96 protein-coding genes and 1 tRNA gene (1 of these 97 cut by a window edge) are annotated in these 113,872 nt (G+C 68.4%); 57 read left to right on the forward strand and 40 right to left on the reverse strand.

From position 1 onward, the window contains the following. Positions 1-482: hypothetical protein (locus NNJEOMEG_RS04375; RefSeq protein WP_173081702.1), on the reverse strand; the 482-nt coding region annotated here is incomplete at its 3' end. 431 nt (positions 483-913) lie between these two features. On the opposite strand from NNJEOMEG_RS04375, the gene dnaE reads away from it, so the two are divergent. From dnaE to NNJEOMEG_RS04405, 6 genes are read left to right on the forward strand one after another with little or no spacing between them, the layout of a single operon-like run. Continuing rightward, positions 914-4,387, forward strand: coding sequence for a DNA polymerase III subunit alpha (gene dnaE, locus NNJEOMEG_RS04380; protein ID WP_173081705.1), 3,474 nt, complete (start codon positions 914-916; stop codon positions 4,385-4,387). Between the two features lie 11 nt (positions 4,388-4,398). Next, positions 4,399-4,815: a 6-carboxytetrahydropterin synthase QueD gene (gene queD / locus NNJEOMEG_RS04385; protein WP_173081707.1), complete on the forward strand. Its 417-nt coding sequence runs from the start codon at positions 4,399-4,401 to the stop codon at positions 4,813-4,815. Beyond that, positions 4,812-5,285: a D-aminoacyl-tRNA deacylase gene (dtd, locus tag NNJEOMEG_RS04390; RefSeq protein ID WP_173081709.1), complete on the forward strand. Its 474-nt coding sequence runs from the start codon at positions 4,812-4,814 to the stop codon at positions 5,283-5,285. The genes queD and dtd overlap by 4 nt, the downstream gene beginning before the upstream one ends. Continuing rightward, the gene (locus NNJEOMEG_RS04395; RefSeq protein WP_173081711.1) at positions 5,282-6,829 is read left to right on the forward strand and encodes an ATP-binding SpoIIE family protein phosphatase; all 1,548 of its coding nucleotides are present in this window, start codon (positions 5,282-5,284) and stop codon (positions 6,827-6,829) included. Before dtd ends, NNJEOMEG_RS04395 begins: the two co-directional genes overlap by 4 nt. Next, entirely contained in the window at positions 6,817-7,158 is a 342-nt protein-coding gene (locus NNJEOMEG_RS04400; protein ID WP_173081713.1) for an STAS domain-containing protein, read from the forward strand. Before NNJEOMEG_RS04395 ends, NNJEOMEG_RS04400 begins: the two co-directional genes overlap by 13 nt. Positions 7,159-7,168: 10 nt before the next feature. Next, complete coding sequence (locus NNJEOMEG_RS04405) at positions 7,169-8,362, forward strand: CgeB family protein (protein ID WP_235956833.1); 1,194 nt, start codon at positions 7,169-7,171, stop codon at positions 8,360-8,362. A gap of 27 nt (positions 8,363-8,389) precedes the next feature. Here NNJEOMEG_RS04405 and NNJEOMEG_RS04410 read toward each other — a convergent pair whose 3' ends face one another. Beyond that, the gene (locus NNJEOMEG_RS04410; protein ID WP_173081715.1) at positions 8,390-8,788 is read right to left on the reverse strand and encodes a hypothetical protein; all 399 of its coding nucleotides are present in this window, start codon (positions 8,786-8,788) and stop codon (positions 8,390-8,392) included. 158 nt (positions 8,789-8,946) lie between these two features. Between NNJEOMEG_RS04410 and NNJEOMEG_RS04415 the strand changes: the two genes are divergently transcribed. From NNJEOMEG_RS04415 to NNJEOMEG_RS04440, 6 genes are all read left to right on the forward strand, one after another. Next, on the forward strand, positions 8,947-9,366 hold the full coding sequence (locus tag NNJEOMEG_RS04415; protein ID WP_173081717.1) for a bacteriohemerythrin: 420 nt from the start codon (positions 8,947-8,949) through the stop codon (positions 9,364-9,366). A gap of 6 nt (positions 9,367-9,372) precedes the next feature. Then, positions 9,373-10,953 (forward strand): glycosyltransferase family 2 protein, encoded by a 1,581-nt coding sequence (locus NNJEOMEG_RS04420; RefSeq protein ID WP_173081719.1) that lies wholly within the window; start codon positions 9,373-9,375, stop codon positions 10,951-10,953. Then, positions 10,950-12,341 (forward strand): glycosyltransferase family 9 protein, encoded by a 1,392-nt coding sequence (locus NNJEOMEG_RS04425; protein ID WP_235956834.1) that lies wholly within the window; start codon positions 10,950-10,952, stop codon positions 12,339-12,341. Before NNJEOMEG_RS04420 ends, NNJEOMEG_RS04425 begins: the two co-directional genes overlap by 4 nt. 103 nt (positions 12,342-12,444) lie before the next feature. After that, entirely contained in the window at positions 12,445-14,130 is a 1,686-nt protein-coding gene (locus NNJEOMEG_RS04430) for a flagellar hook-length control protein FliK (RefSeq protein WP_173081721.1), read from the forward strand. An 18-nt stretch (positions 14,131-14,148) separates the two neighbouring features. Continuing rightward, on the forward strand, positions 14,149-14,841 hold the full coding sequence (locus tag NNJEOMEG_RS04435) for a flagellar hook assembly protein FlgD (protein ID WP_173081723.1): 693 nt from the start codon (positions 14,149-14,151) through the stop codon (positions 14,839-14,841). A 64-nt stretch (positions 14,842-14,905) separates the two neighbouring features. Continuing rightward, the gene (locus tag NNJEOMEG_RS04440; RefSeq protein ID WP_235956835.1) at positions 14,906-16,522 is read left to right on the forward strand and encodes a flagellar hook protein FlgE; all 1,617 of its coding nucleotides are present in this window, start codon (positions 14,906-14,908) and stop codon (positions 16,520-16,522) included. A 377-nt stretch (positions 16,523-16,899) separates the two neighbouring features. On the opposite strand, the gene NNJEOMEG_RS04445 is transcribed toward NNJEOMEG_RS04440, so the two are convergent. Then, positions 16,900-17,553, reverse strand: a complete 654-nt coding sequence (locus NNJEOMEG_RS04445) for a CatB-related O-acetyltransferase (RefSeq protein ID WP_173081727.1) — start codon at positions 17,551-17,553, stop codon at positions 16,900-16,902. A 229-nt stretch (positions 17,554-17,782) separates the two neighbouring features. Between NNJEOMEG_RS04445 and NNJEOMEG_RS04450 the strand changes: the two genes are divergently transcribed. Further along, positions 17,783-18,679: a flagellin N-terminal helical domain-containing protein gene (locus tag NNJEOMEG_RS04450; RefSeq protein WP_173081729.1), complete on the forward strand. Its 897-nt coding sequence runs from the start codon at positions 17,783-17,785 to the stop codon at positions 18,677-18,679. 139 nt (positions 18,680-18,818) lie between these two features. Here NNJEOMEG_RS04450 and rnc read toward each other — a convergent pair whose 3' ends face one another. Next, entirely contained in the window at positions 18,819-19,511 is a 693-nt protein-coding gene (gene rnc, locus NNJEOMEG_RS04455) for a ribonuclease III (protein ID WP_173081731.1), read from the reverse strand. Positions 19,512-19,536: 25 nt separating this feature from the next. Here rnc and NNJEOMEG_RS04460 point away from each other — a divergent pair, with 25 nt between their 5' ends. The 3 genes from NNJEOMEG_RS04460 (at position 19,537) to NNJEOMEG_RS04470 (ending at position 23,898) form a co-directional block, all read left to right on the forward strand. After that, positions 19,537-21,657: an acetate--CoA ligase family protein gene (locus tag NNJEOMEG_RS04460; RefSeq protein ID WP_173081733.1), complete on the forward strand. Its 2,121-nt coding sequence runs from the start codon at positions 19,537-19,539 to the stop codon at positions 21,655-21,657. Between the two features lie 75 nt (positions 21,658-21,732). Next, positions 21,733-22,797: a phosphotransacetylase family protein gene (locus tag NNJEOMEG_RS04465; protein ID WP_173081735.1), complete on the forward strand. Its 1,065-nt coding sequence runs from the start codon at positions 21,733-21,735 to the stop codon at positions 22,795-22,797. Between the two features lie 225 nt (positions 22,798-23,022). Beyond that, positions 23,023-23,898 carry a transporter substrate-binding domain-containing protein gene (locus tag NNJEOMEG_RS04470; protein ID WP_173081738.1) on the forward strand — a complete coding sequence of 292 codons (876 nt, stop codon included), beginning with the start codon at positions 23,023-23,025 and terminating at the stop codon, positions 23,896-23,898. A 102-nt stretch (positions 23,899-24,000) separates the two neighbouring features. Here the strand turns inward: NNJEOMEG_RS04470 and NNJEOMEG_RS04475 are convergent, their stop codons facing one another. After that, positions 24,001-24,552, reverse strand: a complete 552-nt coding sequence (locus NNJEOMEG_RS04475; protein WP_173081740.1) for a hypothetical protein — start codon at positions 24,550-24,552, stop codon at positions 24,001-24,003. 507 nt (positions 24,553-25,059) lie between these two features. On the opposite strand from NNJEOMEG_RS04475, the gene NNJEOMEG_RS04480 reads away from it, so the two are divergent. Then, positions 25,060-25,941 carry a hypothetical protein gene (locus NNJEOMEG_RS04480; RefSeq protein ID WP_173081742.1) on the forward strand — a complete coding sequence of 294 codons (882 nt, stop codon included), beginning with the start codon at positions 25,060-25,062 and terminating at the stop codon, positions 25,939-25,941. 734 nt (positions 25,942-26,675) lie between these two features. Here NNJEOMEG_RS04480 and rnhA read toward each other — a convergent pair. The 3 genes from rnhA to NNJEOMEG_RS04495 are packed head-to-tail and all read right to left on the reverse strand — an operon-like array spanning position 26,676 to position 28,307. Then, positions 26,676-27,152, reverse strand: a complete 477-nt coding sequence (gene rnhA / locus NNJEOMEG_RS04485) for a ribonuclease HI (RefSeq protein WP_173081744.1) — start codon at positions 27,150-27,152, stop codon at positions 26,676-26,678. Continuing rightward, entirely contained in the window at positions 27,139-27,633 is a 495-nt protein-coding gene (locus NNJEOMEG_RS04490) for a TPM domain-containing protein (RefSeq protein ID WP_173081746.1), read from the reverse strand. The genes rnhA and NNJEOMEG_RS04490 overlap by 14 nt, the downstream gene beginning before the upstream one ends. Next, the gene (locus NNJEOMEG_RS04495) at positions 27,630-28,307 is read right to left on the reverse strand and encodes an ABC transporter ATP-binding protein (RefSeq protein WP_235956837.1); all 678 of its coding nucleotides are present in this window, start codon (positions 28,305-28,307) and stop codon (positions 27,630-27,632) included. The genes NNJEOMEG_RS04490 and NNJEOMEG_RS04495 overlap by 4 nt, the downstream gene beginning before the upstream one ends. Before the next feature lie 61 nt (positions 28,308-28,368). On the opposite strand from NNJEOMEG_RS04495, the gene NNJEOMEG_RS04500 reads away from it, so the two are divergent. Further along, entirely contained in the window at positions 28,369-28,986 is a 618-nt protein-coding gene (locus NNJEOMEG_RS04500) for an arylesterase (RefSeq protein ID WP_235956838.1), read from the forward strand. A gap of 9 nt (positions 28,987-28,995) precedes the next feature. Here NNJEOMEG_RS04500 and NNJEOMEG_RS04505 read toward each other — a convergent pair whose 3' ends face one another. The 3 genes from NNJEOMEG_RS04505 to NNJEOMEG_RS04515 are packed head-to-tail and all read right to left on the reverse strand — an operon-like array spanning position 28,996 to position 31,463. Beyond that, on the reverse strand, positions 28,996-29,883 hold the full coding sequence (locus NNJEOMEG_RS04505; protein ID WP_173081748.1) for a DMT family transporter: 888 nt from the start codon (positions 29,881-29,883) through the stop codon (positions 28,996-28,998). A 22-nt stretch (positions 29,884-29,905) separates the two neighbouring features. Further along, the gene (locus tag NNJEOMEG_RS04510; RefSeq protein WP_173081750.1) at positions 29,906-30,784 is read right to left on the reverse strand and encodes a helix-turn-helix transcriptional regulator; all 879 of its coding nucleotides are present in this window, start codon (positions 30,782-30,784) and stop codon (positions 29,906-29,908) included. Further along, entirely contained in the window at positions 30,774-31,463 is a 690-nt protein-coding gene (locus tag NNJEOMEG_RS04515) for an SOS response-associated peptidase (RefSeq protein WP_173081752.1), read from the reverse strand. Before NNJEOMEG_RS04515 ends, NNJEOMEG_RS04510 begins: the two co-directional genes overlap by 11 nt. Before the next feature lie 101 nt (positions 31,464-31,564). Between NNJEOMEG_RS04515 and NNJEOMEG_RS04520 the strand changes: the two genes are divergently transcribed. Both NNJEOMEG_RS04520 and NNJEOMEG_RS04525 read left to right on the forward strand, forming a co-directional pair. Then, positions 31,565-31,783: a Sec-independent protein translocase subunit TatA gene (locus NNJEOMEG_RS04520; protein ID WP_173081754.1), complete on the forward strand. Its 219-nt coding sequence runs from the start codon at positions 31,565-31,567 to the stop codon at positions 31,781-31,783. A gap of 18 nt (positions 31,784-31,801) precedes the next feature. Continuing rightward, the gene (locus tag NNJEOMEG_RS04525; protein WP_173081756.1) at positions 31,802-32,638 is read left to right on the forward strand and encodes a ribonuclease H-like domain-containing protein; all 837 of its coding nucleotides are present in this window, start codon (positions 31,802-31,804) and stop codon (positions 32,636-32,638) included. Positions 32,639-32,797: 159 nt separating this feature from the next. On the opposite strand, the gene NNJEOMEG_RS04530 is transcribed toward NNJEOMEG_RS04525, so the two are convergent. Continuing rightward, on the reverse strand, positions 32,798-33,130 hold the full coding sequence (locus tag NNJEOMEG_RS04530) for a hypothetical protein (RefSeq protein WP_173081758.1): 333 nt from the start codon (positions 33,128-33,130) through the stop codon (positions 32,798-32,800). 252 nt (positions 33,131-33,382) lie between these two features. On the opposite strand from NNJEOMEG_RS04530, the gene NNJEOMEG_RS04535 reads away from it, so the two are divergent. The 6 genes from NNJEOMEG_RS04535 to NNJEOMEG_RS04560 all read left to right on the forward strand — a co-directional run bounded on the left by NNJEOMEG_RS04535 (position 33,383) and on the right by NNJEOMEG_RS04560 (position 38,889). After that, a complete protein-coding gene (locus NNJEOMEG_RS04535) occupies positions 33,383-34,771 on the forward strand; it encodes an MBOAT family O-acyltransferase (protein WP_173081760.1) in 1,389 nt (462 codons plus the stop codon). A gap of 25 nt (positions 34,772-34,796) precedes the next feature. After that, positions 34,797-35,951: a DUF459 domain-containing protein gene (locus NNJEOMEG_RS04540; RefSeq protein WP_173081762.1), complete on the forward strand. Its 1,155-nt coding sequence runs from the start codon at positions 34,797-34,799 to the stop codon at positions 35,949-35,951. Between the two features lie 51 nt (positions 35,952-36,002). After that, positions 36,003-36,869 carry an SGNH/GDSL hydrolase family protein gene (locus NNJEOMEG_RS04545; RefSeq protein ID WP_173081764.1) on the forward strand — a complete coding sequence of 289 codons (867 nt, stop codon included), beginning with the start codon at positions 36,003-36,005 and terminating at the stop codon, positions 36,867-36,869. 289 nt (positions 36,870-37,158) lie between these two features. Then, positions 37,159-37,995, forward strand: a complete 837-nt coding sequence (locus tag NNJEOMEG_RS04550; protein WP_173081765.1) for a hypothetical protein — start codon at positions 37,159-37,161, stop codon at positions 37,993-37,995. 21 nt (positions 37,996-38,016) lie between these two features. Beyond that, positions 38,017-38,658: a tetratricopeptide repeat protein gene (locus NNJEOMEG_RS04555; protein ID WP_173081767.1), complete on the forward strand. Its 642-nt coding sequence runs from the start codon at positions 38,017-38,019 to the stop codon at positions 38,656-38,658. A 3-nt stretch (positions 38,659-38,661) separates the two neighbouring features. Beyond that, the gene (locus NNJEOMEG_RS04560; protein ID WP_173081770.1) at positions 38,662-38,889 is read left to right on the forward strand and encodes a hypothetical protein; all 228 of its coding nucleotides are present in this window, start codon (positions 38,662-38,664) and stop codon (positions 38,887-38,889) included. Positions 38,890-39,032: 143 nt separating this feature from the next. On the opposite strand, the gene NNJEOMEG_RS04565 is transcribed toward NNJEOMEG_RS04560, so the two are convergent. From NNJEOMEG_RS04565 to NNJEOMEG_RS20900, 7 genes are all read right to left on the reverse strand, one after another. After that, entirely contained in the window at positions 39,033-40,751 is a 1,719-nt protein-coding gene (locus NNJEOMEG_RS04565) for a diguanylate cyclase (protein ID WP_173081772.1), read from the reverse strand. Between the two features lie 344 nt (positions 40,752-41,095). After that, a complete protein-coding gene (locus NNJEOMEG_RS04570) occupies positions 41,096-42,415 on the reverse strand; it encodes a histone deacetylase family protein (RefSeq protein ID WP_173081774.1) in 1,320 nt (439 codons plus the stop codon). Further along, on the reverse strand, positions 42,409-44,088 hold the full coding sequence (locus tag NNJEOMEG_RS04575) for a hydantoinase/oxoprolinase family protein (protein ID WP_173081776.1): 1,680 nt from the start codon (positions 44,086-44,088) through the stop codon (positions 42,409-42,411). The genes NNJEOMEG_RS04570 and NNJEOMEG_RS04575 overlap by 7 nt, the downstream gene beginning before the upstream one ends. Positions 44,089-44,147: 59 nt before the next feature. Then, the gene (locus NNJEOMEG_RS04580; RefSeq protein WP_173081778.1) at positions 44,148-45,389 is read right to left on the reverse strand and encodes a NupC/NupG family nucleoside CNT transporter; all 1,242 of its coding nucleotides are present in this window, start codon (positions 45,387-45,389) and stop codon (positions 44,148-44,150) included. A gap of 315 nt (positions 45,390-45,704) precedes the next feature. After that, positions 45,705-47,171 (reverse strand): Asp-tRNA(Asn)/Glu-tRNA(Gln) amidotransferase subunit GatA, encoded by a 1,467-nt coding sequence (gatA, locus tag NNJEOMEG_RS04585; protein WP_173081780.1) that lies wholly within the window; start codon positions 47,169-47,171, stop codon positions 45,705-45,707. A gap of 6 nt (positions 47,172-47,177) precedes the next feature. Beyond that, the gene (gene gatC / locus NNJEOMEG_RS04590; protein WP_173081782.1) at positions 47,178-47,468 is read right to left on the reverse strand and encodes an Asp-tRNA(Asn)/Glu-tRNA(Gln) amidotransferase subunit GatC; all 291 of its coding nucleotides are present in this window, start codon (positions 47,466-47,468) and stop codon (positions 47,178-47,180) included. Between the two features lie 80 nt (positions 47,469-47,548). Next, positions 47,549-49,564: a penicillin-binding protein activator gene (locus tag NNJEOMEG_RS20900; protein WP_173081784.1), complete on the reverse strand. Its 2,016-nt coding sequence runs from the start codon at positions 49,562-49,564 to the stop codon at positions 47,549-47,551. 192 nt (positions 49,565-49,756) lie between these two features. On the opposite strand from NNJEOMEG_RS20900, the gene NNJEOMEG_RS04600 reads away from it, so the two are divergent. The 5 genes from NNJEOMEG_RS04600 to NNJEOMEG_RS04620 all read left to right on the forward strand — a co-directional run bounded on the left by NNJEOMEG_RS04600 (position 49,757) and on the right by NNJEOMEG_RS04620 (position 54,656). Next, on the forward strand, positions 49,757-50,437 hold the full coding sequence (locus NNJEOMEG_RS04600; protein WP_173081786.1) for a C-GCAxxG-C-C family protein: 681 nt from the start codon (positions 49,757-49,759) through the stop codon (positions 50,435-50,437). 187 nt (positions 50,438-50,624) lie between these two features. Beyond that, positions 50,625-52,058 carry a circularly permuted type 2 ATP-grasp protein gene (locus NNJEOMEG_RS04605; protein ID WP_173081788.1) on the forward strand — a complete coding sequence of 478 codons (1,434 nt, stop codon included), beginning with the start codon at positions 50,625-50,627 and terminating at the stop codon, positions 52,056-52,058. 18 nt (positions 52,059-52,076) lie between these two features. After that, complete coding sequence (locus NNJEOMEG_RS04610) at positions 52,077-53,054, forward strand: alpha-E domain-containing protein (protein ID WP_173081790.1); 978 nt, start codon at positions 52,077-52,079, stop codon at positions 53,052-53,054. Further along, entirely contained in the window at positions 53,051-53,833 is a 783-nt protein-coding gene (locus NNJEOMEG_RS04615) for a proteasome-type protease (protein WP_173081792.1), read from the forward strand. The genes NNJEOMEG_RS04610 and NNJEOMEG_RS04615 overlap by 4 nt, the downstream gene beginning before the upstream one ends. Next, a complete protein-coding gene (locus NNJEOMEG_RS04620; RefSeq protein WP_173081794.1) occupies positions 53,811-54,656 on the forward strand; it encodes a transglutaminase family protein in 846 nt (281 codons plus the stop codon). The genes NNJEOMEG_RS04615 and NNJEOMEG_RS04620 overlap by 23 nt, the downstream gene beginning before the upstream one ends. Positions 54,657-54,977: 321 nt before the next feature. On the opposite strand, the gene surE is transcribed toward NNJEOMEG_RS04620, so the two are convergent. The 11 genes from surE to NNJEOMEG_RS20305 all read right to left on the reverse strand — a co-directional run bounded on the left by surE (position 54,978) and on the right by NNJEOMEG_RS20305 (position 68,498). Beyond that, on the reverse strand, positions 54,978-55,778 hold the full coding sequence (gene surE, locus NNJEOMEG_RS04625) for a 5'/3'-nucleotidase SurE (protein WP_173081796.1): 801 nt from the start codon (positions 55,776-55,778) through the stop codon (positions 54,978-54,980). Positions 55,779-56,006: 228 nt separating this feature from the next. Beyond that, the gene (locus NNJEOMEG_RS04630; RefSeq protein WP_173081798.1) at positions 56,007-57,698 is read right to left on the reverse strand and encodes a nickel-dependent hydrogenase large subunit; all 1,692 of its coding nucleotides are present in this window, start codon (positions 57,696-57,698) and stop codon (positions 56,007-56,009) included. A gap of 64 nt (positions 57,699-57,762) precedes the next feature. Further along, positions 57,763-58,710 carry a hydrogenase small subunit gene (locus NNJEOMEG_RS04635; protein WP_173081800.1) on the reverse strand — a complete coding sequence of 316 codons (948 nt, stop codon included), beginning with the start codon at positions 58,708-58,710 and terminating at the stop codon, positions 57,763-57,765. 440 nt (positions 58,711-59,150) lie between these two features. Continuing rightward, positions 59,151-60,308, reverse strand: coding sequence for a fused response regulator/phosphatase (locus NNJEOMEG_RS04640; RefSeq protein WP_173081803.1), 1,158 nt, complete (start codon positions 60,306-60,308; stop codon positions 59,151-59,153). Beyond that, the gene (locus NNJEOMEG_RS04645; protein WP_173081805.1) at positions 60,305-60,886 is read right to left on the reverse strand and encodes a CheB methylesterase domain-containing protein; all 582 of its coding nucleotides are present in this window, start codon (positions 60,884-60,886) and stop codon (positions 60,305-60,307) included. The genes NNJEOMEG_RS04640 and NNJEOMEG_RS04645 overlap by 4 nt, the downstream gene beginning before the upstream one ends. Then, on the reverse strand, positions 60,883-63,120 hold the full coding sequence (locus tag NNJEOMEG_RS04650) for a hybrid sensor histidine kinase/response regulator (protein ID WP_173081807.1): 2,238 nt from the start codon (positions 63,118-63,120) through the stop codon (positions 60,883-60,885). The genes NNJEOMEG_RS04645 and NNJEOMEG_RS04650 overlap by 4 nt, the downstream gene beginning before the upstream one ends. Continuing rightward, positions 63,117-63,674 (reverse strand): chemotaxis protein CheW, encoded by a 558-nt coding sequence (locus NNJEOMEG_RS04655; RefSeq protein WP_173081809.1) that lies wholly within the window; start codon positions 63,672-63,674, stop codon positions 63,117-63,119. Before NNJEOMEG_RS04655 ends, NNJEOMEG_RS04650 begins: the two co-directional genes overlap by 4 nt. Further along, on the reverse strand, positions 63,671-64,888 hold the full coding sequence (locus tag NNJEOMEG_RS04660; protein ID WP_173081811.1) for a CheR family methyltransferase: 1,218 nt from the start codon (positions 64,886-64,888) through the stop codon (positions 63,671-63,673). The genes NNJEOMEG_RS04655 and NNJEOMEG_RS04660 overlap by 4 nt, the downstream gene beginning before the upstream one ends. Beyond that, a complete protein-coding gene (locus tag NNJEOMEG_RS04665; protein WP_173081813.1) occupies positions 64,885-65,355 on the reverse strand; it encodes a chemotaxis protein CheW in 471 nt (156 codons plus the stop codon). The genes NNJEOMEG_RS04660 and NNJEOMEG_RS04665 overlap by 4 nt, the downstream gene beginning before the upstream one ends. Further along, on the reverse strand, positions 65,356-67,449 hold the full coding sequence (locus tag NNJEOMEG_RS04670) for a methyl-accepting chemotaxis protein (protein ID WP_173081815.1): 2,094 nt from the start codon (positions 67,447-67,449) through the stop codon (positions 65,356-65,358). Continuing rightward, positions 67,446-68,498: a methyl-accepting chemotaxis protein gene (locus NNJEOMEG_RS20305; protein WP_217270479.1), complete on the reverse strand. Its 1,053-nt coding sequence runs from the start codon at positions 68,496-68,498 to the stop codon at positions 67,446-67,448. Before NNJEOMEG_RS20305 ends, NNJEOMEG_RS04670 begins: the two co-directional genes overlap by 4 nt. A gap of 105 nt (positions 68,499-68,603) precedes the next feature. On the opposite strand from NNJEOMEG_RS20305, the gene NNJEOMEG_RS04680 reads away from it, so the two are divergent. Genes NNJEOMEG_RS04680 through NNJEOMEG_RS04700 form a run of 5 tightly spaced genes read left to right on the forward strand, consistent with a single transcriptional unit; the run spans position 68,604 to position 72,931 of the window. After that, on the forward strand, positions 68,604-69,722 hold the full coding sequence (locus NNJEOMEG_RS04680; RefSeq protein ID WP_173081817.1) for a PAS domain-containing sensor histidine kinase: 1,119 nt from the start codon (positions 68,604-68,606) through the stop codon (positions 69,720-69,722). Between the two features lie 7 nt (positions 69,723-69,729). Then, positions 69,730-70,962: an AAA family ATPase gene (locus NNJEOMEG_RS04685; protein WP_173081819.1), complete on the forward strand. Its 1,233-nt coding sequence runs from the start codon at positions 69,730-69,732 to the stop codon at positions 70,960-70,962. Beyond that, a complete protein-coding gene (locus NNJEOMEG_RS04690; protein WP_173081821.1) occupies positions 70,949-71,908 on the forward strand; it encodes a metallophosphoesterase family protein in 960 nt (319 codons plus the stop codon). Before NNJEOMEG_RS04685 ends, NNJEOMEG_RS04690 begins: the two co-directional genes overlap by 14 nt. Then, entirely contained in the window at positions 71,880-72,194 is a 315-nt protein-coding gene (locus NNJEOMEG_RS04695) for a hypothetical protein (protein WP_173081823.1), read from the forward strand. The genes NNJEOMEG_RS04690 and NNJEOMEG_RS04695 overlap by 29 nt, the downstream gene beginning before the upstream one ends. Beyond that, on the forward strand, positions 72,194-72,931 hold the full coding sequence (locus tag NNJEOMEG_RS04700; RefSeq protein ID WP_173081825.1) for a hypothetical protein: 738 nt from the start codon (positions 72,194-72,196) through the stop codon (positions 72,929-72,931). Before NNJEOMEG_RS04695 ends, NNJEOMEG_RS04700 begins: the two co-directional genes overlap by 1 nt. A gap of 10 nt (positions 72,932-72,941) precedes the next feature. Here NNJEOMEG_RS04700 and NNJEOMEG_RS04705 read toward each other — a convergent pair whose 3' ends face one another. After that, on the reverse strand, positions 72,942-73,796 hold the full coding sequence (locus NNJEOMEG_RS04705) for a PHP domain-containing protein (RefSeq protein ID WP_173081827.1): 855 nt from the start codon (positions 73,794-73,796) through the stop codon (positions 72,942-72,944). 97 nt (positions 73,797-73,893) lie between these two features. On the opposite strand from NNJEOMEG_RS04705, the gene NNJEOMEG_RS04710 reads away from it, so the two are divergent. The 5 genes from NNJEOMEG_RS04710 (at position 73,894) to NNJEOMEG_RS04730 (ending at position 77,699) form a co-directional block, all read left to right on the forward strand. Further along, positions 73,894-74,097, forward strand: a complete 204-nt coding sequence (locus tag NNJEOMEG_RS04710; RefSeq protein ID WP_173081829.1) for a Trm112 family protein — start codon at positions 73,894-73,896, stop codon at positions 74,095-74,097. A 95-nt stretch (positions 74,098-74,192) separates the two neighbouring features. After that, complete coding sequence (locus NNJEOMEG_RS04715) at positions 74,193-74,645, forward strand: Hsp20/alpha crystallin family protein (RefSeq protein ID WP_173081831.1); 453 nt, start codon at positions 74,193-74,195, stop codon at positions 74,643-74,645. 40 nt (positions 74,646-74,685) lie between these two features. Further along, entirely contained in the window at positions 74,686-75,537 is an 852-nt protein-coding gene (gene htpX / locus NNJEOMEG_RS04720; protein ID WP_173081833.1) for a zinc metalloprotease HtpX, read from the forward strand. A gap of 3 nt (positions 75,538-75,540) precedes the next feature. Beyond that, the gene (locus tag NNJEOMEG_RS04725; RefSeq protein WP_173081835.1) at positions 75,541-76,164 is read left to right on the forward strand and encodes a YdjY domain-containing protein; all 624 of its coding nucleotides are present in this window, start codon (positions 75,541-75,543) and stop codon (positions 76,162-76,164) included. A 401-nt stretch (positions 76,165-76,565) separates the two neighbouring features. Beyond that, positions 76,566-77,699, forward strand: a complete 1,134-nt coding sequence (locus NNJEOMEG_RS04730; RefSeq protein ID WP_173081837.1) for a hypothetical protein — start codon at positions 76,566-76,568, stop codon at positions 77,697-77,699. A 100-nt stretch (positions 77,700-77,799) separates the two neighbouring features. Here NNJEOMEG_RS04730 and NNJEOMEG_RS04735 read toward each other — a convergent pair whose 3' ends face one another. Further along, positions 77,800-78,684, reverse strand: a complete 885-nt coding sequence (locus NNJEOMEG_RS04735) for a flagellin N-terminal helical domain-containing protein (RefSeq protein WP_173081839.1) — start codon at positions 78,682-78,684, stop codon at positions 77,800-77,802. A gap of 432 nt (positions 78,685-79,116) precedes the next feature. Here NNJEOMEG_RS04735 and NNJEOMEG_RS04740 point away from each other — a divergent pair, with 432 nt between their 5' ends. Beyond that, positions 79,117-81,168, forward strand: coding sequence for a methyl-accepting chemotaxis protein (locus NNJEOMEG_RS04740; RefSeq protein ID WP_173081841.1), 2,052 nt, complete (start codon positions 79,117-79,119; stop codon positions 81,166-81,168). 13 nt (positions 81,169-81,181) lie between these two features. Here NNJEOMEG_RS04740 and NNJEOMEG_RS04745 read toward each other — a convergent pair whose 3' ends face one another. From NNJEOMEG_RS04745 to NNJEOMEG_RS04765, 5 genes are all read right to left on the reverse strand, one after another. Then, entirely contained in the window at positions 81,182-81,877 is a 696-nt protein-coding gene (locus NNJEOMEG_RS04745) for a phosphatase PAP2 family protein (protein WP_173081843.1), read from the reverse strand. A gap of 293 nt (positions 81,878-82,170) precedes the next feature. Then, positions 82,171-84,090, reverse strand: a complete 1,920-nt coding sequence (gene dnaK / locus NNJEOMEG_RS04750; RefSeq protein WP_173081846.1) for a molecular chaperone DnaK — start codon at positions 84,088-84,090, stop codon at positions 82,171-82,173. A gap of 190 nt (positions 84,091-84,280) precedes the next feature. Continuing rightward, positions 84,281-84,778 carry a nucleotide exchange factor GrpE gene (locus NNJEOMEG_RS04755; protein ID WP_173081848.1) on the reverse strand — a complete coding sequence of 166 codons (498 nt, stop codon included), beginning with the start codon at positions 84,776-84,778 and terminating at the stop codon, positions 84,281-84,283. Positions 84,779-84,829: 51 nt separating this feature from the next. Next, the gene (hrcA, locus tag NNJEOMEG_RS04760; protein ID WP_173081850.1) at positions 84,830-85,870 is read right to left on the reverse strand and encodes a heat-inducible transcriptional repressor HrcA; all 1,041 of its coding nucleotides are present in this window, start codon (positions 85,868-85,870) and stop codon (positions 84,830-84,832) included. Positions 85,871-85,925: 55 nt separating this feature from the next. Beyond that, positions 85,926-87,173, reverse strand: a complete 1,248-nt coding sequence (locus NNJEOMEG_RS04765; protein WP_173081852.1) for a histidine kinase — start codon at positions 87,171-87,173, stop codon at positions 85,926-85,928. Between the two features lie 627 nt (positions 87,174-87,800). On the opposite strand from NNJEOMEG_RS04765, the gene NNJEOMEG_RS04770 reads away from it, so the two are divergent. After that, the gene (locus tag NNJEOMEG_RS04770; protein WP_173081854.1) at positions 87,801-90,827 is read left to right on the forward strand and encodes a chemotaxis protein CheB; all 3,027 of its coding nucleotides are present in this window, start codon (positions 87,801-87,803) and stop codon (positions 90,825-90,827) included. A gap of 9 nt (positions 90,828-90,836) precedes the next feature. After that, the gene (locus tag NNJEOMEG_RS04775; protein ID WP_173081856.1) at positions 90,837-93,440 is read left to right on the forward strand and encodes a PAS domain-containing hybrid sensor histidine kinase/response regulator; all 2,604 of its coding nucleotides are present in this window, start codon (positions 90,837-90,839) and stop codon (positions 93,438-93,440) included. 385 nt (positions 93,441-93,825) lie between these two features. Here NNJEOMEG_RS04775 and NNJEOMEG_RS04780 read toward each other — a convergent pair whose 3' ends face one another. Continuing rightward, entirely contained in the window at positions 93,826-94,617 is a 792-nt protein-coding gene (locus NNJEOMEG_RS04780) for a formate dehydrogenase accessory sulfurtransferase FdhD (RefSeq protein ID WP_173081859.1), read from the reverse strand. A 159-nt stretch (positions 94,618-94,776) separates the two neighbouring features. Between NNJEOMEG_RS04780 and NNJEOMEG_RS04785 the strand changes: the two genes are divergently transcribed. The 7 genes from NNJEOMEG_RS04785 (at position 94,777) to NNJEOMEG_RS04815 (ending at position 104,974) form a co-directional block, all read left to right on the forward strand. Further along, positions 94,777-95,547: a 4Fe-4S dicluster domain-containing protein gene (locus NNJEOMEG_RS04785; RefSeq protein ID WP_173081861.1), complete on the forward strand. Its 771-nt coding sequence runs from the start codon at positions 94,777-94,779 to the stop codon at positions 95,545-95,547. Continuing rightward, on the forward strand, positions 95,544-97,673 hold the full coding sequence (locus tag NNJEOMEG_RS04790; protein ID WP_173081863.1) for an aldehyde ferredoxin oxidoreductase: 2,130 nt from the start codon (positions 95,544-95,546) through the stop codon (positions 97,671-97,673). The genes NNJEOMEG_RS04785 and NNJEOMEG_RS04790 overlap by 4 nt, the downstream gene beginning before the upstream one ends. Next, on the forward strand, positions 97,657-98,241 hold the full coding sequence (locus tag NNJEOMEG_RS04795) for a YdhW C-terminal domain-containing protein (RefSeq protein ID WP_173081865.1): 585 nt from the start codon (positions 97,657-97,659) through the stop codon (positions 98,239-98,241). Before NNJEOMEG_RS04790 ends, NNJEOMEG_RS04795 begins: the two co-directional genes overlap by 17 nt. Positions 98,242-98,337: 96 nt before the next feature. Continuing rightward, a complete protein-coding gene (locus NNJEOMEG_RS04800) occupies positions 98,338-100,773 on the forward strand; it encodes a c-type heme family protein (RefSeq protein ID WP_173081867.1) in 2,436 nt (811 codons plus the stop codon). Continuing rightward, positions 100,760-102,160 (forward strand): sigma-54-dependent transcriptional regulator, encoded by a 1,401-nt coding sequence (locus NNJEOMEG_RS04805; protein WP_173081869.1) that lies wholly within the window; start codon positions 100,760-100,762, stop codon positions 102,158-102,160. Before NNJEOMEG_RS04800 ends, NNJEOMEG_RS04805 begins: the two co-directional genes overlap by 14 nt. Before the next feature lie 14 nt (positions 102,161-102,174). Further along, complete coding sequence (locus NNJEOMEG_RS04810) at positions 102,175-103,551, forward strand: esterase-like activity of phytase family protein (RefSeq protein ID WP_173081870.1); 1,377 nt, start codon at positions 102,175-102,177, stop codon at positions 103,549-103,551. 64 nt (positions 103,552-103,615) lie between these two features. Then, positions 103,616-104,974: an esterase-like activity of phytase family protein gene (locus NNJEOMEG_RS04815; protein WP_173081871.1), complete on the forward strand. Its 1,359-nt coding sequence runs from the start codon at positions 103,616-103,618 to the stop codon at positions 104,972-104,974. Between the two features lie 579 nt (positions 104,975-105,553). Here NNJEOMEG_RS04815 and rfbD read toward each other — a convergent pair. Continuing rightward, on the reverse strand, positions 105,554-106,426 hold the full coding sequence (rfbD, locus tag NNJEOMEG_RS04820; protein ID WP_173081872.1) for a dTDP-4-dehydrorhamnose reductase: 873 nt from the start codon (positions 106,424-106,426) through the stop codon (positions 105,554-105,556). Further along, positions 106,423-107,445 carry a dTDP-glucose 4,6-dehydratase gene (rfbB, locus tag NNJEOMEG_RS04825; RefSeq protein WP_173082186.1) on the reverse strand — a complete coding sequence of 341 codons (1,023 nt, stop codon included), beginning with the start codon at positions 107,443-107,445 and terminating at the stop codon, positions 106,423-106,425. The genes rfbD and rfbB overlap by 4 nt, the downstream gene beginning before the upstream one ends. 140 nt (positions 107,446-107,585) lie before the next feature. On the opposite strand from rfbB, the gene NNJEOMEG_RS04830 reads away from it, so the two are divergent. From NNJEOMEG_RS04830 to NNJEOMEG_RS04855, 6 genes are all read left to right on the forward strand, one after another. Continuing rightward, positions 107,586-107,661, forward strand: a tRNA-Val gene (locus NNJEOMEG_RS04830). Between the two features lie 48 nt (positions 107,662-107,709). Next, positions 107,710-108,174 (forward strand): tRNA (cytidine(34)-2'-O)-methyltransferase, encoded by a 465-nt coding sequence (locus NNJEOMEG_RS04835; RefSeq protein WP_173082188.1) that lies wholly within the window; start codon positions 107,710-107,712, stop codon positions 108,172-108,174. 149 nt (positions 108,175-108,323) lie between these two features. Beyond that, positions 108,324-109,895, forward strand: coding sequence for a methyl-accepting chemotaxis protein (locus tag NNJEOMEG_RS04840; RefSeq protein ID WP_173081873.1), 1,572 nt, complete (start codon positions 108,324-108,326; stop codon positions 109,893-109,895). Positions 109,896-110,075: 180 nt separating this feature from the next. Beyond that, a complete protein-coding gene (locus tag NNJEOMEG_RS04845) occupies positions 110,076-110,696 on the forward strand; it encodes an MEDS domain-containing protein (RefSeq protein ID WP_173081874.1) in 621 nt (206 codons plus the stop codon). Positions 110,697-110,700: 4 nt separating this feature from the next. Beyond that, a complete protein-coding gene (locus tag NNJEOMEG_RS04850; RefSeq protein WP_173081875.1) occupies positions 110,701-113,100 on the forward strand; it encodes a PAS domain-containing sensor histidine kinase in 2,400 nt (799 codons plus the stop codon). Between the two features lie 61 nt (positions 113,101-113,161). Continuing rightward, a protein-coding gene (locus NNJEOMEG_RS04855) for a CobD/CbiB family cobalamin biosynthesis protein (protein ID WP_173081877.1) crosses the window boundary here: on the forward strand, positions 113,162-113,872 show its 5' portion. It continues 384 nt past the right edge of the window; only the first 711 of its 1,095 coding nucleotides appear in the window; it begins with the start codon at positions 113,162-113,164; the stop codon falls past the right edge of the window.

The raw sequence follows: 113,872 nt of genomic DNA on the forward strand, positions 1-113,872 counted from the left end.
CGGGGGGAGCCGTCGGGCTTTTTCTCCGCGCCGTACACCGTGCCCTCGTGATGGTAGTACACCTTGTTCCGGGCGTACACAGGCTGGCCGTTGGCCAGGATTTCTCGGTCGTGGATCTTTCCTGCTTCGTCTCCGGGAATCGGGGAGACGGAATAGTCTCCGCCATGCATCGGATTTGCCCGGTACAGCCTGTCGCCCTTCCTATAGTACAACTGGTTGTCCTGGGTAAAGTGGTAACCGCCGTCCCGGGAGATGCCGGACGAGATGTCGTTCCAGGATTTGACTCCGGAGTCCTCCGGGGAACCTTCCTGGAAGCGCGGTGCGGAAGGTTGGGGATATCCCTGGGAGTTCCCATAAGACTCTGACCCGCCGGGCGCGGACGCCTGGTCGCCCCTGTTGGCCTGACTGTTCTCGAAAAACTCCCGCTCATGGTCCATCCATGTGTAGTCCGAAAAGGTCGGGTCGTTGGCGCGTTCGCTCACTGCGTTTCTCCTCCTTGAGGAAGGTTGAAGGGTTCATTCGAGGCGCCGACTGGCGCACCGAACCGAAGGCTGGTTCGCGTTCCGGGGCAGCAGGCCGGACAGCCTGATGCCTGCGCACGTGGTCGGAATGTCTGCCTGGCTTGTTATTCTAAAAAGAATCAAATGATGCATTCCAAAGAGCGTGGCCTTGCTCAGTGCCAGGTCATGAACAAAGCTGCGGCTTTGGTTTCGCAGAACAATAATATTGCTATTTGAATAAATGTCAACAATTAAATGCGAAAAAGAATTTCATGGGGTGCTTTGAATCCTCCCGCGCCGCGCGGCGCTCCGGGCGCGATCAGTTCCCCCGATTGGCATTCTCCCCGCTTTGGAGTATCCCGCCCCCAGGGACGCGCGCCCCGCGCTCCCGGCTCCAAACCCACGGACCACCCATGGCCGACTTCGTCCACCTGCACTGCCACACCGAATATTCCCTGCTCGACGGGGCCATCCGCATTTCCGACCTCGTCAAGCGCGCCCAGGCTTTCGGCTGCCCGGCCGCCGCCATCACGGACCACGGCAACATGCACGGCGGCCTGGTGTTCTACGAGGCCTGCAAGAAGGCGGGCCTGAAGCCCATCATTGGCTGCGAGGTCTACGTGGCCAAGGGCGAGCGAAGCTCGCGCGACGCCCGCTCCCCCCGCGACGCCGGATACCACCTGATCCTCCTGGCCCAGAACGACGTGGGCTTCCGCAACCTGCTCAAGCTCTCCAGCGAGGGCTACCTCTCGGGCTTCCACTACAAGCCCCGCGTGGACAAGGCGCTCCTGGCCGCCCACTCCGAGGGCCTCATCGCCCTTTCGGCCTGCCTGAAGGGTGAAATCCACCAGAAGCTCCTCAAGGAGGGCATGGACGAGGGCCGCAAGACCCTGGCAGAATACCGCGCCCTCTTCCCCGACAGGCTCTATCTGGAGATCCAGGCCAACGACCTGGCCGAGCAGGCCCAGCTCAACGCCCTGGTCACCGAGCTGGCCCACGAGGAAGGCCTGCCCCTGGTGGCCACCAACGACTGCCACTACCTGGAGGCGGGCGACGCCGACGCCCACGACGTGCTCCTGTGCATCCAGACCCAGTCCCAGGTGGACGACGTCAAGCGCATGCGCTTCACCACGCGCGAGCTCTACTACCGCTCCCCCGAGGAGATGGCCGCCGCCTTCCCCGGCCAGTCCCAGGCCCTGGCCAACAGCTGCGAGATCGCCAGCCGCTGCAACCTGGAGCTGGACCTCAAGACCTACCACTTCCCGGTCTACGAGGTGGCCCCCGGCCGCTCCCTGGACGACGAAATGGCCGCCATGGCCCGCGAGGGCCTCACCAAGCGCCTGGAGGCCATGAGCCTGGAGCCCGGCCAGGAGAAACGCTACTGGGACCGCCTGGAATACGAGCTGGGCGTCATCACCAAGATGGGGTTCCCGGGCTATTTCCTCATCGTGCAGGACTTCATCAACTGGGCGAAATCGCAAGGCATCCCCGTGGGGCCGGGGCGCGGTTCGGCGGCCGGGTCCCTGGTGGCCTACGCCCTGCGCATCACCAACCTCGACCCGCTGCCCTACGATCTCCTCTTCGAGCGCTTCCTGAACATCGAGCGCATCTCCATGCCCGACATCGACGTGGACTTCTGCGAACGCCGCCGCACGGAGGTGATCCGCTACGTCTCGGAGAAATACGGGCGGGACTCCGTGGCCCAGATCACCACCTTCGGCACCATGAAGGCCAAGGCCGTGGTGCGCGACGTGGGCCGCGCCCTGGGCATGAGCTTCGGCGAGACCGACCGCATCGCCAAGCTCATCCCCGAAGACCTCAAGATGACCATCGACAAGGCCCTGACCCTGGAGCCCGAACTCCCGGCCATGGCCGCCCAGGACGCGCGCGTGGCAAGGCTCATCGACGTGTCGCGCCGCCTGGAGGGCATGGCCCGCCACGCCTCCACCCACGCGGCGGGCGTGGTCATCTCCGACAAGCCCATGACCGAGTACGTGCCCCTCTACCAGGGCAAGAACCAGGAAATCGTCACCCAGTGGGACATGAAGCGGGTGGAGAAGGTGGGCCTGGTCAAGTTCGACTTCCTGGGCCTGAAGACCATGACCGTGATCGAGGACGCCCTGGAGATCATCCGCGAGCAGGGCCGAGAGCCGCCCGACCTGGACACCCTGCCCCTCACCGACAAGGCGACCTACGAGCTCTTCTCCCGGGGCGACACCGACGGCATCTTCCAGGTGGAATCCGACGGCATGCGCAAGTACCTGCGGCAGCTCAAGCCCAGCTGCTTCGAGGACATCATCGCCATGCTGGCCCTCTACCGCCCCGGCCCCCTGGGCTCGGGCATGGTGCAGGAGTTCATCGACCGCAAGCACGGCCTCGTGGAGGTCTCCTACCCCCACCAGGACCTGGAGCCCGTGCTCAAGCCCACCTACGGCGTCATCGTCTACCAGGAACAGGTGATGCAAATCGCCCAGGTGCTCTCGGGCTACTCCCTGGGCGAGGGCGACCTGCTGCGCCGCGCCATGGGCAAGAAGAACGCCGACGAGATGGCCGCGCAGCGCGCACGCTTCCTCAAGGGCACGGCCGAGAAGGGCATCCCCGACGCCCAGGCGGGCGAGATCTTCGACCTCATGGAGAAGTTCGCCGAGTACGGCTTCAACAAGTCCCACTCGGCGGCCTACGCGCTCATCTCCTACCACACGGCCTACCTCAAGGCCCACCACGCCGTGGCCTTCATGGCCGCGCTCATCACGAGCGACATCGACAACCAGGACAAGGTCCTCAAATACATCTCCGACTGCGCCGACCAGGGCATCGAGGTGCTCCCCCCGGACGTGAACGCCTCCATGCGCCACTTCAGCGTCAAGGACGGCAACATCGTCTACGGCCTGGCGGGCATCAAGAACGTGGGCGCGGAAGCCATCAACGAAATCGTGCGCGAGCGCGAGGAGAACGGACCCTACGAGAGCATGCTGGACCTGGCCAGCCGCGTGAACCTGCGCAAGGTGACCAAGCGCGTCCTGGAGTTCCTCATCAAGGCCGGGGCCATGGACTCCTTCGGCGCGCCCCGCGCCGCCCTGGCCGCCGGGCTGGACAAGGTGGCCGCCCAGGGCCAGAAGCGCGCGGAAGACCGAAACTCCGGGCAGTTCTCGCTCATGTCGCTGGCCCCCGCGCCCAAGACGAAATCCACGGGCCTGGGCCTCAACTGCGAAGAGGCCCAGGTGCCCGAGTGGGACCACGAGGAGCTGATGGCCAAGGAGAAGGAGGCCCTGGGCTTCTACCTCACCAGCCACCCCCTCAAGGCCTACGACCGCGACCTGCGCCGCATGGGCCTGAAGACCCTCACCGACTGCCGGGGGTACATGCCCGAGAGCGAGGTGAAGGTGGCGGCCATCGTCACCACCACCAAGGAGCACATCACCAAGAAGGGCGACCGCATGGCCTTCTGCGGCCTGGAGGACATCGCGGGCGACGGCGAGGCCATCTTCTTCCCCGAGGCCTACGCCAAATGCCGCGAGCTCCTGGCCCAGGACGTGCCCCTGCTCCTCACCGCCAAGATCGGCAAGGACAAGGACCAGGACGAGCAGGCCCCCGGGCAGGGCAAGGTGAAGCTCATCGTGCAGGAGGCCCGCGCCCTGGCCGAGGCCGTGGCCGCAGGGGACGAGCCCGTGGAGGTGCGCGTGGACGCGAAAACCTGCCCCACGCTTGCGGGGCTCAAGGAAATCTTTCATAAGTATCCAGGCCCCGCCAAGGTGCGGCTGCGCCTGGTTTTCGACGACATGGAGTGCCTGGCCGGCCTGGCCGACGAGCTCAGCATAGGGCCCTGCCCCGGGTTCTGGCAGGAGATCGACGGCTGCCTGGCCCCGGCCCTCAAGGCCACGGCCTAAAGGAGCGACCGGTGACGAAATCGAGCGAACGCCACACCCCCAGGCGCGGCGTCTTCCAGCTGACCGTGCAGGGAGACTTCTCCTCCGCCCACTGTCTGCGCAACTACCAGGGCCCCTGCGAGATGCTCCACGGGCACAACTTCCACGTGGAGGCCGTGTTCGAGGGCGAACGCCTCACCCAGGACACGGAAATGCTCATGGACTTCAAGGACCTCAAGGCTGCCTTGAACGCCGTGCTGGACAAACTCGACCACACCCACCTGAACAACCTCCCCTATTTCCAGCGCCGCAACCCCACGGCCGAGAACCTGGCCCGCTACATCTACTGGGAACTGGGCAGGGCCATGGAAGGGCAGCCGGCCCAGATCCACGAGGTGAGCGTCTGGGAAAAGGCCGCCAGCAAGGCGACCTACTTCGAGGTGTCATGAGGTTCGTGATCCAGCGCGTGCGCGAGGCCTTCGTGGACGTGGCCGGGGAGCGCGCGGCCTCCATCGGCGAGGGCCTGCTCGTCCTGGCCGGATTCGGCCCGGACGACTCCCCCGCGACGCCCTCCGGCCGCCCCTGGAAAACCATGCTGGACAAGACCCTGGGCCTGCGCGTCTTCCCCGACGCCCAGGGCCGCATGAACGTGAACCTCCGGGACCACGGCGGCCAGCTCCTGCTCGTGCCCCAGTTCACGCTCTACGCCGACTGCTCCTCGGGCTTCAGGCCCGGTTTTTCGCGCGCCGCGCCGCCCGAAACGGCCCGCGCCCTCTTCGACGTGCTGGCCGGAGACTTCGCCCGGGCCATGGCGCCCAAGGCCCCGGGCCTGGGCGTCTTCGGGGCCGACATGAACGTCGGCCTGGTCAACTGGGGGCCGGTGACCATCCTCCTGGACTCGGCGGACTTCGCGCCATGAACGCGCCCGGCGACATCCGCGTCCTGGTGGTGGACGACTCCAAGACCGTGCTCAGGCTGCTCACCTACATTCTGGGCGAGCGCTACCGCCTGCACGCCGCCGAGGACGGCCAGGAGGCCATCGAGGCCCACGCCGCCTTCAAGCCCGACATCATCATCCTGGACATGAACATGCCCGTGAAGTCCGGGCTGGAAGTGATGCAGCACATACGCGTCACGGCCCAGGACCACGAGACCCAGATCATCGTGCTCACCGCCCAGGACACCAAAGCCCTCAAGGCCAGGGCCTTCGCGGCCGGGGCCAACGATTTCCTGGGCAAGCCCTTCGACCGCGAGGAACTGCTGGCCCGCGTGGGCGCGGCCGCCATGCAGGTGAACCTGACGCGCCGCCTGCGCAAGGCCTACGACCGCATCAGCCAGGAGATCGACCTGGTGGCCGGGCTCCAGAAGCGCCTCCTGCCCGACTGCGCCCCCCTGGCGGGCGAATGCTCCGTGGAGTGCTTCTACCGCCCCTCGGGCCGCGCCTCGGGCGACTACTACGACTACTTCACCCTGCCCGACGGCTCCCTGCGCGTGGTCATGGCCGACGTGTCGGGCCACGGGGCCAGGGCCGCCTTCCTCATGGCCGTGGTGCGCACCCTGGTGCGCGTCTCCCAGACGCACTACCTCTCCCTGGCCGAGACCTTCTCCCTGGCCAGCCACCACCTGCTCTCGTCCATCGGCCAGGAGCCCGACTTCGTGACCATGGCCGCCGCGGACATCAACCCCGCCGAAGGGACCATCACCTACGTCAACGCGGGGCACTGCCCGCCGCTGCTGGTCAGCGCGGGGGAGTGCCGCTGGCTCGATCCCACCGGCACGGTTCTGGGCTTCTTCGAGCAGGAGTTCGCCACGCGCACGCTCACCTTCACCAAGCCCGCCGGACTCTTCCTCTTCACCGACGGCTGGTACGAGTGGCGCACCCTGGAGAAGGAGATCTTCGGCCTGGAGCGCTTCAAGGAGCTGACCGAAAAGCTCCTGGCCGAGGAGCGCTTCAACCTGGGCGCGCTCCTGGAGAACCTCTGCGGCGAGACCGCCGGACCCGTGTTCTCCGACGACGTGACCGGCCTGTGGGTGCAGGTGGGGGCCAGCGACTACCGGGTGTTCACCGCCATGTCCACGCCCTCGGCCAGCCGGGGCCTGGCCAAGGACGTGGTGGGGGCCGTGGCCGAACATGTGGAGGGCGACGACGTGCTCCACGACCTGGACATCGTGCTCACCGAGGCCTGCGCCAACGTCACCCGCCACGCCTACGCCGGGGAGAAAGGCCCCATGGAGGTGCGCCTGCGCCTCTTCCCGGGCGACCGCGTGGAGATCGAGGTGGCCGACTGGGGCAAGGGCCTGGACAAGGCCGTCACCTTCGAGAACGCCGCCCCCGAGGCCGAATGCGGCCGGGGCATGTACATCATCTGCAAACTGACGGACCGTTGCGAGTTCACCCGCAAGGGCCGCGAGAACATCCTGAAGATCGTCAAAACCATAAGGAAGGATTTGTGGAAAACCTGACCTGGCGCAACGACGGCGAATGCCTCATCGGGCGCTTCGCCGGCGAGATCACCATGGAGATCACCCAGGATCTCAAGCGCGCCGTGGAAAAGGCCCTGGCCGACACCCCGGCCAAGCCCCTGGTGCTCGACCTCTCCGAGGTGAGCTTCATGGACTCCTCCGGCATCGGCTTCCTGGTGGCCTGCAACACGCGCCTCCAGGCCTCCGGTCGCGCCCTGGCGCTTCTGAGCCCCAGCTCCCAGGTGCGCAAGACCCTGGGCTTGGTGCAGCTCATGGAGTTCTTCAAGGTGGCCGAAACCGAGGCCGACCTCCAGAACCTGGCGGGGTAGGGGGGCCTTCGTGGCGCGGGCGCCCAGGGTGCTCCTGGTCACCAGCCGGTTCTTCCTGCTGGGCGAGGTGATGGCCGCTTTCGGGCGCATGGGCGTGGTCCACCGCTACCTGGACACGGGCGGCGACGAGATGGACCTGGACCACTACGTGCGCATGGTGGCCGGAGCCGTCCAGGAGCTCCGCCCGGACTTCGCCCTCACCGTCAACCATCTGGGCGTGGACCACGAGGGCGTGCTCAACGCCCTGCTGGAGCGCCTGGGCGTGCCCCTGGCCTCCTGGTTCGTGGACAACCCGGCCCTGGCCCTGGGGCTTTACGCCAGCCCGGCCAACCCCGGCACGGCCCTGTTCACCTGGGACGCCGACAACATCCCCTCCCTGCGCGCCCTGGGCTTCGAGCACGTGCTCCACCTGCCCCTGGCAGCCGACGAGCGCCGCTTCGCACCCGGCGTGAAGGCCCCGGCCGACCATCCCTGGCGCGCCCGCGTGAGCTTCGTGGGCAACTCCATGGTCATCAAGACGGCCAAGCGCGTGGCCTACTCCCAGCCGGGGCCCAAGCTTCTGCGCGCCCTGGGCAAGCTGGCCGACGCCTTCGGGGCCTCGCCGGAGCAGAGCGTGCGCGCCTTCCTGGCCGGACGCTTCCCGAACCTCGTGCCGGAGTTCAAGGCCCTGCGGACCCCGCAACGCCAGCTGGCCTTCGAGACGGCGGTGATCTGGGAATCCACGCGGCGCTACCGGGCGCGGTGCGTGGGGCAGCTTTTGGAGTTCTCTCCCCTGGTGGCGGGCGACGAGGGCTGGCTCTCCACATTCACGGGCGAGGGCCGCGCCTGGCGCAGGATTCCGGAAATCTCCTACTACGACGAGCTGCCCGGGTTCTACCCCCTCTCGGAGATCAACTTCAACTGCACGTCCATGCAGATGAAGGGGGCGGTGAACCAGCGCGTGTTCGACGTGCCCGCGTGCGGGGCGTTCCTGCTCACGGACGCGCGCGCCCAGCTGGCGGAACTCTTCGAGCCCGGCAGCGAGGTGGCCGTGTTCGAGGAGCCGGGCGAAATCCCCGGGCTTGTCCGCCACTACCTGGACCACCCCGCCGAACGCGAGCGCATCAGCCGTGCCGGACGCAGGCGCGTGCTGGCCGAGCACACCTACGTCAAACGCATGGGCCAGCTGGTGGAAGCCATGCGCGGGCTGTTCGGGCGGAGTTGAGGCGAGGAGGGCGTGGCGTTTTCTTGCCTACGCCATCATCAGCGCGAACACTGCCCCGGTGAACGTCAACGCCGCCGCGACCATCAGGATGGACAATGCGGCGCGGCCCAAGTCCAGGCGCGCGCCCGAGGCGTCCCGGCCGCGTGAAAGCACCCAGGACGACGCCGCCAGCCCGCCCGCGCACGCCAGGTACTCCGCCTGCACGCCTGGGAACCGCAGTCCGGTCCAGACGGCGACCAGCACCAGGAACCCGGGGAGCGCCAGGGACCCTGCCACCCCCGCGAGCAGCGCCGCCGCGCACCGCCCGGTGGCGAGGCGCACCTTGAAGACCCGCCACGCCACCAAGCGAAGCAGCGGCCCACCCGCCAGCGTCACCGCGCAGGCGCCCATCAGCCATGTGACTGTGTACCGCCAGAACTGCTCCATGGAGAAACTCCCGGGAAACATGATATGGGCGACGCCCCATGAAACCGGTTATGCTCTTTTCCCCGGAAGCGAAACCCCGCCCTCCTTGACAGGCCCCCGCGCATGGGCAACACCCTGGCAAACCATGGCGGTCGCGGGGCCGCGCCAAAGGACGTTCCATGCCCGTCATTCAGTGGGAAGAGCGCATGTCGGTAGGAGTCTACCTCATCGACGAGCAGCACAGGGAACTCGTCGGCCTCATCAACGCCATCGACCACGCCGTGGATCGCGGGGCGGGCCGGGACGAGGTGTCGCGCTACATCCGGCGCTTCTACGACTACACCACCACGCACTTCAAGACTGAAGAGTCCCTCATGGACCACGCCACCTATCCCGAATACTTCACCCAGGTGCGCGAACACCTCGACTGCTCCCTGAAGGCGCTGGAGTTCCACAGACGCTTCGTGGAGGAATCGGATTTCGATCTCAAGGCGTTTCTCGACTACATCGTGGCATGGTTCATCAACCACACCGTGGGCATCGACCAGACCCTGGCGGACCACCTCCTGAAGCGCGGCCTCCAGGACCGCATGCGCTGAGCCGCCATGCTCCGCCTCCTGGAGAACCTGCCCGACGCCCTGCGCCGCGCCCTGGTCCACGGCTCCGAGGGCGCGCGCCATCTGTCCTTCTGCGCCGGGCTCGCGGCCCAGGCCCGCAAGGACCGCCTGGCCGCCGAACTGCTCCTGGCCGCCTGGGCCGAATCCCCCCTGGACGCCTCCCTGGCCGCCCAGGCCGCGAACCTGCACTCGGCCCCCGAATCCGCCCGGGAGCTGGCCCGCCACGTGGCCGCCAACACCGCCGCCCCGGCGGACCTCACCTACTACCGGCGTCTGGCCCAGCGCCGCGACGCCCCAAAAATCGCCGCCTACCTGGACGCCCAGGCCGCCAAGGAGCCCGGCAACCTCTTCTGGACCGCCAAGACCCTTTTCCACGCCCTGGACGCCGAGGACTGGGAGCGCGCCACGGCCAGCGCGGCCCCGCTCCCGGAGCCCCTGGCCCGCCTGGTGGAGAGCGAGACGGCGCTCCTCTCCGGCGACGCCCCCCGCGCCCTGGCCAACGCCTCCCGCCTGGCCCGGCTCTGGGAGTGCCCGGGCCTGGAACAGCGCCTGGGCCTGGCCTTCCTGGGCCAGGGCGACCCCGACCAGGCGGGACGCTGGCTGCGCGCGGGCATCGCGCGCGAGCCCTGGCGCACGCGCTCGCTCCTGCTGCTGCACGACCTCGAACACGGCCTGCGCGAGGCCGCCGCGCCCCTGCCGGGCCGCACGGCCGTGCTCCTCTACACATGGAACAAGGCCCGCGAGATCGACCTGACCCTGCAAAGCCTCCTGGCCTCGCGGCTGCACGGGGCCACGGTTGTGGTGCTCGACAACGGCTCCACCGACGACACGCCCCAGGTGCTCCGGGCCTGGACCGAGCGCGCCGGGGGCCAGCGCCTGGAGACCGTGCGCCTGCCCGTCAACGTGGGCGCGCCCGTCGCGCGCAACTGGCTGGCCAGCCTGGAGACCGCGCGCGCGGCAGAGTGGATCGTCTACCTCGACGATGACGTGTCCCTGCCCGAAGACTGGCTGGAGCGCCTGGGGGCGGCCGCCTCGCTCTACCCCGATGCCGGGGTCTGGGGGGCCAGGGTGCGCGAGTACGCCCGGCCCTCCCACGTGCAGTCGGCCGACGTCTTCCTGCTGCCTCCGGACGAGGAGGGCGGGGCCTTCTCGCTGTCGAGCTGCCACCACGAGGCGCTGGACAGGGGGCATCTGCGCGCCGTCCGGCCCTGCGCCACGGTCACGGGCTGCTGCCACCTCTTCCGGGCCGCGACGCTCCAGGCCCTGGGCGGCTTCGATCTGCGCTTCTCGCCCTCCCAGTACGACGACCTGGACCACGACATCCGCCTGCTCCTCTCGGGCAAGGCCCCGGTCTGCCAGGGGCACCTGGCCGTGGGCCACTTCAAGGCCACCGGCAGCCAGGGCCAGCCGGGCCAGGCCCAGTACGGGCTGGGCCACGCCCATCAGTTCAAGCTCCGGCACAAGCACTCCGCCGGGGACTACCGCCGCGCCGCCGCCCTGGCCGACCGGCTGGCCTGGGAGGACCTGCGCGCCAAGGCCCTGGCCGCCGGGGAGGCCCACGCGCCGTGAGCGCAGACCCGGTGCTGGTGCTCCAGCTGCAGCGCATGGGGGACATCATCCTGTCCTACCCGCTGCTGCTCTGGCTCTCCCGGCAGTGGCCGGAGCGGCGCGCCTTCGTGGTGGCCGAGCCCACCTTCTACAACGAGCTGCTGGGCGTCTCCCCGGCCGCCACCTACCTGCCCTGGACCGCCACCGGCCAGCTGGCCGCCCGGCGCTGGAGCCTGGTGGCCAACCTGAGCCACCGTCCCGAAGGCGCGGCCCTCTGCGCGGCCCTGGAGACCGGCCGACGCCTGGGCGCGACGCTCTCGGGCGGCGCGCTCCGGGTGCAGGGCGACTGGCAACTCTACCGGGCGTCGCTCAGCCACAACAACCGGCACAACCGCTTCCACTGGGCGGAACTCAACGCCCTGGACTGCGTGGATCCCGCCCTGATGGCCGCCACGAGCTTCGACACGCCGCGCCGCCTGGGGCCGGAAAAGGCCGTGGGGCTCTTCCTGGGCGCGAGCGAGCCCGACAAACGCCCCGACGCCCCCTTCTGGGCGGCCCTGGCCCGGGAGTGCGAGCGCAGGGGCCTCAAGCCCGTGCTCCTGGGCGGCCCGGCCGACCAGCCCCTCTGCGCCGAGGTGAAGGCGCTGCACGGCGGCAGGCTGGCCGACTTCTGCGGTCGCTTCGGCCTGCGCGAGTTCGCCGCCATGGGCCAGACCCTGGGGCTCATGATCACCCCGGACACCGGCCCCATGCACCTGGCCGCCTGGACGGGGCTGGCCACGCTCAACCTCTCCATGGGGCCGGTGAACCCCTGGGAGACCGGCCCCTACAATCCGGGGCACCACGTGTTGCGCGCCGACATGGCCTGCCTGGACTGCTGGCGCTGCCGCTTCGGGCGTCCACACTGCAAGGACCGCTTCGACCCCGCCCAGGTGGCCTACCTGGCCCGCAGGATCGTTGAAGGGGCGCGCCTGAAGAATCCGCCGGGCATGCGGCTCTACGAGACGGCGCGCTCCACCCGGGGGCTCTACCACCTGCGGGGCGTCCCCCCCGCCGCGCCCAGGGCCTCGGACGTCCTGGGCGAGCTGTGGCGCGCCTCGTTCGGGGCATTCTTCGGCCTCTGGGACGACCAGCCCCCGCGCGAGGCCTGGCAGGCCCTGGCTCGGGAGCACCCGCGCCTGGCCAAGCCCTTCGCGCGCGGCCTCGACGCCCTGTCCCTGTCCCTGGCGCGCTCCCGGGCGCCGGGACGCGCCCGGGAACAATGGCGCTGGCGGGAGGCCATGCCCATGCTGCGCCCCCTGGCGGGCTACGTCCACATGCGCCTGGACAACGAGGACCACTCCCCCCAGGCCCTGGCCGCCTGCATGGAGATGGCGGACCGCCTGCGCGACGCCGCGGCCCGGGTCTGAAGGCGGCAATCCCTGCCGCCCAGCCCTGAAGACGCACCTCGGAATCATTGATTTTCCTCTTGGAATGGCTCTTGAAGGAACAGGAGCCGTCAGGAGGAGTACGATGCAAATCATTCCCAGTTCTCACAAGGCCGCGGGCCAGGTTCCCTTCGACTTCCTCGCTTCCTCCAAGACGCGCGGGAACGGAGGCGAACTCTTCGCGGACCTTCTCTTTTCCAGCTCCAACCTTGGTTCCAACCTGGACCAGGAAGCCTTCTCCACCCTGCCCGCCGCCCTTCCGGACGCGGGCAAAGCCCAGTCCGCCCGGCAGGCGGACAGCGCATCCCGCCGCGAGAGCACCCTGCGCGACGTGAAGATGACCCAGGAAGATCTTGCCGGGATGAGCGAAAAGCTCGAAGCCGCCGGCGTGCCCAAGGAGAAGCTGGAGGGACTCAAAAAGCAGGCCGACAGCCCCGAAGGCATCACCTGGGGCCAGTTCATGCACGGCGTGCGCGAGGCCGTGGTCCAGAACACCGTGGGCACGCAGAAGCTCGAAGCCGCCGACAAGGCCGCCCTGGAATCGCTCTTCGACAAGCTGGGCTTCTCCCGGGAAGAGGGCAAGTCCCTCCTGAGCGCCCTGGAGAGCGGCAAGGCGTCCCAGGTGTTCCAACGCATCTCGGGCAAGCTCGCCAAGATGGAGAACGGCCAGACCGTCTCCCTGGGCAAGGACGAGATGCAGGCCCTGGGCAAGGCCCTGAAGCTCAACGACGCCGCGCTCTCAAAGCTTTCCGGCCTCTTCGGCGGCCAGGACGGCCTGGAGCTGAACCCCGCCGCCGCCGACAAGTTCCTGCGCGCGGCCCTGGACGAATCCAACGCCCAGATGGCCGCCCTGAAGCAGGGGCTCAAGCAGGTGAAGGACGTGCTGGAGCCGGTGGTCCAGAAGGCCAAGGAGCGCAACGGACTGGCCCGCCAGGCCCAGGAAGACGTGGCCGACGCCCGCATGCGTCCCTCGCAGTACCTGGCCGATCCCCACGAGGCCGCGGCCGCGAAGGACCCTCAGCGCAAGGGCGTGCAGGGCCAGGAGCCCCAGCAGGGACAGGACGCCCGCAAGCAGGGCGCGGACAATCACGGCAAGGGCAATCAGCAGCCCGGCAATCCGCAGTCGGGCGGCCAGCAGGCCGGAGCAAAGGACGTCCAGGGCCTGGCCGTGGCCGGCCTGGCATCCAAGCTTCGTGTCGAGGGCGACGCGGGCCAGACCATGGACGCGCGCTTCGGCCTGGCCCAGGGCCTGGCCCAGACCCAGCAGGGCGCTCGCGGCGAGGCCGCCGCGGCCGGACGCACCCAAGCCTCCCAGGTGATGAGCCAGGTGGAGTCGGGCATTCTGCGCAACCTGGGCCAGGGCGTGCGCCAGCTTTCGCTGGAACTCACCCCGGACAGCCTGGGCAGGCTCAACGTGATGCTCACGGTGAAGGGCAAGGAAGTGCAGGCCGTGATCAAGGCCGAAAGCCCCCAGGCCGAGAAGGTGCTGGCCGAGAACCTGCAGCAGATCAAGCAGAACCTGGAAAACCAGGGGCTTACCGTGTCCAAGCTGGAAGTGCGCATGGGCCTCTCGCAGGATTCCAACCTGGGCCAGCAGTGGGCCGGGGCGGACAAGCACAACCAGTCCCAGGAGCGCCGCGAGGCCCTGGAGCGCATGCGTACGGCGAACCTGCTGGCCGGTGACGGCGAGGTCGGGTTTTTGGCCCGGCAGATGCAAGATACGGGCGTTCGGGTAAAAAATTCCCAGGGCGGATTGGACCTCGTAGCCTAAGCCGCCCAGGAGGGTCCCATGAGCGTCGATTACAGCGGAGTCAGTTCAGGCATCATCGGCAGGGCCGAGAGCGAGTTCAAGGCCAAGCCCACCGGAAGCAGCAGCCTCGGCAAGGACGCCTTCCTGACCCTGCTCGTGACCCAGATGAAGTACCAGGACCCCCTGAACCCCACGGGCGACAAGGAATTTCTTGCCCAGCTGGCGCAGTTCACCAGCCTGGAGCAGCTCACCAACATCAACGACGGCATCGAGAAGCTCACCTCGGCCACCAACCAGCAGCAGATGTTCTCCGCCGCCAACTTCATCGGCAAGGAAGTGAAGGCCTCGGGCGATTCGCTCTCCAAGTCCGGCGACACGGTGAGCAAGCTCTACTACACGCTGCCCGAGGCGGCCACCAAGGTGACAATCAACATCATGGACGCAAACGGAAACATCGTGCGCACCGTGGACCAGGGCGCCAAGGCCGCCGGCGAGCAGAGCTTCGCCTGGGACGGCAAGGACTGGCTGGGCAACGCGCAGGCCGACGGCGTATACTTCGCGGGCATCACCACCGCCAAGTCCGACGGCACCTCGATGATGGTGGACACCACCGTGACGGGCATCGTCTCGGGCGTCTCCACCGACTCCTCGGGCGGGTACGTGCTCGAGACCCAGGACGGCCGCAAGTTGAGCCTCTTGAACGTGAAGGGCATCGTCAACCAGACGAGCTAGCCGGTATCGGCGAATATTTCGGGATAGATCATCTCGGAGGTGGATTATGAGTCTTTCGACTTCAATGTGGTCAGGCGTTACGGGCCTGCTCGCCCATGGAGACAAGATGGGCGTGATCGGCAACAACCTGGCCAACGTGAACACCGTGGGCTACAAGTCCGCCCGGATGGATTTCGAGGATCTCCTCTACACAAGCATCGGCACCGGCGCCGGGAACTCCCAGCTGGGCCAGGGCGTGCGTGCGGAGGCCATCCTCTCCGACTTCAGCCAGGGCGGTTTCCAGACCACGAGTGAAACAACCGACTTGGCCATCTCCGGCACCGGCTTCTTCACAGTGCACGACCGCAACAACCAGGCCACCTACTACACCCGCGCGGGCAACTTCCGCTTCGACCGCGACGGCTACCTGGTGGACCCCCACAACTACGCCGTGCAGGGCTGGATGGTGGACACAGCCACCCTGCGCGCCATGCGCAACAACGGCGAGACCGTCAGTCAGATTCCCATGATGGGCTCCGTGACCGACGTGCGCCTGGACACCCTGGCCCTGGCCGCCCAGGCCACCACCACCGTGACCCTGGCCTCCAACCTGGACCCCAGGACCGCCAGCAAGTCCACCAGCAGCACCGACCCGTTCTTCTCGCTCTTCCAGAGCTACAACTACAATCCGGCAAGGCCCGATGACGCGCCGCTCTCGGAAACCGCCTTCGGCTTCCAGAACACCCTGAAAATCTACGACCAGCGCGGCGGCGCCCACGACCTGACCGTCTACTACGACAAGGTCTCCGACGTGAGCGGCAGGGAATACTGGGAGTACATGGTCTGCACGAACCCCGCGGCCGACGGACGCCAGTTCGACGTGAACGGCGCCATCGAGAACATGTCCTCGAACTCCAAGGCCGGCGTGCTCATGCTGGGCACCCTGGCGTTCGACGACGCGGGCGGCCTGCAGAACATCACGGCCTACACCATCAACGCCACAAGCCTGACCAGCCCCGTGAGCGACCTGGGCAACTGGACGCTGGCCTCGGTCTCGGACTCGGGCTACCCGATCTTCACGGCCAACTTCCGCAGCGTTTCGGGCGGCAGCGTTCCCACGGCATCGAACGCGGTGTCCATCTCGCTGAACATGGGCATCCGCAGCTTGTCCAGCACATGGTCCACCTCGGCCACCAGCGCCGACCTCATCGGCACGTCGCACCTCTCCAACGCCTCGGCCCTGCAAGGGTTCGACACCAATGCCGTAACGTTCAACAACATCTCCACCACCAACTACGAAGCCGCCTCGGCGCCGCTCTTCGTCTCCCAGGACGGCTACCCCCCGGGAACGCTCCAGAGCGTGTCTGTCTCGCAGGACGGCGTGCTCACGGGGCGCTACTCCAACGGTCAGGTGCAGGAACTCTACGTGATCACCCTGGCGGACTTCGCCAGCCCCTGGGGCCTCAAGCGCGACGGCGGCAACCTCTTCTCGCAGACGCGCGAATCGGGCGACGCGGTGGTGGGGCGCGCCAACACGGGACGCCTGGGCTCGGTGGCCAGCAACTCCCTGGAGGCCTCCAACGTGGACATGGCCCGCGAAATGGTGGACATGATCCAGACCCAGCGCGGCTTCCAGGCCAACTCCAAGGTGATCACCACCGCGGACACCATGCTCTCGGAAGTGCTCCAGCTCAAGCGTTAGGCCTGACCGGGAACCGGACCACGCAACACGCGCCGGGGGCGAAAGCCCCCGGCGTTTCTGCGTTGGAACGGGGAGGGAGGCGTGGGCGGCTTGACGCAAACGCCCCGCGCAAAGCGGAGAAGTGGCCGGGCAGGTGCGAAGAGGCGGCCTTGTCCCTCGCCGCCCGGCGCCGGGGGCCGCGCGGGATGTCGATGGTCACGGACTGCTGACCGGTTCGACCGAGAGTTCGGAAAGAAGCTGCATACGTCCTCCATGGTTGGGGTCCCAGAGGAGCGCTCCCGGCCACGTCGGCCGGAAGCGGGCAGGACCGTATGCGGAACGCGGATGGCGGTGGCGCGGGGCGGGGGCAGGGGAGGCGATGTTTCCCGGGCCCGGAATCACTGCGTGTCGGCCAGTGCCTCCACGTCGCCCCGTTCGATGGCGTCGAGGCTCCGGGCGATGCGTCCGGCGGGCCAGCTCCACCAGGCCAGTTCCAGCAGACGCTCCACCGTGGCCACGTCGAAGCGGCGGCGGATCACCCGGGCGGGGTTGCCCCCCACGATGCAGTAGGGCTCCACGTCGCGCGTGACCACGCTGCCCGCGCCCACCACCGCGCCGTGTCCGATGCGCCGCCCGGGCAGAATCACCGAGCCGTAGCCGATCCATGCGTCGCAGCCCACCACGGTGTCGCGCAGGGGCCGGGCGTCCTGGGGCAGGGGACGCCCCCAGCCGGGGAAGATGCCGAAGGGGTAGGTGGAGAGCCCGTCCATGGCGTGCACGCCCCCGTGCATCAGGAAGCGCACGCGGCTGGCGATGGCCGCGAAGGCCCCGATCACCAGCCGGTCGCCCAGGAAGTCGAAGTGGTAGAGCACGTTGTTGGTCTCGAAGTCCTCGGGGCGCTCGCCGGGCGCGCCGGTGCAGTCGAAGTAGGCGTAATCGCCCACCTCGATGGTGGGCCGCGTCACCACGTTCCGGAGGTAGACCAGGTTGTGCGCGCCGGACACGGGGTGGACCAGCCCGGGATCGGGGAATCCGGGGAGAACGTGGGGCATGGGTGTTCCTTTCCTTTTTCGGAGGCGGGGGGAAACTTCCGTTGGTCCCCTGACGCGTCGGCGCTCCGGGGCGCGGCAACTTTGACCTTTCAGGCGCCAAACGGAGGGAAATTTTTCCCTACGTGTTTTTCAACATGATGAAATGATAGAATATTTAAAGTTTGGCACGGAGTAAGCATCCCTCTGGTCAACAACAAGGAAAGTTGCCTTACCACAAGGAGGTAATGCCATGTCCCTGGTCATCAACCACAACCTCATGGCCATGAACGCCGCGAGGAACCTGTCGGACTCGTATTCGCAACTGGGCGTCTCCACCCGCCGTCTCTCCTCGGGACTGCGCGTGGGAACGGCGGCCGACGACGCCGCCGGTCTGGCCATCCGCGAACTCATGCGCGCGGACATCAACTCCCTCAACCAGGGCGTGCGCAACGCCAACGACGCCATCTCGATGATTCAGACCGCCGACGGCGCGCTGCAGGTCGTCGACGAGAAGCTCATCCGCATGAAGGAGCTGGCCACCCAGGCGGCCACCGGCACCTACACCTCGGACCAGCGCCTGATCATCGATTCCGAATACCAGGCCATGGCCTCGGAAATCACCCGAATCGCCAACGCCACCGACTTCAACGGCATCTACCTGCTCAACGGCAACCTTTCGAGCAACACCCACGACGGCTCGGGCATGAGCCCCGTGGGCAAGATCAAGATCCACTTCGGCACCGGCAACTCCAGCGCCGAGGACTACTACTTCATCAACATCGGCAACTCCACCGCCTCGGCCTTCGGCCTGGGCCTGGGAGCGGCCACCTCTTCGACGGGCGGGCGTTCCATCTCCACCCAGCAGCTTGCACAGCAGGCCCTGGATAAGATCAGCCTGGCCATCGTCTCCAAGGACAAGATCCGCGCGCAGCTGGGCGCCACCCAGAACCGCCTGGAGAACACCATCCAGAACCTGCAGATCCAGGCCGAGAACCTGCAGTCCGCCGAATCGCGCATCTCCGACGTGGACGTGGCCACCGAGATGACCCAGTTCGTGCGCGAGCAGATCCTCACCCAGGCGGCCGTGGCCATGCTCTCGCAGGCCAACAGCCTGCCCAAGATGGCCATGCAGCTCATCCAGGGCTAAATGGCCTTCTGACCGAGCGTTCAAGAGGACCAGGGACGGGGGGGCCGGGAAGGCCCCCACCCCGGTCCGGGTTCCCGCGCAACGCCGGGCCGCGCGTGCGCCGCGCCCCGGGAAGCCCGCCAAGGGGCGCGCGGGCGGGTCAGGAAGGCTCGCCCAGGGCCTGCAGGGCCATGCGCGCCGCGGACTGCTCGGCCTTCTTCACGCTGGGCCCCGCAGCCTGGATGACGCGGCCGTCGGGCAGGGCCAGTTCCACCTCGAAACGCTTCTCATGCTCCGGTCCGGAGCTTCCCATGAGCCGGTAGATGGGCCTGGTGCGCATGTCGCGCTGGGTGCGCTCCTGCAGGCGGCTTTTGTAGTCGCGCGCGCGGGACTGCTCCACGTCCTCTGGCCACAGGGGCGCGAAGATGGCCCCCACGGCAGATTTTGCCCCTTCGTATCCCCCGTCCTGAAACACCGCGCCCAGCAGGGCCTCCATGGCGTCCGCCAGGAGCGAGTCGCGCGTGCGGCCGCCCTGGCCCTCCTCGCCCTTGCCCAGGAGGATGGCCTGGTCCAGATGCAGGGAGCGCGCCAGCTCCGCCAGGGCAGGCATGCTCACCAGCTTGGAGCGCAGCTTGGTCAGCGCGCCTTCCGGGGCCTCGGGGAAGCGGCGGAACAGCTCCTCCGAGACGGCAAGCTCAAGCACGGCGTCGCCAAGGAATTCCAGGCGCTCGTTGTGGACGCATCCCTGTTCGTTGGCGTAGGAGCTGTGTGTCAGGGCCGTGACCAACAGCTTGACTTGCCCAAAGCGATAGGAAATGGCATCCTGCAGATTGTCCAGAGCTTCTTCCGTCATCGCAATCCTTTCCTCCGGCGGCCGAATGGAACGAACGGATCCCATGCAAGCGCTTTTCGAACCCCGCACCGTTGCCGTGGTGGGCGCTTCACGCACGCCCGGCAAGGTGGGGAACCTTGTGGTTTCCAACCTTCTCAGCGCGGGGTATCAGGGGGCAATTTTGCCGGTCAACCCCTCGGGGGGCGAAATCCTGGGCCTTACGGCCGTCACGGATGTCTCGCTCCTGCCAGAGGGCGTGGATCTGGCCGTGCTCTGCGTGCCCCGGGAACAGACGCCGGACTGCCTGGAGGCCCTGGGCGCGCGCGGCTGCCGGGCCGCAGCCGTGATCACCTCCGGCTTCAAGGAGGTGGGCCGCGAGGGCTACCACCTGGAGCAGCGCATCGCGGAAATCTGCGCCCGGCACTCCATGGTGCTGCTCGGCCCCAACTCCCTGGGGCTGGTGAACGCGCGCGGCGGGCTCAACGCCACCTTCGCCGCGGGCAACCCCGAACCCGGCGGCATCGCCTTTTTCTCCCAGTCCGGGGCGCTTTGCATCGCCATCCTGGACGCCGCCCAGGGCAAGGGCATCGGCTTCTCCAAGTTCGTGAGCCTGGGCAACAAGGCGGCCATCGACGAAATCGACATGCTGCGTACCCTCACGCGCGACCCCGACACCAAGGTGATCCTTGGCTACGTGGAGAACATCCAAGACGGCCAGGAATTTCTGCGCGCCGCACGCGACGCCACCGCCGTGAAGCCCGTGATCATGATCAAGTCCGGCTCCACGCCCGCCGGGGCGCGCGCCGCCTCCAGCCACACCGGGGCCATGGCCGGGGCAGAGGACGCCTGCCAGGCCGCCTTCGTGCAGTCCGGGGTGATCCGCGCCTCGGGAATCGAGGAGATGTTCCACCTGGCCCTGGCCTTCGCCACCCAGCCCCTGCCCACGGGGCCAAATCTCTGCGTGGTCACCAACTCCGGCGGCCCCGGCATCCTGGCCGCCGACGCGGCCGAGCGCGCGCGCATCACCCTGGCCCCGTTGCGCGGCCAGACCATCGAGGAGCTGCGCGCCATCCTGCCGCCCCACGCCGCGCTCTACAACCCCGTGGACATCATCGGAGACGCCCGGGCCGACCGCTTCGCCCAGGCCCTGCGCATCGCCGCCGCCGACCCCCTGGCCCACATGGTGCTGGCGCTCATCACGCCCACTCCGGCCATGATCGCCGAGGAAGCCGCCCAGGCCGTGGCCGACCTGGCCAGGGAGCTGGGCAAGCCCATGGCCGCCTGCTTCATGGGCGAGACCAAGGTGGCCGGGGCGCGCGAGATACTGCGCCGCGCGGGCGTGCCCTGCTACGACTACCCCGAGCCCGCCGTGGAGGCCCTGGCGGCGCTCTTCCGCCACGCCGAGTGGAAGAAGCGCCCCCTGCCGGTGGAAGTCTGCTACATGTCCAACAAATTCATGGCCCAGGACGTGATGGCCAAGGCCCGGGCCAAGGGCTACCGCGAGCTCGTGGAGTTCCAGGCCCTGGACCTGCTGCGGGCCTACGGCCTGCCCGTGCCCAAGACGGAGCTGGCGCGCACCTCCGACGAGGCGGCGCGCGCGGCCAAGGCCATCGGCTACCCCGTGGCGCTCAAGATCGCCTCGCCCCAGATCTCCCACAAGACCGACGTGGGCGGCGTGGCGGTGAACATTGGCGACGAGGAGAACCTGCGCCGGGCCTTTCTTTCCATCACCAACCGCGCCCGGCGCGTGAAGGAAGCCTACGTGCTGGGCTGCCTGGTGCAGGAGATGGCCCCGCGCGGCTCGCGGGAGGTTTTTGCCGGGTTCAAGCGCGACGCCCAGTTCGGGCCGCTGGTGCTCTTCGGCCTGGGCGGGGTTTACGTGGAGGTGCTGCGCGACGTGTCCTGCCGCCTGGCGCCGCTTTCGCTTTCGGACGTGGGGGAGATGGTGCGCGAAATCAGGAGCTATCCGCTCCTGCGCGGCGTGCGCGGTGAGCCGCCCGTGGATTTCCGCGCCATCGAGGACGTGCTGCTGACGCTTTCGCAGATCGCGGTGGATTTCCCCGAGATCACGGAGTGCGATTTCAACCCGGTGATGGCCCATCCGGGCGGGGCGCTCGTGGTGGACGCCCGCTTCACGCTGGCCCCGGCGCTGGGGAACGGGGGTTGATCGCTTAGCGCGAACAGGGCAAGTGACGGGGGATCGTCCCGGCGCTCAACATCTTGGCGGGTTTCGGAGGAAGCCATGGCTGGCATCTACGTTGGTTCCACGGCGGGGTATTCGGGCAAGAACATGGTCATCATGGGCCTTGGCCTGAAGTTCCAGAAGGAAGGCTACAACGTGGGCTACTACAAGCCCGTGGGGGCCATGCCCAAGGAAGTGGCCGGGAAACTGGGCGACGACGACGCCAATTTCGTGCAGGGCGTCCTGGGCCTGGAGGAAGATCCTGCCGAGGTCACCCCGGTGGTGGTCACGCAGGACTTCAAGGTCAAGGCCTTCTCGGGCCGCTGCGAAGACCTCATGGGCAAGATATCGGAGGGCTACGCCAAGCTCTCCAAGGGCAAGGACGTCACCCTCGTGGCGGGTTCGGGCTCCATGTACTCGGGCAAGTACTGCGGCGTGGACGGCGTCACCGTGGTCAAGAACCTGGGCATCCAGTCCATTGTCATCGACCGCTTCCAGAAAGAGCTCAACTACGACTACCTCGTGGTGCTCAAGGAAGCCCTGGGCGACAACCTCATGGGCGTGGTCTTGAACGACATCACCCCCAACTTCCTCGACGAGGTGGAAAACCTCATCGTGCCCTTCCTCAACCGCGCGGGCGTCAAGGTGCTGGGCGTCATCCCCAAGGACCCCCTCATGGGCGCCATCAAGGTGGCCGACCTGGCCGAGAAGCTCGGCGGCAAGGTGATCAGCGCCCAGCACAAGGCCGAGCGCATCGTGGAGAGCTTCCTCATCGGCACCATGCAGGTGGAGAACTTCCTCACCCACTTCCGCAAGAACAAGAACGCCGCCGTCATCGTGGGCGGCGACCGCTCCGACGTGCAGCTGGTGGCTCTGGAGGGCGACAGCCCCTGCCTGGTGCTCACCGGCAACCTCTACCCCAACGACATCATCCTCACCCGTTCCGAGGTGCTGGAGATTCCCATCATCGTGGTGCGCGACGACACCTTTTCCGTGGCCAAGAAGATGGAGACCATCCTCCAGCGCCACAAGCTGCGCGACATCATCAAGATCAAGCAGGGCGCGCAGCTGGTGAGCTCCAACATCGACTTCGAGCACATCAAGAAGAGCCTTGGCCTGAAATAGGCCGGGTTGCCCCGTCTCCGGGGCGGCCTGCCGGAAAGCCCCCCCGTGGCCGGACGCCGAGCGCCTCCGGTCCCGGGGGGCTTCGCGTCGGTCAGGGCGCCGCCCCGCGCGCGCAACGCCCCAGGCCCGCTCCGGCCGACCGGAACGCAGGGGCAATGTCGCAGGAATCGAAAGATTGGGCCGGAGGTTCTTGCCGGGGCGTCCGTTTCATTTTATGGGGACGGTATGATGCGCACCGCTGTTCTTTCGCTGCTCTTGTTCGCGTCCCTGGCCTTGGCCGGAGGCGCGCACGCGGAGCAGTTCACCTTCACGGTGCAATCCGACCTGCATCTGGAATTCGCCCGGGAGATCTGTCTTGAAGCCTTGAAGAAAGCGGGTGTGGACGCCCGGTTCGAGCCCTTCCCCGTTGCCCCCGAAAGGCGACTGGCCGCAGAAATGGCCTCCGGCAAACTCCATCTGGCCTTCCTCCCGCCCAGCGTGCAGCGCCTGCTCCCCGAGGGCTTCGCCTCCGTGGAGGATATCCGCATCCCCCTGGAGCGGGGGCTCCTGAGCTACAGGGTCTGCCTGCTGCGGGGCGCGGTCCCGGAACTCCTCAAGGACGTCAGGACCCTGGACGATCTGAAGCGCGTCACCGTGGGGCAGGGCTTCGGCTGGGGAGACGTGGACGTGTACAAGGCGGCGGGCGTTCCCGTGGTGGAGGTGCCCTTCACGTCGCCCTCCGATCCTCTACGCGCATTGGCCGCCGGGCACTTCGACGTGCTGCCGCTCGGGGCGGACGAGTACGCGGGGTTCCTGGACATTGCGCGGCAGGAGGGCTACGGCCTCGCGGCGGACCGGCATCTGGTCATCCACTATCCGTGGTATCGCTACGTCTGGGTCTCCAGAACCGCCCCGGACGCCGGGTTTTTGCTGGAAGCGCTGACCCGGGGGCTGGACATCGTGGCCGCCGACGGCTCCTTCGTGAGCATCTACGAGAAATACAAGGGACGTTTCGATCCGGCATCGCTCAGGGGCCGGACCGTCATCGACCTTCCGAGCCCCTACGCCCGGGAAGGCGACATCCCGCCACGCTACCGGCATCTGCTGATCGTCCCGCGTTAGAATCTGCCCGGCATCCTTTTCCCATCTGCCCCCGCGGCGTCCGCCGCCCTCTCCAAGGTTCCGCGGACGCCCTCCGCCACGAGGGAAATAGCCAGGCGTTGGCTAGGCCGACGTGGACGACGTGGACGAAACCGATGTGGTGAACGACGCTCCGCCGGAGCTGGAACTCGACGAACCCACCGAGATGCCCAGGCTCGACAGCACGCCGGACACGGCCGAGTCCATGGTGGCCATGGGGTTGGAGCCGTTGCCCGACCGGTACTTGAGCGCCGCGCTCTGGCCCATGGCCCCGCCTTCGCTGCCCGACGGAGGCGCGGGGGGCTCGAACGCGGGCATGGCGCCCGACTCGGCCGACTCCGCCCACTTGTCGGCCATCTCCTGAAGCGCGCTGGCCTCGTTGGAGTCCGTGGCTTCGGAGGCCTTCTTGGCCAGGGCCTCGGAGATGCCCTGCGCCGCTTGCTTGAACTTCTCGGGGTCCGATGCGGCCAGGTCCGAAAGGGCCTTCATCTGCTGCCCTCCCTTGGAGATCTTCGCCTCGTCGATGCCCTGGCCCTGGCTCATCAGCTCCGTTGCCGACGTGCTCTGGGTCTGCGTGGTCCCGGTGATCAGCGAGATCGTGGACGACTGGCTGGACGTCAATGCGGAAATGGACATGGCTTGCCTCCTTCCAAACAGGTTTTGACCCCCTGATCGGCCGGAGCAACGCCCGGTTTAGACCCCGAAAACACCACAAAATAATCTCACAACCCCTTATCATTCCAGACGAAAACAGTTAGGAATCCTACCCGTTCGCTTGTGCCGCCATTTCGGGCGTTTAGCCATCCCGAAAGGGAGTGGGGAATGCATGAATATCCAACAAATCGAAAAGGTTACAACATGAAAAAAACGTAATGGGGGCTGCGAGGCACTTCAACCACGCGGGCAATTCCTGCACGCCTCTTTGAAGTAGTAAATGTGTGTTATTACAGGATATGTTTTATGTTTCTGGTCGGCGTCGTCTTCCGAAAGTGCGTCTTGAGGAAAGGTTACACAGCTTAAATATGCAGAATAAAAAGGCTTAATTGGTGGGCAGCCCGGTACCGGACTTGCTCTCCCGCCTGCGACAAGCAACCCATGCCCGGACGGCAGAAACGTCCGGCCCGCCGCACTCCGGGAGGCGCCATGAGCATCGCAGGCATCAACAGCTCCAGCTCTTCGTACCAAGTCTACGGTGTCCAGGACATCTACGACACCCTGACCGCCGATCTGGCCCAGGACGGCAGCAGCACCAAATCCTCAAAGGATTCATCATCCCTCTCCCAGATGGGACAGATGATGAACCAACTCTTCAAGCTCTCCACCACGGACCAGGACGCCTTCAAGGAACTGGCCCAGCAGATCTCCGAGGAATACTCCGCCAAGGCCGAAAGCGCCTCCACCATCGAACAGAGCAGGATGTACTCTTCCATGTCCGCCCAGTTCGCCGAGGCCGCCTCCACCGGCAGCATGGAAAGCCTCAAGCCCCAGGGGCCGCCGCCCCCGCCGCCACAAAGCGACGACAGCTCCATGAGCGCCATCTCCAGCGCCATCTCTTCGGCCCTCTCCAACGCGGGCATCAGCACCGAGTCCACCGCCTCCTCCGGCCAGGACACCTTCGCCATGCTCATGGAACAGCTCGAATCGCTCCAGGAGAGCGACCCCGACACCTTCAAGGAAGTCACCGCGCAAATCGCCTCCTCCTTGACCGAACAGGCCGAATCCGCCACCAATCCCGGCGCGGCGCACATGCTCTCCGGCATGGCCGCCAACTTCGAAACGGCCGCCTCCACCGGCGATACCGACAGCCTCGCGCCGCAAGGACCGCCGCCGCCTCCGCCTCCGCCCGCCCAGGACATGGCCTCCAGCCAGTCCGGCTCCTTATCCTCGGACTCCACAAGACAGAACGAACAGCTTTACTCGCTGCTGCAAAGCATCCTCGCCGGCAGCTACTCGACCAGCACCAGCAACGACAGCCTCTTCAGCTATCTTACCTCCACCACGGGCTACTCCTCCTCGACAGCCTGATCGCACCCCCTCCGAACGATCCCCCAGGCGCGCCGCCCTCTCCCGGTTCCGCGCGCGCAAGGGTCGCCAGGGACGCCCCGGCAACGGGGCGTCCCTTCTTTGTGGCGAACGGCAGCATGCAACTCCCGGCCACGAGAACTGCTTCAGGTTGGCGGCCGGTGCGGTCGGTCGGAGGAATAGCCTCCGGCGGCCAAAGGGCTACGCCCTTTGGAATCCCTTATTGCTTCGCGGGCTTCACCGGGTAGGCCGGTGTGATAGGGGCGGGCAGCCCCCGGACGCCCGGACAGCAGCAGACACCCGCCGGGAACGCGCTCAAAGCAGCGCTTATCCCGGCGGACTGCCATCGTCGCAAGCGACAATGAACAAGGAATTATCATTTAAAACCCAAGAAAGGGAGCTTGCTCGAAACCTTGGCGCGAAGCGCCACGGCCCCCCGCGCGGGGATTCGCGGCTTTGCGCGAATTCCCGCGCGACAGGCGGCGCAGCCGCAAGGGTCTTGCCAGCCGGAGCCGGGCCTCTTCACGGGGAGAGCCTGCGGACCGATTTGAAGACGATCCGCAGGCTCTCCCCGCGAAGAGGCCCGGCTCCGGCAACACAGTCCTTCCCGGTGAAGCCCGCGAAGCAATCGCCGGGGTCCAGGGCGGAGCCCTGGCCGCCGGAGGCTTCTCCCGCGCCTGCCCTGCCCCACGGCTCCGCTGCGCCACGCGCCAGCGTCGGGCCTGGAGGGGTACTGCTCAGGGTTTGTAGCCTTCGTCCTTGGGGAGGCCGCGTTGTTGGGCGGCTTTGCGGGCGAGGGCGTCGCAGCGTTCGTTGAGGGGGTGCCCGGTATGGCCGCGCACCCATTCAAGGGTGACTTTGTGTTGCGCGAGCAGGGCGTCGAGGCGCATCCAGAGGTCGCGGTTTTTCACGTCGGTTTTGGCGGCGGTTTTCCAGCCGTTGCGTTTCCAGTTGGCGAGCCAGCGTTTTTCGATGGCGTCGCGCACGTACATGGAGTCGGTGACGACGCGCGCGCGGCAGGGCCGTGTGAGGGTTTCCAGGGCGGCGATGACGGCCAGGATTTCCATGCGGTTGTTGGTGGTGAGGGCGTAGCCCGCGGCGATTTCGCGTTCGTTGCCGCCCATGCTGAGGATGGCGCCGTAGCCGCCGGGTCCGGGGTTGCCGAGGCATGCGCCGTCGGTGTGGATGAGAACGGTGTCGTCAGTGTTGGTCACTCAGAGCCTCCATGATGGCCAGGACTGCGGCGTAGAGGCCTTCGGGCCAGGAGCCGTCGTCCAGGTAGGGGGCGAAGTAATCGGTTTGGAGGCTCCGGGCAAGTTCCGGCGGCAGGGCTTTGGCGAGCAGGGGGGGGAGTTGGACGGCGGCGGTCTTGCCGGTGGTGTCCAACCCGATGAAGAGGGAGGCGGGTCCGGGCGGCGGGGGGGAGAGGGGGCCGGGTCGGACCTGGATGCGCAGTTCGATGCCGTATGCCTGTTGGATGGCGCGCGCCGCTTCGCGCAGTGTGGCGAGGCGTTCGGGGGGGAGGGTGTTGGTGGTGTCGGAGATGGCTTCCTGGGCGGCGAGTCGGTCTGCCAGTCGTGCGAAGTGCCAGTTGAAGGCCCACAGCGTGCAGAGGACCACGGCGGCCATGAGCAGGATGCGCGTGGGGTTGAAGCGTCGGGAGGCGGAGGGCGGGTCGATGGAGTGGGGGGTCACGGCTGGTCCTGGATGACGCCGTCCTCCATGTGGGCCACGCGGTCGCAGCGTGCGGCGAGTCCCTGGTCGTGGGTGACGAGCACGAGGGTCGCGCCGGACTGGCGCACGAGGTCGAAGAGCATGTCGACCACTTTGAGCCCCGTGGCATGGTCGAGGTTGCCGGTGGGTTCGTCGGCCAGGATCAGGCGCGGCCCGGCGGCCAGGGCGCGGGCCAGGGCGACGCGCTGCTGCTCGCCGCCGGAGAGCTGTGCGGGGTAATGGTCGGCGCGGCGCGCGAGCCCCACGCGGTCGAGCGCCTGGCGGGCGCGGTCCGCGGCGTGGGGGTCGCGCGCGAATTCCAGGGGCAGTGCGGCGTTTTCCAGGGCTGTCATGGAGGGGGCCAGGTGGAAGCTCTGGAAGACGATGCCCACGTTGCGCAGGCGGAAGGCGGCGAGCTGGTCCTCGTCGAGGGGGGTGAGGTCCTGCCCGGCCACCTGGACCAGCCCGGAGGTGGCGCGTTCGAGCCCGGCCATGAGCATGAGCAGGGTGGTCTTGCCCGCGCCGGATGGCCCCACCACGGCGAGGCGTTCGCCCGCGCGGGCGCGCAGGCGCGCGCCGCGCAGGATGTTGACCGGCCCAGCCTGGCTTTGTAGGGTCATGTGCACGTCTTCGAGGACGATCATGTCGTTGTCCATGAGTCCATCATGGCATGGGCGACGCGGGGATGGCAACGTGGCGAACGGGATTTTGGGCCGAATGGCCCTGGTGTTGGCGGTGTTCCTGGGGGGGCTCATGGCGGAAGCGGTCCAGGCGCGGACGTTGCGCGTGGTGGCGCTGGGCGACAGCCTGACGGCGGGATTCGGGCTGGGTCCGTCGGAGTCTTTCCCGGCGGTGTTGCAGCGGGAGCTGCGCGCGCGCGGCCTCGACGTGGAGGTGGTGAACTTCGGCGTCTCGGGCGACACCACGGCGGGCGGCGTGGCCCGGGTGGGCGCGGCGCTGGCGGCGCGGCCGGACGCGCTGATCCTGGAGCTGGGGGCCAACGACGGCCTGCGCGGGTTCGACCCGGCCCTGGTGCGCGCCAACCTGGAGCGCATCCTGGCGGAGTGCCGCAAGGCGGGCGTGCCGGTGCTGCTGGCGGGCATGCGTGCGCTCCTGGGCATGGGGAAGCGCTACGGCGACGAGTTCGCGGCGGTGTTCGCGGACCTGGCCCGGGCGCAGGGGCTCGCGTTCTATCCCTTCTTCCTGGAGGGCGTGGCGGGCGACCCCGCGCTCAACCTCCCCGACGGCCTGCACCCCAACGCGCGCGGGGTGGAAGAGATCGTACGGCGCATGCTGCCGGTGGTGGAGGCCTTCCTGAAGGGGGCGCCTGCCTGATTCCGTCCGCTAGTTCCTCCGCAGGGTCCATATGCCGCCCAGCACCAGGGCGGCCCCGGCCAGCCGGGCGAGTCCTGGCGTCTCGCCCAGGAAGGCCCAGCCCATGAAGAGCGCCGCCACCGGGGGCAGGTAGGAGACGGCCGAGGCCCGCACCGCGCCCACGGCCCCTATCAATCCGTAGTAGACCACGTAGGCCGCGCCCGAGCCCACCGCGCCCAGCCCCACGGCAACGCAGGCCAGCAGCTCCCAGGAATCCGTCACGCGCGCCATGCCCTCCCAGCGGGCCAGCGGCGCGTAGAAGAGCGTGGCCAGAAGCATCTGAAGCGCGGCCAGGGAGAGGGCCGAGGCCCCGGGCCGCACGAGGAAGCGCCGGGCGTACACGAAGGCCACGGCGTAGCCGCAGGCCCCGGCCAGCATGTATCCGGCTCCGGCAAGCGAGCCGCGGGCCGCGCCGTTCCAGGGGGCCAGCACGCAGACCAGCCCCAGGAAGGAGACGCAAAGCCCCGCCAGGGCGGCGCGCGGCAAACGCTCCCGGGGCAGGGCCAGGGCGGCCAGCAGGGCGGTGAGCAGGGGCACGCAGCCCGAGAGCACGCCGGCCGTGCCCGCGTCGAGCAGGCGCGTGCCCTGCATGAAGCAGTGGAACGTGAGCACGTTGGCCGAAAGGGCCATGACGCAGGAGTGCCCCAGCAGGGCTGGCCGCCGGCGCACGGCGGCAAGGGCCGGGGCCAGGAAGGGGGCCAGCGCCGCCGCGCCGAAGGCCAGGCGCAGCCAGACGGCCTGGGAGGGCTCCAGCGCGGACAGTGCCGCCTTCATGAGCGGGAAGTTGGCCCCCCAGAGCAGGCCCAGCACGGCCAGCCAGGCATACGGAACGCGCGCGAAAGAGAGCGGAGCGGACATGAACGAATCCTCCTGATCGGTTTCAGGGGGACTCTGCCTCCGGGTGGGGATCGCGGTCTTGCAGGTTCTTGCTCTTTTGCCGGAACGCGCCCGGGGTGATGCCCACCACGGACTTGAAGCGGTTGGTCAGATGGCTCTGGTCCGCGAAGCCCGCGACGGCTGCCACCTGGGCGATGGGCTCCCCGGCGGCCAGGAGGCGCTTGGCCAGCCCGATGCGTCGGCCAAGCTGGTAGACGTGGGGAGGCATGCCCACCTGGGCCGTGAAGGAGCGCGCGAAGTGCCAGGGGCTGAGCCCCGCCACGGCGGCCAGCTCCTCCAGGCTCACGGCCCGTTCGGGGCAGGCGTGGAGCAGTTGGCGCGCGCGGTCCACGCCGTGGCGGTGGGGAGCGAAGCGCCGCACGGCGGCGCGCGGCGCGCCGTGGCGGGTGATGAGCGCGGCCAGCGCCGAGGCGAGCAGGCCCTGACGGGCGAGGGGAGTGGAGCAGCCGGAGTCCAGGGCGGCGTGCAGTGCCAGCAGGCGGCGGGTGACCACGGGGTCGTGGTGCACCAGATCGGGGAAGAAGGGGGCGTCCACGAGGCGTCCGGCCAGGTCGGAGGCCACGGCGGCCAGCACGCGGGGGTGCGGGTAGACCACGCGGTAGCTCCAGCCCTGCTCCATGGCGGCGTGGCCGGTGTGCGGCTCCTGGGGGTTCATGACGCAGGTGGTGCGCTCGGGCATCACCAGGTTGCCGCCCCGGTAGCGCACGCCCTGGGCCCCGGACTGGATCACCCCGATCACGAACTCCTCGTGGGCGTGGGTGGCGAAGCGGTGCTCCACGTAGGTGGCGTGGAGACACTCCAGGCCGTCCAGGTCCGGGTCGGTCCAGAAGCGCGCGCGGTCGCGAGGGGGCTCAGGGGTCAAGGAGCGAGCCCTCCGGCTCCCAGGGCTCCACGAGGTCCGGCCCTTCGGAGGCGGCGGCGTTCACGCGGGGGCTCACGCGTCGGCGGATCACGCCGGGCCAGTCGCGCGGGGCCAGGATCTCGGCCAGGCCGCGCGGGTCCTGGAGGGCGGGGTCCAGCCAGGCGTCGTCGTCGGCGGGCTCTAGGAGCACGGGCATGCGGTGGTGCGCGGGGGCGACCAGGGCGTTGGCCTCGCAGGTGAGCAGGGCCAGGGTGAGCAGGTGCTCGCCGCCGGGCAGCTCGCAGTGTTCCCAGAGCCCGGCCAGGGCCAGGGGCTGGCCGTCCCGGCGGGTGAAGAACCATGGCTGCCTGCGCCCGGGGGGGCCGCTCCATTCGTAGAATCCCTGGGCCGGGACCAGGCAGCGGCGGTGGCGCAGGGCGGCGCGGAAGGCGGGTTTTTGGGCGGCGGTTTCGGCGCGGGCGTTGATGAGCTTGCTGGCCATGGAAGCGTCCCTGGCCCAGAAGGGCACCAGCCCCCAGCGGTAAAGCCCGGCGGCGCGCCCGGCAGGGGAGGCGGTGACGGCCTCCACCAGCTGGCCCGGCGCGATGTTGAAGCGCTCCGGGGCATCGGGCAGCTCCGGGAGCTGGAAACGCTCGCGCACGAGGCGGCGGGGGATGCCCAGGGCGAAACGTCCGCACATGGGGGCTCGGCTCCGTGACGTTTTGGGGTTGCCAAAGGCCGGGGGGGAGCTTAGGTTCCCCGCACGGCAAACCAAGGGCGCTTCGGCGCGAGGAGATGCACATGGGCGCGTTCTCGATTTGGCATTGGATCGTGGTTTTGGCAATCGTTCTGCTGCTCTTCGGGCCGGGCCGCCTGGGCAACCTCGGGCGCGACCTGGGCAAGAGCATCAAGGAATTCAAGAGCGCCATGAACGACAAGGACATCACCCCCGAGAAGATCGAGTCCCAGCAGGGACAGACCGCCTCCACCGTGAACCAGTCCGAGAAGACCAAGGCCTAGCCCCCGGGTTCCTGGCCGATGCTGGGCCGCACCTTCTGCCACCTGCCCGGCGTCGGCCCCAAGAGCGAGGCCGGGCTCTGGAACGCGGGCGTCCGCTCCTGGGACGACGTGCTTTCGGGAGGCGAACTCCCGGTGAGCCCGGGCAAGGCTGAGCTCCTGCGCGAGGGGGTGCGCCGCTCCCGGGAGGCCCTGGAGGCCCAGGACGCCGACTGGTTCGCCGCGCGCCTGCGCACCGCCAATTCCTGGCGGCTTTTCCCCCATTTCCTGCCCCACGCGGGCTACCTGGACATCGAAACCGACGGCGAGCGAGACCCCGTGGTCACGGCCGTCGCCCTGCTGCATCAGGGCCGCCTGACCAGCTACGTGCACGGCCGCGACATGGACGCCCTGGAGCGAGATCTGGCCCGGGTGAAGGTGCTGGTGACCTTCAACGGCAAGTGCTTCGACGTGCCGGTGCTGGAGCGGGTGCTGGGCGTGCGCTGCCCGCGCGCCCACGTGGACCTGCGCTTCGTGCTGCGCGGGCTGGGGCAGGCCGGTGGGCTCAAAGCCTGCGAGAAACGCTATGGCATTTCGCGGCGCGAGCTCGACGGCGTGGACGGCTGGAGCGCCGTGCTCCTGTGGCGGCTGTGGGAGCGCACGGGCGACCCGAGGGTGCTGGAGACGCTTTTGGCCTACAACGCCGCCGACGTGCTCTCCCTGGAAGTGCTCCTGGCCCACGCCCTGGACGAGCTGTTCCTGGCCACGCCCTTCGCGGCGCGGCTCACCATGCCCATCCCGCCCATGGCGGAGAACCCCTTCACGCCTGATCCCGAGATCGTGGAGATGGTGCGCGGGGTGGCGCGCCATCCCTACTGATCCGGCCCGCCGCGTCGCCCCGCCCCGCCCCGCCGCCGTTCCGTCGATCCGGCGGTTCCTCGACCTCCCGCTCCGTCCGCACGACGGTTCGGGGTTCCCGCGGTCCCGGCGTCTCGCCGTCCCCGCCTGGACTGCGCGCAGGCCGCGCCCACGAAAAAACTACCAGTTCTTGTGGCGCTTCTCGAATTCGCTGAAGGCGTTGGACTTGTCGCGGTTGCGCTTCTTGAGGCCGTCCAGGAGCGAGTTGCCGATGTCCTCAAGATCGCTGGGAGTCAGGCGCGGCGGGGCGCTTTTGGGGCGCTGGGCGTCCTCGTAGGCCGGGGCTTGGGGGTCCTCGAAGCGGCTGGTCTGGGGCGGCTCGGCGTGCCGGTCGGCGGGCTCCTTCCGCACGTTGACGGTTTCTTTTTGCGGCGGGATGCCCTGGCGCATCAACCTGATTTCCTGAAGGATCTCTTTGTTGACGGCGAGAAGTTCTCGCAAAAGTTCTTCCACGGTGTAACCTCCGGGTCACGCGCCGGGGCACGTGGCGGTTGCCTTTTTCCGGGCGAGGGATATGATGGGCGCACGCGGTGATTCCACGGTGTCGACCCTCCCAGCGGCCCGGTCAACAGTCTGGAATCGTTGCCGAAGCAGTTCGTGTCGCGTCCCGCCCGGGTTGTCCGGGCGCACGGAGAGTGTAACAGCCAAGGGGCTCCGTCAAGCCCGTCCGCCAGGATCGCATCATGTCTTTCGCCACCGGCCGCCATGCAGCTCCTTAGCGTCGAATTCGCCGTCTTCTTCCTGGTCGTCCTGGCCCTGGCCTGGGCTGTCCGGACCCGTCCCGCAGCGTTCAGGTCCGTCCTGCTCGCGGCGTCCTACGTCTTCTACGCCGGTTTCCACGCGGGCTTCGCCGCGCTGCTGGCCGGCGTGAGCCTGCTCACATGGTGGGCGGGCCTGGCCCTGGCCGGCCCCTGGCAGGGCAGAGCGCGCACGGGCATCCTCACGGGCTACCTGGCCCTGGTGCTGGGCGAGCTGTGCGTCTTCAAATACTGGAACCTGGCCTCGGAACTGACGGGCCTTCTGCCGGAACTCTCCCTGGCGCTGCCCGTGGGCATTTCGTTCTTCACCTTCCAGGGCGTGGGCTACGTCATGGACGTCTACCGCCGCCCCGAAGAGGCGCAGCGCTCCGCCCTGGACGTGTTTCTCTTCATGGCCTTCTTCCCCACGCTGCTCTCGGGGCCCATCCTGCGCGCCAGGGACTTCATCCCCCAGTTGCGCTCCGGCGCGCCCGCCTGGACCGACGCCTCCCAGGCCTTCTGGCTCATCGTGCTGGGGCTCTTCAAGAAGGTGGCCCTCTCGAGCTACCTCTCCGAGCACGCCACGCGCCAGCTTTTCAGCGGCCCCGAGCACTTCTCCAGCCCCGGGGCTCTCCTGGGCGTGCTGGCCTACAGCGCCCAGATCTACTGCGACTTCTCCGGCTACTCCGACCTGGCCCAGGGCCTGGCCGGGCTCCTGGGCCTGCGCGCGCCCGACAACTTCAACCAGCCCTACAAGGCGCGCAACCTCCGCGAGTTCTGGCAGGGCTGGCACATCAGCCTCTCCACCTGGCTGCGCGACTACCTCTACATCCCCCTGGGCGGCAGCCGCTGCGCCCCGGCGCGGCGCAACCTGAACCTGCTGGTCACCATGGGCCTGGGCGGGCTCTGGCACGGGGCCGGGCTCAACTTTCTGGCCTGGGGCCTCTTGCACGGCGGGGGCCTCGTGGTCACCCACGCCTTTTCGGGCAGGCTCCCCACGCCGGGCACGCCCGCCGGGCGGCGTCTGGCCGACGCGGCCTGCTGGGCGGGAACCTTCGCCTTCGTCACCCTGGCCTGGGTGTTCTTCGCCGCGCCGGACTTCGACACCGCCGCGCGGGTGCTGGGGCGCATGGCCGCCCTGGACGGCTCCGGCCAGGGACCCACGGCCACCCTGGCGGTGGTGACGCTGGGCGTCATCGCCTACCAGGCCCTGCGCCTGGACTGGCTGCGCACCTGCCCCAGGCCCCTGGCCATGCTGCCCGCGCCCGCGCAGGCCGCCGCCCTGGGCTTCCTGGGGGCCTTGATCGTTCGCATGGGGCCCGACGGCATGCTGCCGTTCATTTATTTCTCCTTCTGACGCCAACCGACGAGGATCAACGCCCATGAAGGGTGGACGCATCGTGTGCACATACGCCCTGGCTCTGGCCGTGGGGCTTTTCGCGCAGTTCGACCGGGTGGCCCCCTGGCTCTCCGGACTCTTCGAGGGTTCGCCCCCCGCCGCCGTGGCCGACGCCGCGCGCCTGGGCGGGGACGTGCACCGCGTCCTGGGCCTGGAGCGCCTGGGACTGGCCCTGGACTGCTCCACCTCCGGGCTCTTCGAGGGCACCTACAAGAACACCTACCGCTGCGACCGCGCCCTGCTGGCTGCGGACGACTGCCTCTTCCCGGCTCCGGCCCGGGCCGCCGCTCCGGCGCCCGAGGCCCCTGCCGCCGAGGCCGAGCCCGCCCCGGTCCAGGAGGCGGCACTCGCGCCCGGCGGCCCCGGCGAGGCCGCCCCTCCGGCCGCCCAGCCCGGGGCGGTGCGCCCGGCCGAGGCGCAGCGTCCGGCCCAGCCCAAGCTCGTGCCGCCCTTCAACGTGCTGGTGGCCGGGGACTCCCTGGCCATCGCCCTGTCCGTGAGCATGGAGCGCGTGCTCAAAGGCTTCGACGGCCTGACCATGATAGCCAAAGGCAAGGTGGCCAGCGGCCTGCAGAACCCCCAATACTACAACTGGGAACAAGCCACCCGCCAGTTCCTGGCCGAGTACGACCCCAAGCTCGTGGTCTTCATGATGGGGGCCAACGACGCCAAGTACCTCTCCTTGGAGGCCGACGCCCCCGAGCCCACGGCCGTGGGCGACAAGCGCCGCCAGGTCTACGAGGCGCGGCTGGCCCGGATGCTGGCCCTGCTCGACGAGCGCGGCGTGCGCCACTACTGGATCGGCATGCCCGTCATGGGCGACCCGGACCTCTCGGCCAAGAGCCGCGCCCTCAACGCCATCCTGCGCGCGGCATGCCAGGCCTCGGCCCACGGCCACTACCTGGACACCTGGACACTCCTGGCCGGGCCCGAGGGCGAATACGCCCAGCACCTGCGCGACGCGGCCGGCCAGCGCGTGCGCGTGCGCGAGGGCGACAAGATTCACTTCGCCCCGGCCGGTGGCGACATCATCGTGCGGGCCTTCCTCAAAGAGGCCGGCGAGGACGTGGACCTCAAGCCCAAGGGGCAGAAAGAGGTGGCCCAGGCCCCCGGACAGGAAGGCGTGCAGGTCCGCTGAGCGCTCCCGCCCCTTGACGGCGACCCCGTTCTGGGGCCAAACGGAGCAGTTATGCGTTCATCGACCACGACCCGCAGAATCCTCCTCGCACTGGCCCTCCTCTTCGTGAGCGGCTGCGCGGGGATCGGCGGCGAAGGCTCCGCCCTCGCCAAGGCCGGCCGCAAGTCCCAGGCGTTCGCCCTGCTGGAGCGGCCCAACCTCTCCCCCAAGGACCTCTTCGCGCCCCGCGCGCCCCTGCGCCACGTCCAGTGTCTGGCCGTGGTGGGCGATTCGCTCTCCATCAGCCTGGCCTCCGAGCTGGAGAAAAGCCTCGCGGAAAAGCCCGGGCTGGCCTTCGTCCGCCTGGGCAAGGTCTCCTCCGGGCTGGCCCGGCCCGACTTCTTCGACTGGGACCGCCACATGGAAGACGTGGCCCGCCGCTACCGGCCAGACGCGGTGGCCATCATGATCGGCGCCAACGACAACAAGCACCTGCGACAGCCCGACGGGTCCCAGATCACCTACGGAACGCCCCAGTGGGACAAGGACTACGCCGCCCGCGTGCGGCGTCTGGTGGAGATCGCCCGGCGGCACAACCCGCAGGCCGTCATCTTCTGGATGGGCGCGCCCGTCATGGCCGACGGCGCGCTCTCGGGCGACCTGCGCCACATCAACGCCCTGGTGCGCAAAACCCTGACCTCCCTGCCGGACTGCCACTACGTGGACACTTGGCAGCTCTTTTCGGCACCGGACGGCAGCTTCGTCTTCTCCAAGGACGACGTGGAGGGCGGGGCCACCCTGCGCGCCCGCGACGGCGTGCACATGACCCAGGCCGGCGCGCAGGCGCTGGCCGGACGCGCCCTCCTGGCCCTGCAGTCCCGGCTGGTGTTGGGGCCGCCCGTGCCCGCCGCCGTGCCGGTGGCGGCCAGCACCCTGTAGCCCGGCGTCCCCCGGCGAGGGAGGCCCGGATCGTACGGAGAACCCGCCATCGCGCCTTCTTGTCCGGGCAGGCGACGCATCGCCTGCCCCAGAGCGGCCCGAATCCCGGCGGCCGCCCGACGAGGGCGCGACGGCTCGACCACGGCTCGCGGATGCGGGAAGCGCGGCGCAACGCGTCGCCGCCGCCCGCGCGACGCGAAGGCGAACACATCCAAAGCCTCTTGCAGGGGCCTGAGCACGGCGCATCCCCGGTGCGCGCGCCGCGCGGCAGGGCCAAGGGAGTCGCTCCATGGCGCGTAGAATCATCCTGACGGTGCTGGCCGCCCTCCTGGCGGCGGGGCCGGTCCAGGCCAGGCTGGTCAAGGAGATGCAGGTCACCCGCACGGGCAAGATCGGCATCGCCCAGGACGGACCGGTCACGGTCTATCAACTGCAGCTGGAAAACAACAAACTCGTGGTCATAGGCGACCGCGAGTTCTTCCCCCCGGCCACACGGGCCGCCCTTGAACAGGCCCTGGAGCGCAAGCTCACCGTGGAGATCGCCGGGCATCTGCTCATCTTCAACGACCAGAACCCCGTCTTCGCCCTGCCCCTGGGACGCCTGGAGGTGAAAGGCCTCGACGCCGGCCCCCGCGCCCCGCAGCCCCAGGCGCAGACCGAAAGCCAGGGCGACGCCGCCCGCTTCCAGGAGGCCGCCCTCAAGTCTCCGGCCATTCCCGGGCTGGGCAAGGTCCTGGAGAGCTATCCCTTCTTCTCCGCACGCTCCTGGAAGGTGCTGGAGCCGGGAAAGGCCGAGTTCCGGGGCGAAATCGACCTGACGAGCATCACCGAACTGGACAGCCAGTACGTCTCCAGGCTGCGCTCCAAGGACCTGCGCGACACCTTCAAGTCCCTGGCCTTCGTGGCCGTGTGCTCCCTGCGCCCCGACGGCGGCGTGGACTGCCCCGCCCCGGCCGTGGAGGCCGTGCTCCAGGACGGAACCAAGGACCGCCTGGTCTGGAAGGACCCCCCAGGCTACTACTGGGACCGCATCGCCAAGAACCGCAAGATCAAGGTGGACTATTTCCTGTCCAAGGCGGCCCTCAACCCCAAATACGGCAAGGGCATGACCCCCGAGGCCCAGTAGGCCGCCGTTTCCGGAGCGACTGTGAAGAAGACGAACAAGAGCGTCCAGGCCTCGCCGGCCATGGTGCGCAAGCAGACGGCGACCGTGTTGTGCGTGGCCCTGTTCCTGGCCGGGGTGTTCATGGGCTGGCAGGGCGCGGTGTCCATGTTCGCCCAGCAGGCCGCGCCCCCGGCGGGCATGCCCCCCAGGCCCGCCGCCGAGGCCCCGGCCCAGCAGGGCCAGCAGGGCAACCCCATGGCCTCCCCCGTGATGGCCCAGGCCCGCGCCCTGGAGGAGAAGGCCGCCAAGAACCCCAACGACGCCGCCGTGTGGGCGGAACTGGGCAACGTCTACTTCGACGTGGGCTTCGCGGAGCGCGCCGTGGGGGCCTATCAGAAGTCCCTTGCGCTCAAGCCCGGCCAGCCCGACGTCTGGACCGACATGGGCGTGATGCAGCGCGAGATGCGCCAGATCGACGACGCCCTGGCCTCCTTCCGCCAGGCCCTGGAGATGGACCCCAAGCACCAGCTGGCCCGGCTCAACACCGGCATCGTGCTGCTCTTCGACAAGAAGGACAAGGACGGAGCGGCCAAGGCCTGGAAGGAGCTCCTGGCCATCAACCCGCAGGCGCGCATGCCCGACGGCAAGTCCGTGGCGGACGCTCTGCGCGAGCTGGGGCAGTAGCGCGTGGCGGCGGCAAGCGCCCGGGAAGCGGACGGCCGCGCCGGGGAGCGCTGCTGCCGCTGCCGTTTCTTCTTCTTCATGGACATGCGCGCGGCCATGGGGCGCTGCCTCAACGTGCGCATGGCCTGGCCCTTCTCCGAACGCGGCCGCAACTATCCGGCCGTGGGCCGCGACTTCTCCTGCCGCCTCTGGGAGCCCCGCGGCGAGCGTTGCCCGGGTCTTGAGCTGTAGCGTCAGGGACGCGAAGCTGGAAACCAAGGCGTGACTTCCGGCATGAAGAGTCAATTGTTCCAGCGATTTGTTTTGCGCGATCGGAACGACGATCCCTGCCTGCGCTGCATGAGCGCCGCGTTGCCGGGGCCGATGCAGCGGGCTCAGCCCTCGCGCACGCAGTTGCGCCCGGCGCGCTTGGCCTCGTAGAGCCCGGCGTCGGCGCGGCGCATCATGTCCTCGGCCGAATGGTCCGTCTCCCGCCAGGTGGAGAACCCAACGGAGACCGTTACGCGCACCGTGCCGGCCCGGGTGGTGGCCACCAGGCTCTCCACGAAGCGGCGCAGCCGTTCGGCCACGGCGCGAGCGTCCCCGGTGGCGGTCTGGGGCAGCAGCACCCCGAACTCCTCGCCGCCCAGGCGTCCCAGGACATCAGTGGCGCGCAGGGCCTCGGCGCAGGACTGGGCCACGGCCTTGAGCACCTCGTCGCCCACGTCGTGGCCCAACGAGTCGTTGATGTGCTTGAAATGGTCGATGTCCATCATGAGGAAGGACAGGGGCTGGGCGTAGCGCGCCGCGCGCGCGTGCTCCTCGGCGCAGCGCTCCAAAAGACGCCTGCGGTTGGCCATGCCCGTGAGCGAGTCGGTGGTCGCCAGCACCTCCAAACGTTTCACCAGTTCCTCCAACTGGTGCTGCGCCACTTTGAGCTCCGATACGTCGAAAACCAACACGTAGAACCCTCGCACACGGCCTGCATCCTCATCCGGGATGTAATGCACGAGCGTGTGTCCAACGCTCCCGTCGGAACGCACGAGTGTGCGCTCAAACTGCTGTGGTTCGCCTCGCAGCGCCGCGAGGATGTATCGCTCGTTTTTACTGTAGAGTTTTCCGCCCAGAAGCTCCCGGATATGAATGCCAAGCATCTGCTCGGGAGAACGGCCGAACCAGTTCCGATAGGCGGGATTCGCGTATCGGCAGCGCAGGCCGTTGTCCCAGTAGCCCACCATGCCGGGGATGTTATCGGTGAGGGTGCGCAGGAAGTGTTCGCTTTGCACCAGGGCCTGTGCCGCGCTTTCCCGCAAGCGGTCGTACTGGCGGCGGCTGCGCTGGTACAGGGCGAGGCCCATGCTGGATGCCAGGGCGAGCAGCCCGAAAGCCCCTCCGTAGCGGATCACGGAAGTGCGCCATCCCGCCAGGATGACCTCGGGGTCGCGCGCGACGGCCACCACCAGCGGATGGCTCAGATTCAGGGCCGGGGGCGAGATGGTCTGGAAGGCCACAAGTTCCCGCTTGCCTGTGGCAAGCATGATGTCCAGGAACACGCTTTTACGGCCCCCGCTTGCCAAATGTCGCGAGAACAGCGTGTCGGGGCGTTCCAGGCCGCGACCGTCCGTTTCGGGCAGATGAGGCGCTGTGAGGAACACCGTCCCCTGGCCGTGCACCAGCATGGCCCACATGTCCGGGGCGTGGAGCATCGAATCCAGCAGGGGGGAGAAATAGGCCGGGTCCAGGGTGGCGGCGATCACCCCGATGAAGCGCCCCTGGGCGTCGTCGATGCGCAGCGACACGGTAATCACCCAGTCCCCCTGGGTGGACCGGTAGGGCCGGGAGACGTGGAGCGTCTCCGGTGAGGGGTCCAGCGCGGTGCGTCGGAAGTAGTCGCGGCCGCCGAAGTTCTGGCCCAGGAGTTTCGGGTCGTTGACGGCCTGGACCATCCCCCCGGCGTCGAACAGGAGGATGTCGCGCACGCCGGGAAGCGCGCCCACGAGGATCTTGAAGCGGCTGTCGGCGTCCTCCCGGAGCCTGCCGGAGGCCCATTCCGACCGCAATTCGTAGAGGACCGAATGCAGGGCGACCAGTTCCGTCGCCACGACCTGTTTCACGACTTGCGCCTGGTTTTTCAGGCGGTCTTTTTCCGTGGCCAGGAGGTTCCTGTGGTCCTTGTAGAGATTATGGACGATCAGCGTCGCGAAGGCCGTGAGGCCCAGGAGAAGCGCGAACCAGCGCCATGCATAGGAAACTTTGTAAAACGGCCCGTGCGCGCCCGCTTGTGGCGGGACGCGGAAGGGAGCCAACCCCGGAGGGGCGCCGTCCGGAGAATAATCGGGGACCATGCTCTGCCAAGTGTAGATCAGGCCGAGCCGCCAGGTCCAGAGAAAGGCTCAGGAACGGGCTGGATGTCAGTGCCGGTCGAAGGCTTCCCGTCCGGTTTGGTGCAGCAGCGGCGCTAGATCAGCACGCGCTTCACGGCCCGGCCGGGGCGGTCCACCAGCATGGCCCGGCGGTAGTTGCGGGAGCGCTGGCCGGTCTCGAACTCCTCGTGGCCGCGCTCGCGGCAGGCGTCGCAGGCCCCCGGGGGGATCTGCACGCCCAGGCACAGGGGGCCGGAGTCGGCACGGCTCTCGATGGACACCACACCGGAACAGTCCGGGCACAGGAGCACCTTCTCGCGCTGGCGCTCGAAGATTGCGTCGGTGTCGTAGTGGACCTCCTTCTCGCGCACGAACCATTCGCCCTCGGCCTTGCCGTGTTTGGGCATGGCGGGCGGGTCCAGGAAATAGCTCATGAGCTGGTCGGAGAGGGAGAGGGTGTAGTCGGTGATGCGCTGTTCCTGCTTCACGCGCTCGGGGTCGTACTGGGGCTCCACCACGCCCGAGGCGTCGATGCCGGCCATGGCCAGGCAGATGCCCAGGTTCACGTAGGGCAGCGCGCCCTGGATGGAGTAGCCGCCCTCCAGCACCGCGATGTCCGCGCCCAGCCTGCGCGTGAGCTCCGCGTAGCCCTGGGCCGTGAAGTTCATGTTGGTGATGGGGTCGGAGAAGTGATTGTCCTGCCCGGCGGAGTTGATGACGATCTCGGGCCTGAAGCGCTCGATGAGCGGCAGCACCACATGGTCGAGCATGTGCAGGATGCCCTGGTCGCCGGTGCCGGGCAGCAGCGGGATGTTGCAGGTGCTCCCCATGGCCGTGGGGCCGCCCAGCTCGTAGGGAAAGCCGGACCCGGGATAGATGGTGCGCCCGTCCTGGTGCAGGGAGATGAAGAGCACGTCCGGGTCGTGCCAGTAGACGTCCTGGGTGCCGTCGCCGTGGTGGCAGTCCGTGTCCACGATGGCGATGCGGCGCACGCCGTAGCGTTCGCGCAGGGTTTCCACCATCACGGCTTCCACGTTCACGGTGCAGAAGCCGCGCGTGCCGTGCACCACCTTCATGGCGTGGTGGCCCGGGGGGCGCACCAGGGCGAAGGCCCGTCGCGCCTCGCGCTCCATCACCAGCCTGGCGGCGCGCATGGCCCCGCCCGCGCTCACCAGATGGGAGCTGGTGAGCACCTCCTCCACGCCGGGGAAGGTGAAGTGGGCCAGGTCCACGTCGTGGGCCAGGGCCACGTCGGGCTTGTATTCGCGCACGCCGGGGATGTCGAAGAGGCCTTCCTCGCGCAGTTGGTCCTGGGTGTAGAGCAGGCGCTCCTGGCGCTCGGGGTGCGTGGGGCTGATGGCCCAGTCGTAGGCCGGAAAGAAGACCACGCCCAGGGTGTCGGCGGCTTTCAGCATGGTTGCCTCACGGCCTCGCGGTAGCCGGGCAGCACGCCGGGCTTCACCTGGCACTTCACGCGGATGGAGCGGCCCACCAGCTCGCCGTCCTCCACCATGTTGAAGCTCTGGGCCTCCAGGGTTTCCACCAGGGCCTCGGGGTCGGCCACGCCCAGCTGGTTGAGGTAGTCGCCCAGGCGCTGGGCCGCGTCGGCCTGGGCCTCGTCCAGCGAATAGGTGCGGGGAACGTCCTGCTCCACGTCCAGGCCGGGGATGAGCATGCGCCCGCGCTGGGTGTCCGCGAAGAGTTCCGCCGAGAGCGTGGGCCGCGAGAGCGCCGCGCCGATGGCGTTGGCCACCGCGTAGCCCTCGGGCACCACCACCTCCTCCGGGAACACCTCGGACAAAAGCCCCTCCAGGGCCTTGGCCGGGCCGCCCATCACGTACACCCGCGACGGGGCGACCCGCTTGCCCTCCAGAAGTTCGTAGATGGTGTACACGGGGCGGTCGTTCACGGCGCGCGTCAGTTCGATCACGGCCGCGCGGATGCTCGTCACCGCCGCCAGGGCCGCGTCCTGGGCCAGGGTCTCCCCGTCCATGCCGTTGGCCCGGGCCAGCTCGTTCACGCCCCGGCGAGAGGCCGACACGTCGCCCAGTTCCGCCCTGCCCAGCACGTTGAGCGCGTCCGTGAGCGTGGGCCGCTCCCCCCCCTCGGCCATGGACGGGCCAAGCCTGCGCGGCCCGACGCGCACCTGGCCTTCCAGCACCGAGAGCGCCGAATCGCCGCCCACGCCGATGGAGCGCGTCTTGAGCGCGCGCACCAGCGTGGGACGCCCCGAGATCACCGCGCCGTCGGGCTCGATGAGCGGCGCGCCCTCGGCGAAGAGCGCGATGTCCGTGGTGGTGCCGCCGATGTCCAGGATCACCGAGTCTTCCGCGATGTCGCACACGGCGATGATGCCCATCACCGATGCCGCCGGACCCGAAAGGATGGACTCCACCGGGAACGAGCGCGACACCGAAAGCGGCATGGTGCCCCCGTCGGCCTTGAGGATGTTCACCTGGCCCATGAGCCCGAAATCGAGCGCCGCGCGCTGCACCGCGTCCGCGAAGCGGTTGAACACGCGCCACACCGAGGCGTTGCAGGCCGCCGTGTGGATGCGCCGGGGAAAGCCCAGCTGGCCGGAAAACTCGTGGCCGCAGCTCACGAAGTCGGCCTGGGGGTGCACCACCGCGCGCAGCGATTCCTCGAATTCGGGATTGCGGGGGGAGAACTTGCTCACGCAGGCGTAGACGCTCACGTGGGCGGCCTTGCAGCGCGCCGCGTGCTCCCGGGCCCGGGCCTCGTCCAGGGGGCGGGTGACGCGGCCCCGGTGGTCGGTGCAGCCGGGGATCACGGCGTAGTGCTCGCCCACGGCGTAGGCCCGGGCGTCGATGCCGGGCCCCGCGGACACGAACACGCCCACGGGCTCCGTGAGCCCCTCCACGATGGCGTTGGTGGATAACGTGGTGGAAAGATTGAGCCGCGAGATGGCCTTGGCCCCGGCCTTGGCCGCGATGGCCGTGAGCACCTCGCGGATGGAGCGCATCAAATCGCCGTGATGGGTCTTGGCCTTGGCCCAGGCCAGCAAGCCCTTCCTGCACACCAGCACGGCGTCCGTGTGCGTGCCCCCCACGTCGATGCCCATGAGCATTGGTGACCTCTACCACGTTCGGACGGCGAACACCATCGCCAAGTCGCTCCCTTGGCGGCCTAGGAGAAGAGCACCCCCACCACCGCGCCCGTCATGAGCGAGGCGATCACGCCAGCCGCCAGCGCCCGCATGCACAACGACGCCACCTGCGCCCGGCGCTCCGGCATGAGCGAACCCATCCCGCCGATGATGATGCCCACGCTGCCCAGGTTGGCGAAGCTGCACATGGCGTACGCCAGAATCAGCCGCGTGCGCTCCGACAGGGCCTCCCGGGGCAGGTTCGCCATCTGGAAAAAGGCGATGAACTCGTTCAGCACCACCTTCACGCCCAGCAGGCTCCCCGCCGTGTGCGCCTCGGCCCAGGGAATCCCCAGCAGCCAGGCCGCCGGGGCCATCACCCAGCCCAGCATCCGCTCCAGGGTGAGCGGCGCGCCCAGCACGTCCGGGCAGAAACCCATCAGAATGTTCACCAGCTTCACCAGCGCGATCATGGCGATGAGCATGGCCAGGATGTTCAGATACAGCTGCATGCCGTCCCACGCGCCCTTGGCCACCGCGTCCATGGCTCCCGCCGCCTGGGAGCGGGGCATCTCCCGGCCCAGGGTGGGCTTCTCGCGCTCGGGCAGCATCACCGCCGCCACCGCCAGCGCCGCCGGGGCGTGGATCACCGAGGCCGTGAGGATGTGCCCCAGCGAATCCGGGATCACGCTTCCCAGCACCCCGGCGTAGAGCATGAGCATGGTGCCCGCGATGCACGAAAGCCCCGTGGCCATCAGCGCGAAGAGTTCGCTCTCGGTAAGCCGCGTCAGGTACGGGCGGATCAAGAGCGGAGCCTCGATCATCCCCAGGAAGATCGTGCCCGCCGCGCCCACGCCCAACGCGCCGCCGATGCCCATGGTCTTGCCCAGCACCCAGGAAAAACCCCGCACCACGCGCGGCAGGATGCCCCAGTGGTACAAGAGCCCCGCCAGCGCCGCGATCACGATCACCAGCGGCAGGGCCTGGAACGCCAGGATGAAGCTTCCTCCCGGCTTCAACTCCGAAAACGGCACCGCGCCGCCGCCCAGATACCCGAACACGAACGTCGTGCCCTCGCGCGTGGCGTCCTCCATGGCCAGCACCACGCGGTTGAGCGCCATGAACAGGCCCTTGAACGCCGAAACCTTGAGCATCAGCCCCGCGATGGCGAACTGCAGCGCCACGCCGCCCAGAAGCATGCGCCACGGCATGCGGGAGCGGTCGCGACTCAGGAGCCAGGCGATGAAGACCAGGACGACGAGGCCGAAGACGCTTTGCAGCATGGATCACTCCTGAGTGCGCATCCGGAACGAGGACAACGTACAAGCGGGGATTCGCGGCTTTGCGCGAATTCCCGCGCTACAGGCGGCGCAGCCGCAAGGGTCTTGCCAGCCGGTCCCGGTGCTGTTCGCGGGGAGACCAGGCGGACCGATTTGAAGACGATCCACCTGATCTCCCCGCGAACAGCACCGGGACCGGCAACGCAGTCGTATCCGGTGAAGCCCGCGAAGCGGAGAGGGAGTGCAGAGGGCGTAGCCCTTTGCCCGCCGGAGGCATATTCCGGCTGTTCCTTCTTCCTCTTCCTGCTTCCCGCCTGTCTACGCCACGCCTGCCGGGGTCCCCACGTCGCCCACCGCGCCGTAGAGCGCGTTCGCCGCGCCCAGGATGGTCCCTTCTTCCCAGGCCTTGCCGAAGAGTTGCAGGCCCACGGGCAGCGCCGAGTCTTCCCCCAGGCCCACGGGCAGGGAGAGTCCGGGCAGTCCCGAGAGGTTGAGGGAGATGGTGAAGATGTCGGCCAGGTACATCTGGAGCGGGTCGCCGGTTTTTTCGCCCAGCCCGAAGGCGGTGAAGGGCGAGGTGGGTCCGGCGATCACGTCGCAGTGCGCGAAGGCGTCGAGGAAGTCCTGGCGGATGAGGCGGCGGACCTGGGCGGCCTTGCGGTAGTAGGCGTCGTAGTAGCCGGCGGAGAGCACGTAGGTGCCCAGGACGATGCGGCGTTGGACTTCCTCGCCGAAGCCGTGGGAGCGCGAGAGTTCGTAGAGGTCCTTGAGGTCTTTGGCCCCGGGGTGGCGGTAGCCGTAGCGCACGCCGTCGAAGCGGGCGAGGTTGGAGCTCGCTTCGGCCATGGCCACGATGTAGTAGGTGGCGATGGCGTAGCGGGTGTGGGGCAGCTTGACGGGCACGAGGGTCGCGCCCAGGGAGCGGGCTGCGTCCATGGCGTCGTCGCAGGCCTTGCGCACCTCGGGGGTGAGGCCTTCGCCCCAGTATTCCTCGGGCATGCCGATGCGCAGCCCGGCGAGGTCCTTGCGGGCTTTGGTCTCGGCGGCGAAGTCCGGGACGGGGCGCGGGGCGCAGGTGGAGTCCTTGGGGTCGTGCCCGGCCATGGCCTGGAGGACGATGGCGCAGTCCAGCGGGGTGCGGGCCAGGGGGCCGATCTGGTCGAGGCTGGAGCCGTAGGCCACGAGTCCGTAGCGGGAGACGCGCCCGTAGGTGGGCTTGATGCCGGTGACGCCGCAGAAGGAGGCGGGCAGGCGGATGGAGCCGCCGGTGTCGGTGCCCAGGGCGGCGAAGCACTGGCGGGCGGCCACGGTTGCGCCGGAGCCGCCGCTGGAGCCGCCGGGGACCTTGAAGGGGTTCCAGGGGTTGCGGGTGGGCTTGAAGGCGGAGTTTTCGGTGGAGGAGCCCATGGCGAACTCGTCCATGTTGGCCTTGCCCAGGATGACGGCGCCGTGGGCCTTGAGGCGTTCGACGCTGGTGGCGTCGTAGAAGGGCGTGAAGTTTTCCAGAATCTTGGAGGCGCAGGTGGTGGGCACGCCCTTGGTGCAGAGGGCGTCCTTGACGGCCATGGGCACGCCCCAGAGGGCCTTGGCGGGGTCTGGTCCCTGGCGGTCGAGGGCGGCGGCGGTCTCCAGGGCCTGTTCGGCCTGGAGGGAGAGCAGGGCGTCCACGGTGGGCTCGGTGGCCTGGATGCGTTCGAGGCATGCCTCGGTGGCCTGGACGGCGGTGATGTCGCGGGCGGCGAGGCGGTGGCGCAACTCGTCGAGTGTGAGGTCGGTGATGCTCATGGGTGCTTATCCGGCGACGATTTTGGGGACCACGAAGAAGGTCCCGTCGGATTCGGGGGCCTGGGAGAGGATGTCGGCGCGCTGGAAGGTCTTCACTGCCACGTCCATGCGCAGGGGGGTGTCGTGCTCCACGGGTCCGTAGAGGGGTTCCACGCCCTGGGTGTCGCAGGCGGTGAGGGTGTCCATATAGGAGAGGATGTCGCCCATCTGGGCGGCAAGGTGTTCGAGCTTGTCCTCGGGCAGGCGCAGGCGGGCCAGGGCGGCCACCCGGGCGGCTTGGTCCGGGGTGAATGTCATGAGCGGGCTCCTTGGTTTGCGGGACGCGAGGGTTCTAGCCCCTGGCGGGGCGCAACGCAAGCGGCGCGGAGGTTCCCGGGCTATTGGCCCTGGGGCTTGGCGCGCAGGGCGTCCAGGCGCTCCTTGAATCCTTCCTTGTCCACCACGGCCAGGCCCTCCACGGAGGGGCGGAAGAAGAAGAGGTTCATGCGGGCGTGCCCGGAGCCGTCCCAGGTGACGGGAGCCATGGACCACTCGATCTTGCGCGAGGCCTCGGCGAGGCGCTTGCTGATCTCCGAGGGCGCGGAGTCCGGCGGCACGGCCCCGGATGCGGCGGCTAGGCGCACGAAGTCGAAGCCCAGGGCGGTCCAGAAATCGGGTTCTCCCTGGTTGGCCTTGGCGAGCCCCGAGCGCAGCTCGGCCAGGGCCTTGGAGGGGTTCTGGGCCCAGAACGCGCCGGAGCAGAAGGCGTAGCGGTAGTTGGCGGGGTTGATCTGGGGCTTGGCGCTCCCGGCGGAGAGGGATTCGGCCCAGAGGTTGGGACCCAGCACCACCAGCTGATCGGCCTGGTAGAAGAGGAGCTGGCCGATGAGGTGGTCGGCGATCTGAAGCTTGTCGGGGATGAAGAGGGCCTCGAAATCCGGGCGCACGGTGAAGCTCTTGCCGTCCACTCCCTTGGGCACGGCGTGGAGCATGGTCTTCAGGATGTCGCCCCAGCGGGCGGCGTCGGCGGGCGGGTAGGGCTGGAGCACGCTCACCTCCGCGCCCCTGGCGTGGGCGGCGGCGGCGAAGGCGTCGGCCAGGCGCTTGCCGGTGGGGTCTTCGGGGTAGAGCACGCCGTAGCGCTTCACGCCTTCCTCCACGGGCACGGCCAGCACGGAGTTCACCACGTCCTCGGCGCTCCAGAAGAGCCGCCAGTAGTGCTTGCCTTCCTCCGCGTCCGGCAGGGAGGGCGTGAAGGAGAGGAACACCCGGCGGGAGAGTTCGCCGCTGGCCGGGAGGTTCTTGAAGTAGGAGGCGTGCATGGGGCCGCCCACGATGGTCACGTCGTGGGGCAGGGCTACGAGGTGGTCCACGTAGGAGGCGTCGTCGGTGTTGATGACGCGCAGGTCCACCTGGACGCCCTGGGCGGCCAGCTGGGCCTTGGCGGCGTTGGCTCCGGCCAGGACCTTGGCGGCCAGGGCGCGCAGCTGCCCGGTCTGGGGCAGGAGCAGGGCCACGCCGAGGGAATCGGGCTTGAGGGCCGGGGCGTCGGGCAGGGCGGCGGCAGGGGCCTGCCCGGAGGTGGCGGCCGCGAGGCCCTGGGAGAGGATGCGTGCGGGGAGGTCGCGGTCGGCCAGATCGGATGAGCGTGCCAGGCGGTCGGCGATGTCGCGCAGGCGCTCGCGGGCGGCCGGGTTGGCGGAGGCGGCGCGGCGGGCGTCTTCCAGTGAGACGAGGTTGTAGGGGAAGACGGCGGAGTTGGCCTCGTTGACCGAGGCCAGCAGGGAGGCCAGACCCTGGGGGGAGAGCTGCCCCAGCATGCGGGCGGTGTCGGCCTCGAAGGCGGCGCGCTCCGTGCGGTTGGGGGCCTTGGCGTGCTGCGTGCGCAGGATGCGCGCGGCCTGGCCGCCCTGGTCGCGCGAGGCGTAGCGTTTGGCCAGCTCCACGCCCGCCGGGCCGGTGAGTTCGAAAGAGGTTCCGCGCATCTGGAGGAGCTTGGCCAGGTGCTCTTCGGCCTGGCGCTCGCGGCCCATGGCCGAGAGGGCCTGCACGGTAAGGCTGTTCCAGTTCCAGGTGGCCTTCACCTTGGGGTCGGTCTGCCCCCAGTTGTCCAGGGCGTCCAGGGCTTCCTGGGTGCGACCGAGGCGCAGGGCGCACTGGGCGATGCGCTCCAGGGCGGTGAGGCGCGCCTCCCGGGTAAGGGCCTGGCCCTGCATGACCAGGTTGTAGAGTTCCAGGGCCTTGTCGTAGCGGGCCTGGCTCCAGGCTTCGGCGGCCTTGGCCTGGAGGAGCGTCTGCTCCTGGGCCGAGGTGGGCGGGGTGTCCTTGAACATGTCCATGCCGGAGCAACCGGCGAGGAAGAGGGCGAGGAGCAGAAGCAGCAGGGCGGCTGCGGCGCGGCGTACGTTCGGCATGTCGGGTGAACCCCTTTGGTGGTCTCGGGAGAGTGGCACATCATAGCCCCCGGGGCGCATCAAATCAAGGCCGGGTCCTGGTCTCCTGGGGGGAGCGCTCCTGGCGGGCATCGGCTGGGCCGATGCGAGGCGTGGGCGGGTATCGGGAATGAAAATTTGCCATTTGGGGCAGGGGCTGCCACAGCAGGAGCAATGAAAGACGCCCCCGCCATCGCGCATCAGGCCGCGCGGCAGATTCCTCCCCGGGACCATCCCCCGGCGGAGTGCGACGGGTGCGCCCAGGCCCCGCCGGAGCAGGCGTCCCCCGCGTCCCGCCGGGGCCTGCCGGAAGAGCCCCTTGCCGATGCGGCGGCCGAGGCCCTGGCCGAGGCCGTGGCAGAGCGTGCCCTGGCGCTCTTCGAGAGCCGGGAGATGTATTGCGCCGAGGCGGTGCTCTGCGCCCTGTCCGAGGGCCTGGGCGGCGGGCTGGAGCGCGAGAGCGCCCGGGGGCTGGCCATGGGCTTCGGCCAGGGGCTGGGCAAGGCCGGGTGCGTGTGCGGGGCGCTGGGCGGCGCGGTGATGGGCGCCTCGTTCTTTCTTGCCCGGGAGCTGTCGCCGGACGAGGTGCGCGGGGCCTCGAAGCGCCTGCACGCTGTGTTCACCGGGGCGCACGGGTCGAGCTGCTGCCGTGTGCTCACCCGCACGGTGCGCGACGACCCGAAAGGGCATTTCCGCCAATGCGCGGTGTTCACGCGCCACGGGGCGCTCCTGGCCGCGCGCGAGGTGCTGGGGCGCATGCCGCGCCTGGCCACGGGGGCCGGTCTCGCCGCCGTGAGCCGTCGGCGCTCCCGTCTGGGTAGTCTGCTGCGCCGGCTGGCCGACCGCCTGGGCTGATCCGGGCTTACCCTCCGTCTTTCCTTGTCTTTTTCGGTCAACGCCGCGGCGCGCATCGCCTGGTGGCGCTCCCTGCGGCGCGTCCGGGTGTTTCGTTTTCGAAAACATCGGCCGTGGGCGTTGACACATTTGGCGCGATGGGTCATATTCAACACGGATTCACAATAATGTAAAAATTGGAACGGCGATGAAATTCACGGGATACGACCTGGGGCCTTTCCACGACGAGATGTTCGCCGCGCCCGGAACCCCGCGCGACGGCGCCCGCCTGCTCCTCGAAAAGATCGAATCCCTGCCTCCGGGCGAGCTTCTGCGCCGCCAGCAGAAGGCCGAGCAGACCCTCTACGACCTGGGCATCACCTTCACCGTCTACGGCCACCAGGAGGGCACGGAGAAGATCTTCCCCTTCGACGTGCTGCCCCGCGTGGTGGAGGCCCAGGACTGGGACAAGCTCGAGGTGGGCCTCAAGCAGCGCATCTACGCCCTGAATCTTTTCCTGGTCGACATCTACGGCGAGCAGCGCATCCTCAAGGACCGCGTGGTGCCCCGCGAGATCATCGAGACCGCCGAGGGCTACCTGCCCGCCTGCCTGGGCGTGAAGGCCCCCCACGGCATCTGGTGCCACATCACCGGGACCGACCTCGTGCGCGACGAGCACGGCGTCTTCCACGTGCTGGAGGACAACCTGCGCTGCCCCTCGGGCGTCTCCTACGTGCTGGCCAACCGCCAGCTCATGAAGCGCACCCTGCCCGAGGTGTTCGCCGCCTCCCGGGTGCGCCCCGTGGACGACTACCCCGCGCGGCTCCTGGATCTGCTCCTGCGCATGGCCCCCGAGGGCGTCACGCGGCCCACCGTGGCCCTGCTCACCCCGGGCATCTACAACTCGGCCTACTACGAGCACTCCTTTCTGGCCCTCCAGACCGGCATCGAGCTGGTGCAGGGGCAGGACCTCGTGGTGCGCGACCGCCGCGTCTTCATGCGCACCACCAAGGGCCTCAAGCAGGTGGACGTGATCTACCGCCGCCTGAACGACGACTTCCTGGACCCCCTGGCCTTCCGCCCCGAGTCCCTGCTGGGCGTGCCCGGCATCATGGACGCCTGGCGCGCGGGCAACGTGAGCCTGGCCAACGCCCCCGGTACCGGAGTGGCCGACGACAAGGTGGTCTACGCCTTCGTGCCCGAGATCATCCGCTACTACCTGGGCGAGGAGCCCTTCATCCCCAACGTGCCCACCTTCCTGTGCTGGCGCGACAGGGACAGGGCCCACGTGCTGGAAAACCTCGAGACCATGGTGGTCAAGGCCGCCAACGAGTCGGGCGGTTACGGCATGCTGGTGGGGCCTGCCTCCGACGCGGCCCAGCGCGAGGAGTTCGCCCGGCGCATCCAGGCCAATCCGCGCAACTACATCGCCCAGCCCGCGCTCATGCTCTCTCGCGCCCCGGTGATCGCGGGCGACCGTTTCGAGGGCCGCCACGTGGACCTGCGCCCCTACATCCTCCACGGCGGCGACGTGCAGGTGATTCCCGGCGGGCTCACACGCGTGGCCCTCAAGAGGGGCTCCCTGGTGGTGAACTCCTCCCAGGGCGGCGGCAGCAAGGACACCTGGGTCCTCAAACACTAGACTCCAAAGGAAACCGCCATGCTCTCGCGCGTCGCCAACGCGGTCTACTGGATGAGCCGCTACCTGGAGCGGGCCGGCAACCTGGCCCGCTTCGTGGAGGTGAACTGGCACCTCACCCTGGACCTGCCCGGGGAAGGCGCGGACGCCTGGAGACCCCTGATCCTGGCCAGCGGCGACCAGAACCTCTTCGAGGAGCGCTACGGCGACTGCGACGCCGCCTCGGTGATCACCTTCCTCTGCTTCGATCAGGACTACCCCAACTCCATCGCCTCCTGTCTCTGGGCCGCGCGCGAGAACGCCCGGGCCATACGCGAGGTGATCCCTTACGAGATGTGGGAACACCTCAACGTGACCTACCACATGGTGCGCGACGCGGCCAAGCGCCCCCTGGACACTGTGGAGAACCCCTTCGACTTCTGCCAGGAGATCAAGCGGCGCGACTTCGTGCTGGGCGGCGTGGCCGAGGACGTGATGCTCCACGACGAGGCCTGGCACTTCGCGCGCATGGGCCGCCTGCTGGAGCGCTGCGACAAGACCTCGCGCATCCTCGACGTGAACTGCCACCGCATGCTCCCCGACGAGGGCGAGCACGGCCCGGGTTTCGATTCCATCCACTGGTCGGCCCTCTTGCGCGCCACCAGCGCCCTGGACGCCTTCCGGCGCTGCCGTGGACGCATCTCCCCGGCCAAGGTTGCCGAGTTCCTGCTCCTGGAGCACGAGTTCCCGCGCTCCGTGCTCCACGGGCTCGTCCACGTGCAGGACTCGCTTCAGGCCGTCACGGGGTCGCGCCGGGGCTTCTTCTCCCACGAGAGCGAGCGCCTGCTTGGCCAGCTCTGCGCGGACCTCTCCTACCTGACCATCCAGGAAATCTTCGACCAGGGGCTGCACCGCTTCACGGACCGGTTGCAGACGCGCATGAACGCGGTGGACAGCCACCTCGGGCGCGAATTCTTCGGCTACCTCCCCGAGGAGCCGCAAACGCAGGTGGAACAATGACCTTTTGCCTTGGAATCACGGTGGAGGAAGGCCTGGTGGGCATCGCCGACACCCGCATCACCGCGGGCAACGAGATGACCACGGCCCAGAAACTGAGCACCTACGAAACCGGCTCCGGCGCGCTCTTCTTCATGACCTCGGGCCTGCGCTCCGTGCGCGACAAGGTGGTCACCTACTTCGAGGAGTGCCTGGAAACCTGCGCCCCGCCCGACAAGATCTACAAGGCCGTGAACACCCTGGCCGGAATCATCCGCCGCGTGGCCAAGGAGGACAAGGAATACCTCGACGAATCGGGCCTGACCTTCAACATCCACGTGCTGGTGGGCGGCCAGTTCGCGGGCGATTCCATCCACCGGCTCTACCTGATCTACCCCCAGGGCAACTGGGTGGAGATCGCCCCCGGCACGCCCTACCACATCATCGGGGAGACCGGGTACGGCAAGCCCGTGCTGGACCGCACCCTCAAGCACGCCGACTCCATCAACTTCGCCCTCAAGGTGGGCTGCCTGGCCTTCGATTCCACGCGCATCAGCGCCGCCGGGGTCGATTTTCCCCTGGACGTGGTGGTCTATTCCAAAGGCACCTTCTCCCTGGTGGAGCACCGCTTCGAGAAGTCCGACCTGGAGCACATCTCCCTGTGGTGGCAGGAGCGGCTGCGCGAGAGCGTGGGCGCGCTGCCCTCCGAATGGATCGAACGCATCGCGGCCAAGCTTTCGCCCGTGGGACGCAAGCTCGCCTGCCGCGCGGAGGATGGCGATGCTCTTTCACGGCGTTCATGAGTCGCGCTGGCGCTTCTCGATTCCGGTGTTCCTGGAGCCGCACCTTGTCCGGCTGACCCCCCGCACGGGCGCGGACCAACGCCTGGAGGCCTTCGAGACGCAGGTGACCCCAAAGCCCGCCGGGCAGGTCGAGATCGAGGACGCGGCGGGCAATCGCGCCCTGCGCCTTTGGTTCGAGGGCCAGCACGAGGAGCTGGTGGTGCGCACCAGCTTCAGCGCGCGCACCCTGCGCGACAATCCCTTCGACTACCTGCTGGAACCCGGGGCCCTGCGCCTGCCCCCGGAGCTTTCCCCGGCCGAGAAGGCGGCCCTCGCCCCCTGCCTGGCGCCCCTGGGCGGGGCGCGCGTGCGCCGTCTGGCGAAGCGCATGGCCGGGGTGGCCGGTGATGGCGGCGTGCCCGCCTTCCTGTGGACCCTCAACGCCTGGGTCTACGCCAACGTGGCCGTGACCCCCCGCATGGAGCCCGGCGTGCAGGGGCCCGAGGAGACCCTGGAAGCCGGGAGCGGGGCCTGTCGGGACGCCACGCTGGTCTTCATGGCCGCCTGCCGGGCCGCCGGGGTGCCCGCGCGCTACGCCTCCTGCTATCAGCAGGGCGATGCGGCGCAGGACGCGCGCGACCTGCACGCCTGCGCCGAAGCCTACATCCCTGGCGCGGGCTGGCGCGGCTTCGACCCAACCCTGGGCCTGGCCGTGGCCGCTTCCCACCTGATGCTCTGCGCCGCGCCCGATCCAGCGCTCACGGCCCCCGTCACCGGGAGCTTCCGGGGCACGGGCGCGACGGGCGAACTGACCCACCGCATCGAACTCACCGTGGCAGACTAGCCCGCCGGTCGAACCTGAGGCAGACGCCCGAACCTGCCGGGTCCGAAGTCAGGGCTCGACGCCCAGTCGGACCGTGAGCCTGCCTGGCGGAGTCTCCGTGCATCCGGCAGTCCGCGCCGCCACCTGGCATTCCGATCCACAGGTTGCGGCGTCGGGCGAGCCTCCCCCCCCCCCCCCCGCCATGAGGCGACGGGAAGACGTTCCTGGCCGCTCCCGCCGAAGGCAGTCCTGTGGAAACATGCGGATGCTCTCACAGCAACGAGCAATGGTTTCAGCTGTTTGCCTCGGTAATCCGCATTGACGCCGGGTGGGGCCGGGAAGCTAGCTTCCGTTCAGCCAGGATTCCAGGGATGAGAAGCTTGCCCGCGCGGTGAGGTCCAGGGTCAGGGGCGTCACGGAGACCACGCCGTCCACGGCCAGGGCGTAGGCGTCGGTGTCGGGGTGGTCGGCGTCGCAGCGGCGCTTGCGAATCACGATGTCGCCGCGCTTGCTGGCTGGCGTGGCGTCCGGGATGGAGGGCTCGTAGAAGAGGTGCGGGGAGAGCCGTGTGAGCCGCCAGGGCGTGTCCGGCGTGGCGGCCAGGGGCACGTCGATCTTGAGCACGTGCACGTCGGCCGGGAGTCCGTCCGCCAGGAGGATGCGCGCGAAGCGGCGCAGGAAGTGGACGGCGGCTTCCCAGTCCAGGGGGGCGTAGCGCCTGTGGCAGTCCACGGGCGTCTCCAGGGAGACGGCGATGGCCGGGATGCCGCGCGCGGCGGCTTCCAGGGCCGCGCCCACGGTTCCGGAACTGGTGACGTTGGCCCCCAGGTTCTCGCCGTAGTTGATGCCCGAGACCACCAGGTCCGGGATTTCTCCGGGGAAGACGTGAAGCGCGTGGGCAAGGGCCGAGGCAGGGGTGGCGTCGCAGGCGTAGGCCTCCAGGTCGCGGCCCAGGACGCGGAATGGGTGGGGCGCGAGGCTTGCGTCCGGGCTTCCGGCGTGGGCCCTGCCCATGGAGGTCTGCTGGTGCAGGGGGGCAGCCACGCGCAATGCGCCTTCGGCGTGCAGGGCCCGGGCGGCGGCCTCCAGCCCCGGGGAACGGATGCCGTCGTCGTTGGTGAGGAGAATCCGTGGGGTCTTCATGGCGTGCGTCCTGGGCGTGCTGCGATGGGAATGCGTAGTCCGGAAGGTGGTTCGCTACCACGCGCGCGAGGGCGCTTCAAGGCTAGGGAGGGAGCAAGGGGTCACGTTGTAGTCAACTCCTCCCAGCCAGTATCCCCTTCTCCGCAGCCGCCGCGTCGGGGTAGCGATTCCCAAAAAAAGAGGGCCGCTCGCGCGGCCCTCTCTCGTTTCGTGTGGCTGGGGCTGGTTCTAGAGAACCTTGAAGCTCAGCACTTCGTTGGACTCGGGCTGGATCACGTGCACGCCGCAGGCGATGCAGGGGTCGAAGGAGTGCACGGTACGCAGGATTTCCACCGGACGCTTGGGGTCGGCGATGGGGGTGTTCATGAGGGCCTCTTCCACGGGGGAGAGCTTGCCGGCGGCGCAGCGGGGCCCGAGGCTCCAGGTGGAGGGCACCACGAGCTGGAAGTTGTTGATCTTCCCGCCCTTGATGTCGATCCAGTGGGAGAGGGCGCCGCGGGGCGCGTCGACGAAGCCGACGCCCTGGGCGGAGTCGGGCATCTTCCAATCCTGATACAGCTTGGTGTTGCCCTTCTTCACGTTCTCGGAGAGCTTCTTCACCCAGGCTTCCATCTCGCCGCAGATGACGGCGGTCTCGATGCCGCGGGCGGCGGTGCGGCCCAGGGTGGAGAAGAGCGCGGTGGGCTGGATGCCCAGGTTCTTGCAGACCATGTCCACGGTCTTCACGGTGGCCTTGTGGCCCTTGGCGTAGGCCACCAGCACCTTGGCGAGGGGGCCGGTCTCCATGGGCTCGCCCATGTAGCGGGGGGCCTTCATCCAGGAGTAGCGGTCCTTGTCGTCAAGCTTGGTGTACTGGGGATCGGTGACGCCCTCGTAGGGGTGCTTGGCTTCGTTGCCCTTGTACCAGGAGTGGGCCACGTGCTCGAGGATCTGCTTCTGGTCGACGGGCTTCACGCCCTTGAGGTCGCGCTTCATGATCACGCCGGAGGGCAGGAAGCGGTCGTCGAGGCCGCGCTCGCTCTTCTGCGGGAACTCGCCGAAGCAGATGAAGTTGGTGGTGCCGCCGATGGAGGCCCAGTCCTTGTAGTAGGAGGCCACGGCCAGCAGGTCGGGGATGTAGACTTCCTCGATGAACTGCTTGACTTCCTTGAACAGGGTCATGAACTCGGCGATGCGCTCGGGGCGCAGGGCGTCGTAGTTGGTGCAGCCGCCCACCACGGTGAACTGGGTGTGGGGGTTCTTGGCGCCGAAGATCGCCATGGCCTTGGCGGCCTTCACCTGCAGGCGCAGGGCCTCGAGGTAGTGGGCGGTGGCGATGAGGTTCACTTCCGCGGGCAGGTAGTAGGACGGGTGGCCGCCCAGGAAGTAGGCGTTGGTGAAGATGCCCAGCTGGCCGGAGTCCACCAGGGCCTTGAGCTTGTCCTGCACGGCCTTGAGGTCGGCGGCGTTGGTCTTGCGCTTGGAGATGGAGTTGGCGATCTGGGCGGCCTTGTTGGGGTCGGCCTTGAGGGCGTTCTGCACGTCCACCCAGTCGAGGGCGTGGAGGTGGTAGAAGTGGACGATGTGGTCATGGAGGTACTGGGCGGCCATGACCAGGTTGCGCATGATGGTGGCGTTCTCGGGGACGTTCACCTTCACGGCGTCGTCCACGGCGCGGGTGGAGGCCAGGGCGTGGACGTAGGTGCACACGCCGCAGGAGCGCTGGGTGAAGTGCTGGGCGTCGCGGGGGTCGCGGCCCTTGAGGATGATCTCCAGGCCGCGGAAGAGCTGCGAGGAGCTCCAGACGTTGGTGATCTTGCCGGCGCCCACTTCGCACACGATGCGCAGGTGACCCTCGATGCGGGTGACCGGATCGACGATGACGGGGCCGGTGAAGTTGCTCTGGGGCGTTTTCATGATTTGAGGCTTGCTGTCAGCCATTGGAATCCTCCGTGAGGTGTGCTGCGGTTCGAGCTAAACGACCAACCAAGGGGGCTGACCGACGCTAACGGCCGACGTAGAAGGGGGACATGGAATCCCAGAAGCTCGGCTCGGAGCAGCCGATGCAGGGGTGTCCGGCCTTCACGGGCCAGTTGGTGTCGTTGAAGAGCACCTTGGGGCAGTTGTTGAAGGTCTCGGGGCCGCGGCAGCCCAGGTTGTAGAGGCAGTAGCCCTTCTTGGCTTCCTCGGAGTCGAAGCTGGGGGCGAACTTGCCTTCGTCGAAGAACTTCACGCGTTCGCACTGGTCGTGCACGGAGGTTCCGAAGAAAGCCTTGGGGCGGTTGAGGGAGTCGAGATCGATCTTCTCGCCCTTGAGGTAGAGCACCACGGCGCCCACGAAGTTGATGGGGTTGGGCGGGCAGCCGGCGATGTTGATAACGTCCTTGCGGTCGAGGTACTTGGCCACGGAGACGGCCTGGGAGGGGTTAGGCTTGGCGGCCTGGACGCCGCCGAAGGTGGCGCAGGTGCCCATGGCGATGATGGCCTTGGCCTTGGCGGCGCAGGCCTTCAGGTTGTCGGCCATGGTGTGGCCGCCGACCATGCCCCAGTTGCCGTTCTCGATGGTGGGGATGGCGCCTTCGTGCACCAGGATGAACCCGTCGGGGGAGTTCATGGCCTTGTGCAGGGCGTCCTCGGCGGCCTCGCCCGCGGCGGCCATGATGGTCTCATGGTAGTCGAGGCTGATGGTGTCGAGGATGAGTTCGTCGATGAAGGGCTTGTAGGTGCGCAGCACGGCCTCGGAACAGCCGGTGCACTCCGCGCCGTGGAGATAGATCACGCTGGGGCGCTTGGACGCCGCCAAAACCTGGGCCACCTCGCCAGCGGCTCCGGGACCCATTCCCAGGGCCGTTGCCACCGCCGCGCAGAATTTCATGAAGTCGCGGCGGGAGACGCCCTTTTGTTCCAAGCGTTTTTCGGCGTCGTCCTTGGCGAGACCAATGGATACGCGCATACGGACCTCCCAAATCGTTACAGGTTGGCTGTGCTGGTTGTAGGGCCACACTGCAAAGCCGCGACGGCCGCCCCCACGGGGCCGTCGGGCCGAAATCCACGGGCTGGAGCCCACTCCTCAGGCGGAACTTCCTTTATCACAGGCCCTTGACTTTTGCCAGCAGTTTATTGTGACGGATGGGACAATCTGACGCAGCCGTCCGGCGCGCCCGCCCCGGCGGGGCGTGTCGCTGGGCGGCGGAACCCGCCGGAACACGCCCTGCAACAGTCGTGTTGCAGCAGAAAAAGGCTGTCGTGTTATTCAAGCAAAAGTCGTGGCACGAAAATGCGTCCGAAATGGTTCCCGTTGCGCCGCTATCCATGTTGGGCAAGCGGAAAAATGAGCGTGTCATGAGTCAGAACAGTGTGACACGATATCGTGATAAAATGAACAATCGCCGTTCAACCCAGCTCCAGGCGGAGCATGGTCACGTCGTCGTCCAGGGTCTGGCGGCCCGAGAGGGCGCGCGCGTGGGCCAGGGCGGCCTCCGGGTCCGGCCCCAGGCCGCCGGGGGCCGCCTCGGCGTAGGCCTTGAAGTCCTCGTAGCTGGCCACCGCGCCGTGGGGCAGCCGGATTTCGTACACCCCGTCGGAAAACACGAGCAGGCGCGCCCTGCCTTCCAGGCGCGTCTCGGCCTCCCGGAAGCGCGCCTCGGGCATGGCCCCGATGAACAGGCTCTGGCAGCGCAGCTCCTCGGTGCGGCCTTCGCGGAAGAGCAGGGGCGGCGGGTGCCCGGCCGAGGCGTAGCGCAGCTGCCCGTCCCCGGGTCGGTAGACACCGTAGAAGATGGTGAAATAGAGGTCGTTCTGCTTCGACATCTGGAACACCTGGTTGAGCCCGGCCAGCACCTGGGCCGGGGAGCCGAAGTCCACGCCCGGCAGGGTCTGGCTGCGCAGCACGTTGAGGGCCGACACCGAGAGCAGGGCCGGCCCCACGCCGTGGTCGCACACGTCGAGGAGATAGAAGGCGAAGCGCTCCGGATCGATCCAGTGGTAGCCCAGGGCGTCGCCGCCCAGCATGGCCGAGGGCTGGAAGAGCCAGTCCGCGCGCACGGGGCCGTCCGTGAGGGGCGCGGGCAGGAGGTTGCGCACGTAGCTGGCGGCCTGGTCCAGCTGGCGCGCCAGTTCCCTGTAGGCCCGGTCGCGCTCCAGGAGCCGCGTGTAGCCCTGGGAGTGGTGGCGTAGCCGAGCCGTGAGCTCCACGCGGTCGGGAAGCTTCACAAGATAGTCGTTCGCGCCCAGGGCGAAGGCCATGGCCTTGGTCTCGGGCTCCTCCTTGGTGGAGAGCACCACCAGGGGCAGCTCCTTGAGCTTTGGATGGGCGCGGAAATACTTCACCAGGGTCAGGCCGTCGATGTCTGGCATCACCAGGTCCAGGAGCACCACGGTGGGCCGGTGTTCCAGGGCCATGGGCAGGGCCTTGGCCGGGTCCTGGGTGGAGAGGAAGGCGATGTCCGCCTCGGGGGCCACCATGCGGCGCAGGGCCTCGGCCACCATGGGCTGGTCGTCCACGCAGAGCACGCGCACGGGGGCGTCGGCGGGTGGGGATTGGGCTGTCATGTCCTGGGGAGGTGTTTGGCGGCCTGGGCCGCGATGGCGGAAAGCGGCAGCACCAGGGAGGCCGCGCCCAGGTCCCTGGCGGCCTTGGGCATGCCGTAGACGGTGCTGGAGGCCCTGTCCTGGGCGATAGTCAGCCAGCCCTTGCCGCGCAGGGCCAGCAGGCCCTTGGCCCCGTCGGCCCCCATGCCCGTGAGGAGCACCGCGACCCCGGGGCGCAGGGCCGAGGCGGCCAGGCTCTCGAAGAGCGCGTCGATGCAGGGTCGGTAGGCGCAGGCGGCGGGCTCGTCGCTGTAGGAGAGGGTGTTCACGGCGTTCACCACCAGGTGGTGGCCGCCCCGGGCCACATAGACCCGCCCGGGCAGCAGGCGGTCGCCCTCGCGGGCCAGGGTGACGGGCAGGCCCGACTGGAGGCCCAGCCAGTCCGCGAGGTTGTCGCTGAAGGCGTCGTCCAGGTGCTGGGCCACCAGCACGGCCCCGGGGAAGCCCGCGGGCAGCCCGGCCAGGAGATCCGCCACGGCCTTGGGGCCGCCGGTGGAGGCCCCCACGGCCAGGATGGGGGGATAGCGTCGGGCGGTCATTCCGGCTCCCCGATGAGGGCCAGCACGGCGTCGAGCAGGGCGTCGCCCTGGAAGCCGGACTTGGGCAGGTAGTGGTCGGCTCCGGCCTCCAGTCCGGCGAGGCGGTCTTCGGGGCGGTCCTTGTAGGAGACGATCATCACGGGCGTGCGCGCCAGGAGCGGGTCCGCCTTGAGGGCGCGGGTCAGCTCGATGCCGGTCATGCGGGGCATGTCCACGTCGGTGACCACCAGGTCGAACTCGCCGGAGCGGGCCAGGGCCAAGCCCTCCATGCCGTCCACGGCCGTGACGGCCCGGTAGCCGCGCCCGGCGAGGATCTGGCGTTCCACCTCGCGCACGGTGAGCGAATCGTCCACCACAAGCACGCGCTTGGGGCCGCGCCGCTGGACCGAGCGGTCCGGACGGCCCAGGCGGGGCAGGCGGCCTTCGGCCAGAAGGATCTCCAGGGACCGGGCCAGGCCCGCGTCGTCCAGGATGAGCACGGGACGGCCGTCGTCCAGGAGGGAGGCCGCCGCCACGTTGGGAACGCGTCCCAGGCGCGGGTCCAGGGGGTGCACCACCAGATCTCGCTCGCCCAGCAGGGCCTCGGCGGCCAGTCCGAAAAGCGCGTTGCCCGCTTGGAGCACCACCACGGGGGTGGCCTCGCTCTCCACCGCGCCGGGCGCGAGCCGCAGAAGCCGCGCCGCCGGGACCAGCCCCACGTGGCGGCCGTCCACGGTGACGAATTGGCGTCCCTCGGCGCTTTGGATATCCCCGGGCTCGGCCAGGAGAACCCGCGCGATGCGCGAGAGCGCCAGGGCGTAGGGCTCGCCCCCGGCCGTGAACACCAGGGCGCGCACCACGGAGCGGCTCACGGGCAGGGTGAGGGTGAACGTGGCCCCGTTTCCGGGCTCGGACTCCACGCGCGCCCGGCCGCCGCACTCCTGGAGCATCACGCGCACGGCGTCCAGGCCCACCCCGCGCCCCGAGACGCTGGTGACCGCGCTGGACGTGGTGAAGCCCGGCAGGAAAAGGAACTCGAACAACTCTTCCCGGGTGAGCCTTTCCGCCATGTCCGGGGCGGCCAGGCCGAGGGCCGTCACGCGGGCGCGCAGGGCCTCGGGGTCCATGCCGCGTCCGTCGTCGCACAGGCGCACTTCGAGGTTGCCCGCCGCGTGCCGGGCCGAGAGGACCACATGGCCCTGGGCGGGCTTGCCCGAGGCCACGCGCTCTTCGGGGGGCTCCAGGCCGTGGTCCAGGGCGTTGCGCAGCAGGTGCCCCAGGGGGGCGTCCAGGCGCTCCAGGATGTCGCGGTCCACGGGGGTTTTGCCGCCCTCCACCGTGAAGCGGGCTTCGCGCCCCAGCTCGCGGCACACATCGCGGACCATGCGCGGCAGGCCCCGCACCCCTTCGGCGAAGGGGCGCATGCGGCTGCCCAGCACCTGGTCGTAGAGGCGGCCCGAAAGGTTCTCCAGGCGGCGCGAGAGGTCGTCCAGGGCCTTGTCGGCCTGGGCGCGCGCGGCCATGATCCCCTGGAACAGCTCGCGGGCGCGCCGGGCGGTGTCCCCGGCCTCGCTTTGGCCAAGCTGCGCGGCCAGGGCGGCCAGGAGGTCCTCCAGGTCGAAGTGGGCGCGGCGCGCGTCGCGCACCTGGGCGAACACCCGGGCCAGCGCGCCCGATTCCACCACGCACTGCCCGGCCAGGCCCATGAGGCGGCCCACCAACTCGGAGGAGAGGCGCAGCACGCCGTCCTCGCGGGGGGGCGCGGCGGCGGAAGAAACGGAGGCCTGCGGCGGCGACGGGGCGGCCGGGGCCTGGAGCTTTGGAGCCGCTTCGGAGGCCCGGGGCGCTGAGTCCTCGGACAGGAGCTGGCGCAAGGCGTGTTCGATGGCCGCCGCGCGCTCCCCTCCCCGGCTGAGCAGGTCCGGAAGGTCGGCCGGGGCGGCGCGGGAGAGCTCCCCGAAGAAGTCGTTGGCGGCCAGCAGGGCGTCCACGCGGGCGGACGTGAGATCCAGGCGTCCCTGCTGGGCTGCCTGGAAAAGGTCTTCCATGGCGTGGGCCAGACCCACGGCCTGGGTCAGCTCCACGATGCGCGCCGCGCCCTTGATGGAATGGGCCGCGCGCATGAGGCCCTCCAGCCGCTCGGGAGACGCGCCGGACTCGATGCCCACCAGCCCGTCCTCAATGGCCTGGCGGTGCGTGGCCAGCTCCATGGCGAAGAGGTCCAGCAGGGAAAGGTCGGCCAGATCGGGGGTCATGGGGAAAGGCTCCCCAGCAGGGCGCGTCCCAGGCGTTCCGGGTCGGCCACGGCGGCCAGGCGTCCTCCCACCCGGGCCATGCCGGCCACCAGGGGTCGCGGCCCGCGCGCCAGGGTGTCGGGGGCGGGGTCCAGGGCGTCGGGGTCGTAGTGGCTCATGCCCGGGGCCTCGTCCACCAGCAGGGCGAAGCGGCCTTCACGGGTGCGCACGGCCACGAGGCGGGGCCTGCCCGGGGCCTGGGAGGGCTCCGCGCCAAGGAGCGCGGCCAGGCGCACGCAGGGCAGCAGCTCGCCGTCCACGTTGGCCAGCCCCAGGAACACCGGGCCCGAAAGATAGGGAACGGCGTGGACCGGCCCGAGGGGCAGGGCCTGGTCCACCATGGATGCGGGCAGGGCGGTCCACTCCTCGCCCGCGCGCACCAGAAGCGCCGCGCCGCGCTTCGCGCCCGCGTCGTCCTTGGGCTGGGCGGTCTGGGCGGTCCACTCGGCCAGCACCTCGGCGGAGGGCTCGCGGTCGAAGAGGAGCTTGGCCTCGCGGGAGGTGTCGTCGGTCACGGCCGGGCCTCCGCGAGGATGCGCCGCAGGCGTCCCTGGAGCAGCTCGGCCTCCTGGAGGCGGCCGTGGGCGCGTTCGAGCAGTTCGAGATGGGTGAGGCTCTCCAGATGCCCGGGGTCCAGGTAGAGGGCGGAGCGCAGGGCCAGCTCGGCCTCGGCCTCGCGGCCCAGGGCCAGCAGGGCGGCGGCGCGCAGGTGATAGAGTCGGGCGGACGGCCCCAGGGCGGACAGGGCCTGGTCCAATGTCGCCAGGGCCTCGTCCAGGCGGCCCGCGTCGGCCTGGACCGAGGCGCTCTCCAGCAGGTCCGGGCCGGATGCTTCGGGGGCGGGTTGGGCGCTCTTCGCGCCCGGGCCCCGGGAGACGCCCGATCCTCCGGGCGCGCCGCCCGCGCGGGACGCTTCGGGAAGGCGGGACGCGGGGCGGTCCGTCAGGCCGTCGGGGCGCGCCCCGGCTGCATTCCGCGTTGGGGGCGTCGGGGCGCGCAGGCCGTGGGGGACGAGCCCCAGGCCCAGGAAGGCCGCGCCTTCGGCCGGTGCGGTGAAGAGCGCGCCGCCCGGGCCGAGCAGGCGGCGCAGGTTGGCCGCGAGCCGCGCCCTGGCCTCCTGGGCCGTGTAGATGAGCATGTGTCGGCAGAACACGGCGTGGTAGGGCGGCTCGTGGGCCAGGAAATCCGCGGCGAGCACGTCGCCCTCGAGGAAGCGGATGGACTCCAGGGCCGCCGGGACCAGGACGAGCAGGTCGTCTTCCCTGCGCAGCCAGGGGCAGGGATCGGGCAGGGGGGCGCGCAGGCTGTGCGGGCCGAAGCGGCCCGTGCGGGCCTGGGCCAGGGCCTCGGGGCAGGCGTCCACGGCGTCCACGCGGAAGTCGCCCGGGGCGAGGCCCGCGTCCAGCAGGGCCATGGCCGCCCCGGCGGGCTCCTCGCCGGTGGAGCAGGGGACGCAGAGCACGCGCACGGGCCTGGGCAGCGCCGGGGCCAGGCGGGCCAGGGCGCGGAAGGCCTCCGGGTCGCGGAAGAGCCAGGTCTCCTGAACCACGGCCTGGCCGCAGAAGAGGCGGCGCGCCCCGGGGTCGGCGGCCAGGCGCGCGGGCAGCTCCCGCTCGTGCGCCAGGCCCAGCCGCCCGGAGGCGATGCGCGCGGCGCGGCGCAGGCCGTCCTCGCCCACGGCGCGGGGGTCCAGTCCGGCCGCCTCGGCGGCGCGGTTGAAGAGGGTCACGGGACGGCCTCCGCAGGGACCCGGTTGTCCGGGGCGTCGGCCGTCCGGCTCAGGGCGCGCAGCAGTTCCGGGGGCAGCACGCGGGCCACGTCGAGGATCTGCACCAGCTCCTCGCCGCCGGCGACCCCCGTGACCCATGGCGCGGCGGGCGCGCCCGGCGGGGCGACGGCGTCGGGGTCGATGGCCAGGGTCTTGAGCACGCGTTCGGCCATGAGGCCCACGGCCAGCCCCTCGGGCGTGGCGGCGCAGAGGATGCGCGTGGAGGCGAAGCGGCGCGAGGGCCGCCCGGCCAGGAGCACGGTGAGGTCGGCCACGGGGATGCTCCGGCCCCGGAGGTTCATGAGCCCGGCCACGTAGGGCGGCGCGCCGGGCAGTGGGGCCAACTCCACCAGGGGGGCCACCTCGAGGATGTCCCGGGCGGGTATGGCGAAGCGCGCCCCGGCGGCGCGAAGGGTGACGCAGAGCACCTAGCGCTCCAGTTCGAAGCGGGCCAGGATGTCCTTGAGGCCCGCCGCCGTGGCGGTGAGGTCTTCGGCGGCCTGGCGGAACTCGGCCAGGGAGTCGCGGGTCTCGCCCGCCGCGTCGGCCAGCTGGGCGATGACCACGCTGATCTGGTCCGCGCCCTCGGCCTGGGCGCGCATGCCCTCGGTGACGGTGGAGAAGCGCGGGGTGAGGGCCTCGCCGGACTCGATGATGCGCCCCAGGCGGGTGTTGACGCCCTGGGAGGTCTCGGCGGTCTGATCGGCCAGGCCCCGGAAGCCGTCCATGGCCCCGGCCCCGGCCTGGACCGAGGCCTGCATGTCGCGCACGGTGCGCTCGATGTCCAGGGCGGCGGAGGCGGTCTGGTCGGCCAGGCGGCGGATCTCGCGGGCGACCACCGCGAAGCCCCGGCCGAATTCCCCGGCCTTTTCGGCCTCGATGGCGGCGTTGAGCGAGAGCAGGTTGGTCTGGGTGGCCACCTTGGCGATGGTGGAGAGCAGCTGCCCGATGCCCGAGGCCTTCTCCCGGATGAGCGAAAGTTTGGAGGACATGTCGCGGCTGGCCTGGGAGAGGCCCAGCATGGCGTCGTCCATGAGCGTGAGGCTTTCGCGGCCCTCCACGGCCAGGGAGGAGGAGCGGTTGGCCAGACCCAGCACTTCGCCCATGGTGTCGGCCAGGTTGGCGGCCGTGGCGGAGATCTCCTTGCTGGTGGCCCCCACCTCCACGGTGGAGGCGGCCTGCTGGGTGGCCGAGGCCTCGATCTGGCGGGCCGTGGCCGCGATGCGCCCGGCCGAGGCCTGGAGCTGTTCGCCCGTGGCGTTGACGGCGGCCAGCAGGTTCTCCAGGCTGTGGATCATCACGGCCACGGCGGCGAAGAGCTGGCTGGTCTCGGAGTTGGAGGCGCGGCTGGCGCGCAGGCGTTCCGCGCTGCAGCTGCCCGAGGGGCAGGAGGCCTCCAGCAGGGCCGAAGCCTGGGCCACCTTGCCGTCGGCGATGGTGGTGGCGATGCGGGCCACCCGGGCGATGGGCCGGGCGATGGACGTGGCGATGCCCCAGGCCAGCAGGCCCGCCCCCAGGATGGAGGCCAGGCTCACGCCCAGGGCCACCCCGAAGTGCAGACGCAGATGGCGCAGGCGCTCCTCCAGGAGTCCCCGGAACTGGGCGTAGCACTGGTCCCACAGCTCGGCCCCGGCCTTGAGGGCGGCCTCGCCCGCGCGGGAATACGTCTCCAGGTTCATGGAGGCTTCCCGGGCGGTCACGGACTTGGAGACGCGCAGGAAGGCCCGCGAGGCCTCGGCGTAGGCGTTGACGGCCTTGGGAAGCCCGGCGAGGCGGTCGCCTCCCATGGCCCGCTGGGCCTTGCCCAGCTTGTCCAGGATGCGCTCCACCACGGACTGCTCCCAGGCTGCGCTCACGGTGGCCATCTTGGCGCGCTCGCCTTCGGCCCCGGGCAGCTTCGAGAGGGCGATCTGGCCGGAGTTGAGCAGAAGCCCCAGACGCTCCTGGGCGCGGGGAATGTCGAAGACCAGCAGGTACATCAGGTAGTAGGTGGCCAGCTCGGGGTCCAGCACCAGCTGGGCCGAGTCGGCGATGTACTCGCGCAGCTCGGTGAGCATGGCCATGAACTGGACCTGGGCGGCGACGGCCTGCTCGGGGCTGGAGGCCGGGGCGCGGGCGATGTCCGCCGCGGCCTTGACGAAGGCGGCAGGCTCCAGATGCGAAAGGCCCAGGGGAGCCAGTTTGTCGGGGGTGAGCCCCAGGCAGTCGGCGTCGCGGTTGAGGCGCTTGGAGAGCTCGGCCCAGCGGTCGGCCAGGACGATGTCCAGCTGGGCCAGGGAGGCGCTCACGTCGGCCCCGCCCATGCGGTCGATGACCAGCTTCACGTAGTTGGGCACGGCCTCGGCGATGTCCTCCAGGGGGTCCAGGGCGGCCACGCCCGCCAGCTCCACCCGGGCCAGGCGCAGGTCGCGCGCCATCTGCCCCAGCAGCAGGAAGAGCAGCAGGGCGATGGGCACGAGGAAGCTCGAGCAGCAAAGGGTCAGTTTCCCGGAAAGCTTGAGTTCGCGCCACCAGGCGATCATGGGGCTTGGTCCTTTGTGGAAGGGTGGGATGCGGCGCACGCGGCGCGCAGGGCGGATTCCATGTCCCCGGCCAGGGAGGCCAGTTCGCCCAGGGCCTGGGCCAGTTCGGCGGCGGCGTCCAGGGCGCGGCGGGTCGACAGCGGCCCCCGCGCCGCCCGGCGGGCGGACTCCCCGGCCATCCCGGCCGCGCCCTCCAGGGCCTGGGCCGCCCGGTCCAGGCCAGCGCGGGCTTCGTCCAGGCGCAGGCCGCCCTGGTCCATGCGCCGGTCGAAGGTGTCCATCTCCATCACTTCGGCGGCCACGGCCTGGCGCATGCGCGCCACGAGGCGTTCGATGTCCTCCGCGCCCATGGCTGCGGTGTCGGCCAGGCGGCGCACCTCCCGGGCCACCACCGCGAAGCCCCGGCCGTGCTCGCCGGCCTTCTCGGCCTCGATGGAGGCGTTGAGCGAGAGCATGTTGGTCTGTTCGGCGATGGCGGCCATGCCGCCCACCAGGGCCTGGGCCTGTTCGGCCGTGGCCGAGATCACCGAGAGCTTGGCCGACGCGCCCTGCGCTCCCGAAATGATGGCGGCCATGGCCTGATCGAGACTTTCCAGGGCCGCGCGCGCGCCTTCCAGGGCCTCGCGGGAACGCTCCAGCGTGGGGACGGCTCCCGTGGCGGCCTCCTCGCAGGAGCGCCCCACGGAGAGCGCGGCCTGGAGGTCGGAAGCCAGACCGGCCAGGGCGTCCCGCGGGAGGACGGCGTCCCGGGCGAGCAGCCCGGCCTTCTCCAGGAGCAGCCGCAGTTCCTCGGGGTCCGGCCCCCGCGCGCCGCGGGGATGCCCGGCGGGCTGGGCCTCCGGGGTCTCCCTGTCCTGCGTGCGCGCCCGGCCCGACAGGGCCAGCCCGGCCAGCCCCCCGGCGACGGCCAGGAAGGCGCACGCCGCCAGCGCGGCCCCGAGGGGCGAGCGCCAGGCGAAAAGCTCCTCGAAGAGCCACGGCAACAGCGCCGAAAACAGGCCCAGCAGGCCGCCCGCCACGGCAAGGATCCATCCGGAACGTCGCACCATGAACCTTCGTTACTCCGGGCGCGGGGCGCGCGCAACACCCGATGGTTGAAGCCTCGTGAAAAAGGGGGTAGCGAACAAGTCATGAACGATGCGGCCGATCCGTACATGAGCATTCCCCGCGGACGCTCTGGCCTTGATGACCTTCTCGCCTGCCACGAGACCCTGCGGCGACGTTCGTTCGCCAGGGCACTGGACGCGGTGCCGGTGGTGGTGTTCGTGCTGTGCGCCACGCGCCAGATCGTCCTGGCCAACGCCCAGGCCCGGCAAGCCTCGGGGCGCACCATGAGCGAGCTGCTGGGCATGCGTCCCGGCGAGGCCTTCGACTGCATCCACGCCCACCTGGAGGAAGACGGCTGCGGCGCGTCGGAGTTCTGCACCCGCTGCGGCGCGGTGCAGACAATCCTACGCGGGCTCTCCGGCGAGAACTGCGTCAAGGAATGCAGCCTGTTGCGTCGTGGCGGCCACGGCGTGGAGGCCGTGGATCTCCAGGTGAGTTCGCGCCACGTGGAACTCGACGGCCAGTCCTACGTGGTCTTCACCGTGCAGGACCAGGGCGACGTGAAGCGCCGCCGCACCCTGGAGCGCCTGTTCTTCCACGACGTGCTCAACACCGCCGGGGGGCTCACCGGGCTCATGGGGCTGCTCCGGGAAGACCTCCCCGAGAGCTTCCAGGGCGACGCGCGCTTCATTCACTCCACCCTGGAGCATCTCGTGGAGGAGCTCAAGGCCCAGAAGGACCTGCTCGCCGCCGAAAACAACGAGCTGGAGCCCGTGTTCGTCGCCCTGAACGCCCGGACGCTGCTGGGCGACGCGGCCCGCCTGGGCGCGAGCCTGCCGCAGGCCGAAGGAGGAGGCGTGCGCGTCGAGGCCTCGGGGGAGGACGCCCGGGTGCAGAGCGACCCGGTGCTGCTCAAGCGGGTGCTGGGCAACATGGTCAAGAACGCCGTGGAGGCCAGCCGCGCGGGCGACGTGGTGCGCCTGTGGTGCGAGAGCGGCGAAGGCGTGGTGCGCTTTCGCGTGGCCAACCCCGCCGTGATGAGCGAGGACGTGCGCCTGCGCGTGTTCAAACGCAACTTCTCCACCAAGGGCAAGGGCCGGGGCCTGGGGGCCTACGGCATGCGCCTGCTGGGCGAACGCTATCTGGGCGGGCGCGTGGGCTTCACTTCCCGCGCCCCCGAGGGAACCGTCTTCACCCTGGAACTGCCCTGTCCCCCCGCCTCCTAGGCTTTCCGTGATCCGGCGCATCACCCTGGTGGACTTCATGGCCCACTCCCGCACCGAGCTGGAGCTGGCCCCGGGCCTCAACGTGCTCTGCGGCCCCAACAACACTGGCAAGTCCGCCGTGGTGGAGGCCCTGCGCTGCCTCACCTCCAACCCCGCGCCGCGCCACGTGATCCGCCACGGGGCCAAGGAGGCCCGGGTGGAGGCGCTTCTCGACGACGGACGCCGCGTGGCCTGGGTGCGCCGCAAGAACCACGCCCTCTACGAGGTCTACGAGCCCGGAACGGAAGTCCCCGAGGTCTACGCCAAGCTGGGCAAGAGCGGCGTGCCTCCCGAGGTGGCCGCGGTGTTGCGGCTCTCGCCCGTCACCTTCGAGAAGGGCGAGTCCGTGGACGTGCACCTGGCCGGACAGCGCCAGCCCATCTTCCTGCTGGATCAGCCGGGGTCGCTCCTGGCCGACTTCCTGGCCTCCTCCACCGAGAGCGCACACCTCATGGCCATGCAGGACCTCCTGCGCGAGAAGACCCGCCGCGCCAAGACCGTCGCGCGCGACCTGGAAACCGGGCTCGCGCGCGTGCGCCGGGGCCTGGATGGCCTGCGCGGGCTGCCCGCCCTGGCCCTGGGCCTGGAGACCCTGCGCGAGGAACGCCGCATCCTGGAGGCCCGACAGGCCGAACCCCGCGCCCTGGAGGCCCTGGCCGGGCGGCTGGAGGCGCTGGCGCTGGCGCGGGGCAGGCTTAGCGCCAGGCTGGAAACCCTCTCGCGGCTCGCTGCGCCCCCCGCCCCGGCCCCCTGCGCGGGCCTGGACGCCCTGCTGGAGGGCCTCACGCGCCTGAGCGCCCGCAAGGACGCCGCACGGCGCGCCCTGGCGGCCCTGGCCCCCCTGGACGCACCTCCCAGGCCCGCGCCGACCGGGGAGCTGGCCGGGCTCTTGGCGCGCCTGGAGGCGGCCCGGGCCGCGCGCGCCCGGGCATCGCGACGGGCCGGGCTGCTGGTCGGCCTTCCGGCCCCTCCCGACGTGGCCGATCCCGCGCCGCTGGCCGCGCTCGCCGGGTCCCTGGAGACCCTGCGCGCCCGCGTGGAGAAGGGCAGGGCCTGGCTGGCCCGGCGCGAGCGGGAGCTCGAGGCCCTGGCCGCGCGCGTGGCCGCCCGACTGGAGCAGGCAGGGGAGTGCCCCCTGTGCGGCTCGGCCATGGACCTGGAGCGCTTCCTGCGCCGGGAGGGCACGCGTGGAACTGCCTAGGATCGAGGCCCGGGGTCTCTTCGTGGTCTGCGACCCCCACGTGGCCGCCTCCCCCCCCGGGCACCGCCTGGAGGGCTACCGCGAGCAGGTGCTGGCCAAGCTGTCCGCCTGTCTGGACCGCGCCCGCGAGCTGGAATGCCACCCCGTGATCCCGGGGGACCTCTTCCACTGGCCGCGCGAGAACCCCAACTCCCTGCTGGTGGAGCTCATCGAGCTCTTCCGGCCGCAGCGCCCCACGGTGCTCCCCGGCAACCACGACAAGTACCTGGCGCGCTTCACGCCCGACGTTTCCCTGGCCGTGCTGGCCGCCGCCGGGGCCGTGCGCCTGGCCGACCGGCCCGGCCCGGCCTTCCGCCTGGAGACGCCCTCGGGCTCCGTGCTCGTGGGGGCCTCGCCCGACGGCACGCCCCTGCCGCGCCACGTGGAGCGCGCCGGGGCCGTGGAGACCGTATGGTTCTCCCACCACTCGGTGGGCTTCCCGGACTTCCAGGAGGGGCTGGTGGCCCCGCGCCCCATCGAGGGGCTGGACTGGCTGATCAACGGGCACATCCACCGGCCCCAGCCCATGGTGGTCAAGGGCGGCACGCGCTGGTGCAACCCTGGCAACGTGACGCGGCTCACCTTCACGGCCCGCACCCGGGAGCGCGTGCCGTCGGCGTGGGTCTGGCGCCCCGGGGCCGGGGAGCTGGAGCGCTGGCCCGTGCCCATGCGCCCCTTCGCGGAGGTGTTCCCGGACCAGCCCTTTCCGGCGGAGCCCACGGCCGAGGAGAGCCGTTCGCTCTTCCTCAAGGGGCTGGAGCGCCTGGCGTTGCGGCGCACCCAGGAGGGCCTGGGGCTCAAGGATTTTCTCGACGCCAACCTGAACCCCGAGGACCCGGGCACGGGGCTCATCTGGGAACTCTACGAGGAGGTGGCCGGTGGCGAAAAACGACCACGACGGTCCTGACGCGCTGCTCGAGCGGGAGCTGGCGGCCCTGAAGGCCCAGTACGAATCCCTGCGCGACGAGAAGGTGCGCGCCGAGCAGACCCTGGCCCACCTGGAGGGCGAACTGAAGGACCTTGAGGAGCAGGCCCTGCGCGACTACGGCACCGCCGACCCCGCGGCCCTGCGCGCCCGGCTGGAGGTGCTGCGCGCCGAGAACGAGGGCATGGCCCGGGCCTACCGCGCCCACGTGGACGGGGTGCGCGCCGCCCTCGACGGCCTGGAGCGCGGGCAGGGCGGGGAGGGCTGATGATCCCGGACGCGTCCGAGGCCGTCAGCGAGCCCGACTTCGACCTCTCCGCCCTGGAGCGCCGCGCCGGACGCCTGGAGGGCCAGGCCCAGGCCCTGCACGCCGAGCACGCGAGGCTGCGCGCCGAGCTTGGGGCCGCGCGCGCCTTCCTGGAACTCGCCCCCCAGGCCCAGGCCCGCCTGGAGGAACTCTCCCGCGACCTCTTCGGGGAACTCATGGAGGAGGTGGAGGCCAACCTGACCCACGCCGTGCGCGAAATCCTCGGGCAGGAGCGCAAGGTGGTCTCGCGCCGGGAGATCAAGAACGGGCGCTTCCACATCAACCTGGAGATCGAGAACCAGGGCCGCCCCGAGGACATCCTGCACGGGCAGGGCGGCTCGGTGTGCAACATCCTCTCGGTGGGGCTGAGGCTCATCGGCCTGGCCCAGCTGGACCCGGCGCATCACAGGCGCTTTCTGGTGCTCGACGAGCAGGACTGCTGGCTGCGGCCCGAATTGGTGCCCGCCTTCACGCGGCTCTTCGCGCGCATCGGGGAGAAGCTGGGGCTCCAGGTGCTCTCCATAAGCCACCACCCCGTGGAGCGCTTCAGCGACCACGCGGGCCGCGTGTTCCAGCTCTCGCCCGGGGGCGAGGCGGGCGTGAAGGTGCGCCTGCTCTCGGAAGCCGCCCCGGCGGGGCGGGGCGAACAGGAAGCGGGGGCCGGACCGGAAGGCGCGGAGGACGAAGCCGAAGTCTAGGGAACGGGCCTTACACCCACAGCCCGCGTGCCGCGCGGCGCTCCTTGAGGGCGTCCAGCACGGATTCGGGCACCTTGAGCCGACCCTTGCCCACGCCCAGGCGGATGCCCGGCTTCACGGCCCCGTGGAAGTCCGAGCCGCCGCACACGCCCAGGTCCAGGCGGCGGGCCAGCTCCAGGTATTCTCGGGTCTTCTGGTCGGAGTGTTCGGTGTAGTAGGCCTCGATGGCGTCCACGCCCAGAAGCTGAAAACGCCGGGCCAGTTCCTCCATGTCGCGGCCGGAGGCCCCCAGCAGGTAGGGGTGGGCCAGGGCCACCGTGGCCCCGCCGTCCGCGAGCACGCGCGCGGCCAGGTAGGCGGGCAGCTCCTCCTTGGCCACGAAGGCCCGTCCGTGGCGGCCCAGGTACTGCCGGAAGGCCGCATCGTAGTCGCGCACGAGGCCGCGCTCCAGAAGGATCCTGGCGATGTGCGGGCGCCCCACCGTGCCCTGGGCCAGTTCCACCACCTCATCGTAGTCGATGGCCACTCCCATGCCCGCGAGCTTCTCCACGATGCGCCGGTTGCGGTCCTCGCGGCCAGCGCGAAGCGATTCGAGCACCGTGGACAGCTCGCCGTCCGGGCGCACCCACAGACCCAGCAGATGCAGTTCGCGCCCCTGGTGCACCACGGAGAGTTCGCACCCCGGTATCACCTCGATGCCCGCCTCCATCCCGGCGGCCCGGGCCTCCGGCAGCCCCTGGAGCGTGTCGTGGTCGGTAAGGGCCACGGCGGCCAGGCCCGCCTGGGAGGCCAGACGCACCACCTGGGCAGGGGAAAGCTCGCCGTCGGAGGCGTTGGAGTGGGTGTGCAGGTCCACGAGTCGCATGCCCCAGCGTTAGGGGCTTCCCGGACCTGCGTCAACGCAAGCCTTGAGGGGCCGGGCAAGCTGGTGTAGAGACGGGGCGTCCACAGGAGGAAACCCAATGCCCATCGCTCCGGAACTGCTCGAAATCCTCGCCTGCCCCAAATGCAAGGGCGACATCAACCCCACCCCGGCCCAGGACGGGCTGGTCTGCCAGGCCTGCGGCGTGGTCTACCCCGTGCGCGAGGACATCCCCATCATGCTCGTGGAAGAGGCCGTGGAGCTGGCCGCCTGGGAAGCCGGAGAGCGCCAGGCCAAACCCTGACCCGGCCCGCCCGGCCCGCTGCTTGACAGCGCCCCGGCGATGGTTAAACGTTCCAGAATGTTGATCCATCACCAAGCGCTTCGAGGTGTCCCGGCATGGCCAAGCTGAACTGGAATCCCTGGATGGGGCTGGCGGACATGAAGGCCGAACTGGAGCGGGTGCTCGCCGAGGCCGCCCGGCGCGGCCGCGCCCCCTCCGCCGTGTCCGAGAAGGCCTACTTCTGGGCCCCGGCCGCCGATGTGCTGGAGACAGCCGAGGCCTTCGTGATCACCATGGAGCTGCCCGGCGTGGAGCGCGAGGACGTGGCCGTGGAGGTCAAGACCCGCACGCTCTGGGTCTACGGGGAGCGGGCCTTCGTCAAGCTGGGGGAGGGCGAGGGCGTCTACCACTCCCTGGAACGCTCCTACGGCCCCTTCGCCCGTCGCTTCGCCCTGCCCAAGGGCGTGGACAGGGGCGGCGTGACCGCCGTCTTCAGGAACGGCCTGCTGGAAATCACCCTGCCCAAGGAAAGCCCCGAGGCCCGGCGCAGGCGCATCCCCATCTATTGATCCACCATCCCCCGACGACTTCCCAACGGAGGAACGCTTCATGACCAGCCAACTCAAGACTGGCCTTCTCCTCGGATTGCTCACCGCGCTGCTCCTGCTCATGGGCCAGGCCATGGGCGGCAAGGCCGGGCTCGTGATCGCCCTGATCATGGCCCTGGTGATGAACGTGGGCAGCTACTGGTTCTCCGACCGCATCGTGCTGCGCATGTACAACGCCCAGGAGCTCTCCGAGGCCGACGCGCCCGGGCTCTTCGACCTGGTGCGCCAGCTGGCCCAGCGCGGAAACATGCCCATGCCCAAGCTCTACCTGGTGCCCCAGGCCCAGCCCAACGCCTTCGCCACCGGGCGCAACCCCCAGAACGCCGCCGTGGCCGTCACCGAGGGCCTTTTGAACCTCGTGAGCACCGACGAGCTGGCCGGAGTGCTCGCCCACGAACTGGCCCACATCAAGAACCGCGACATCCTGGTGCAGACCGTGGCCGCCGTGGTGGGCGGCGCGGTGACCAGCGTGGCCAGCATGCTCCAGTGGGGGGCCATCTTCGGCATGGGCCGCTCCGACGAGGAGGGCGGCGGGGGCGGCTTCGGGGCCATCCTCATGGCCATCCTGGCCCCCATCGCGGCCATGCTCATCCAGATGGCCATCTCCCGCTCGCGCGAGTACCTGGCCGACGCCACGGGCGCGCAGCTGGCGGGCAACCCCCTGCCCCTGGCCGGGGCGCTCAAGAAGCTCGACGACTACGCCCACGCCGTGCCCATGCAGGGGGCCAACCCGGCCACCGAGAACATGTTCATCGTCAGCCCCCTCTCGGGCGGGGGCGTGGCCGGGCTCTTCTCCACCCACCCTCCCACCGAGGAACGCATCCGCAGGCTGCGCGCCATGGCCGGATACTAGGCCGTGCCCCGCGCCCTGACGCTTCTCTGCCTTCTCCTGCTCGCGCTCCCGGCCCCGGCCGGGAGCGCTCCTTTGGGGCTCACCCCGGAGATGCCCCTCAGCGTGGACATGGCCTCGGGCAGCGTGGCCTTCCTGGCCACGGTGAACCCCGCCCTGGCCGACGAGGCCGTCCAGCACCTGGCCGTGTTCAAGGACGGCGCGTACGCCGACAAGGCCCTGCTCCAGGCCGAGATCACGCCCCGGCGGCTCCACGAGGCCCTCACGCTCCTGGGCTTCCGCCCCGGCGACAACATGACCATGGCCAACTGGGACAGCGAGCGCGTGCAGGGCCAGACCCTGAACGTGGCGATCCTCCCCGACGGCGCGGACAGGCCCGTCCCCCTGGGCGAGTTCCTGCGCGACAAGGGCGGCAGGGGGCTGGACATGCGCTTCGGCGGCAACTTCAAGGCAGCCGTCGCCCCGGACGCCAGCGGCTGCCTGATCTGCCTCTTCAGCTGCCCCATGGGCATCGTGAGCAACCACCTGACCTTCTTCAAGGAGACGGGCTGGTGGGGGGCGGTGGCCTACCGCGCCCAGTGGCCCGGCCCGGTCCCGAAGCGCGTGGCCGTGATCGTCTCGCGCCGGTAGACCCCTCGCGCCAGCCCGCGCGCGGCTTGTCGGCCGGGGCTTTCTCCGCCTCCCGGCGGGGCTTTGGCGTCCGCCTCCCGCCCTGGGTCCCGGCGCTACGGCGGCCACATCCCGGACTCCGCCCGCGAGGCCTCCCTCTCCGACCTCTCCGGCCCGGCGGCCCCGGCCCGCGTTGACCCTGGCGCTCGCCTCGCGTAGGAGCGATTCATGGCGGGGAGAGCCCAGCGCCCCTGCAATCCGTTCTTCCAGGAGCAACGATGTCCGCCACCGCATCCCCTCGCCGGAACGTCTTGCGTATTGTCCCACGTTTCACCCGCGCGGCCGGGCAACCGGGCTCAGCGTCCCGCGCCTTCCGGCTCCGCGCCTGGGGGCGCGCCGCGTCCCTGGCGGCGGCGTGCCTCGTGCTGCTGGCGTGCCTGGCCGGACCGGCCCCGGCGGCCCAGCAGGCCCCGGCGCCCGCTCCGGCCCAGCAGAAGGCCCCGGCCCGCGCCGACTGGGACTTCACCCACGTGGGGCTCAAGGGCAAGCTTTACCCGTCGCTCATGCACTCCATCGCGGCCATGCACATGGACGTGCAGGACAAGACCAACGAACTGGGCGACCGCAACGGCCTCTTCGGCATCACCGTGCGCGCCCCGAGGGCGGGGGCCAGGGCCGTGGTGGAGATAAGCGCCTCCTCGCCCCTGGTGAACGGGGGCAAGGCCGACGTCACCCTGCCCAAGCGCGGCCAGGACTACGTGGTCTACCCCTTCCTGAGCTTCCCCGAGGCCCTGCTCCAGGTGCGCCAGCCCGTGCCCATCGTGCTCACGGCCCGGCTCAGCGTGGACGGGCAGCCCCTGGGCGAGAAGTCCCAGCGCGTGCTGGTGGCCTCGGTGAACGATTGCGTCTACGGCTTCGAGGAGGACGACGACTACTACGACACCTCCTGGCTCTTCGCGGCCTACGTCAACGAGAACCACCCGGCCGTGCAGCAGATCCTGCGCGAGGCCCTCTCCGTGGGCGAGGTGTCGTCCTTTTCCGGCTACCAGACCGACGCCCGGGGCGTGCGCAAGCAGGCCAAGGCCGTGTGGCAGGCCTTGCGCAAGCGCGGCCTGCGCTATTCGAGCATCAACCGCCCCTCGGCCCCGGACCCGGAGCTTTCCGTGCAGCACGTGCGCCTGCTGGGCGACGCCCTGGACGGCCGCCAGGCCAACTGCGTGGAAGGCAGTTGCCTGCTGGCCTCGGTGTTCTACAAGATCGGCCTGGAAACCTCCCTGGTGGTCTTCCCCGACCACATGATCGTGGGCGTGCTGCTCGACCCCAAGGGCAAGCAGCAGCTCTTCCTGGAAACCACCATGCTGGGCGACTCCACCTTCGAGGAGGCCGCGAAATCCGGGGCCGAACAGGTGGAGGAGGCCCAGGAGAAGGCCCGCAAGGCCAAAAAGAAGAAGTCCGGCAAGGACGACGACGATGACGACGACGAGATCTCCTTCATCGACATCGGCGGCGTCCGCCAGGCAGGCGTGCTTCCCATCCCAGAGCCGGGGCGGCGGTAGGCGGACGCGGGTCGCCTCCGCCGGCCTTGCGGACGCGGCGGCCCTGGCCCGGGAGCGGGCGGAACCGCCTGACGGCCCGCGCGGCAAGCCCGGCGGATCGCTACATCAGGAGCTGCAAGGCCAGTTGGGGCAGGGTGTTGGCCTGGGAGAGCATGGCCGTGGCCGAGTTCACCAGAATCTGCGAGCGCACGAACTCGGCCATCTCCGTGGCCAGGTCCACGTCCGCGATGCGCGACTGGGCCAGCTGCAGGTTCTCGCTCTGCAGCGAGAGGGCCTGCACGGTGTTCTCCAGGCGCGCCTGGAGCGAGCCCAGGTTGGCGCGGATTTTGTCCTTGGAGACGATGGCCGCGTCGATCTTGTCCAGGGCCGCCTGGGCCAGTGCCTGGGTGGAGATGGAGCGCGCGGAGCCCGTGGCGGAGCGTCCCACGCCCAGGGCCGAGGCCGTGGAGAGCCCTATCTGGACGTAGTAGTAGTCTTCCGCCGAAAGATTGCCCGTGCCGAAGTGCACCTTCAGCTTGCCGGTGGGTTCGAGGCCGGAGCCGCTGTGCGTGGCCCCGGAGAGGTGTCCGTTGAGCAGGCGGATGCCGTTGAAGTCCGTGGCGTTGGCGATGCGGGTTATCTCCGAGGCCATGGCCTGGTATTCGGAGTCGATGATCAGGCGCTGGTCGGAGGTGTAGGTGCCCGTGGAGGCCTGGGTGGCCAGCTCCTTCATGCGGATGAGTTTCTCGTCGATGACGCTCATGCCGCCGTCGGCGGTCTGGAGCAGGGAGATGGCGTCGTTGGCGTTGCGCACCCCCTGGTTCAGCGAGGCGATCTCGGCGCGCATGAGTTCGCTCACGGCCAGCCCGGCGGGGTCGTCGGCGGCGCTGTTGATGCGCAGCCCCGAGGAGAGCCGCAGGGTGGAGCGCTCCAGGCCGTCGTAGGCCCGCGTGAGGTAGTAGCCGCTCACGATGGCCAGGGGATTGTGGTTGAAGATCACGGTCATGGCGTCGCTCTCCACCTGCCTGCCGGGGGTTGGGTGAAAATTCCGGCTTGTCCCCTTTCTTATCGGATGCTGCAGGGTGATCTTTAGCGTCCGGATGAAAATGCTCACCGAAAGCGGGGAGGCGACCGCTCGAACGCGCCGCGATGGCGGACGGAGCGCCGGGCGCGCTCCTCCCCGCGCCTTCCGGGCGATGGTCTTGCTATGGATGCTATAACGGGCCGTATCAACGGGAGTTTCGGCATGATCGAAATGAGGCGCGCCCGAAGCGGCCGTGTCGGAATCGGGGTGGATATCCGGATTGTATGCCCAGATTCCGATTTTTGTTGCCTTTTCCCGCTGAATCCTGTCTTGGTGTAACGGAACTTTTTCGTCTTCAACCCATTGCCCCGCCGTTCGGGCTCAAACCGAGTCGTACCGTTGCGGGAGGGCTGGATGTCCTTGAAGTGGAAAGTGCTGATGCCCATAGGCATCCTGCTGGCCGTCATGGGGGCGATGCTCGGGGCCACGGCGTATGTGTCCTCCATGCAGCGCGACGACGGGGTGGTGATCAATCTGGCGGGGCGGCAGCGGATGCTCTCCCAGAAGATCGCCAAGGAGGCCCTGTTGCTCGGCGCGGGCCCGGATCAGGCCCTGCTGGCCAAACTCAGGGCCAGCATGGGGGTCTTCGAGGCCACTTTGGCCGCGCTGATGGATTCGGGCAGCGCCCCACTCACCCTGAACCCGGCCGGGCCATCCAGGGCCATTCCCAAGGCCCCTCTGACCGTCCGGCCCCTGCTCGAAAGCGTCGCCGCCCAGTGGACCCGGTACAAGCCGCTCGTGGAGGCCGTGGCGGCGGGTGGCGCTCCGGCCGACAGGGCGGTGCTGCTGGCCTCCAGCGAGGCGGTGAACCTGGAGATGGACAAGGCGGTGACGCGCATGCAGCTGGAGAGCGAGCAGCGCGTGTCCACGCTGCTGCTCAGCCAGGGGCTGCTGCTTCTGGTGGGCCTTCTGGTGGGCGCGGCGATCGCCTGGACGCTCCTGTGCACGGTGATTCGCCCCATGGAGCGCCTGACGGCCTTCGCGGTGCAAGCGGGGGAGCACGGGCAGGCCGATCCGCCCCGGATGCGTCTTTCCGGGGAGATGGCCCAACTGGCGGGAGCGCTTCAGACCATGCTCGCCGATCTGCGCAGGCGCTTCGGCTTTTCGGAAGGGGTGCTCAAGGGGCTTTCGAACTCGTTTCCCCTCGTCGTATTCGACATGGATGGAAAAATAACACACTGCAACGATCAAGCGTTAAGACTGTTCGGAAAGCAGTGTCCGGCGGAAAGTTGTTTCGGGATGACGCCGGGAGAGTTCTTCTACGGCGATCGCAACCGCCAGACGCGCTCGATGGATGCCGTAAGGCATCGGAAGCAGGTGCAGACAGAGATGGAATATGTGATGGAGAGTGGGGCGGTGCGCAACATCCTGGTGACGGCCAACCCCATCGAAGGCATGGACGGCGAGATGCTGGGCGTGTTCTCGCTCTATTACGACCTGACGTCGGCCCGCGAACAGGAGCGCAGTCTCGGCCGCCAGACCGCCCGCATGCGCGAACTGGCGGACAGGGCCGAGCAGGTGACGCAGGTGCTGGACCGCGCCTCCCACGACCTGGCGGCGCTCATGCAACAGGCCGCCTCCGACGCCGTCCGTCAGGACAGCCTGGCCGGGGAGACCGGCGGGGCCATGGAACGCGTGGACGAAAGCGCCAGGCAGGTGGCGGGCAAGGCCCTGGCCTCCTCCCGGTCCGCCCAGGCGGCGCTGGAGAACGCGGCCCTGGGCGAGCGTAGCGCCGCCGACGTGGCCAAGGCCTTCGCGGACATCAACGCCACGGCGGTGAAGTTGCGCGAGGGCATGGAGCGTCTGGGCGATCGGGCCGGGCAGATCGGGAACATCATCACGGCCATCGAGGACATCGCGGACCAGACCAACCTCCTGGCCCTCAACGCCGCCATCGAGGCCGCCAGGGCGGGGGATGCCGGCAGGGGCTTCGCCGTGGTGGCCGACGAAGTGCGCAAGCTTGCGGAAAAGACCATGAACGCCACCAAGGACGTGGTGGTGGCCATCCGGGCCATCCAGGATGGCGTGGGGTCCAACCTCGCGGCCACCCAGCAGACCGCCGACAGCATCGCCTCCTGCGCGGCCCTGTCCGAAACCTCGCGCCATGCGTTGCGGACCATCGTGGAGGCCATGGAGAGCACCAACCGCCAGATTCAGGACATCGCCCAACTGGCCCAGGACCAGGCCGGGGCCTGCGCGGAGGTGGTGGAATCGCTGGGCGATGTGCGGGAGGTCTCTGCCGGCACGCGCGAGGGCATGTACCGCGCTTCGGCCCAGGTGGACGACCTGGCCGGGCAGACCAACGAACTGAGCGGGCTCATCGTCTGCCTGCGCCAGGAGCAGCTCGCCGGGTGCGAACTGCTGGAACGCACCGCCGACAGCAAGAACGAGGCGGTTCAGCGCTGACCGGCCCCTGGGGCTAACGCAGCCCGAGCCTGGCGCGCACCTCGGCCCTTGCCAGGTCGAAATCGCTCTGGAAGCTGGGGCTGGCGCGCAGCGCCAAGAGCACGACGCCCGCCTCCATCTGCCCCGCGCCCACGTCGGCGGGCCAGTGCTGGCCAAGGATCAGGCGGTTCAGGCCGTATTGCACGCCGTAGGTGACGAGCTCGCCGCGCTTCTCGGGAACCATGTCGGCCAGGATCATGCCGTCCACCAGCCCCAGCAGCGTGTGGGCGCTGGGGTAAGAGGCCGGGCTGACCGGCCCCTGGCTGTTGTAGATCCTGTCCAGGTTGATGTTGGTGTTCTCGATGTTTAGGGCCACCCGGGTGAAGAAGGCGTTGGCCGCGGGCAGGTTCTTGGCGTTGAAGTCCTGCCCGAGCACCTGGGAGAAGTCGAAGACCGAGGGGTCGGAGTCCCAGAGGGCGGCGGCGGTCATCTGGGGGGTGGCCGTGGCGGTGACGGCCTGGAGGAGCTGCACGTTGGCGGCCTGGGCGGCTGTGCCCGGGGCGGGCGGAAGCGGCAGGAGCTGGAGGGCCGCCAGGGTGGCCGCCGCGCTGGAGAAGTAGGGGTCCGGCCCCAGGGGCTGGGCCAGGGCCCGGCCGGGAGCCAGACCGGCGACGGCCAGGGACATGCCCAGGGCCAGGAGCAGGAGCGCGCGGCGGCAAAGCGACAGCATGAAGACCTCCGTCAGGGTGCTGCCCGCCCGGCGCGCGATGGAGGAGGGGACACGGCCGGAGCCGACCGGCCGGGCCGCGCTCGGCCGGGAGGGTCCGTTGGCTCTACAGCGTCGCGGGGCGGGCGTCCACTTACGGATGGGAAAGCCAGCGCCGGGCGGTGCCGCGCCGTGCCGCATACGCTGCCACGCCGGGGCGCTCCCCGGTCTCCAGCGGTCGCTTCCCGGCCGCCGACGCAACAGCGCCCGGCAGGTTTCCCTGCCGGGCGCTTGATCATCAGCTCGTTGCGGAGTCGTTATTTCTTCACTTCGGTGTAGTCGGCGTCCACCACGTCGTCGTCGCCCTTGGGGCCGCCAGCCGGGCCGTGGCCACCGGGAGCACCCGGGCCGCCGGCCTCGGGGCCGCCGGGCTGCGCGCCCTGCTGCTGGTAGAGCTTCTCGGCCAGCTTGTGCGACACCTGGGCCAGCTCGTCGGTGGCCTTCTTGATGGCCTCGGCGTCGTCGCCCTTCATGAGCTCCTTAAGCTTCTCGGCCTTGGCCTCGATCTCGCCCTTGGTCACGGCGTCCACCTTGTCGCCCAGCTCGCGCAGGCTCTTCTCGGTGGTGTAGACCAGGGTGTCGGCGTGGTTGCGGGCCTCGATGGTCTCCTGCTTCTTCTTGTCGTCGGCGGCGTGGGACTCGGCGTCCTTGATCAGCCGCTGGATCTCGGCCTCGGAGAGGCCCGAGGAGGCCGTGATCTGGATGGACTGCTGCTTGCCGGTGGCGGTGTCCTTGGCGGTGACGTTGACGATGCCGTTGGCGTCGATGTCGAAGCCCACCTCGATCTGGGGCACGCCGCGCGGGGCGGCGGGGATGCCCGTGAGTTCGAAGCGTCCCAGGGTCATGTTGTCCTGGGCCATGGGGCGCTCGCCCTGGAGCACATGGATGGACACCGAGGGCTGGTTGTCGGCAGCCGTGGTGAACACCTGGGACTTGCGCGTGGGGATGGTGGTGTTGCGCTCGATGAGCTTGGTGAACACGCCGCCCAGGGTCTCGATGCCCAGCGTCAGGGGGGTCACGTCCAGGAGCAGCACGTCCTTCACGTCGCCGGTGAGGATGCCGCCCTGGATGGCCGCGCCCATGGCCACCACTTCGTCGGGGTTCACGGAGCGGTTGGGCTCCTTGCCGAAGAGTTCCTTCACCTTCTGGGAAACCAGGGGCATGCGGGTCATGCCGCCCACCAGGATCACCTCGTCCACGTCGGCGGCGGTGAGCCCGGCGTCGGCCAGCGCTTTCCGGCAGGGGCCGGCGGTGCGCTCCACGAGGTCTTCCACCAGCTTCTCGAGCTTGCCGCGCGAGAGCTTGACCATCATGTGCTTGGGGCCGTTGGCGTCGGCGGTGATGAAGGGCAGGTTGACCTCGGTCTCCATGGCGGTGGAGAGTTCCTTCTTGGCCTTCTCGGCGGCCTCCTTGAGGCGCTGGAGGGCCATGCGGTCCTGGGAGAGGTCGATGCCGTTCTCGCGCTTGAACTCGTCCACCAGGTACTGGATCACGCGGTGGTCGAAGTCTTCGCCGCCCAGGAAGGTGTCGCCGTTGGTGGCGCGCACTTCCACTACGTTGTCGCCCACTTCCAGGATGGAGATGTCGAAGGTGCCTCCGCCCAGGTCGAAGACGGCGATCTTCTCGTTGGCCTTCTTGTCGAAGCCGTAGGCCAGCGAGGCGGCGGTGGGCTCGTTGATGATGCGCTTCACCTCGAGGCCCGCGATGCGCCCGGCGTCCTTGGTGGCCTGGCGCTGGGAGTCGTTGAAGTAGGCGGGCACGGTGATCACGGCTTCGGTGACTGTCTCGCCCAGGTAGGCTTCGGCGTCGGCCTTGAGCTTGGCCAGGATCATGGCGGAGACCTCGGGGGCGGAGTAGCGCTTGCCCTCCACCTCGACGGCGGCGTCGCCGTTGGCCCCGGCCACGATCTTGTAGGGGCAGTGCTTGAGCCACTCGGCCACCTCGGGCGCGTCAAAGGCGCGGCCCATGAGGCGCTTCACGGCGAAGATGGTCTTCTCGGGGTTGGTGACGGACTGGCGCTTGGCGATCTCGCCCACCAGACGTTCTTTGGTGAAGGCGACGATGGAGGGGGTGGTGCGCCCGCCCTCGGGGTTGGTGATGCACTTGGGGTCCTTGCCTTCCATGACGTAGACGCAGGAGTTGGTGGTGCCGAGGTCGATGCCGATGATCTTGCCCATGAAAAAGGTTCCTCCTTGGGAGTGATGATGGCTGCCGGTGCCGCTCAAGGAACCGGATGGTTTGCTCAAAGGACGCGCCCGCCGGAGCGGGCGCGGTCGAGGTTGACAATAATTCGGTTTTCGAAGCTGTAAAGGGGCCCGGGGCCACCTTTTTGCCTCGCAATGCGCGTGATTCCGGGTGGAGGGGGCGCTACTGGCTCACCATCACCTTGGCCGGGCGCAGAAGCCTGCCGCGCAGGCGGTATCCGGCCTGCATCACCGAAAGAACGTGGCCCGGGGCCATGCCGCCGCCGGGCTGCGCGCCCACGGCCTCGTGGATTTCGGGGTTGAACTCCTCGCCGGGGGCGCCGCAAGGCTCCAGCCCGTGGCGGGCCAGGGTGTCCAGGAACACCTTGCGGGTCATCTCCACGCCCAGCACCACGTCCTTGCAGCCGGGCACGGCCGCGCCGTGGGCCAGGGCCAGGTCCAGGTTGTCCAGCACGGGCAGGAGGTCGGCCAGCACGGATTCGGCGGCGTAGCGCACGAATTCCTCTTTCTCGCGGATCAGGCGTTTCTTCAGGTTTTCCGTCTCGGCCAGGGCGCGCAGGCGCTTGTCGGCCTCGGCGGCCACCTCCTGCTTGAGCTTCTCCACCTGCTCCTCCAGGGAGAGGGGGGCTTCGGCGGGGGCGTCGTTTTCGGGCGTGGTCATGGATGGCTCCTCCGAAAGGGCTTCAAGGGAATGGAAGGGTCCGGGGGGACCTTAGAAATGTTTGTCCAGCATGGCGGTGATGAGCTTGGCGGTGTAGTTCACCAGGGGCACCACCTCGGCGTAGTCCATGCGGAGGGGGCCGATGACGCTCACGGAGCCCACGGGGGTCTGGGCGCCTCCGTAGGGGGCGCTCACCAGGCCGCAGCCCGAGAGGTCGGCCACGTGGGACTCGTTGCCCAGGATCACCACGGTGCGGTACTGGGCGATGGTCTTGTCCAGCACGTCCAGGAGCCTCGCGCGGTCCTGCAGCGCGCCCAGCACCTCGCGCATGGCCCCCATGTCGGAGAACTCGGGCTGGGCGAGCATGTTGAGCGTGCCTTCCAGGTAGACCTCGGGGCTCTCGGGGGCGTCGAAGGCCTCCATGGCCAGGCGCAGGGCGCGCCCGGTCAGGTCGGAGAGTTCGCGCTCGGCGGCGGCCATTTCGGCCAGGATGCGCGCGCGCACCTCGGAGACCGCGAGGTTCTGGAAATGGTGGTTGAGGTAGTTGCCGAAGTGCACCAGGTCGTCGGCGGCGATGTCCTCGCCCACGGCCACCAGGCGCTTCTGCACCAGGCCGCCCTGGAGCACCAGGATGCCCATGACAAGCCCCGGACGCAGGAGCACGAAGTCGATCTGCCGCCAGCGGGCCTGGTCCGGCCTGGGGGCCGTGACCACGCAGGCCTGGCGCGACACCGAGGAGACCAGCCGGGAGGCGTGGCGCAGGATGGTGTCGATCTCCAGGCCGGCCTGGCCCAGGGAGGCGGCCATCATTTCCTTGAGGGGCTCGGGCAGGGGGCGGATGCGCATCACCTCGTCGAGGTAGAGGCGGAAGGCCTTCTCGGTGGGCACGCGCCCTGCCGAGGTGTGGGGCTGGCCCAGGTAGCCCTTGTCGGCCAGGTCGGACATGGTGTTGCGGATGGAGGCGGGCGAAAGCCGTATCCCCCCGGCCTTGGAGACCGTGCGCGAGCCCACGGGCTGGGCCTTGGCGATGTAGTCCTCCAGGATGGTGGCGAGGACTTCTTTTTCGCGTGGGAGGAGCGGGGCGTCGCTCATGTTTGGCACTCACCTCTTGAGAGTGCCAGAGAGCTAACAACGCCCCGGCGGGCTGTCAAGAATGGCTGCCGTGGTGTTGGTGCTCCAGGTCGAGCACTTCCTGGCCGCGCACGTAGGGCATGAGCACGGGCTTGTCCACCTGGGTGAGCAGGTTGCCGATGGCGGCCTTGAGGCGCAGGATGGCCTCGGCCACGCCCTTGAGGCTGTCCACCTTGCGGTCCACGTCCAGGTCGATGAGCAGCTTGCGCAGGCGGCTGATCTCTTCGGCCAGGTCGTGCACGTCGCGGTCGGGCTGGGGGCGGTCCAGGGCCGTCTTCACCTCTCCGGCGATGGCCTCGAGCTCTTCGAGCACCATGGAGTTGTAGTTCATCATGATGCCCAGGACGTTGTTGCCCACGTGGGCCATGCCGCCCGCGGCCTTGGCCAGGGCGTCCTTGCCCACTTCGAGCTGGCGGCCCACGGTGAGCGAGACGATCTTGGAGGCGTCGGCCAGGAACTGGGGCTCGTAGCGGTCGAAGAAGCCGGGGTGGTGGGAGTAGAGGTTGATGGCCCCGAAGGCGTCGCAGTCGGAGACGCGCAGGATGAAGGCCAGGCGGGAGCGGTAGCCCTCCTGGTAGGCCATGCAGTCGATGGATTCGCCGCCGCGTTCCAGGCCGCGCAGGTCGTTGGAGAGCACGTGGAACACCCCGCGCTCGTTGACGGCGCGCATGACGGGGTGGGTGTCCATGGAGTCTTCCATGATCCACACGAAGATGGGGGTCTGCTTTTCCTCGGCGTCGGAGGCGGCCACGTTGATCCAGTTGCCTTCCTCGTCGCGCAGGCGGCAGACGAAGAGGTCGGCCCCCAGCTCGCGCAGGAGCACCTCGCCGGAGCGTTCCAGGATCTCCTCGGCCGTGGTGAATTCCTGCCCGGCCTCGACGAGCGCGTAGATGATCTCGGTCATCAGCGTGCTGGATTCGTAGGCGCGCTTGAGCAGCTCGAAGCGGTGCTCCAGCTGGATGAAGTGCGGGTGGCAGTGGCGCAGGCGCTCGATGCGCGAGGACTTGATGCGGTCGAGGTCGAGCCGGAGTTCGGTGAGCGCGCAGAGGAGTTCGCCCCAGTCGCGCACGGGCTGTTCCAGGTTGTGGAAGTCCGGGCGTTTCACCAGGGTGACGAGGCTCGTCTTGAGGGACACCAGCAGGTGCATGATGGCCACGCGGACAGGGGGCGGTGCGTCGTCCAGGAGCTTGGTGACGAGGCAGCGCATGTCCAGGCGGCTCTCGAACCGGCAGGCCTTGGCAAGGTCTTGCGAGAATTGGGGCATAGCGTGCGTGCGAGGATATAACAGCGTTGGGGAAAGGCAAGGGGAAAAAGAGGGCCGCGAAGGTCGTCACCTTCGCGGCCCAAGCCCTGAGGGAAGAGGCCGGCAGGCAGCCGGAATCTCTCGTCTCGAAGGGGTGACGCCAGCAAGACGGCTGAAGTCTCGCGGCATCTCCCCACCACAACCAACCCGCCTTCTTAATAGCAAACGGGATGCCAAAGTTTGAGGAGGCTGGAAAAAGTTATAACCTGTTGATATTGCTCAGTCCGGCCAGAAAGGGGCGTACGATGCGTCCCCGAGGCCGCGAACCCGGCGACGCAGGGTGCGTTCTCAAGAACGCAGGGCGCGGTTGGCGGACGCTCCGGTTGGTGAAACCCATGCCGGGCAGGCTGGACGCGGCCGCTGAGTCGGGGCGAGACTTCTATTTGTAGCGCTTGGTGTTTGGGTTGGATCAAAGTGATCGATTCGTCGGGCGAAAGATTTCATATCACGGAGGGCCCTTTACCCCCGGATTCGCTTGTCTCAATTCACCATAAGTGGGATAATCAGCTAAATAGGTATGATCGCGACAAATGGGACATCAGAATCTTCGTGAGCGAATGTTCATGCCACCCACAGGGAGACCGTCTAATGGCCAAGAAAAAGGCACCGCCGAAGTCTAAACCCACGACTAGCCCCAAGGCTTCGGTTGAGACGCCCACCATCGACCCTGTGCAGCCCCCTGATCCATCTTTCCCCATAGTCGGGATCGGCGCATCTGCAGGAGGTTTGGCGGCTTTTGAGGCATTCTTCTCTGGCATGCCTGTTGAGACCGATCCAGGCATGGCCTTTGTGCTGGTTCAACATCTGGCCCCTGACCACAAAAGCATCCTCACCGACCTTATCCGGCGCTATACCCGCATGCAGGTGTTCGAGGTAGAGGATGGGATGGTAGTGAAGCCTAACTGCGCGTACATCATTCCGCCCAATCGGGATATGGCCTTTCTGAATGGCACGCTCCAATTATTGGAACCTTTAGCTCCCCGAGGACAGCGTCTGCCGATTGATTTCTTTTTCCGGTCCCTGGCCCAAGATCAACGCGAGAAGGCCATAGCCATAGTGCTCTCTGGAACCGGAAGTGATGGAACTATGGGGGTTCGGGCCATCAAGGGCGAAGGGGGCATGGTCATGGCCCAGAAACCCGAGTCCACCGAGTATGATGGAATGCCGCGAAGCGCCCTTGCCACCGGCCTAGTTGATTTCGAATTGCCACCAGCCGAGATGCCAGCCCAGATAATCAGCTACGTCGTCCATGCATTCGGCAAGCCCCCTCGGCAGGTAACAGCTCTTCCGCTCAAGACAGAAAGCACTCTAAAAAAGATTTTCATCCTCCTTCGTGCACAGACCAGTCATGATTTTTCCCAGTATAAGCCGAGCACGATTCATCGCCGGATTGAACGACGAATGGCAGTTCATCAGATCGATACGATGGACGGCTACGTCAAGTGTTTGCAACGGACCCCCGCTGAAGTTGAAGCCCTCTTTCGTGATCTGTTGATCGGCGTAACCAATTTCTTTCGCGATCCTGCTGCCTTTAAAGCCCTTGAAGAACAAATTATCCCGAAACTCTTTGCCGGTAAGTCCCCAGGCTCTCTGATTCGCATTTGGTCGCCAGGATGCTCGACAGGTGAAGAGGCATACTCTTTGGCCATCCTCCTGCAAGAGCGAATGGATGATTTGAAACAGAGCTTCAAAGTCCAAATTTTCGCCACCGACATTGACAGCCAGTCGATTGGAACAGCCCGCAGCGGTCTTTATCCTGCTAGCATTTCCTCTGACATCTCTGAAGAACGTTTAGCTCGATTTTTCTCTGTTGAGGCTGACGGGGTCGCGTACCGAGTTAATAAAGGCATCCGGGACATGCTTGTCTTTTCTGAGCAGAATGTGATCAAGGACCCACCCTTCTCCAAACTCGACCTGATTAGTTGTCGTAATCTGCTTATTTATTTGGACGGGGACTTGCAGAAGAAGATTATTCCACTTTTTCACTACGCCTTGAACCCTGGCGGCTTCCTTTTTCTGGGAACCTCGGAAACTGTTGGCGAGTTCGGCGACCTATTTTCTACGCTTGAAAGAAAGTTGAAGATTTACCAGCGCAAAGGGGATGTCCTGGGTTCTCACCGCATACCCCTAGGGCAATTCCTGCCACCCATGACTGCGTTGGATGCTAGACGCCCATTAGGAGCATCAAGGGGAGTTGACACTAGTAATCTACCTATGCGGGAATTAACTGAAAAAACACTTCTGCAACAGTTTGATCCTGTCGCTGCCCTGGTCAACGGGCAAGGTGTCATTTTCTATCTACACGGTCGCTCTGGCCAGTATCTGGAACAGCCTCCGGGTGAAGTTGGTGTCGTAAATATTTTGAAAAATGCTCGCGAAGGGTTGCGGCGAGACTTGGCCACCGCCTTGCACAAAGCCGTCCAGACCAGAGAAGTCGTTCAGTTTTCTGGCCTTCGAGTTAAAACCAATGGCGACTTCACTTCGGTCAACCTGACCATTCGCCCGGTCATGACTGGCACTGGCGGAGTAACGGAATCACCCCTCTTTCTCGTCATCCTGGAGCAATCTCAATCACCCGCCAACGAGCAGGAAGGGATTTCCACCCCGCAGGCCCTCGAAGCTGACGGCATTTTGGGTTCAACTGTTGATGAGCGCATCACATCACTTAAACAAGAACTGCGAGCCAAGGAAGAGTATCTTCAAACTACTAACGAGGAACTGGAAACCTCTAACGAAGAACTCAAATCCTCGAACGAGGAGATGCAGTCGGTCAATGAAGAGCTCCAATCCACAAATGAAGAACTTGAGACATCCAAGGAAGAACTCCAATCGGTCAACGAAGAACTGGCGACGGTCAACTCTGAGCTCCAAACCAAGGTGGCGGATTTGTCGCGAGCCAACAACGATATGAACAACCTTCTGGCCGGTACGGGCATTGCCACCATCTTTGTTGATCATAAGTTACACATCCTTCGTTTCACCCCTGCCGCCACTCAGATAATCAACCTGATCCTGAGTGATGTGGGGAGACCAGTGCGCCATATCGTGTCAAATCTTGTCGGGTATGATAGCTTGGTGGCTGATGCGCAGGCCGTCCTTGATTCTCTGACCCCTAAAGAGACAGAAGTTCAGACGCTTGAAGGCAAGTGGTACACGATGCGCATTCGGCCTTATCGGACACTCGACAATGTGATTGAAGGCGTTGTGATCACGTTCTTCGATATCACTGAGATGAAAAAATCGCAGGATCTGCTTGCGCAGGCAAACGACCAGCTCCGTCTAGCTGTGGTTGTACGCGACTCCCAAGATGCCATCTTGATGCTGAATTTGGACGGGGGCATCATGGCCTGGAATCCTTCGGCTCAAAGGATATTCGGTTGGACCAAACAAGAAGCTTTGAGCATGAACATTCGTGACATCATCCCTCAAGATAAGCGCGAAGAAGAAATTAAAATACTTCGCCGAATCTCAGCGGGAGGCGAGCATGAACCGTATAAGGCGCAGCGTCTCACCAGGGATGGAAAGCTCGTGGCGGTATCGATACTGGCGACACCTCTTATCGGTGAGGCCGGTCAAGTTTATGCTCTCGCGACCACGGAGCGACCTTTGCTCTGAGGGGGAACCATGACGAAGGACAAGCTGCGCCAGGAAGCGGAGAAACGCGTATTGGCAAGTGAGACCAAGAACGATCGCGCTCTTTTACTCGAAGAAACACAGCAGGTTCTTCACGAACTCCGCGTCCACCAGATTGAGTTGGAGATGCAGAACGAGGAACTGCGTCTAGCTCAGGCAGAGTTGGATGCCGGGCGGGCGCGCTATTTTGATCTTTATGACCTGGCACCCATTGGGTATCTCACCCTTACGGATAGGGGGTTTATCCAGGAGGCTAACCTCACTGTTGCGACCCTGCTAGGTGTTCCCCGGACCGAGCTTATCAAGCAGCCGTTAAGCCGATTCATCCATGTAGAGTTCCAGGGTCAGTACTACCACCACCGCAAGAAGCTCCTTGAGACAAGTGAGTCGCAGGTATGGGAACTATTGATGGTTAAAATGGATGGCACGCCTTTTTGGGCGAGCCTTTCCTCCGCGGTCACTCGAGACTTCGAGGGAATCATTGTATACCGCGTCGTGATAAGCGACATCACAGAACGCAAGCAGGCTGAAGAGGGCTTGCTGAAGAGTGAAGCGCATCTCCGCATTATCTCCGAAAACACATACGACTGGGAATACTGGCGAGCCCCGGACGGTAAGTACGTTTGGGTTTCCCCTTCGTGCAAAGCCATCTCTGGCTTCGCACCGGAAGAGTTTACAAAGGACGAACCACTCTCGATCCTTGAGATAGTTCACCCAAAAGACCGGGGAATCTGGAAAGAGCACCTGGAGGAATTGGACAAACTTCAGCATCAGCCTCAGGAAATAGAATTCAGAATAATCAAGCCCTCTGGCGATGTCGTCTGGATCAGCCATATCTGCAAATCAATCTTCAGCGATGAAGGCGTCTTCTTGGGCCGCCGTGTATGCAATCGAGACATAACGGAGCGAAAAACCATAGAGCAGGCTCTGACTTTTTTGGCCACCTGTTGCAGCGCACGTTCGGGGATGGGATTCTTCGAGACTCTTGCTAAGTATTTGGCTGAAACACTGGACATGGACTTCGTCTGCATTGATAGGCTGGAAGGGGACGGGCTTAACGCCAGAACTCTGGCTGTATATTTCGATGGGCATTTTGAAGACAACATCAGCTACGCATTGAAGGACACTCCTTGTGGGGATGTGGTGGGGAAGCAGACATGCTGTTTCCCCCGCGATGTGCGCGGGCTTTTCCCTAAAGATGAAGTCCTCCAAGACATGCTTGCCGAGAGCTATGTGGGCATCACCCTGTGGGATTCTGCCGGGCAACCCAACGGACTTATAGCGGTTATCGGTCGTCACCCCTTGAATGATTCCCGGCTTGCCGGGTCAATTCTTCAGTTAGCAGGTGTTCGAGCGGGAGGAGAGGTTGAACGTCTTCAGGCTTTAGAAGCACTCCAAATTGCGAAAAACTTTGCCGAGTCCGCAAACAGAGCAAAGTCCGAATTTCTGGCCAACATGAGTCACGAGATTCGTACGCCACTTAATGGCGTTCTGGGAATGCTGCAATTGCTAGACACTACAGCCCCGAATGAAGAACAGAAAGAATACATCCTTGCTGCTATAAAATCTTCAAATCGCTTGACTCGGCTGCTCTCCGATATCCTCGATATTTCAAGAGTCGAGGCGGGCAAGATGCAAGTCATCGAAGCCGAATTCGAATTTTACAATTTGAAAGAATCCATTATGGAGCTTTTTAAGTCAGCCGCAAAAGAGAAGAAGCTTGACTTGGATTTCACAGTAAGCCCGCAGATTCCCAAACGACTGATTGGAGATGAAGCGCGACTCCGGCAAGTGCTTTTCAACCTTGTTGGGAACGCTATTAAATTCACCGAGAAGGGGCATGTTGTTGTGGAGGCATCCGTGATTCAGCTCGACGATAAAGCGTCTTGCAGAGTCCTCTTCTCTGTTGAGGACACTGGAATAGGCATCCCGGATAATCGGTTAAAAGACCTCTTTGATCCTTTCGTCCAAGGAGGGGATACCTTCCGTCGTAACTTCCAAGGTGCAGGATTAGGCCTTTCCATCGTGCGCCGGTTGGTTAGTCTTATGGGGGGGGCCATCTCCGTTGACAATACAGAAAGCGGTGGGACTACCTTCTACTTTTCGCTGCCGTTTAAGCTCCCCGGGGGAAAGATGAATATTGACCTGGAGGAGGCTCGTTTGACTCCGGGCTTACCCAGCGAAACTCCCCTCCGTATCCTGTTGGCCGAAGACGATGCCGTAACCGCTATGGTTACAACGCGACTCTTCAACAAAGCGGGCTACTCTGTTACCGTCGCAACTGATGGGCAGGAAACCTTGAGGCTTTTGGGCGAACAGGATTTCGACATCATCCTTATGGATATCCAGATGCCTGTTATGGATGGAGTTGAGGCTACTAAAGCCATCAGATCTTCTTCGGCACTAGGCGTAAAGGCTAATATTCCCATCGTAGCCACGACAGCCTATTCTATGGTTGGAGACAGGGAGAAATTCCTGGCAGTCGGGATGAATGACTACATTGCTAAGCCGATTGACATTGTCGCTCTCAAGGAGATTGTCACGCGTATTATCGCAGGCTCGGCATCTACCACTCGGGTGTCAAGCAAGGAATGATGGGCGCTGGAAGGCTCTTGCTAGGGAATTTGGTGCCGAGCAGGTCAGGGAACTCACGAAAATACAATGAGGCCTGGAAAGGTTCCTGGACGGACAGTTCAAAGGCCGGATCATCCCGGACGAGGCCCGGGCGATACGTACCGTGTCATGCGCCGGAAAACCACCCGTGTTGCCCTCCGGCTCCGGTGTCATGGCCGTACGGGCTACAACGGACCCGGGGCTCGGCCTGGAGTTCGTCCGGGCTGCCGAGGTCTGCGCAGGGCCGGGACATTTGCCGGGTGCCGGGACCAATGCCCAAGCGATGCCGCCGAGCGTGGGCAGAGCTTGCGAGGGCGCTCCGAAAGAGGCGCTGCCGCTGTTTCTCGTGGGGCGTCAGGCGGCCGTGTCAGCGTGGTGAGCGGTCCGTGCCCGTGAGCCCGACGCTCCCGCTGTTGTGGTAGATCAGGCAGCCCTCGGGCGTGATGTCGCCCACCAGGGTGAGGCCCAGCTTGCGGGCCAGTTCCGCGCCGAGGCTGGTGGCCATGGAGCGGGAGGCCAGCACGGCGAAGCCGCAGCGCGCGGCCTTCAGGGCGATCTCCCCGGAGACGCGGCCCGTGGAGAGCAGGATCTTGTCGCGCGTGTCGATGCCCTCCAGCAGGCATTTCCCGGCGATGGTGTCGATGGCGTTGTGGCGGCCGATGTCCGGGCAGAAGAACAGGATCTCCCCGGCCGAGCACAGGGTGCTGTTGTGGCAGCCCCTGGTGGCCCGGTAGAGTTCCGAGCGCGCTTCGAGTTCCGCGGCCAGGGTCAGGAGCTGGCCGGGCGTGCAGACCGGGGCGTTCCGCTTCGCCGCCGCGCCCTCGGGCCCGCACCCGAGCGCGGCCAGTCCCTGGCCCGAGGTGAGGCTGAGCCGGGGCGCCACCGGGGCCTTGGAGACCAGCTCGATGCGGGCGACGAGGCCGTCCTCGCGCTCGTCGACGGCGATGTCCCCGATGTCCCGGGCCTGGCCGACGATGCCGTTGCAGAAGAGAAACCCGGCCGCCAGGTAGCGCGGATACAGGCCCGTGCACTGCAGGGTGGCCAGCTCCCTGCCGTTCACCAGCAGGAGCAGGCTCGTCTCCAGCACGGCGTTCACCGCGACCGGCCTGAGGCCTTCGGCGCTGTAGCTGATGGCCTCGCATTGCTTGTGGACATCCATGGATCGTTCCCGTCCGGCGGCGTGATGCCGGTTGCTCGCTTTGAGGGCTTGGTCTAGAAGGATACGGGCAAAAGAATGCGGGGCCAAGCCCTCGCGGGGCATCCTCCCGGGGCGTCCCTCGCGGAGGAACCTCCCGGGCGTCCGGGGGAGGAGGGGAGCATGAAGCGCTTTTGCGGGACCGGACCGATCGTCGAGGCGGCCGATCGTTGCGGCCTGGGGGGCGAACTCTCCCGGCGGGGTTTCCTGGTCTTTTCGGCCGGAGCGCTGGCGAGCATGGCGGCGCTCGGCGCGGCCAGGGTCTGGGGGGCCGGGGCGCCGCTGGTGATCCTGGAAAATCCCCAGGGCCTGCTCTTCGCCGATCCCGCGCGCTGCGTGGGCTGCCAGCGCTGCGAGCTGGCCTGCACGGAGTTCAACGACGCCGTGGCCGCTCCGTCGCTTTCCCGGATCAAGATTTCACGCAACCTCAACTTCGGCCCTGCCGGTCCTTCCGGCGCGCCGCTCCTGGGGGCCTACGGCAACGGCCTGGTGGTGCAGGGCCTCTGCCGCCAGTGCCCGCATCCGGTGCCCTGCGCCACGGCCTGCCCCCAGGACGCCATCGTTGAGGACAAGGCCACCGGGGCCAGGGTGGTGGACGAAGCGCGCTGCGTGGGCTGCCGCCTGTGCCAACGGGCGTGTCCCTACGCCATGATGGTCTTCGACGAGGGCAAGGGGAAGGCTTCCAAATGCTTCCTCTGCCAGGGCAGGCCGCGCTGCGTGGAGGCCTGCCCGGCCCAGGCCCTGCGCTACGCCCCCTGGCGCGACCTCACCCGCGAGAGCCCGGCTCTCGCTGCGGTGAGCGTCATTCCCCCGGAAAAGGCCGGGGCCTGCGCGGAGTGCCACGTCCCCGCGCGGAACACTCCGGTCAAAGAGCGGCCAAGGAGCGGATCATGACGCAAAGCCCCGGAGGATTCGCGGGCAGGGTGCTGCGGGTGGACCTGTCGAGCGGCAAGGTCAGCCGGGAGGATACGGCGGAGAAGTACGGCGACGTCCTGGGCGGCACGGGCATCGGCTACAGGGTGCTCTTCGACGAGGTGCCGGCCGGAACCGGGCCATTCGACCCGGCCAACAAGCTGGTGTTCGCCACCGGGGCCCTGGCCGGAACCGGCGTGCCCTGCAACGGACGCACGGCGGTTACGGCCGTCTTCCCCACGGTCTGGCCCGCCCCCCTGGCGGGCAGCGGCCACATGGGCGGCCAGTTCGCGGCCAAGCTCAAATACGCGGGCTACGACGCCCTGATCCTGGAAGGCCGCGCCGACAAACCGGTCTGGCTCTTCATCCGCGACGGCCGGGTGGAGCTGCGCGACGCCTCCAGGCTCTGGGGCGGCGGCATCCGGCGCGCCACGCTGGAAATCAGCCAGGAGATGGGGCCGGACTGCGTGGTGGCGGCCATCGGGCAGGCGGGCGAGCGGCTGGCCCCCCTGGCCATCGTGGCCAACAGCGTCTCGCATTCGGCGGGCGGCGTGGGCGGGGTGATGGGCTCGAAGAATCTCAAGGCCGTGGGGGTGCAGGGGTCGGGCTCGTTGCGCATCGCGGGGCCCAGGGACGAATGGGAGCGGCTGATCAAGCACCACCTCTCCCTCCTCGGGGCCAACAACCAGCACGTGGTCCCGGCCTTTCCCAGCCCCGAGTCGGAGTACTACAACCCGGGCTCGCGCTGGGTGGGCGAGCCGGGCAGGCGCTGGGGCGCGGCGGACCCTCCCGTGGAGATCACGGGCAGCATCCTCGACCTCAACCGCATCGCCTACCGCTCCAACAGCGCGGCCTTCTTCCTGGGCGAGCAGGCCTGGCGGCACACCGTGCGCGGCAACGGCTGCACGGCCTGTCCCATCCGCTGCCACACCGTCGTCAAGATGCCCTCGGTGGCGGCCAAGTACGGCATCAAGGAGGTGGGGCAGAACACCTGCGTCGGGCTGGTGTTCGGGCGCGCCTTCTTCCGGAACATGCCGGGCGGAAACAAGGGACTCGGCTCGCTCGAGGCCTGCATGGTGGGCATGCACCTGGCCGACGACTACGGGCTGTGGTGCAACTACGGCCAGCTGCAGCGCGACTTCGTGAAGCTGTATTCCGACGGAACCCTGAAGGCCAGGCTGCCCGCCAAGGAATACGCCTCCTACGACTGGGACAAGTACGACGCCGGGGACCCGGCCTTCCTCTTCGACCTGATCCCGCGCCTGAGCGAGCGCCAGGGCGAGCTGGGCCAGGTGATGAGCCAGGGCACGGCCGGGCTCTTCAGGCACTGGGGCCTCAAGGAGGAGGACTGGAAGCGCGACCACTCCACCCTCTACTGGAAGATGGGTCACCCCAAGCACCACGCCAACGAGGACGACGGCCAGTGCGGTGTGCTCATCAACACCCAGTACAACCGGGACGCCCAGTGCCACTCGCACACCAACTTCGTGCGCAACGGCCTGCCCATCGAGGAGCAGAAGCGGTTGGCCGGGGGGATCTGGGGCTCGCCCGACAGCGTGGACGCGGTGGGCGACTACAGGCCCATGAACGTCCACAAGGCCCGGCGGGCCAGATGGTCGCTGGTGCGCAAGGAGCTGCACGACAGCCTGGGGCTGTGCAACTGGATGGGGCCGTGGGTGGCCTCGCCCCTCAAGGAGCAGGGCTACCGGGGCGACGACAGCCTGGAATCGAAGCTCTTCAGCCTGGCCACCGGGCGCGCGACCAGCCGCGAAGAGCTGGACCTCATGGGCGAGCGCATCTTCACCCTGCACCGCGCCCTGACCATCCGGGACATGGGGACCCTCGCCATGCGCGAGAAACACGACCTGACGCCGGACTGGCTCTACGAGGACAAGCACGGCCAGCAGCCTTTCACCCAGGGGACCATCCGCATGGACCGCGCCGACATCGCAACGGCCCTGGACATGTTCTACGGGGTCATGGGCTGGGACAAGGCCAGCGGCGCGCCGACCCGCGAGACCTACGCGCGCCTCGGCCTGGACGGCGCGGCTTCGGCCCTTGAGCGCCTGAACCTCCTGCCGGGAGACGGGAATGAACCCGGAAAATGATCCGCTCCTCCTGGCGCGCGAGGCGGTGCGCCAGGCCAGCGCGCAGGCCAGGCTGGCCGGGCTGGGCGAGATCGTCGCCGCGGTGGCCGGACAGCCCGGCGGCGAGGCCCCGCAGGCCTCCGCAGCCCTTCCGGTCCCCGCGGCCCCTGAGGAAGGACTGGCCGCGCTGTTGGCCGAAAGCCTGGCCCGGGAGCCGGACATCGCCTCCTTCACGGGGCAGGACGGCGAAACCAAATACCACATGCCCGCCCTGCTGAGCCGCCACTACGCGGGCATCCTCGACCGCAGGGGGGACAAGGCGGAGCTCATCGCGGCCGAGGTGCGCATCAATTCCCGGGACTATCCCAGGCCCGTCAGGCTGGAACTCTTCGAGTGCCCGCCCTTCGCCCTCGCGCCCGAGGAGATCTCCGCCGCGCTGAAAGCCATGGCCGCAAGCGAGGCCTACGCCGACATCCGCTTCACGCAGAGCCCGGAGGGCGCGGTCTATCTCTTCTCCACGCGCCACCTGACCCGGGAATACGCAAGCTTCCTGGCCCGGCGCGACGAGGACATGGCCGGCAACCCCTGACCCGGCTTCCGGGACCGCCCCGTCCACATGCGCCCTCGGCCCGCGGCAGCGTCCGACCGTGTTGCCCTCCGGCCCGGTGCGCGGTATCATGGCCCTATGCGTTTCCCCAGGCCCCGCAACCTCCAGACCAAGTTCATCCTCGGCCTCGCGGCCATCATGGCCGTGATCGGCGTCTTCTTCGTCTACCTGCTCCAGCAGTACCTGCGCGAAACCCTGGAGAACGAGGCGCGCGGCAAGGCCCAGGTGATCCTGCGCGGCGTGGAATCGCTCCACGTCTACGTGCAGGACAACCTGCGCCCGGTCATCTCCGGCGCGCTCCTGGAGGACAAGGGGCTGCTCGAGGCCATGAGCTGCACCGCCCTGGCCCGCGCCGCCATGGCCCCCACCGGCCCGGAAGGCAGGGAAGACTTCGGCTTCCGCCGCGTGGCCCTGGGCGCGCGCAGCCCCGACCTGGAGGCCAGGGGCCTGGAGCGCGAGTTCATCGCCCGCTTCCAGGCCGACCCGGACCGCGAATGGGACGAGGCCATCCTCATGGAAGGCGGCAAGCAGTACATGGTGCTGGCCCAGCCCGTGCGCTACCAGGGTTTCTGCCTGCGCTGCCACGGCGACCCGGCCATGGCCCCCAAGGAACTGGTGGAGGCCTTCGGCCCGGAGCGCGGCTTCAACCGCAAGGAGGGCGAACTGGCCGGGGCCCATGTGGTGCGCCTGCCCATGGAGGCCACCGTGGCGCGCATCCAGGGGGCCACCCTGGGCTTCGTGCTCATGTTCAGCCTGGGGGCCATCTTCCTCTTCGCCACCATCTACGTCTTCTTCAACCGCCTCGTGGTGCACAACCTGCGCCGTGGTCTGGAGGTGATGGGCCGCCACTTCCCCGAGGCCGCCCAGGCCGCCAGCGCCCCCCAGGCCCTGCCCGCCGGGCTGCCCCGCGACGAGATCGAACAGATGCTCCACTCCATGGGGCACTTCGCCGAGAGCCTGCGCCAGGCCAGGGCGCAGTTGCAGTCCTACGCGGCCACCCTGGAGGACCGCGTGGAGGAACGCACCGAGGGCCTGGCCCGCGAGGCCGAGGAGCGCCGCGCCGACGTGGGCCTCTTCGTGAGCCTGCTCGACGGGCTCAACCGCACGCGCGACCGCAAGGAAATCCTCGAAGGCTGCCTTGGGCTCATCGCCCGGCGCTTCCGCGCCCGCCGCGCCACCTACTGCTGCGCCATGGCCCTGGGCCAGGCCTTCTCCTGGCCCCGCGAGGCCCCGGCCACGCCCATGCCCCACGCCTGGGAGCGCATGGCCGCCCGGGGCGCGTTCGAGTCCCGGGGCGGGCAGGCCTTCGTGCCCGTGCAGACCTCGGGCGCGACCCAGGGCCTGCTGGCCCTCTCCTGGCCGGAGGGCCAGGCCCCGGCCCCCATGCCCGTGGACGTGCTCATGGCCGTGGGCCAGCAACTGGGCGTGGTGATCGAGAACATGGACGCCCTGGACAGCCTCCTGCGCCAGAACGGTCTGCTCCAGGCCGTGTTCGAGGGCATCGCGGACCCGGTGGTGCTCCTGGACGGGCGCGGCCAGGTGGTGCTGGCCAACGCCTCGGCCCAGGGGCTGGCCCTGCCGGGCGGCGGTGTGGCCGGGTCGGGCGCGGCCGTGCTCTGCGACGCCCTGGGCATCCGCTCCGGGCGCACCCTGCCCGCCGCCGTGCTCTCGGGGCCTGCCGTGCGCGAGGTGGTGCTGCCGGGGGAGCGCACCTTCCTGGTGTCTCTCTATCCGCTGCCGGACTTCATGGACCGGGGCGGGCGGCTGGTGGCCTACGCCCGCGAGGTCACCCAGGAGCGGCGCATGCGCGAACTGGCCCAGCAGAACGAGAAGCTCCTGGCCGTGGGACGCCTGGCCGCAGGCCTGGCCCACGAGATCAACAACCCCCTGGGCGTCATCCTCTTCTACGCCGAACTGCTCAAGGGCCTGCCCGGCCTGGGCCAGGGCCGCGAGGACGTGGACGTGATCGTGCGCCACACGCGCCAGGCCCAGAAGGTGTTGCGCGACCTCCTGGACTTCGTGCGCCCCAAGAAGGGTGTCGCCGGCCCCTGCGACCTGGCCGAAACCGCCCGGCGCACCGTGAACGTCTACCACGCCCAGGCCGCCGCCGAGGGCAAGGAGATGACCCTGGACGCCACGCCCGACCTGCCGCCCGTCAACGCCGACGCCGCCGCCCTGGAACAGATCCTCTCCAATCTGCTCATCAACGCCCTGGACGCCGTGGCGCCGGGCAAGGGGGCCATCGCCGTGAGCGTGGCCCTGGAGGACGGGCAGGCCGTGCTGCGCGTGGCCGACAACGGCCCCGGCATCCCCAAGGACACCCTGGGCCGCATCTTCGACCCCTTCTTCACCACCAAGGAGGTGGGCAAGGGCACCGGGCTGGGTCTGGCCGTGGTCTACGGCCTGGTCAACGACATGGGCGGCAGCGTGGAGGCCCAGAGCCCCGGCGGCGCGCTCTTCACCGTGCGCCTGCCCCTGGCCGGGGAACGGGAGGACGCCCATGCCGCGGCGTGAAACCGTGCTCGTGGTGGACGACCAGCCCGACTTCGCCCGGGGGCTGGCCCGGCTCATCGGCTCGCGCCGGGAGAACCTGGACGTGCTCCTGGCGGGCGACGGCCAGGAGGCCCTGGACCTCCTCGACAAGGCCCAGCCCTCCATCCTCTTCACCGACCTGCGCATGCCGGGCATGAGCGGCCAGGAGCTCCTGGAGCGCGCCCTGGACCGCGCCCCCTCCCTCACCGCCGTGATGCTCACGGCCCACGGCGACGTGGGCTCGGCCGTGGCCGCCCTCAAGGCCGGGGCCTACGACTTCCTGGTGAAGCCCGTGGAGCCCGAGACCCTGTTCCTCACCCTGGACAAGGCCCTGGAGCGCGCCCGCCTGCTCTCGGAAAACCGCAGGCTGCGCGAATCCGTGGCCGAGGTCGAGACCTGGCGCGAGCTCATCGGCGAATCGCCCTCGGTGCTCCGGCTCAAGGAGACCATCGCCGCCGTGGCCCGCTCGGACTACACGGTGCTCATCCAGGGCGAGTCCGGCACGGGCAAGGAGGTGGTGGCCCGCGCCGTGCACGCCATGAGCCAGCGCAGCGACGGCCCCATGATCTGCGTGAACTGCCCCGCCATCCCCGAGCAGCTCCTGGAAAGCGAACTCTTCGGCCACGTGAAGGGGGCCTTCACCGGCGCGGAAAAGGCCAGCAAGGGCCTCTTCCTGGCCGCCGAGGCCGGCACCATCCTCCTCGACGAGATCGGCGACATCCCCATGAACGTGCAGACCAAGCTCCTGCGCGTGCTCCAGGAACGCGAGGTGCGCCCCGTGGGCGGCAGCGAGACCGTGGCCGTGGATGTGCGCATCATCGCCTCCACCAACCAGCACCTCGAAGAGAAGATCAAGGACCGCTCGTTCCGGGAGGATCTCTTCTACCGTCTCAATGTGCTCACCGTGGCCACGCCCGCCCTGCGCGAGCGCCGCGAGGACATCCCGCTCCTGGCCGCGCACTTCCTGCGCCGCACCTGCAAGGAGATGAACCTTCCCGAAAAGGAATTGACCCCGGACGCCCTGGGCTACCTGGCCGGGCGCGAGTGGCCCGGAAACGTGCGCGAACTCCAGAACTTCGTGCGCCGCCTCGTGGTGTTCGCCCAGGGCAGGGTCATCGACGCCCATTCCGCCCTGGCGGCGGACGGCGGTCCCCTCGGCGTGACCCAAGCCGCCTCCTGCGCCCTGGGCAGCTACCAGGACGCCAAGAACCAGGCCCTGGAAGCCTTCACGCGCTCCTATGTGGAACAGCTGCTCAGCCGCACCCGGGGCAACGTCTCCGAGGCCGCGCGCGTCTCGGGGCTGGAGCGGGCCAGCCTGCAGAAAATCCTCAAACGCCTGGCCATCGACACCCAGGACTACAAGAACTGAGGAAGGTACCAGCCATGACCCTACGATTGGCGTTCCTCCTGGCCGTCTGGGCGCTTCCCGCGCTGTTCACCCCGGCCCTCGCCGACGCCCAGGACATCCGCTCCTCCGAGGTGGTCACGCCGCCCGCCATGGCCATCCCTGCCCCGCCCGCGCTCAAGGCCGTCGCGCCCAAGGGCTTCACCCTCGGCCTGGGCTACGGGCTCTCCTGCGCCCAGGCGCAACCGGGCGGGGCCATGGTCCTGCATTCCCTCACCGGGCGCGGCCCCACGCTGCGCGGTCCCTCCGTGGCCGAAGCCGCCGGGACCGCCCCTTCCGCGCTCTTCGTGCTGCCCGACTACACCCCCGCCGTGGTCACGCTGATCCTCTCCGGGGCCAGGGCCGAGGTCACGGGCGTGCTCCCCCTGGCCGGGGAGGACGGCAAACCCCTGCGCGGACTGCCCCCGGCCTCCAGGCAACCGGGCGCGCACGTGGAAATCCCCCTCAGCCTGGGGCTCAAACCCCTCGCCTTCGACCCCACCGGCATGGACCCCACCGGCGTGGTCTACGATTTCAAGCGCGGGGCCTACTGGATCGTGGACGGCTACCGTCCCGCCCTGGCCCGCGTCTCCTCCGGGGGCGGCCACGTGCAGGCCCTCTACGTCCCCGGCGACGGCCTGGAGCCCTATCTGGGCTCCAAACGCCCGGGCGGCGGCTTCTCGGGCGTGAGCCTCTCCCCCACGGACAAGCTCTACACCATCATGCGCAGGCCCCTGGCATGGGAGGGCAAGCCCGGCCACTTCACGCGCATCGTGGAGTTCGACCCCTCCTCCGAGCGCGTGCGCCAGATGCCCTACCTGCTCGAGGAAGACTACGCCGATCCCGAAAGCGTCACCACCGGCGACCCCGTGGCCTACGCCGACAAGCGCCTCCTCGTGCTGGAGCAGGGCCTCGGCAAGGATGGAGCGCCACTCGTCCGCGTCTTCTCCGCCGACCTCACCCGCGCCCACAACATCCACACCGTGCGCAACGAGGCGGGCCAACCGCCCGAGGCCGTCACCGACAAGGCCCAGTGGCGCGCCCTGGCCATCAACTCCGCACGCAAGACCCTCGTGCTGGACCTCAAGCAGGCGGGCTTCACCGGCTCCTGGGCCGAAAGCATGACCCTGCTCAACGACGGGCGCACCCTCCTGTTCATGAGCGGCCACGGCTTCGGCGTCGAACCCCAGATCGCGGGGTTCGCCACCGGTTCCGACGGCAAACCCGTCCTGGACCCCGCCGCCTACACCCTGAACCCGGACGGCTCCCTGGTCTGCGAAGGACGGCCGGTCAAGACGGCCTTCACCCTCAAGCCCACGTGGGAAGTCCCCAGGATCTGGCTCGTCACGCTCCCCAAAAAGGCCACCGACTACTGAGGCGTCACGCGAACGAAACCTCCGGGAGCCAGAAGGACCCCATCACCCTTTCAAGGAGACCTCCATGCGACGCGCCCTCCTGTCCCTCCTGGCCTTCACGCTGGCCGCCTCCACGGCCCTGGCCCAGAACCCCGCCGTCCAGCCCCAGGACGTGCGCGTGCCCGCCAAGTCCAACGTGCCCGCGCCGCAAAGCCTCAAAAAAGCCTTCCCCGCCGGATTCCCCCTGGGCGTCGGCTCCGGCCTGGCCTTCCTGCGCAAGGAAAAAGACGGGGCGCTCCTCTTCTACGCCGTCACCGACCGGGGGCCCAACACCGACTCGCCGCGCTGGCTGGCCGGAAGCGACCCGCGCGGAGAGTCCGCCAAGATCTTCCCCGCACCGGGATTCCACCCCTCCCTGGCGCTCCTGCGCGTCAAGGGAGGCAAGGCCGACCTCCAGCGTCTCGCCCCCCTCAAGTCCCAGGACGGCAAACCCGTCACCGGGCTGCCTCCGGCCAAGGGCCAGGCCGGGTCCACCGGGGAGATCCCCCTCGATGCCGCGCTCAAGCCCCTGCCCTTCGACGAGAACGGCCTGGATCCCGAAGGCGTGGCCGTGGACCAGCCGCGCGGAAGCCTCTGGATCGCCGACGAGTACGGCCCCTTCCTGGCGGAATTCGACGACCGCACCTTCACCCTCAAGCGCAAGCTGGGTCCCGGGGCCGGGTTGCCCTCTATCCTGGCCAAGCGCCAGCCCAACAGGGGCTTTGAAGGCGTGTGCGTCACGCCCTCGGGCAAGATCGTCGCGGCCGTGCAGTCCATTCTGGACACCGACGGCAAGGTCAAGGACTCCCAGGCGTCCTTCACGCGCCTCGTGGAGTTCGACCCCTCCACCGCCCGCGCCCGCATGCTCGCCTACCCCCTCGACACCCACGCCTACCGCCGCACCGCCGACGCCAAGATCGGCGACGTGGCCGCGCTCTCCGACACCCTCTTCCTCGTGCTGGAACAGGGCGAAGGGCGCGACAAGGCCCTGCGCACCATGCTCTACCTCGTGGACATCTCCACCGCCTCCTCCCTGCCGGACCTGCCCCTGGAAACCACCGGCATGCAGGGCATGACCCTGGCCCGCAAATGGCTCGTGGCCGACCTGCGCGGCCTGGGCTGGAGCCCCGAGAAGGCCGAAGGCCTCGCCCTCGTGGACGAGCGGACCTTCGCCCTGATCTGCGACAACGATTTCGGCCTCACCGCCGAAATCTCCGCGCCCGCCACCACCAAGGACGGCAGAACCGCCGCCAAACCCGACGATTACACCGTGGGACAGGACGGCACGCTCCACCTGGAAGGCAAACCCGTCGCCAGCCGCGTGATCCTCGCGCCCAACGGCGAAAAGACGAAACTCTGGATCGTGACCATGCCCAAGCCCTTCACGGACTACATCGTGAAATAGCCACGCGGGGACACCCGGAGCCGCTGAGGCGAAGGGGGGCGCGGTCGGGGGCGGGCAGAGGCTTCGCCCTCCGTCCTCCCGCTCCGCTTCGCTGGTTTCACCCGGTGCGACGGGGGCTTCCGGGGCCGACCACGACAACAGACACCCGCCGGGGAGGCGCTCAAGGCAGCGCTCGTCCCGGCGGCTTGTCCCGGAGACAAGCACCGGTATCGCATCCGCAGCTGGTGAAGCCCGCGAAGCAACTGCCGGGGTCCGGGGGCAGGCTCTCCCCCCGGCGGGAGAGTGCTGAGAGGGCGGAGCCCTCTCAGCTTGCTGACAAACCCCGAAGCGGGGTTTGTTAGAGCCGCGAACGGGCGGCAAAGCCGCCCTGCTCCAGGCTGCGCTTCGCGCAGGGCTGCTGAAAAAGCCGCAAAGCCGACTTTATCAGCAGCCTCAGAGTGCGGAGCCCTCTTTGCCCGCCAGAGGCATCTTGCCGTCAGCTGGGCCGGGTTTTTCCGGCCCGCTTTTGGCGTTCTCCAGGCCGGGGGGGGCGTGGCGGGAAACGCCGGGGCTTCCGTGCGCCCCGGCGTTGAGATCCGGCTAGTGGGGGTCTGCTTCCAGTTCGGTGTAGACGTATTCGCGCAGGGCCTGGAGCCAGGGCCTTGGCGCGACGCCGGTGGCGCGGGTGAATTTCGCGGTATCGAGGACGGAGTAGGCGGGGCGGGCGGCCTTGAGGGGGTAGTCGGCGGTGGTGATGGGCCGGACGCGGCAGGTGAGCCCCGCCGCGGCCACGGCTTCGCCGGCCAGTTCGCACCAGCTGGCGCGTCCGGCGTTGGCCAGGTGGAAGAGCCCGTTGGCGTCGGCCTGGAGGAGCGACGCGGCGTATTCGGCCAGGTCCGGCGTGTAGGAGGGGGAGCCGATCTGGTCGTGGACGACGCCCAGCTCTTCGCGCTCTTTGGCGAGGTTGAGGATGGTGCGCACGAAGTTTTTCTTGCCGGGTCCGAAGAGCCAGGCCACGCGGGCGATGATGAGGCGCTGCATGCCCAGGGCGGTAAGGGCCTTTTCGCCGTCGAGCTTGGTCTGTCCGTAGACGCTGGCAGGTCCGGTGGGGTCTTCTTCGGTGTAGGGGGTGTTCTTTTTGCCGTCGAAGACGAAGTCGGTGCTGAAGTGGAAGAGCCCGATGGAGCGGGCCTGGCAGAGGCGTCCCAGCATGGCGGGGAGCGCCTTGTTGAGCGTGGCGGCCTCGGCGGGCTCGTCCTCGGCCTTGTCCACGGCGGTGTAGGCCACGGCGTTGACCAGCCAGTGGGGCTGGTAGTCGTCGAGGAAGCGCGCGGCGGCCTCGGAGGAGAGGGGGTCGAAGTCGGCGCGGCCCAGGGGTTCCACCTCGTAGCCGCGCGCTTCGAGGGCGCGGGCGAGGGGAACGCCCAGGAGGCCGGTGCGGCCGCCCAGCACGGCGATGCGGCCGGGGGTCACTTGCGTTCTCCGTACCAGGTGTCCATGAAGGCGCGGTAGGCGCCGGACTGGACGCTTTCGAGCCAGTCCTGGTTGTCGCGGTACCAGGCCAGGGTGCGTTCGATGCCCTGCTCGAAGGAGTACTCGGGGTTGAAGCCCAGTTCGCGCTGGGCCAGGGAGTAGTCCATGGCGTAGCGGCGGTCGTGCCCGGGGCGGTCCTTCACGTAGGTGATGAGGCTTTCGGGCTTGCCAAGGGCGGCGAGGATGGTCTTGACCACCTCGATGTTGGGCTTCTCGGCGTTGCCGCCGAAGTTGTAGGCCTGCCCGGGCTTACCCTTGAGCAGGGTGAGCTCCACGCCGAGGCAGTGGTCCAGCACGTAGATCCAGTCGCGCACGTTGAGCCCGTCGCCGTAGACGGGGAGGGATTCTCCGCGCGAGGCCTTGAGGATCATGAGCGGGATGAGCTTCTCGGGGAACTGGTAGGGCCCGTAGTTGTTGGAGCAGCGGGTGATGGCCACGGGGAAGCCGTGGGTCTCGAAGAAGGCGCGGCAGAGCATGTCGGCCGAGGCTTTGGAGGCGGAGTAGGGGCTGTTGGGGGCCAGGGGCGTCTCTTCGGTGAACTTGCCGGTGGGCCCGAGCGTTCCGTACACCTCGTCGGTGGAGACGTGGACGAAGCGGGGGATCTCCATGCGGCGCGCCGTGTCCAGGAGCACCTGCGTGCCCAGGACGTTGGTGGTCACGAAGGGCGTGGCGTCGGTGATGGAGCGGTCCACGTGGGATTCGGCCGCGAAGTTGACCACGGCCTCGATCTGGTAGTGGGCCAGCACGTGGGCCACCAGCTCGGCGTTGGCGATGTCGCCGTGGACGAAGTGGTAGCGTTTGCCGCCGTGTTGTTTCTCCAGGGGGGCCAGGGAGAGCCTGTTCCCGGCGTAGGTCAGCTTGTCGAGGTTGACGATGACCACGTCGGAGTGCTTCTGGAGCATCATGTAGACGAAATTGGCGCCGATGAAACCGCAGCCGCCGGTGACGAGAAGCCGCATGGGGGTGACCTTTCCTCGCTGGATGGGATGGTGGAGGGGACGTTCCCTCACGGGGCTCTTCCTGCCCGAAAGCGACCCGGTAATCAATCCGTAAAAAAAAGTGCTTGCCATGGGGGTCGGTTTTCCCTATTTACGCCGTCGGGCGGTTAACTCAGCGGTTAGAGTGCCATCTTCACACGGTGGAAGTCCGGGGTTCAAATCCCCGACCGCCCACCACCGGAAACAGGAAAGCCCCGCGAAAGCGGGGCTTTTTCTTTCGCCATGATCCAGCTCGTCCTCTACACTCCGGAAATTCCCCAGAACACGGGTTCGGTGGCCAGGCTCTGCGCCGCCACCAACACGCCCCTGCATCTGGTGGAGCCCCTGGGCTTCAAACTCACCGACCGCTACCTCAAGCGCGCGGGCCTGGACTACTGGCCCCACGTGAAGCTCTCGGTCTGGCCCCACTGGGAGGCCTGCCTGGAGGGCGTGCGCCCCGGGCGGCTGGTGTTCACCTCCTCCGGCAACCGGGGCATCCAGGGGCAGGACTATCACCGCTTCGCCTTCGGCCCGGACGACGCCATCGTGCTTGGCCCCGAAAGCAAGGGCCTGCCCGACGCGCTGCTGGAGGGGCGGGAGCACCTGGTGCGCATCCCCATCTGGGGCTGCGTGCGCTCGCTCAACCTGGCCAACGCGGCCTCGGTGCTGCTCTACGAGGCCCTGCGCGCCACGGGCGGCCTGCCGGAGTGAACCGGACAACCCCTGATTATGGCGGTTCGGGGGCCATCGCGGGCGATTCGTCCCCAGCGCTTCACTCGCCCGAAAAAATAGCTTAGATTCAGTAACAAGAGTCCGGGAGCGGTCTCCCGGCGCATTCGCAATGGACAGGAGAGCCCTTCATGAGCTTCGGAGCTTCCATCCTCTCCCGAGGGATCGTCCTTGGAGCAGCCCTTCCGGCCCTGACCATGGGGGCCTTCGCCTTGTCCCGAGGCCTTCTGGGCCTCGACGGAACCTCTTTGTGGATCGTCTCCCTGGTGGTCTCGGTCCTGGCGGGATGCGCCCTGGCCTGGGGGCTCCTGGGCGGCGCGGCGCGCGAACTGGGCGATCTGGCCGGGGCCCTGGCCGACGTGGCCGCCGGGCGCTACAACACCGCCCTGCCGGAAGGCGGCTGCGCCGAGGCCCGGGCCGTGCGCGAACCAGCCCTTGCCCTGGTGGACCGGCTCAAGCTCACGCTGGGCAACTGGAAAGGCCTCACCGAGGCCGTGCTCATCCCCTACGCCCTGGTGGACAAAACCGGCAACCTGACCCTGTGCAACCAGCGCTGCCTGGACATGCTGGAACGGCCGGGCACTCCCGGGGGGCACGTGGGCATGTTCTTCTCGGAGTTCTTCTACAACGACAAGGCGCGCAAGGCCCTCATCGTGGAGATCATGGAGAAGAACCAGGGCGTGGTGCGCGACGTGGAATTCAAGAACCTCAAGGGCAACACGCGCTTCATACAGGCCGCGCTCTCGCCCCTGCACGACCTCGACGGCAACGTGAGCGGCGGCATGTGCATGTACCTCGACTACACCGAACTGCGCCGCAAGGAAGCCGAGATCACCACCCAGAGCCAGAGCATCCTCAAGGCCGTGGAGATGGTGGAATCCATCTCCGGCACCCTGGCCCAGACGGCCCACGAGCTCTCCACCCAGGTGGAAACGGCCAGCCGGGGCGCGCAGCTCCAGAGCAGGCGCAGCGAGGAGACCGCCAGCGCCATGGAGGAAATGGCCGCCTCCGTGCTGGAAGTGGCCCGCAGCGCCGGGCAGGCCAGCGGGCGCGCCGAGGAGGCCCAGACCACGGCCCGCGAGGGCGCGGCCGTGGTGGAGCGCGCCGTGGCGGCCATACGCCAGGTGGACGAGCTGACCGCCGCCCTGAAGACCAGCATGGACGGCCTCTCCGAGGGCGCCGGGGCCATCGGGCGCATCATGGGCGTGATTTCCGACATCGCCGACCAGACCAACCTGCTGGCGCTCAACGCCGCCATCGAGGCCGCCCGCGCGGGCGAGGCCGGGCGGGGCTTCGCGGTCGTGGCCGACGAGGTGCGCAAGCTGGCCGAGAAGACCATGCAGGCCACCAAGGAAGTGGCCGACGTGGTGGGCTCCATCCAGTCGGGCGTGCAGGAAAGCCAGGGCCGCACCGGAAAGGCCAGCCAGGCCGTGGAGCAGGCCACCGCCCTGGCCGGGGAGTCGGGCCGGACGCTCACGCGCATCGTGGAGTTGGTGGTGAGCACCTCCGACCAGGTGCGGGCCATCGCCTCGGCGGCGGAGCAGCAGTCGGCCGCCAGCAACGAGATCGCCCACGCCGTGGAGGACGTGCGCCGCGTCTCCCAGGAGACGGCTCAGGAGATGGGCGGCGCTGCCCGCAGCCTGGAGGAGCTCTCGGGCCTGGCCCGCAAGCTCGACGGGGCCGTGCACGCGCTCACGGCCTAGCCGGATCGCGCTCTCGGGGGGGGGCGCGGGACGTTCCCGAAATCGACGCCCCCCTTCCTTAACGGCGTTTCCTGCTGTATAGCATAAGAAAGCCATGCCCATGTTCGCCCCGCGCGTGGGACGTACGGTCGCCGCCAGCTGGGCGGGGCGCAGCCTTTCCAGGCGTGGCGGGAGGGGCAAGTGCACGAATCAAGGACCATTTCTCTGGGATTCACGGGGCAGCGGTTTCCGCAAGGGGCTCACGTCTGCCAGATCTACGGCGACGACCAGGAGCGTCAGGACGCCATTTTGTCCTTTCTCCTGACCGGCCTGCAGGCAGGCGAACGCTCGGCCTGCTTCTCCGAGGCGCTCAAGGAGGACTTGGCCGCCGAGTATCTGGGGAGACACGGTATCGACCTGGATGAGGCCAGGGCCGGGGGCATGCTGCTGCTCTCGGGCACCCGCGAGGTCTACTTCCATGAGGGCCGCTTCGAGCCCGAGCGCATGGTGGGGCTCCTGGAGGCCTTCCACGACGATGCCGGGGTGCGGGGCTTCTCCGGCGCCCGGGTCATAGGCGAGATGCTCCCCGAGGTGCAGGCTTTGCCGGGCGGCTCGCGGCTCATCGAGTACGAGGCCATGGTGAACCAGATGCTGCGCCGCCACCCGGTGACGGCGGTGTGCCAGTACGACGCCCGCGCTTTCGACGGGGCGACCATCCTGGAAGTGCTCAAGGTTCATCCCTACATGATCGTGCGGGGCGAAGTGGTGGGCAACCCGTTCTTCACTCCGCCGGAGGACTTCCTGCGCCAGACAGGGCACTAGAGGCATGGAGGGCGCCGCCTTCAGCCTGGACGCGCGGGTCCTGGGCCAGCTGCTGCTCATGCAGAGCGTGGTCAACAACCTCCCTGACGAGCAGAGCATTTTCAGTTTCGTGCTCAAGGGCCTGGGCGAGATTCCCGGGGTGTCCGGCGCGCGCCGCACGTCGGACATCGAGGACGCCCGGCCGCCCCGGGAACAGGGGTTCGCCCTTTCGGTTGGCGCGGTGGCGCGCGGCGCGCTGGTGCTTTCCATCCCGGACAGGGAAGCCTTTGCGCCCTACGAACAGTATGTGCGCAACTTCTGTTTCATGCTGGCGGTGATCCTCCAGGAGCGGGCCAACCGTCGCGTGGTGGAGGATCACCAGCGCCGCCTGGAGGAGGCCGTGCGCGTGCGCACCGCCCAGCTCGACAGCCAGGTGGCCGAGCGCATGGCCGCCGAACAGGATCTGCGCCGCACCAAGGCCATGCTGGAGCGCATCATCGACACCGTGCCCCACTCCATCTTCTGGAAGGATGCGCAGAGCGTCTACCTGGGCTGCAACCGGGCCTTCGCCCGTGACGCCGGAGTGGCCAGCCCCGAGGAGATCGTCGGCAGGACCGACTACGAGCTGCCCTGGCTCCCCGAAGAGGCCGGGGCCTACCGCGCGGACGACCGCCACGTCATGGAGACCCGGCGCATCAAGGGTCCCTTCCTGGAGCGCCAACTTGCCGCCGACGGCTCCCACCGCTGGCTGGAAACGGCCAAGATGCCCCTCATCGACGAGGACGGAGAGGTGCACGGGGTGCTCGGGGTCTACGCCGACATCACCCGCCGCCGCCTGGACGAGGAGAGTCTGCGCGCCAGCGAGGCCAAATACCGCAAGCTCCACGAGAGTCTCATGGACGGCTACGTCCGGATGGATTTGGAGGGCCGCATCCTGGAGAGCAACGCCTCCTTCAAGGCGCTCACCGGCTACGACGACGCGGAGTTGGCCCTGCTCACCAACGAGGAGATCACCCCGTCCCCCTGGTGCGAGCTGGAGGCCGGCATCGTCCGGGAACAGGTGCACAACAGGGGCTACTCCGACGTGTTCGAGAAACAATACCGCCGCAAGGACGGCCTGCTCGTGCCCGTGGAGCTGCGCGCCTACCTCCTGCGCAATGGCCAGGGCAAACCTTCGGGCATGTGGGCCATCGTGCGCGACGTCTCGGAGCGCAAACGCGCCGAAGAAGCCTTGCGGGATTCGCGGGAACTGCTCAACGACATCCTGGATTCCCTGCCCACCGCCGTGGCCGGCCTGGACGCCCAAGGGCAGGTGACCCACTGGAACGAGGCCGCCCGGATCTTCACGGGGCGCAGCCGCGACGAGGCCCTGGGGCATGCGGGCACGGAGACGCTCCCGGTGCTGGCCGCCCTGGGCGAAGGCCTGGTCCGGGTTATGGCCGGGCTGGGATCGGTGCAGGCGGAACGCGTCCCCGTGGAGAAGGGGAACACCACCCGGTTGCTCATGGTGCGGGCCAACCCTTTGAGGGGGGCTTCCCAGCACGGGGCCGTGGTGCTGGTGGACGACGTGACGGAACGCGAACGTCTGCGCGACATGATGGTCCAGACCGAAAAAATGATGAGCGTGGGCGGCCTGGCCGCAGGCATGGCCCACGAGATCAACAACCCCCTGGGCGGCATCCTCCAGGGCGTGCAGGTGCTGGACAAGCGCTTCCAGACGACGCTGCCCGCCAACCAGGAGGCGGCACGCGCGGCAGGCTGCGACATGGCCGCCATCCACGAGTACATGGAGCGGCGCGGGCTCTTCGCCATGCTGAGCGCCATCCAGGACGCGGCCCTCCGGGCCACGCGCATCGTCGCGGACATGCTGGAGTTCAGCCGCAAGAGCGAACGCACCTTCGTGCCCACGAACATCGGAGAGCTCATGGACCGCGCCGTGGCCCTGTGCTCCACGGACTACAGCCTGAAGAAACAGTACGACTTCAAGAACATCCGCATCGACCGGAATGTGTCGCCGGAGCTTCCCCCCGTGCGCTGCTCAGCCACACAGATCCAGCAGGTGCTCATGAACCTCCTGGGCAACGCCGCCCAGGCCATGGGCGGGCGCGGTCCGGGCCGGGAGCCGCCCCGCATAGCGCTCACCGCAGTGCGCGAGGGCGAGATGGTCCGCATCGAGGTGGAAGACAACGGTCCCGGCATGGAGGAATCCATCAGGCGGAAGATCTTCGAGCCCTTCTTCACCACCAAACCTGTGGGCGAGGGCACGGGGCTCGGTCTTTCAGTCTCCTATTTCATCGTCACCGAGAACCACCAGGGGAGCATCGAGGCGGAATCCTGGCCCGGCAAGGGCACACGCTTCATCATCCGGCTGCCCCTGGACGGCCCGGCAATCCGGGAGCCCGCGCTGTTCCCCCCCGCGTCCTGACCGGGCGGACGGACCGCCCGCTTGACCCGGGGCGCGGCCGAGGGCATCCTCCCCCACCGCCATGGATCCTACCCCTCTCATCGCCTTCGCCCTGGACCTCGCCCTGGGCGACCCTCCGTCCTGGCCGCACCCCGTGCGCTTGCTGGGCCTCGCCCTGGACCGTCTGGAGGCCCTGGCCAGAGGCCGCGCCGCCTCGCGGGCGGACGTCGCTTCGGGCTTGCACGGGCAGGACCAGGCAGGCGCGCGGCCCGGGGACGCCGCTTCGGGCGGGCTTCCGGCCGGAGCGGGGACCGTGGCGACTCCGGCCCTCCCGGGAGAGGTCTCGAATCCGGAGACGGACGCCGCGTCCCGCCGCTCCCCCGTCTTTCTGCGCCTTTTCGGGGCCGCAACGCTCCTTGGGCTGGGGGGGGCGGCGGCCGGGGCGGCGTACCTCCTGGCGCGTCTGCCCCTGCTGGGGTACGTCATCGCGCTCTACCTCTCCTTCGCGGGGCTGGCGCTGGGGCAGCTCCTGCGCGAGACGCGCCGCGTTGCCCGGCTCATGGAGACGCAACGGCTGGACGAAGCCCGCGCCGCCCTGGGGCGGCTGGTGAGCCGCGACACCTCCGCACTGGACGAGGCGGGCGTCTGGCGCACCCTGGCCGAGACGCTCTCGGAGAACTTCTGCGACGCCTTCGTCGCGCCCTTTTTCTATTTGTCTTTAGGCGGTCCGGCCCTGTTGTGGTTCTACAAGACGGCCTCCACCATGGACTCCATGTGGGGCTACAAGACGCCC

This window comes from Fundidesulfovibrio magnetotacticus (assembly GCF_013019105.1).
GTDB lineage: Bacteria > Desulfobacterota > Desulfovibrionia > Desulfovibrionales > Desulfovibrionaceae > Fundidesulfovibrio > Fundidesulfovibrio magnetotacticus.

Bases quoted from the DNA above. Each gene is read 5' to 3' on its own strand.
- dnaE (WP_173081705.1), top strand. From the start codon at position 914: ATGGCCGACTTCGTCCACCTGCACTGCCACACCGAATATTCCCTGCTC.
- dtd (WP_173081709.1), top strand. From the start codon at position 4,812: ATGAGGTTCGTGATCCAGCGCGTGCGCGAGGCCTTCGTGGACGTGGCC.
- NNJEOMEG_RS04395 (WP_173081711.1), top strand. From the start codon at position 5,282: ATGAACGCGCCCGGCGACATCCGCGTCCTGGTGGTGGACGACTCCAAG.
- NNJEOMEG_RS04410 (WP_173081715.1), bottom strand. From the start codon at position 8,788: ATGGAGCAGTTCTGGCGGTACACAGTCACATGGCTGATGGGCGCCTGC.
- NNJEOMEG_RS04415 (WP_173081717.1), top strand. From the start codon at position 8,947: ATGCCCGTCATTCAGTGGGAAGAGCGCATGTCGGTAGGAGTCTACCTC.
- NNJEOMEG_RS04420 (WP_173081719.1), top strand. From the start codon at position 9,373: ATGCTCCGCCTCCTGGAGAACCTGCCCGACGCCCTGCGCCGCGCCCTG.
- NNJEOMEG_RS04430 (WP_173081721.1), top strand. From the start codon at position 12,445: ATGCAAATCATTCCCAGTTCTCACAAGGCCGCGGGCCAGGTTCCCTTC.
- NNJEOMEG_RS04435 (WP_173081723.1), top strand. From the start codon at position 14,149: ATGAGCGTCGATTACAGCGGAGTCAGTTCAGGCATCATCGGCAGGGCC.
- NNJEOMEG_RS04440 (WP_235956835.1), top strand. From the start codon at position 14,906: ATGTGGTCAGGCGTTACGGGCCTGCTCGCCCATGGAGACAAGATGGGC.
- NNJEOMEG_RS04445 (WP_173081727.1), bottom strand. From the start codon at position 17,553: ATGCCCCACGTTCTCCCCGGATTCCCCGATCCCGGGCTGGTCCACCCC.
- NNJEOMEG_RS04450 (WP_173081729.1), top strand. From the start codon at position 17,783: ATGTCCCTGGTCATCAACCACAACCTCATGGCCATGAACGCCGCGAGG.
- rnc (WP_173081731.1), bottom strand. From the start codon at position 19,511: ATGACGGAAGAAGCTCTGGACAATCTGCAGGATGCCATTTCCTATCGC.
- NNJEOMEG_RS04460 (WP_173081733.1), top strand. From the start codon at position 19,537: ATGGAACGAACGGATCCCATGCAAGCGCTTTTCGAACCCCGCACCGTT.
- NNJEOMEG_RS04465 (WP_173081735.1), top strand. From the start codon at position 21,733: ATGGCTGGCATCTACGTTGGTTCCACGGCGGGGTATTCGGGCAAGAAC.
- NNJEOMEG_RS04470 (WP_173081738.1), top strand. From the start codon at position 23,023: ATGATGCGCACCGCTGTTCTTTCGCTGCTCTTGTTCGCGTCCCTGGCC.
- NNJEOMEG_RS04475 (WP_173081740.1), bottom strand. From the start codon at position 24,552: ATGTCCATTTCCGCATTGACGTCCAGCCAGTCGTCCACGATCTCGCTG.
- NNJEOMEG_RS04480 (WP_173081742.1), top strand. From the start codon at position 25,060: ATGAGCATCGCAGGCATCAACAGCTCCAGCTCTTCGTACCAAGTCTAC.
- NNJEOMEG_RS04495 (WP_235956837.1), bottom strand. From the start codon at position 28,307: ATGGACAACGACATGATCGTCCTCGAAGACGTGCACATGACCCTACAA.
- NNJEOMEG_RS04500 (WP_235956838.1), top strand. From the start codon at position 28,369: ATGGCCCTGGTGTTGGCGGTGTTCCTGGGGGGGCTCATGGCGGAAGCG.
- NNJEOMEG_RS04505 (WP_173081748.1), bottom strand. From the start codon at position 29,883: ATGTCCGCTCCGCTCTCTTTCGCGCGCGTTCCGTATGCCTGGCTGGCC.
- NNJEOMEG_RS04515 (WP_173081752.1), bottom strand. From the start codon at position 31,463: ATGTGCGGACGTTTCGCCCTGGGCATCCCCCGCCGCCTCGTGCGCGAG.
- NNJEOMEG_RS04520 (WP_173081754.1), top strand. From the start codon at position 31,565: ATGGGCGCGTTCTCGATTTGGCATTGGATCGTGGTTTTGGCAATCGTT.
- NNJEOMEG_RS04525 (WP_173081756.1), top strand. From the start codon at position 31,802: ATGCTGGGCCGCACCTTCTGCCACCTGCCCGGCGTCGGCCCCAAGAGC.
- NNJEOMEG_RS04535 (WP_173081760.1), top strand. From the start codon at position 33,383: ATGCAGCTCCTTAGCGTCGAATTCGCCGTCTTCTTCCTGGTCGTCCTG.
- NNJEOMEG_RS04540 (WP_173081762.1), top strand. From the start codon at position 34,797: ATGAAGGGTGGACGCATCGTGTGCACATACGCCCTGGCTCTGGCCGTG.
- NNJEOMEG_RS04545 (WP_173081764.1), top strand. From the start codon at position 36,003: ATGCGTTCATCGACCACGACCCGCAGAATCCTCCTCGCACTGGCCCTC.
- NNJEOMEG_RS04550 (WP_173081765.1), top strand. From the start codon at position 37,159: ATGGCGCGTAGAATCATCCTGACGGTGCTGGCCGCCCTCCTGGCGGCG.
- NNJEOMEG_RS04570 (WP_173081774.1), bottom strand. From the start codon at position 42,415: ATGCTGAAAGCCGCCGACACCCTGGGCGTGGTCTTCTTTCCGGCCTAC.
- NNJEOMEG_RS04575 (WP_173081776.1), bottom strand. From the start codon at position 44,088: ATGCTCATGGGCATCGACGTGGGGGGCACGCACACGGACGCCGTGCTG.
- NNJEOMEG_RS04580 (WP_173081778.1), bottom strand. From the start codon at position 45,389: ATGCTGCAAAGCGTCTTCGGCCTCGTCGTCCTGGTCTTCATCGCCTGG.
- gatA (WP_173081780.1), bottom strand. From the start codon at position 47,171: ATGAGCATCACCGACCTCACACTCGACGAGTTGCGCCACCGCCTCGCC.
- gatC (WP_173081782.1), bottom strand. From the start codon at position 47,468: ATGACATTCACCCCGGACCAAGCCGCCCGGGTGGCCGCCCTGGCCCGC.
- NNJEOMEG_RS20900 (WP_173081784.1), bottom strand. From the start codon at position 49,564: ATGCCGAACGTACGCCGCGCCGCAGCCGCCCTGCTGCTTCTGCTCCTC.
- NNJEOMEG_RS04600 (WP_173081786.1), top strand. From the start codon at position 49,757: ATGAAAGACGCCCCCGCCATCGCGCATCAGGCCGCGCGGCAGATTCCT.
- NNJEOMEG_RS04605 (WP_173081788.1), top strand. From the start codon at position 50,625: ATGAAATTCACGGGATACGACCTGGGGCCTTTCCACGACGAGATGTTC.
- NNJEOMEG_RS04610 (WP_173081790.1), top strand. From the start codon at position 52,077: ATGCTCTCGCGCGTCGCCAACGCGGTCTACTGGATGAGCCGCTACCTG.
- NNJEOMEG_RS04615 (WP_173081792.1), top strand. From the start codon at position 53,051: ATGACCTTTTGCCTTGGAATCACGGTGGAGGAAGGCCTGGTGGGCATC.
- NNJEOMEG_RS04620 (WP_173081794.1), top strand. From the start codon at position 53,811: ATGCTCTTTCACGGCGTTCATGAGTCGCGCTGGCGCTTCTCGATTCCG.
- surE (WP_173081796.1), bottom strand. From the start codon at position 55,778: ATGAAGACCCCACGGATTCTCCTCACCAACGACGACGGCATCCGTTCC.
- NNJEOMEG_RS04630 (WP_173081798.1), bottom strand. From the start codon at position 57,698: ATGGCTGACAGCAAGCCTCAAATCATGAAAACGCCCCAGAGCAACTTC.
- NNJEOMEG_RS04635 (WP_173081800.1), bottom strand. From the start codon at position 58,710: ATGCGCGTATCCATTGGTCTCGCCAAGGACGACGCCGAAAAACGCTTG.
- NNJEOMEG_RS04640 (WP_173081803.1), bottom strand. From the start codon at position 60,308: ATGACAGCCCAATCCCCACCCGCCGACGCCCCCGTGCGCGTGCTCTGC.
- NNJEOMEG_RS04645 (WP_173081805.1), bottom strand. From the start codon at position 60,886: ATGACCGCCCGACGCTATCCCCCCATCCTGGCCGTGGGGGCCTCCACC.
- NNJEOMEG_RS04650 (WP_173081807.1), bottom strand. From the start codon at position 63,120: ATGACCCCCGATCTGGCCGACCTTTCCCTGCTGGACCTCTTCGCCATG.
- NNJEOMEG_RS04670 (WP_173081815.1), bottom strand. From the start codon at position 67,449: ATGATCGCCTGGTGGCGCGAACTCAAGCTTTCCGGGAAACTGACCCTT.
- NNJEOMEG_RS20305 (WP_217270479.1), bottom strand. From the start codon at position 68,498: ATGGTGCGACGTTCCGGATGGATCCTTGCCGTGGCGGGCGGCCTGCTG.
- NNJEOMEG_RS04680 (WP_173081817.1), top strand. From the start codon at position 68,604: ATGAGCATTCCCCGCGGACGCTCTGGCCTTGATGACCTTCTCGCCTGC.
- NNJEOMEG_RS04700 (WP_173081825.1), top strand. From the start codon at position 72,194: ATGATCCCGGACGCGTCCGAGGCCGTCAGCGAGCCCGACTTCGACCTC.
- NNJEOMEG_RS04705 (WP_173081827.1), bottom strand. From the start codon at position 73,796: ATGCGACTCGTGGACCTGCACACCCACTCCAACGCCTCCGACGGCGAG.
- NNJEOMEG_RS04710 (WP_173081829.1), top strand. From the start codon at position 73,894: ATGCCCATCGCTCCGGAACTGCTCGAAATCCTCGCCTGCCCCAAATGC.
- NNJEOMEG_RS04715 (WP_173081831.1), top strand. From the start codon at position 74,193: ATGGCCAAGCTGAACTGGAATCCCTGGATGGGGCTGGCGGACATGAAG.
- htpX (WP_173081833.1), top strand. From the start codon at position 74,686: ATGACCAGCCAACTCAAGACTGGCCTTCTCCTCGGATTGCTCACCGCG.
- NNJEOMEG_RS04735 (WP_173081839.1), bottom strand. From the start codon at position 78,684: ATGACCGTGATCTTCAACCACAATCCCCTGGCCATCGTGAGCGGCTAC.
- NNJEOMEG_RS04740 (WP_173081841.1), top strand. From the start codon at position 79,117: ATGTCCTTGAAGTGGAAAGTGCTGATGCCCATAGGCATCCTGCTGGCC.
- NNJEOMEG_RS04745 (WP_173081843.1), bottom strand. From the start codon at position 81,877: ATGCTGTCGCTTTGCCGCCGCGCGCTCCTGCTCCTGGCCCTGGGCATG.
- dnaK (WP_173081846.1), bottom strand. From the start codon at position 84,090: ATGGGCAAGATCATCGGCATCGACCTCGGCACCACCAACTCCTGCGTC.
- NNJEOMEG_RS04755 (WP_173081848.1), bottom strand. From the start codon at position 84,778: ATGACCACGCCCGAAAACGACGCCCCCGCCGAAGCCCCCCTCTCCCTG.
- hrcA (WP_173081850.1), bottom strand. From the start codon at position 85,870: ATGAGCGACGCCCCGCTCCTCCCACGCGAAAAAGAAGTCCTCGCCACC.
- NNJEOMEG_RS04765 (WP_173081852.1), bottom strand. From the start codon at position 87,173: ATGCCCCAATTCTCGCAAGACCTTGCCAAGGCCTGCCGGTTCGAGAGC.
- NNJEOMEG_RS04770 (WP_173081854.1), top strand. From the start codon at position 87,801: ATGGCCAAGAAAAAGGCACCGCCGAAGTCTAAACCCACGACTAGCCCC.
- NNJEOMEG_RS04775 (WP_173081856.1), top strand. From the start codon at position 90,837: ATGACGAAGGACAAGCTGCGCCAGGAAGCGGAGAAACGCGTATTGGCA.
- NNJEOMEG_RS04780 (WP_173081859.1), bottom strand. From the start codon at position 94,617: ATGGATGTCCACAAGCAATGCGAGGCCATCAGCTACAGCGCCGAAGGC.
- NNJEOMEG_RS04785 (WP_173081861.1), top strand. From the start codon at position 94,777: ATGAAGCGCTTTTGCGGGACCGGACCGATCGTCGAGGCGGCCGATCGT.
- NNJEOMEG_RS04790 (WP_173081863.1), top strand. From the start codon at position 95,544: ATGACGCAAAGCCCCGGAGGATTCGCGGGCAGGGTGCTGCGGGTGGAC.
- NNJEOMEG_RS04795 (WP_173081865.1), top strand. From the start codon at position 97,657: ATGAACCCGGAAAATGATCCGCTCCTCCTGGCGCGCGAGGCGGTGCGC.
- NNJEOMEG_RS04800 (WP_173081867.1), top strand. From the start codon at position 98,338: ATGCGTTTCCCCAGGCCCCGCAACCTCCAGACCAAGTTCATCCTCGGC.
- NNJEOMEG_RS04805 (WP_173081869.1), top strand. From the start codon at position 100,760: ATGCCGCGGCGTGAAACCGTGCTCGTGGTGGACGACCAGCCCGACTTC.
- NNJEOMEG_RS04810 (WP_173081870.1), top strand. From the start codon at position 102,175: ATGACCCTACGATTGGCGTTCCTCCTGGCCGTCTGGGCGCTTCCCGCG.
- NNJEOMEG_RS04815 (WP_173081871.1), top strand. From the start codon at position 103,616: ATGCGACGCGCCCTCCTGTCCCTCCTGGCCTTCACGCTGGCCGCCTCC.
- rfbB (WP_173082186.1), bottom strand. From the start codon at position 107,445: ATGCGGCTTCTCGTCACCGGCGGCTGCGGTTTCATCGGCGCCAATTTC.
- NNJEOMEG_RS04840 (WP_173081873.1), top strand. From the start codon at position 108,324: ATGAGCTTCGGAGCTTCCATCCTCTCCCGAGGGATCGTCCTTGGAGCA.
- NNJEOMEG_RS04850 (WP_173081875.1), top strand. From the start codon at position 110,701: ATGGAGGGCGCCGCCTTCAGCCTGGACGCGCGGGTCCTGGGCCAGCTG.